100 protein-coding genes and 3 pseudogenes (1 of these 103 only partly in view) are annotated in these 111,483 nt (G+C 72.8%); 54 read left to right on the top strand and 49 right to left on the bottom strand.

Annotated elements, in window-relative coordinates:
• Positions 1-94: 94 nt before the first annotated feature.
• A pseudogene (locus tag ACIQRW_RS30620) lies at positions 95-430 on the bottom strand (transposase); the annotation flags it as partial.
• An 89-nt stretch (positions 431-519) separates the two neighbouring features.
• On the opposite strand from ACIQRW_RS30620, the gene ACIQRW_RS30625 reads away from it, so the two are divergent.
• Together ACIQRW_RS30625 and ACIQRW_RS30630 are read left to right on the top strand one after the other, a co-directional pair.
• The gene (locus tag ACIQRW_RS30625) at positions 520-969 is read left to right on the top strand and encodes a hypothetical protein (RefSeq protein ID WP_403766335.1); all 450 of its coding nucleotides are present in this window, start codon (positions 520-522) and stop codon (positions 967-969) included.
• Between the two features lie 253 nt (positions 970-1,222).
• Positions 1,223-1,966: a hypothetical protein gene (locus ACIQRW_RS30630; RefSeq protein ID WP_403766338.1), complete on the top strand. Its 744-nt coding sequence runs from the start codon at positions 1,223-1,225 to the stop codon at positions 1,964-1,966.
• Between the two features lie 75 nt (positions 1,967-2,041).
• On the opposite strand, the gene ACIQRW_RS30635 is transcribed toward ACIQRW_RS30630, so the two are convergent.
• The 3 genes from ACIQRW_RS30635 to ACIQRW_RS30645 form a co-directional block, all read right to left on the bottom strand.
• Entirely contained in the window at positions 2,042-2,671 is a 630-nt protein-coding gene (locus ACIQRW_RS30635) for a hypothetical protein (protein WP_403766340.1), read from the bottom strand.
• Between the two features lie 370 nt (positions 2,672-3,041).
• The gene (locus tag ACIQRW_RS30640) at positions 3,042-3,449 is read right to left on the bottom strand and encodes a thiol-disulfide oxidoreductase DCC family protein (RefSeq protein ID WP_403766343.1); all 408 of its coding nucleotides are present in this window, start codon (positions 3,447-3,449) and stop codon (positions 3,042-3,044) included.
• A gap of 61 nt (positions 3,450-3,510) precedes the next feature.
• Complete coding sequence (locus ACIQRW_RS30645; protein ID WP_403766345.1) at positions 3,511-3,741, bottom strand: hypothetical protein; 231 nt, start codon at positions 3,739-3,741, stop codon at positions 3,511-3,513.
• 90 nt (positions 3,742-3,831) lie between these two features.
• Here ACIQRW_RS30645 and ACIQRW_RS30650 point away from each other — a divergent pair, with 90 nt between their 5' ends.
• Positions 3,832-4,497, top strand: coding sequence for a hypothetical protein (locus ACIQRW_RS30650; protein WP_403766347.1), 666 nt, complete (start codon positions 3,832-3,834; stop codon positions 4,495-4,497).
• A 451-nt stretch (positions 4,498-4,948) separates the two neighbouring features.
• Here ACIQRW_RS30650 and ACIQRW_RS30655 read toward each other — a convergent pair whose 3' ends face one another.
• Positions 4,949-5,953, bottom strand: a complete 1,005-nt coding sequence (locus tag ACIQRW_RS30655) for a LacI family DNA-binding transcriptional regulator (protein ID WP_403766350.1) — start codon at positions 5,951-5,953, stop codon at positions 4,949-4,951.
• A gap of 201 nt (positions 5,954-6,154) precedes the next feature.
• Here ACIQRW_RS30655 and ACIQRW_RS30660 point away from each other — a divergent pair, with 201 nt between their 5' ends.
• The gene (locus ACIQRW_RS30660) at positions 6,155-6,943 is read left to right on the top strand and encodes a phytanoyl-CoA dioxygenase family protein (protein ID WP_403766733.1); all 789 of its coding nucleotides are present in this window, start codon (positions 6,155-6,157) and stop codon (positions 6,941-6,943) included.
• Between the two features lie 213 nt (positions 6,944-7,156).
• On the opposite strand, the gene ACIQRW_RS30665 is transcribed toward ACIQRW_RS30660, so the two are convergent.
• Entirely contained in the window at positions 7,157-8,053 is an 897-nt protein-coding gene (locus ACIQRW_RS30665) for an EamA family transporter (RefSeq protein WP_403766353.1), read from the bottom strand.
• A 93-nt stretch (positions 8,054-8,146) separates the two neighbouring features.
• On the opposite strand from ACIQRW_RS30665, the gene ACIQRW_RS30670 reads away from it, so the two are divergent.
• Positions 8,147-8,743 carry a TetR/AcrR family transcriptional regulator gene (locus ACIQRW_RS30670; protein ID WP_403766355.1) on the top strand — a complete coding sequence of 199 codons (597 nt, stop codon included), beginning with the start codon at positions 8,147-8,149 and terminating at the stop codon, positions 8,741-8,743.
• Positions 8,744-8,757: 14 nt separating this feature from the next.
• Here the strand turns inward: ACIQRW_RS30670 and ACIQRW_RS30675 are convergent.
• From ACIQRW_RS30675 to ACIQRW_RS30695, 5 genes and pseudogenes are all read right to left on the bottom strand, one after another.
• Positions 8,758-8,904: pseudogene (locus ACIQRW_RS30675) on the bottom strand (IS5/IS1182 family transposase); the annotation flags it as partial.
• 80 nt (positions 8,905-8,984) lie between these two features.
• Complete coding sequence (locus tag ACIQRW_RS30680; RefSeq protein ID WP_403766357.1) at positions 8,985-10,457, bottom strand: NUDIX domain-containing protein; 1,473 nt, start codon at positions 10,455-10,457, stop codon at positions 8,985-8,987.
• 181 nt (positions 10,458-10,638) lie between these two features.
• Complete coding sequence (locus ACIQRW_RS30685) at positions 10,639-12,639, bottom strand: ABC transporter ATP-binding protein (protein ID WP_403766360.1); 2,001 nt, start codon at positions 12,637-12,639, stop codon at positions 10,639-10,641.
• A 460-nt stretch (positions 12,640-13,099) separates the two neighbouring features.
• Positions 13,100-14,491 carry a hypothetical protein gene (locus ACIQRW_RS30690; RefSeq protein WP_403766362.1) on the bottom strand — a complete coding sequence of 464 codons (1,392 nt, stop codon included), beginning with the start codon at positions 14,489-14,491 and terminating at the stop codon, positions 13,100-13,102.
• 124 nt (positions 14,492-14,615) lie between these two features.
• On the bottom strand, positions 14,616-15,881 hold the full coding sequence (locus ACIQRW_RS30695) for an MFS transporter (RefSeq protein WP_403766364.1): 1,266 nt from the start codon (positions 15,879-15,881) through the stop codon (positions 14,616-14,618).
• 798 nt (positions 15,882-16,679) lie between these two features.
• Here ACIQRW_RS30695 and ACIQRW_RS30700 point away from each other — a divergent pair.
• From ACIQRW_RS30700 to ACIQRW_RS30750, 11 genes are all read left to right on the top strand, one after another.
• Entirely contained in the window at positions 16,680-17,609 is a 930-nt protein-coding gene (locus ACIQRW_RS30700) for an acetaldehyde dehydrogenase (acetylating) (RefSeq protein WP_403766367.1), read from the top strand.
• Complete coding sequence (gene dmpG / locus ACIQRW_RS30705) at positions 17,606-18,619, top strand: 4-hydroxy-2-oxovalerate aldolase (RefSeq protein WP_403766370.1); 1,014 nt, start codon at positions 17,606-17,608, stop codon at positions 18,617-18,619. Before ACIQRW_RS30700 ends, dmpG begins: the two co-directional genes overlap by 4 nt.
• Positions 18,620-18,658: 39 nt before the next feature.
• Entirely contained in the window at positions 18,659-19,528 is an 870-nt protein-coding gene (locus tag ACIQRW_RS30710) for a cupin-like domain-containing protein (RefSeq protein WP_403766373.1), read from the top strand.
• Positions 19,525-20,778: an aminotransferase class I/II-fold pyridoxal phosphate-dependent enzyme gene (locus tag ACIQRW_RS30715; RefSeq protein WP_403766375.1), complete on the top strand. Its 1,254-nt coding sequence runs from the start codon at positions 19,525-19,527 to the stop codon at positions 20,776-20,778. Before ACIQRW_RS30710 ends, ACIQRW_RS30715 begins: the two co-directional genes overlap by 4 nt.
• Positions 20,775-21,644, top strand: coding sequence for an HpcH/HpaI aldolase/citrate lyase family protein (locus ACIQRW_RS30720; protein ID WP_403766378.1), 870 nt, complete (start codon positions 20,775-20,777; stop codon positions 21,642-21,644). Before ACIQRW_RS30715 ends, ACIQRW_RS30720 begins: the two co-directional genes overlap by 4 nt.
• Entirely contained in the window at positions 21,641-22,666 is a 1,026-nt protein-coding gene (locus tag ACIQRW_RS30725) for an ornithine cyclodeaminase family protein (RefSeq protein ID WP_403766381.1), read from the top strand. Before ACIQRW_RS30720 ends, ACIQRW_RS30725 begins: the two co-directional genes overlap by 4 nt.
• On the top strand, positions 22,653-24,011 hold the full coding sequence (locus tag ACIQRW_RS30730; protein ID WP_403766383.1) for a hypothetical protein: 1,359 nt from the start codon (positions 22,653-22,655) through the stop codon (positions 24,009-24,011). Before ACIQRW_RS30725 ends, ACIQRW_RS30730 begins: the two co-directional genes overlap by 14 nt.
• An 87-nt stretch (positions 24,012-24,098) precedes the next feature.
• Complete coding sequence (locus ACIQRW_RS30735) at positions 24,099-24,653, top strand: MaoC family dehydratase (RefSeq protein WP_403766386.1); 555 nt, start codon at positions 24,099-24,101, stop codon at positions 24,651-24,653.
• 112 nt (positions 24,654-24,765) lie between these two features.
• A complete protein-coding gene (locus ACIQRW_RS30740; RefSeq protein WP_403766388.1) occupies positions 24,766-25,215 on the top strand; it encodes a nuclear transport factor 2 family protein in 450 nt (149 codons plus the stop codon).
• Positions 25,212-26,417 (top strand): MFS transporter, encoded by a 1,206-nt coding sequence (locus ACIQRW_RS30745; protein ID WP_403766391.1) that lies wholly within the window; start codon positions 25,212-25,214, stop codon positions 26,415-26,417. The genes ACIQRW_RS30740 and ACIQRW_RS30745 overlap by 4 nt, the downstream gene beginning before the upstream one ends.
• 77 nt (positions 26,418-26,494) lie before the next feature.
• Positions 26,495-27,160 carry a TOPRIM nucleotidyl transferase/hydrolase domain-containing protein gene (locus ACIQRW_RS30750; protein WP_403766393.1) on the top strand — a complete coding sequence of 222 codons (666 nt, stop codon included), beginning with the start codon at positions 26,495-26,497 and terminating at the stop codon, positions 27,158-27,160.
• Positions 27,161-27,235: 75 nt separating this feature from the next.
• Here ACIQRW_RS30750 and ACIQRW_RS30755 read toward each other — a convergent pair whose 3' ends face one another.
• The 5 genes from ACIQRW_RS30755 to ACIQRW_RS30775 form a co-directional block, all read right to left on the bottom strand.
• Complete coding sequence (locus ACIQRW_RS30755; protein WP_403766396.1) at positions 27,236-28,261, bottom strand: LacI family DNA-binding transcriptional regulator; 1,026 nt, start codon at positions 28,259-28,261, stop codon at positions 27,236-27,238.
• Positions 28,262-28,322: 61 nt separating this feature from the next.
• Entirely contained in the window at positions 28,323-29,405 is a 1,083-nt protein-coding gene (gene rhaS / locus ACIQRW_RS30760) for a rhamnose ABC transporter substrate-binding protein (protein WP_403766399.1), read from the bottom strand.
• A gap of 49 nt (positions 29,406-29,454) precedes the next feature.
• The gene (locus tag ACIQRW_RS30765) at positions 29,455-30,447 is read right to left on the bottom strand and encodes an ABC transporter permease (protein ID WP_403766401.1); all 993 of its coding nucleotides are present in this window, start codon (positions 30,445-30,447) and stop codon (positions 29,455-29,457) included.
• A complete protein-coding gene (locus ACIQRW_RS30770) occupies positions 30,440-31,480 on the bottom strand; it encodes an ABC transporter permease (protein WP_403766404.1) in 1,041 nt (346 codons plus the stop codon). Before ACIQRW_RS30770 ends, ACIQRW_RS30765 begins: the two co-directional genes overlap by 8 nt.
• On the bottom strand, positions 31,477-32,994 hold the full coding sequence (locus ACIQRW_RS30775; protein ID WP_403766406.1) for a sugar ABC transporter ATP-binding protein: 1,518 nt from the start codon (positions 32,992-32,994) through the stop codon (positions 31,477-31,479). The genes ACIQRW_RS30770 and ACIQRW_RS30775 overlap by 4 nt, the downstream gene beginning before the upstream one ends.
• Positions 32,995-33,254: 260 nt before the next feature.
• Here ACIQRW_RS30775 and rhaI point away from each other — a divergent pair, with 260 nt between their 5' ends.
• The 4 genes from rhaI to ACIQRW_RS30795 all read left to right on the top strand — a co-directional run bounded on the left by rhaI (position 33,255) and on the right by ACIQRW_RS30795 (position 41,348).
• The gene (gene rhaI / locus ACIQRW_RS30780) at positions 33,255-34,415 is read left to right on the top strand and encodes an L-rhamnose isomerase (protein WP_403766409.1); all 1,161 of its coding nucleotides are present in this window, start codon (positions 33,255-33,257) and stop codon (positions 34,413-34,415) included.
• A gap of 179 nt (positions 34,416-34,594) precedes the next feature.
• Complete coding sequence (locus ACIQRW_RS30785; RefSeq protein ID WP_403766411.1) at positions 34,595-36,634, top strand: bifunctional aldolase/short-chain dehydrogenase; 2,040 nt, start codon at positions 34,595-34,597, stop codon at positions 36,632-36,634.
• Complete coding sequence (locus ACIQRW_RS30790; protein ID WP_403766413.1) at positions 36,631-38,109, top strand: rhamnulokinase family protein; 1,479 nt, start codon at positions 36,631-36,633, stop codon at positions 38,107-38,109. The genes ACIQRW_RS30785 and ACIQRW_RS30790 overlap by 4 nt, the downstream gene beginning before the upstream one ends.
• 38 nt (positions 38,110-38,147) lie before the next feature.
• On the top strand, positions 38,148-41,348 hold the full coding sequence (locus ACIQRW_RS30795; protein ID WP_403766415.1) for an alpha-L-rhamnosidase: 3,201 nt from the start codon (positions 38,148-38,150) through the stop codon (positions 41,346-41,348).
• 67 nt (positions 41,349-41,415) lie between these two features.
• On the opposite strand, the gene ACIQRW_RS30800 is transcribed toward ACIQRW_RS30795, so the two are convergent.
• Genes ACIQRW_RS30800 through ACIQRW_RS30810 form a run of 3 tightly spaced genes read right to left on the bottom strand, consistent with a single transcriptional unit; the run spans position 41,416 to position 45,502 of the window.
• Complete coding sequence (locus ACIQRW_RS30800; RefSeq protein ID WP_403766418.1) at positions 41,416-43,563, bottom strand: iron ABC transporter permease; 2,148 nt, start codon at positions 43,561-43,563, stop codon at positions 41,416-41,418.
• A gap of 2 nt (positions 43,564-43,565) precedes the next feature.
• Positions 43,566-44,540, bottom strand: a complete 975-nt coding sequence (locus ACIQRW_RS30805; RefSeq protein ID WP_403766420.1) for an ABC transporter substrate-binding protein — start codon at positions 44,538-44,540, stop codon at positions 43,566-43,568.
• Between the two features lie 8 nt (positions 44,541-44,548).
• The gene (locus tag ACIQRW_RS30810) at positions 44,549-45,502 is read right to left on the bottom strand and encodes an ABC transporter ATP-binding protein (protein WP_403766423.1); all 954 of its coding nucleotides are present in this window, start codon (positions 45,500-45,502) and stop codon (positions 44,549-44,551) included.
• Positions 45,503-45,916: 414 nt separating this feature from the next.
• Between ACIQRW_RS30810 and ACIQRW_RS30815 the strand changes: the two genes are divergently transcribed.
• Positions 45,917-46,360, top strand: coding sequence for a subtilase-type protease inhibitor (locus ACIQRW_RS30815; RefSeq protein WP_403766425.1), 444 nt, complete (start codon positions 45,917-45,919; stop codon positions 46,358-46,360).
• A 237-nt stretch (positions 46,361-46,597) separates the two neighbouring features.
• Here ACIQRW_RS30815 and ACIQRW_RS30820 read toward each other — a convergent pair.
• The 5 genes and pseudogenes from ACIQRW_RS30820 to rpmG all read right to left on the bottom strand — a co-directional run bounded on the left by ACIQRW_RS30820 (position 46,598) and on the right by rpmG (position 50,241).
• Positions 46,598-48,210: pseudogene (locus ACIQRW_RS30820) on the bottom strand (MFS transporter).
• A gap of 79 nt (positions 48,211-48,289) precedes the next feature.
• The gene (rpsR, locus tag ACIQRW_RS30825) at positions 48,290-48,538 is read right to left on the bottom strand and encodes a 30S ribosomal protein S18 (protein WP_103511912.1); all 249 of its coding nucleotides are present in this window, start codon (positions 48,536-48,538) and stop codon (positions 48,290-48,292) included.
• A 71-nt stretch (positions 48,539-48,609) separates the two neighbouring features.
• Positions 48,610-49,764, bottom strand: a complete 1,155-nt coding sequence (locus tag ACIQRW_RS30830; RefSeq protein ID WP_403766428.1) for a CobW family GTP-binding protein — start codon at positions 49,762-49,764, stop codon at positions 48,610-48,612.
• Entirely contained in the window at positions 49,761-50,015 is a 255-nt protein-coding gene (locus ACIQRW_RS30835; RefSeq protein ID WP_403766431.1) for a type B 50S ribosomal protein L31, read from the bottom strand. Before ACIQRW_RS30835 ends, ACIQRW_RS30830 begins: the two co-directional genes overlap by 4 nt.
• A gap of 61 nt (positions 50,016-50,076) precedes the next feature.
• The gene (rpmG, locus tag ACIQRW_RS30840) at positions 50,077-50,241 is read right to left on the bottom strand and encodes a 50S ribosomal protein L33 (RefSeq protein ID WP_003964410.1); all 165 of its coding nucleotides are present in this window, start codon (positions 50,239-50,241) and stop codon (positions 50,077-50,079) included.
• Between the two features lie 69 nt (positions 50,242-50,310).
• Between rpmG and rpmB the strand changes: the two genes are divergently transcribed.
• Positions 50,311-50,547, top strand: coding sequence for a 50S ribosomal protein L28 (rpmB, locus tag ACIQRW_RS30845; RefSeq protein ID WP_403766434.1), 237 nt, complete (start codon positions 50,311-50,313; stop codon positions 50,545-50,547).
• The gene (gene rpsN / locus ACIQRW_RS30850; RefSeq protein ID WP_403766435.1) at positions 50,547-50,852 is read left to right on the top strand and encodes a 30S ribosomal protein S14; all 306 of its coding nucleotides are present in this window, start codon (positions 50,547-50,549) and stop codon (positions 50,850-50,852) included. Before rpmB ends, rpsN begins: the two co-directional genes overlap by 1 nt.
• A gap of 70 nt (positions 50,853-50,922) precedes the next feature.
• On the opposite strand, the gene ACIQRW_RS30855 is transcribed toward rpsN, so the two are convergent.
• Positions 50,923-52,200, bottom strand: coding sequence for a hypothetical protein (locus ACIQRW_RS30855; protein WP_403766438.1), 1,278 nt, complete (start codon positions 52,198-52,200; stop codon positions 50,923-50,925).
• 201 nt (positions 52,201-52,401) lie between these two features.
• Here ACIQRW_RS30855 and ACIQRW_RS30860 point away from each other — a divergent pair, with 201 nt between their 5' ends.
• From ACIQRW_RS30860 to ACIQRW_RS30910, 11 genes are all read left to right on the top strand, one after another.
• Positions 52,402-53,388 carry an ABC transporter substrate-binding protein gene (locus ACIQRW_RS30860; RefSeq protein WP_403766440.1) on the top strand — a complete coding sequence of 329 codons (987 nt, stop codon included), beginning with the start codon at positions 52,402-52,404 and terminating at the stop codon, positions 53,386-53,388.
• Positions 53,385-54,446: a FecCD family ABC transporter permease gene (locus tag ACIQRW_RS30865; protein ID WP_403766442.1), complete on the top strand. Its 1,062-nt coding sequence runs from the start codon at positions 53,385-53,387 to the stop codon at positions 54,444-54,446. Before ACIQRW_RS30860 ends, ACIQRW_RS30865 begins: the two co-directional genes overlap by 4 nt.
• Entirely contained in the window at positions 54,443-55,501 is a 1,059-nt protein-coding gene (locus tag ACIQRW_RS30870) for a FecCD family ABC transporter permease (RefSeq protein ID WP_403766444.1), read from the top strand. The genes ACIQRW_RS30865 and ACIQRW_RS30870 overlap by 4 nt, the downstream gene beginning before the upstream one ends.
• Before the next feature lie 146 nt (positions 55,502-55,647).
• The gene (locus ACIQRW_RS30875; RefSeq protein WP_403766735.1) at positions 55,648-56,529 is read left to right on the top strand and encodes an ABC transporter ATP-binding protein; all 882 of its coding nucleotides are present in this window, start codon (positions 55,648-55,650) and stop codon (positions 56,527-56,529) included.
• Positions 56,530-56,602: 73 nt separating this feature from the next.
• Complete coding sequence (amiA, locus tag ACIQRW_RS30880; protein WP_007452728.1) at positions 56,603-56,737, top strand: streptamidine family RiPP; 135 nt, start codon at positions 56,603-56,605, stop codon at positions 56,735-56,737.
• Positions 56,738-56,889: 152 nt separating this feature from the next.
• Positions 56,890-57,987 carry a hypothetical protein gene (locus ACIQRW_RS30885; protein ID WP_403766446.1) on the top strand — a complete coding sequence of 366 codons (1,098 nt, stop codon included), beginning with the start codon at positions 56,890-56,892 and terminating at the stop codon, positions 57,985-57,987.
• Positions 57,984-59,600 (top strand): CocE/NonD family hydrolase, encoded by a 1,617-nt coding sequence (locus ACIQRW_RS30890; RefSeq protein WP_403766448.1) that lies wholly within the window; start codon positions 57,984-57,986, stop codon positions 59,598-59,600. The genes ACIQRW_RS30885 and ACIQRW_RS30890 overlap by 4 nt, the downstream gene beginning before the upstream one ends.
• Positions 59,597-60,964, top strand: coding sequence for a YcaO-like family protein (locus ACIQRW_RS30895; RefSeq protein ID WP_403766738.1), 1,368 nt, complete (start codon positions 59,597-59,599; stop codon positions 60,962-60,964). Before ACIQRW_RS30890 ends, ACIQRW_RS30895 begins: the two co-directional genes overlap by 4 nt.
• A 14-nt stretch (positions 60,965-60,978) precedes the next feature.
• Positions 60,979-62,562 (top strand): nitroreductase, encoded by a 1,584-nt coding sequence (locus ACIQRW_RS30900; protein ID WP_403766450.1) that lies wholly within the window; start codon positions 60,979-60,981, stop codon positions 62,560-62,562.
• Positions 62,559-64,298, top strand: a complete 1,740-nt coding sequence (locus ACIQRW_RS30905) for an ABC transporter ATP-binding protein/permease (protein ID WP_403766452.1) — start codon at positions 62,559-62,561, stop codon at positions 64,296-64,298. The genes ACIQRW_RS30900 and ACIQRW_RS30905 overlap by 4 nt, the downstream gene beginning before the upstream one ends.
• A complete protein-coding gene (locus tag ACIQRW_RS30910; RefSeq protein ID WP_403766455.1) occupies positions 64,295-66,097 on the top strand; it encodes an ABC transporter ATP-binding protein in 1,803 nt (600 codons plus the stop codon). Before ACIQRW_RS30905 ends, ACIQRW_RS30910 begins: the two co-directional genes overlap by 4 nt.
• A gap of 77 nt (positions 66,098-66,174) precedes the next feature.
• Here the strand turns inward: ACIQRW_RS30910 and ACIQRW_RS30915 are convergent, their stop codons facing one another.
• From ACIQRW_RS30915 to ACIQRW_RS30925, 3 genes are all read right to left on the bottom strand, one after another.
• Positions 66,175-68,640, bottom strand: coding sequence for a SpoIIE family protein phosphatase (locus ACIQRW_RS30915; RefSeq protein WP_403766458.1), 2,466 nt, complete (start codon positions 68,638-68,640; stop codon positions 66,175-66,177).
• Between the two features lie 253 nt (positions 68,641-68,893).
• A complete protein-coding gene (locus tag ACIQRW_RS30920) occupies positions 68,894-70,141 on the bottom strand; it encodes a glycoside hydrolase family 26 protein (protein ID WP_403766461.1) in 1,248 nt (415 codons plus the stop codon).
• Between the two features lie 122 nt (positions 70,142-70,263).
• Positions 70,264-71,553 (bottom strand): cytochrome P450, encoded by a 1,290-nt coding sequence (locus tag ACIQRW_RS30925; protein WP_403766463.1) that lies wholly within the window; start codon positions 71,551-71,553, stop codon positions 70,264-70,266.
• A 254-nt stretch (positions 71,554-71,807) separates the two neighbouring features.
• Here ACIQRW_RS30925 and ACIQRW_RS30930 point away from each other — a divergent pair, with 254 nt between their 5' ends.
• Complete coding sequence (locus ACIQRW_RS30930; RefSeq protein ID WP_403766465.1) at positions 71,808-72,293, top strand: tyrosinase family oxidase copper chaperone; 486 nt, start codon at positions 71,808-71,810, stop codon at positions 72,291-72,293.
• Positions 72,294-72,312: 19 nt separating this feature from the next.
• A complete protein-coding gene (locus ACIQRW_RS30935; protein ID WP_403766467.1) occupies positions 72,313-73,176 on the top strand; it encodes a tyrosinase family protein in 864 nt (287 codons plus the stop codon).
• 67 nt (positions 73,177-73,243) lie between these two features.
• On the opposite strand, the gene ACIQRW_RS30940 is transcribed toward ACIQRW_RS30935, so the two are convergent.
• The 15 genes from ACIQRW_RS30940 to ACIQRW_RS31010 form a co-directional block, all read right to left on the bottom strand.
• The gene (locus tag ACIQRW_RS30940; protein WP_026290151.1) at positions 73,244-73,525 is read right to left on the bottom strand and encodes a chaplin; all 282 of its coding nucleotides are present in this window, start codon (positions 73,523-73,525) and stop codon (positions 73,244-73,246) included.
• A gap of 139 nt (positions 73,526-73,664) precedes the next feature.
• Positions 73,665-74,813: a GNAT family N-acetyltransferase gene (locus ACIQRW_RS30945; RefSeq protein ID WP_403766469.1), complete on the bottom strand. Its 1,149-nt coding sequence runs from the start codon at positions 74,811-74,813 to the stop codon at positions 73,665-73,667.
• A complete protein-coding gene (locus tag ACIQRW_RS30950) occupies positions 74,810-75,487 on the bottom strand; it encodes a lipopolysaccharide biosynthesis protein (RefSeq protein WP_403766472.1) in 678 nt (225 codons plus the stop codon). The genes ACIQRW_RS30945 and ACIQRW_RS30950 overlap by 4 nt, the downstream gene beginning before the upstream one ends.
• Positions 75,484-76,620 carry a glycosyltransferase gene (locus ACIQRW_RS30955; protein ID WP_403766475.1) on the bottom strand — a complete coding sequence of 379 codons (1,137 nt, stop codon included), beginning with the start codon at positions 76,618-76,620 and terminating at the stop codon, positions 75,484-75,486. The genes ACIQRW_RS30950 and ACIQRW_RS30955 overlap by 4 nt, the downstream gene beginning before the upstream one ends.
• The gene (locus ACIQRW_RS30960; protein WP_403766478.1) at positions 76,617-77,429 is read right to left on the bottom strand and encodes a polysaccharide deacetylase family protein; all 813 of its coding nucleotides are present in this window, start codon (positions 77,427-77,429) and stop codon (positions 76,617-76,619) included. The genes ACIQRW_RS30955 and ACIQRW_RS30960 overlap by 4 nt, the downstream gene beginning before the upstream one ends.
• Positions 77,419-79,131 carry a murein biosynthesis integral membrane protein MurJ gene (gene murJ, locus ACIQRW_RS30965; protein ID WP_403766481.1) on the bottom strand — a complete coding sequence of 571 codons (1,713 nt, stop codon included), beginning with the start codon at positions 79,129-79,131 and terminating at the stop codon, positions 77,419-77,421. Before murJ ends, ACIQRW_RS30960 begins: the two co-directional genes overlap by 11 nt.
• Positions 79,128-80,486 (bottom strand): O-antigen ligase family protein, encoded by a 1,359-nt coding sequence (locus tag ACIQRW_RS30970; RefSeq protein ID WP_403766484.1) that lies wholly within the window; start codon positions 80,484-80,486, stop codon positions 79,128-79,130. Before ACIQRW_RS30970 ends, murJ begins: the two co-directional genes overlap by 4 nt.
• Positions 80,487-80,488: 2 nt before the next feature.
• Complete coding sequence (locus ACIQRW_RS30975) at positions 80,489-81,970, bottom strand: sugar transferase (protein ID WP_403766486.1); 1,482 nt, start codon at positions 81,968-81,970, stop codon at positions 80,489-80,491.
• Complete coding sequence (locus ACIQRW_RS30980; RefSeq protein ID WP_403766488.1) at positions 81,967-83,130, bottom strand: glycosyltransferase; 1,164 nt, start codon at positions 83,128-83,130, stop codon at positions 81,967-81,969. Before ACIQRW_RS30980 ends, ACIQRW_RS30975 begins: the two co-directional genes overlap by 4 nt.
• Positions 83,131-83,456: 326 nt before the next feature.
• Entirely contained in the window at positions 83,457-84,047 is a 591-nt protein-coding gene (locus ACIQRW_RS30985) for a cysteine hydrolase family protein (RefSeq protein ID WP_403766490.1), read from the bottom strand.
• A gap of 114 nt (positions 84,048-84,161) precedes the next feature.
• Complete coding sequence (locus ACIQRW_RS30990; RefSeq protein ID WP_403766493.1) at positions 84,162-85,211, bottom strand: polyprenyl synthetase family protein; 1,050 nt, start codon at positions 85,209-85,211, stop codon at positions 84,162-84,164.
• Positions 85,208-86,266, bottom strand: a complete 1,059-nt coding sequence (locus tag ACIQRW_RS30995; RefSeq protein WP_403766496.1) for a hypothetical protein — start codon at positions 86,264-86,266, stop codon at positions 85,208-85,210. Before ACIQRW_RS30995 ends, ACIQRW_RS30990 begins: the two co-directional genes overlap by 4 nt.
• Before the next feature lie 222 nt (positions 86,267-86,488).
• A complete protein-coding gene (locus tag ACIQRW_RS31000; RefSeq protein WP_403766499.1) occupies positions 86,489-87,136 on the bottom strand; it encodes a TetR/AcrR family transcriptional regulator in 648 nt (215 codons plus the stop codon).
• A complete protein-coding gene (locus tag ACIQRW_RS31005; RefSeq protein ID WP_403766502.1) occupies positions 87,133-87,813 on the bottom strand; it encodes a DUF4166 domain-containing protein in 681 nt (226 codons plus the stop codon). Before ACIQRW_RS31005 ends, ACIQRW_RS31000 begins: the two co-directional genes overlap by 4 nt.
• On the bottom strand, positions 87,810-88,502 hold the full coding sequence (locus ACIQRW_RS31010) for a hypothetical protein (protein ID WP_403766505.1): 693 nt from the start codon (positions 88,500-88,502) through the stop codon (positions 87,810-87,812). Before ACIQRW_RS31010 ends, ACIQRW_RS31005 begins: the two co-directional genes overlap by 4 nt.
• A gap of 153 nt (positions 88,503-88,655) precedes the next feature.
• Between ACIQRW_RS31010 and ACIQRW_RS31015 the strand changes: the two genes are divergently transcribed.
• Genes ACIQRW_RS31015 through ACIQRW_RS31025 form a run of 3 tightly spaced genes read left to right on the top strand, consistent with a single transcriptional unit; the run spans position 88,656 to position 90,977 of the window.
• Complete coding sequence (locus tag ACIQRW_RS31015; RefSeq protein WP_215109000.1) at positions 88,656-89,333, top strand: ABC transporter permease; 678 nt, start codon at positions 88,656-88,658, stop codon at positions 89,331-89,333.
• Between the two features lie 25 nt (positions 89,334-89,358).
• Positions 89,359-90,030 (top strand): ABC transporter permease, encoded by a 672-nt coding sequence (locus ACIQRW_RS31020; RefSeq protein ID WP_403766507.1) that lies wholly within the window; start codon positions 89,359-89,361, stop codon positions 90,028-90,030.
• On the top strand, positions 90,027-90,977 hold the full coding sequence (locus ACIQRW_RS31025) for an ABC transporter substrate-binding protein (RefSeq protein ID WP_403766510.1): 951 nt from the start codon (positions 90,027-90,029) through the stop codon (positions 90,975-90,977). Before ACIQRW_RS31020 ends, ACIQRW_RS31025 begins: the two co-directional genes overlap by 4 nt.
• Positions 90,978-90,990: 13 nt before the next feature.
• Here the strand turns inward: ACIQRW_RS31025 and ACIQRW_RS31030 are convergent, their stop codons facing one another.
• Complete coding sequence (locus ACIQRW_RS31030) at positions 90,991-91,896, bottom strand: nitroreductase/quinone reductase family protein (RefSeq protein WP_403766513.1); 906 nt, start codon at positions 91,894-91,896, stop codon at positions 90,991-90,993.
• A gap of 326 nt (positions 91,897-92,222) precedes the next feature.
• Here ACIQRW_RS31030 and ACIQRW_RS31035 point away from each other — a divergent pair, with 326 nt between their 5' ends.
• Entirely contained in the window at positions 92,223-92,522 is a 300-nt protein-coding gene (locus ACIQRW_RS31035) for a DUF2087 domain-containing protein (protein WP_403766516.1), read from the top strand.
• A 13-nt stretch (positions 92,523-92,535) separates the two neighbouring features.
• Here ACIQRW_RS31035 and ACIQRW_RS31040 read toward each other — a convergent pair whose 3' ends face one another.
• Both ACIQRW_RS31040 and ACIQRW_RS31045 read right to left on the bottom strand, forming a co-directional pair.
• Positions 92,536-93,360, bottom strand: a complete 825-nt coding sequence (locus ACIQRW_RS31040; RefSeq protein ID WP_403766519.1) for an aldo/keto reductase — start codon at positions 93,358-93,360, stop codon at positions 92,536-92,538.
• A 151-nt stretch (positions 93,361-93,511) separates the two neighbouring features.
• Positions 93,512-94,675, bottom strand: a complete 1,164-nt coding sequence (locus ACIQRW_RS31045) for an ABC transporter ATP-binding protein (RefSeq protein ID WP_403766522.1) — start codon at positions 94,673-94,675, stop codon at positions 93,512-93,514.
• 151 nt (positions 94,676-94,826) lie between these two features.
• On the opposite strand from ACIQRW_RS31045, the gene ACIQRW_RS31050 reads away from it, so the two are divergent.
• Positions 94,827-96,122 carry an alpha/beta fold hydrolase gene (locus ACIQRW_RS31050; RefSeq protein WP_403766524.1) on the top strand — a complete coding sequence of 432 codons (1,296 nt, stop codon included), beginning with the start codon at positions 94,827-94,829 and terminating at the stop codon, positions 96,120-96,122.
• A gap of 63 nt (positions 96,123-96,185) precedes the next feature.
• Here the strand turns inward: ACIQRW_RS31050 and ACIQRW_RS31055 are convergent, their stop codons facing one another.
• Positions 96,186-96,758 carry a rhodanese-like domain-containing protein gene (locus ACIQRW_RS31055; RefSeq protein WP_097867972.1) on the bottom strand — a complete coding sequence of 191 codons (573 nt, stop codon included), beginning with the start codon at positions 96,756-96,758 and terminating at the stop codon, positions 96,186-96,188.
• A gap of 173 nt (positions 96,759-96,931) precedes the next feature.
• On the opposite strand from ACIQRW_RS31055, the gene ACIQRW_RS31060 reads away from it, so the two are divergent.
• From ACIQRW_RS31060 to ACIQRW_RS31105, 10 genes are all read left to right on the top strand, one after another.
• A complete protein-coding gene (locus ACIQRW_RS31060; protein ID WP_403766527.1) occupies positions 96,932-97,666 on the top strand; it encodes a PIG-L deacetylase family protein in 735 nt (244 codons plus the stop codon).
• Positions 97,667-97,728: 62 nt separating this feature from the next.
• On the top strand, positions 97,729-98,328 hold the full coding sequence (locus tag ACIQRW_RS31065) for a helix-turn-helix domain-containing protein (protein WP_003964368.1): 600 nt from the start codon (positions 97,729-97,731) through the stop codon (positions 98,326-98,328).
• Between the two features lie 119 nt (positions 98,329-98,447).
• Complete coding sequence (locus ACIQRW_RS31070; RefSeq protein ID WP_403766530.1) at positions 98,448-99,413, top strand: NADPH:quinone oxidoreductase family protein; 966 nt, start codon at positions 98,448-98,450, stop codon at positions 99,411-99,413.
• The gene (locus tag ACIQRW_RS31075; protein WP_403766533.1) at positions 99,410-100,603 is read left to right on the top strand and encodes an acyl-CoA dehydrogenase family protein; all 1,194 of its coding nucleotides are present in this window, start codon (positions 99,410-99,412) and stop codon (positions 100,601-100,603) included. Before ACIQRW_RS31070 ends, ACIQRW_RS31075 begins: the two co-directional genes overlap by 4 nt.
• Positions 100,600-101,721 (top strand): acyl-CoA dehydrogenase family protein, encoded by a 1,122-nt coding sequence (locus tag ACIQRW_RS31080; RefSeq protein WP_403766536.1) that lies wholly within the window; start codon positions 100,600-100,602, stop codon positions 101,719-101,721. The genes ACIQRW_RS31075 and ACIQRW_RS31080 overlap by 4 nt, the downstream gene beginning before the upstream one ends.
• 134 nt (positions 101,722-101,855) lie before the next feature.
• Positions 101,856-103,472, top strand: a complete 1,617-nt coding sequence (locus ACIQRW_RS31085; RefSeq protein ID WP_403766539.1) for an ABC transporter substrate-binding protein — start codon at positions 101,856-101,858, stop codon at positions 103,470-103,472.
• Between the two features lie 23 nt (positions 103,473-103,495).
• Entirely contained in the window at positions 103,496-104,461 is a 966-nt protein-coding gene (locus ACIQRW_RS31090) for an ABC transporter permease (protein ID WP_364878512.1), read from the top strand.
• A complete protein-coding gene (locus ACIQRW_RS31095) occupies positions 104,454-105,311 on the top strand; it encodes an ABC transporter permease (protein WP_403766542.1) in 858 nt (285 codons plus the stop codon). Before ACIQRW_RS31090 ends, ACIQRW_RS31095 begins: the two co-directional genes overlap by 8 nt.
• A gap of 65 nt (positions 105,312-105,376) precedes the next feature.
• The gene (locus ACIQRW_RS31100) at positions 105,377-106,306 is read left to right on the top strand and encodes an ABC transporter ATP-binding protein (protein WP_403766741.1); all 930 of its coding nucleotides are present in this window, start codon (positions 105,377-105,379) and stop codon (positions 106,304-106,306) included.
• Positions 106,299-106,973: an ABC transporter ATP-binding protein gene (locus tag ACIQRW_RS31105; RefSeq protein ID WP_403766544.1), complete on the top strand. Its 675-nt coding sequence runs from the start codon at positions 106,299-106,301 to the stop codon at positions 106,971-106,973. Before ACIQRW_RS31100 ends, ACIQRW_RS31105 begins: the two co-directional genes overlap by 8 nt.
• 37 nt (positions 106,974-107,010) lie before the next feature.
• Here the strand turns inward: ACIQRW_RS31105 and ACIQRW_RS31110 are convergent, their stop codons facing one another.
• Together ACIQRW_RS31110 and ACIQRW_RS31115 are read right to left on the bottom strand one after the other, a co-directional pair.
• Entirely contained in the window at positions 107,011-108,300 is a 1,290-nt protein-coding gene (locus ACIQRW_RS31110) for a PQQ-binding-like beta-propeller repeat protein (protein ID WP_403766547.1), read from the bottom strand.
• 144 nt (positions 108,301-108,444) lie between these two features.
• On the bottom strand, positions 108,445-109,149 hold the full coding sequence (locus tag ACIQRW_RS31115; RefSeq protein ID WP_403766549.1) for a GPR1/FUN34/YaaH family transporter: 705 nt from the start codon (positions 109,147-109,149) through the stop codon (positions 108,445-108,447).
• Between the two features lie 56 nt (positions 109,150-109,205).
• Between ACIQRW_RS31115 and ACIQRW_RS31120 the strand changes: the two genes are divergently transcribed.
• The 3 genes from ACIQRW_RS31120 to ACIQRW_RS31130 form a co-directional block, all read left to right on the top strand.
• Positions 109,206-109,784 (top strand): LysR family transcriptional regulator, encoded by a 579-nt coding sequence (locus ACIQRW_RS31120; RefSeq protein WP_403766744.1) that lies wholly within the window; start codon positions 109,206-109,208, stop codon positions 109,782-109,784.
• Positions 109,781-110,683 (top strand): serine hydrolase, encoded by a 903-nt coding sequence (locus tag ACIQRW_RS31125; RefSeq protein WP_403766552.1) that lies wholly within the window; start codon positions 109,781-109,783, stop codon positions 110,681-110,683. Before ACIQRW_RS31120 ends, ACIQRW_RS31125 begins: the two co-directional genes overlap by 4 nt.
• 183 nt (positions 110,684-110,866) lie before the next feature.
• Positions 110,867-111,483, top strand: the 5' portion of a protein-coding gene (locus ACIQRW_RS31130) for a phosphatidylinositol-specific phospholipase C/glycerophosphodiester phosphodiesterase family protein (protein WP_403766555.1). 262 nt of this gene lie beyond the right edge of the window; 617 of the gene's 879 nt are visible here — the first part of the coding sequence; its start codon is at positions 110,867-110,869; its stop codon lies off the right edge, out of view.

Below are 111,483 nucleotides of genomic sequence, written 5' to 3' on the forward strand. Positions count from 1 at the left end.
TCATCCGAAACAAGATCAGCACGCACCCGGACACCCTGCCGCCCAAGATCACCGGGCACAAGGCCCCCAGCTGAACTCATTCTGAAACGATCAGTTAGCGGACCGCCAGCTTGTCGTGCCTCGTCGTCACGGCACGGTGCCTCTTGAGGCGGCTGATGCCGCACTCGACTGCGTGCCGCGCTCTGTAATCCACCGGATCGAATTTCGGTGGCCGACCACCGGAGGAACCCTGCTTCTTTTGGTTGCGAGCCTGGTCGGCCTTGTTCGGGATGGTGCAGCGGATCCCGCGACGGCGCAGGTAGACGCGGTTCTTGCGGGAGGCGTACGCCTTGTCAGCCCGTACGCGATGGGGACGGACGCGCGGTCGGCCCGCCCCGATCCGAGGCACACGGACCTTCTCCAGCACTGGTTTGCCGAAATGTGCAAGATCGGCTGAGTTGCGAGCTGCGGCTCGGCCGGGCCTCGGGCCAGAGCGGAAAGGGGATGCTGACTCCTGCTCTGAAGAGGCAGGATCTCTTCATGTCGACCGAAATCAGCGGAATGATCGAATGCCGGCCGGGAGCCCGTATATGGGGCCCCGACGACGAGGATTCCGTGTGGGAGGTCGGCATCGATCTCTTCCTCCTCAACCAGGGCAACGCTTATGACGGCCTGGCCTGCCTCTTCGGGGTCCGAAACTCCTACGGCTTCCGCCCCCTGGCGGAAGACCGGGGCTTCCCCGGTGATGCTTCGGCTGCGCTGCAGGGGGAGTTCTCCGGCTTCGGCCCCCACGATGTGTACGGGGCCACCTGGCTGACCTGGGCGGAGCTGAACACCACGGACTGGCAGGAGACCGACGCATCAGGCACACGCACCCGTGCCTCGGCCGCAGGGATCGACACCGACTGGGGCCGGGTCTGGAGCGTCATGGGCATCCTCAGTGAAATGCATGGGGCGGAGAACGTACGCCTCGTCGTCTGGTTCTACTGATTCGTTGTCTGGCTGCCTGGCCAACTACAGCTCCACTGGCCGCCGCTGGATCAGGTGCGAGGGGAACCTCCGCTCGTGCGACGTGCCGATGCGATCGCCCGCGATCGCGGCCGGCACGCTGCCGGCCGGGCAAAGCGCCGCACGAAGAACAGGCTGGTCTCAGGCGCATATGGTTCGCCTGGACGCGGGTGAGCAGTGCGAATTCGAGGGTGGGGACCTGATAGTGCGCAAGAGCGGACGAAGACTGGTTTCGATGGTGGCGCTGCTGTCGGCGATCGGACCGACCACAGCGTGCGGGGAGAGCCCCGAGCGTGCCGACGCCGGAGGAAAGCCTGGTACCGCGGCGAGCACGGCGGCCGGGAAGCCGGAGCGCTCCGAACCCTTGACCGGCGTCGAGCTGAAGGCCGCGCTGCTCACTGCGGAGCAGGCCGTCGGTTTCGAGATCACGGGAAGCCGTTCGCGGGACGGGGCTGCACCGGAATCCTCCTTCGACGCCAAGGAGACCGTCTCCCCGGAGGTCTGCCGGCATGTGAAGGAGGCCACCTCGGGTGACGGTGAGGAGGCTTCCGCCGCCTCGTCGATCATGTACCCGACCGGGACGTCCATCTCTCCGAGGAGCACCAGCCTGATGAGCTATCCGGAAGAGGCCGCACGGGCCCGCATGACGCAACTGCGCGAGGCCGTCGGGGCATGCGGCCGGTTCGGCTTCAGCAACAAGTTCGGAAAGTCATCCGTTACGAGCGAGATGCTCGACGTCCCGGACCTGGGGGAGGACTCACTGCGGTACCGGACCCTGTCCCGGCTCGGCAGCAGTGGCTTCGCCTGGACCCTGGTGACCGTCGTGCGAGTCGGAGGTGTCATCGCGACCGTGCAGGTCATGGTGCCCACCGGGCCCATGGCGCCCGAGAAGCTCGCCACCTTCAAGCCGGAACCGGGCCCCGAGGAAGCAGTCACCGCCACCCTGATCAAGAACGTGACCAAGGCTGAGAGCACCTGAGCACCTCGTTGCGGTTCGCCGCAGGCCCCGTCGGCTCGATCTGGGCCTGCGGCCCTGGATACCGGCACCGCCGTATCAGTCGTCGATCCGAGCCTGTAGTCGGCTGCGCCCGTCGTACTGGTGGAGCGCCCGATGGCGCCGGCTGGGTATCGCGCGTACCTCCGGGCCGCACGGCCAAACCGGGTAGACCTGACCATCGCGAAAGCGGTGGAGCGGCAGACCGTCGCAGTGCGGGAGCTGAGCCGCCGCGCTTTCCTCAAGCCTGTCGTCGTCATGGACGACGCGCTGGCCCCGGTCGAGTAGGCGCGCCTTCAGCGCGCCGCCAGGCCGGCCGGGCCCGGCGGAGCCGAAGGACACGGTCCACTCGGCGTACTTGTCGGTACAGGAGTCGCTGACCCTCACTCTGTAGTTGGTGTTCACGCCCAGGCAGGTGCGCGGGTTCGAGCCCGGCGTCGATACTTCCATCGTCCCGTTGGGGCGCTTGTGTACCTGCCAGTTCGCCGAGGTCGACGCGCTCTCCGTGCAGGCGCCCAACCCGACCGAACCGATGCTCGCGTGCGATTTGGGCCAGACCAGGCACTTGCCGTCCTGGAGAGCAGCGAACCGGTAGACCCCGTCGACGACCGGGGCAGCGTGGGCGGGTTGTGCAAGGGCCGCCGTGGCCGCAGCCACGGCGGCCATGATCGCGATGATGCGTGAACGCATGGGGAGGGGCTCCTCGGAAACAGCCGTGGTCGCGCCGATCACCGGCGCAGACGCGGTCGATGCACGCTCCGCCGAGGACGTCGGCGGCACCAATCCTGGACCACCGGCCCCGCCCGGCAGCAGTCCGCGCCGACTGCTGTCACCCGCCTGGCTGAACCGCGACACCCGATGGCGCGGCGCCCTGCCGTCGACGGCTTTCGCCCGCCCGCGCAGCCGAGGGGCGTCTTCCAGCAGCAGAGTTGTCGCTTATCCCCTGGTGGAATCGAGGTTTCGGACCACAGAGTCGAGGGCTCCGGCGTCGAAGTTGGTGTAGGGGTCGGTTCAGCGTGGGCGGGGTGGGACGCGGGGCAGGCATGGATGGCTTGCGCTTTCAGCTGTGGGGGCGGGGCACCGCGCAGGCCGCTGTACCGCCCGGCATCCGCTGCCGGTTCCTGGCCACCCAGCGGTAGATGAGGTTCGCCACCGGGCGGATCAGGGGCAGTCGCAGGAACCGTCCCACGCCCCGGTAAGTGCGGGCTGGGGAAGATTCGAGAAGAGCCGCCAGGGCGGCGACCCCGCCGGCGCGTACTCGGTCTCCGTCGAAGAGGAGAACCTCCCGGTCCAGGCGTTCCAGGTGAGGTTCGGTCAGCTCCGGCGGAAGGGTCTGCCAGGCTACCGCCGCTGTGCGGGGGTTGGCCCGCAGCTGGATCCGCCGGACAGCGGCCTGGCAGAAGCCGCAGTCACCGTCGAAGGCGAGCACGGTGCGTCCTTCTGCATCACCGGTCATGGCGTTGTTCATGACGTGCCTCCATCGCTGTGCCGTTCTCAGGGGTGTGGAAGTGCCGACACATATGTGGGTCTCACATCAAGGGTGACATCCAGTCTTCGGGGACTGCTTCGCGCTCATGCGAGTGCCGGACATCGGACGGCTGATTGTCCTGCCACCACTGCGTCAGCAGGGCTGGTGAGGCGCTGCCCCGCACGAAGTGGGAGAGCAGACCGAGCGAGAGGTCGACCTCGCGCTGTGTGTACGAGGTGGCCGCACCGGAGAGTCTGGAGCCGCCCGGCCCCGTAGGTGACGGCTTCGTCAAGCCCTCTGCTCAGGAAACCACCCTGTCTGGTCGGCGAGGTCGGCTACGCGACCCGCAGCGCGACCCCCCCCGCCACTAGACTCCGGCATCATGACGGCCACCCCTCCCGTATCACCCATTCCGGTTGCGCCTGCCGGCTTGACCGATCGAGCCAGAAGGTTTGTCGAGGTGGACGGCGTTCGTGTTCCCCGGCAGGGCGTCGGAGAGTACCGGGCGAGGTGGATCGAGCACGGGATTCCGGCCGTGGAGATCGACCGGGCCGCGGCCTTCCAGGACCGCTGGGGCGGTCTCGCGCTGCCGCCCGCCCCGTTCTACGAGGGCGGTCCGCGCGTCCTGGACGCCGACTGTCCCGAAGGCTCTGCCGCTGAGGGCTGGTCGTTTCCGGCGGGAAGCTGTCGGGTGTCCATGGCCTATGGCTTCATGATCGGCTCCGACGGCGCATTCGGGATCGACGCTTACCGCTGGACACCGCTGCACGCCAGCACAGACGGTTGGGTGGAGTCTTTGGCGCTCGCTGCCCATGCCGGCCGCTGGGCCAGGACCGTGACCAGGATCAAAGGGAAGGCCGTTGAGTCATTGGACCTCGTCGGCTTCGAGCCGGTGCCTGAAGTACAGGGCGTGACGGACACGTGGTGGCGGGGCGAGGACTCGCTCATCGCCCTCTACCGGGGGGAGGCCGTCGGCATGGACGCTCCGCAATGCCTTGAAGCCCACGTGTACGGCGGCCTCGACGAGTGGGGGCTCCGCGGCGGCTGACCGCCGGCATCACCGAATCTCAGCACCTACGTGGCAGGGCTCCGCGCCGTCGCGCTCGGTCGCACAGAGCTGAGCGAAGTCCCTGGTTGGAGGAGCCGAGCAGGTGCCGGCCAACGAGACCGGAGGGGAGCATCGCGCCTGATCGGCCGGCTCCGCTGGTGTCATCTCCATCGCGACCAGTCGCACCTCACCTGATTCGACGGCGGTTCGCTGCACGGGCCGGATTCCGGTTCGTCCAGGCCGGGTGTGTTCCCGCCCGGCAGGCTACGCCGCCTCGCCCACGGGCTGGTCGTCCACGTGCTTCAGCTGCATCCGGCCGGAGACGACGGTGCCGGGGTCCAGCGTCCGAAAGAAGGGGTGGGTGCTTACCCGGGTGCTGAGCTCCAGCGGGAGCTTCCGGACCAGCCAATCCGGCCTCCCCCCAGGACGGGAAGAAGCGTGCAGGGGATTTTCAGGTGGTTCTGCGGGCTACCAGACGGTGCGGCACGGTGAGTTCCTGCGGGGGGACGGTGTTGTCGGGGCTGTAGATGCGGTCGGCCAGGCATTGCAGGGAGCGCTCGGCGATCTGTTGCTTGTCCGGGGAGATGGTGGTGAGTGGGGGGTTGCAGTAGCGGCCGTCCTCGATGTCGTCGAATCCGATGATCGCGATGTCTTCGGGCACGCGAAGGCCGCGCTGGTGTGCTGTGTGGAGGGCTCCCAGGGCGAGTTCGTCGCTGAAGGCGAATACCGCGTCAGGAGCGGTCGGTCCGTCCAGTAGCTCGGTCATGGCCCGGGCGCCGTCTGCCCGGTGCAGTGCGTGGACGGGACGCTGGGCTTCCTGGTCGCTGGGCAGACCTGCCCGGTCCAACGCGCGCAGGTAGCCTTCTGCGCGTAGCTGGGCGGTGCCGTTGCGCAGATGGGGCTGGGTGCCGATGGCAGCGATACGTCGTCGGCCGAGGCCGATCAAGTGGCTCGTGGCGTCGTCGGCGGCGGCGACGTTGTCGACGGCGACACGGTCGGCTGATCCGGTCGGCCCGCGCTCGCCGAGCAGGACGAGGGGGATCGCCGGTTCGGTGGCCGCGAGTTCGGCGGGGTCGAGCGCCCAGGGGCTGATGATCAGTCCGTCGACGACGCGTCCGCCACCCGCCGTGAGCAGTCGGCGCTCGGCTTCAGCGTCTCCGTGCGTCTGGTCGATGAGGACGGTCCATGAACGGCGTCGGGCCTTGTCCACCAAGAGGCCGGCGAGTTCGCCGAAGTAGGGGGAGTGCAGCTCGGGGATGGCCAGGCCGATGATGCCGGTTCGGCCGGCGCGCAGACTGCGGGCTGCGAGGTTGGGGTGGTAGCCGAGTTCGTCGATCGCTTCCTGTACGCGGCGACGGGTCTCGACGGCCACCGGGGCCGCTCCGCTGACCACATTGGACACCGTGCGTACGGAGACACCGGCCCGGGCGGCCACATCCTTCAGACGACTGCTCACCTCGGCATCCTGTCATGCGCTCTACCGACTGACAGAGTCACCTCACGGGTATTGCAACGTTGCATGCATCGATGTAACCCTGGATCGAGCTGCTCGGTTCGCAAGAAGGTGAGGATGACGATGCCCCCAATTCCCGAAGTGTCCGCCATCGACGGCGTCGACGTATTCGGCCCGGCCGAGGCTGTCGACGTGGCGCACGACATGGCCAGCCTGTACGAGGACGGCATCACCGCGCGGAAGGGTGCCTTCAGCGTGGCGTGGGCCGACCGGCTGCGCGAGGACATCGAGACCGCCTTCGAGGAGGCGCGCTCCCGGCCGGGCGGGGCTGTGGGCCGGGGGCCCCACCGCTACTACGTGGAGATCCACCCCGAACAGCTGCGGGGATTCGTCGAACTCGTCGACCACCCGTGGGTCCGGGCGCTGGCCACCGCCGTCCTCGGCCCCGACTACCGCATCGTCGAGCTCGGGTTCGATGTGCCGCTCGAAGGCGCGGTGAACCAGCCGTGGCACCGCGACTTCCCTATCCCCGAGCGCACCCGCACCGAACGCCGCCTCACCTCGCTCGCGTTCAACCTCACAGCGGTCGACACGGCCCCGGACATGGGCCCCTTCGAGATTGCGCCGGGAACCCAGTGGGACGAGGCACCCGATTTTGAACATGGGATGTTCCCGCCCCGTGAGCGCTACAGCCGCTACGAGCAGCTCGCGGTACGCAAGTACCCGCAGCGCGGTGACATCTCGGCTCGGTCAGCGCTCACCATTCACCGCGGGACCAAGAACGAGTCGGCCAAGGCCAGGCCGGTCCTCGTACTCGGTCTCGACGGACCCGACGCGCACAATGACGACCGCCACGACGCGGCTGTCACCCGGAAGTTCTGGGACAGCCTGCCGCGGCGGGTCCGCCGCCACCTCCACTGCCCGGTCGTCGATGAACTGACGCCCATCACGCAAAAGCACACCATCGAGGGCCTGGTCATGGGCGCCCCCTGAACGACGGCCCATGGTCGGCCATCTCATTGACGTCGGCCGGCGGTGGCGGCGTCAGTCTTGGCCAACCGGTGATGCGGACCGCCGACCTGGAGGCGATGCGCGGCGCGGCCGTCGACGCCCGCGAGGCCGGGTGAAGGAGGAGAACCTGCGACGCGACCCCCCGTGTCCATCTTTCGCACGTGGACGCCGCCGATGATCCTTCCCGTTGCCGTGTTACGGGCGGTCTGCGCTGGTCGGCATCGGTGAAACCGGGAGGCTTTCAGCACGCCAGGTCGCTACGGCGCCGGCTGACACGATCAGTCCCATGCCGACGAGCACCGGTGCAGAAAGAGCTTCGGCGAGGGCGAGAGAGCCGATGAGTGCGCCCATCACCGGGTCGAGGGAGAACAGCGTCGCGACCACTTTGGCGCCGGCCATCTTCACGGCCTGGAAATCCAGGGTGAAGGCGAGGGCCACCCCGACGGAGCCGGAGACGGCGACCAGGCCCCAGCCGGATCCGTCGACGCTCGGAGCGGCGGGAACGGAGAAGGGGAGGAGCAGCACCGCCGAGATACAGACCGACACAGCCAGTCCCTCCAACCCGGCGGATGCCCGGCCCACACGCTGGGCGAAGACGGTGTAGCACGCGAGCGCCAGCGCGGAGAGTAGTCCGAAGGCGATTCCTGCCCACTCAACTGCCCCGCCCGGCTCCGTGACCAGGACTACGCCCGTCAGGCCGATTGCCGGGAAGAGCGCTTCGCGCCAAGCGCGTGCTGAGGCGACCGCCACGACGAACGGCCCGAGGAACAGCAGCGTCGCCGCCACGCCCAGCGGGAGACGGCCCACGGCACAGTAGTAGGCCACGTTCATCACCGCCATCGCCGCGCCATAGACGACCATGCCGGCCCATTCCTGCCGTGTGTGGCCACGGAACCTCGGACGCACCAGCACCATCACGACGAGGGCAGCGCAGAGCTGCCGCAGCCCGGCGACGGCGGGAGCACCCAGCCGATCGAAGAGTGTCGAGGCAAGCGCTGCTGAGGCTTGCACGCTCAGGCAACTGACGAGGACCAGGCCCGCGCCGAGGAACGCTCGGGTGCGGGCAGGTCCCGTGGTGGTCAGTTCATTCACGTGCGCACCTCCGGTGGGAGGCGAGAGGCACTCGCCCCCTACCCGCCTCATTGAAACGACCGTTTCACTGTAACGCTCGTTATGCTGGAGTGCATGGACCAGAAGACCGCCGAAGCCATGGCCAGACCGTCCGCCAGGGAGCGATTGCTGGACGCAGCCGACGAGCTCTTCTCCCGGGACGGCATCGCCCGCACCAGCGTCGATCAGATGCTGCACCACGCCCACGTCGCTCCCGGCACGCTCTACGCGCATTTCGGGGGAAAGGACGGCCTGATCGCAGCCGCGCTGCAACGGCGCCTGGACCGCTGGGAACAGGTATGGCAGGAAGCTGTGGACGCTGCGGCCACGCCCGTCGAGAAGCTCCTGGCTCTGTTCGACGCGGTCTCCGCCTACCGGGACCGGTACACCCCGGGCCGCGGGTGCGCCTTCCTCGCGACCAGCACGGAACTGCCCGACCTCGATCACCCCGTCCGCGCCGTGATCGAGGCGGAGTCCACGCTCCTGCTCACGCGGCTGAACCAGCTGGCGGAAGCCGTCACCACCGAGGCTCCCGCCGCCCTGGCAGGCAACGTACTGCTCGTGTACGACGGAGCCATGGCCGGCCTCCAACGAGGACGGACACCGGAGCCGCTCGGCCACGGAAAGACGCTGGCGAGATGCCTGATCCAGAACGCGATCGGCACCGCATAGGACCGCGTCGGCCCGGTCAGTTTGTGAAGCCTTCTGTAGCAGCAGAGCGCGGCAGCGAGGCCGAGGAAGGCAAGGTCATTTCTGGAATCCCGTTCATAGCGGTGGTTGACGCGGCGGTAGCCGGACAGCCAGGACATGGTGCGTTCGATGACCACCGTTCGATGACCCATCTGCGGCGGCCGTCGTCAACCCCCTGCACTGGTCAGCTGGATTTCCTGGGAAGGGGGCGTGCCCGCGGTGGTCATCCGGTCCAGCCCATGTCCGAGTACGGGCGGCCGTCGAGGATCGCCTCGATGGCCTGCCGGGTGTACGGCACGATGGGGTCCGGAAGGTCCTTGGGGTTGAACCACCGCCATTCCACGCACCGATCGGGCTCCCGGAGCCGCGGGACTCCGGACCAGGACCTGGGCCGGAAGAACAGCTGGATCCGCGGCCTCGCGGAGGGTGAGTCCTGGCTGTGGACCACGTGGACGAGGTCGATCCCCTCGGGGTCGAGGGTCAGCCCGGCTTCTTCCTCCGCCTCCCGGATCAGACAGCTGACCGCGTCCTCCCGCTCGCAGTGCCCGGCCAGGGCGTGCCAGACGTTCCCGGCGTACGCGGAGTCGGGGTGACGCAGTCCCAGAAGGACCCGCCCGTCGGCGTCCTGGAGGTGGAGGTGGACCCCCACGACGTGAAGCTCGGTCCCGGTGGGGGACCGGTCGGCCGGGGGTCGGGAGGCTCGTGGGGTGGCGGCCGGGGGGTGCTGGGCGGCGTGCCGGCGGATCAGGTCGCCGAGGCCGGGGGACCGGGGCAGCCGGTCGAGCATCTCCAGGGTGCACCAGTGCAGCAGGACCCCTTCTCGTAGCCCGGCGGTGTCCGGGTGTCCCTGCCACACGCCGGTGAACAGCTGGACGGGAACGCTCAGCCCGTCGACGCTCGTGGTCCGCTCCACGGCGTACGGCTCCAGACCGGTGAGCTTCAGCCCCGGTGCCTCCTCGCCGAGTTCGCGCAGCAGGGTCGTCTCCAGGGAGACGTCGCCGGGGGACCGGCCGCCGCCGAGGAGAGCGAAGACGCCCGGCTCCCAGATCCCCTCCCGCTGGTCGCGCAGATGCAGCAGGTAGCGGCCCGCCCCGTCATGGATGATCACGGAGGCGTTGACCGCTTCCGGCTCGGCGCTCAGGTCGGCGTCGAGCAGCTTCGCCCGCAGGGTGGGGGAGGTGACCCGGTCGAGCGGCAGCCAGACGGTCGCGGAGACCTCCTCGGCCCGCGCGGTCGTCTCGGCGGAGGTGGGAACGAGGCGGAAGACGAACCGGAAGTCGTAGTGCTGGTGGGCCGGTTCGCCCTTGACCGGGTCGGGGTCGATCGGGTGGACGTCGATGTCGGCGGGCTCGTGGCAGAACGCCGTGCTCTGGCAGAGCAGCTCCGGGGGGATGCCCGTCTCCTCGTGGACCTCGCGCACGGCGGTGGCCATGAGCGTCGCGTCGTCGGACTCGACATGGCCGCCCGGGGTGAGCAGCAGCCCGCCCGAGGCGTTGTGCCGCACGTGCAGGACCCGGCCGCTGTGGTCGATCACGGCGGCGCTGCAGGTGATGTGCCGGGGCAGCGTCGCCCGTGAGGTGGGGTCGGACGGGGCGTCGAGCCCCTCCAGCAGGGGTGCCAGGGCCCGGTGTTCACCGGGGTGGCGGGCAAGGTAGGCGGTGACGAGTTCACGGATGTGGGATCGGGTGGGCGGCATCGGTACCTCACAAGGAGCGCGGACAGGGCGTCGGTGGGTGTCCTGGTCAAGCGGCGGTGCCCCCCATAGGAGCGCGCGGCTTCGGCGCAGCCTCCCGAAGGAGCGCGCGGCTTCGGCGGTGGCTCCCGTGGGAGCGCACGGCTTCCTGGTCCGGCCGGGGAGCGGGGCGCGGGCATCCGGCTCAGGAGGCGGACGTCCCCTCCGCCAGGGCGCCGGTGTCGGCCGGGTCCGGCTGGGTCGGTACCGACGGAGCACGGAACTGCCGGGCCTGCAGCTCGTACGCGTCCCGGAACGCGCCGGTCCCGGTGGCCGGGTCCATGAGCTCCGCGAAGGTGCCGTGCTCGACGACCCGGCCCTCGTCCAGGACGTAGATGCGGTCGGCCTCACGGACACTGTGCAGCCGGTGGGTGATCAGCACAGTGGTCTGTCCCGTTTCGGCCAGCCGGTGGATCTGGTCGAAGACCCGCTGCTCAGCAGCCGGATCGAGAGCGCTGGTCGGCTCGTCGACGATCAGCACCCGCCCCTGCCGGTGGCGGGCACGAGCCAGGCCCACCTTCTGCCACTGCCCGCCGGAGATCTCCTGCCCGCCCTTGTATCCGCGCGCGAGCAGAGTGTCCAGCCCCCGGGGCAGGCCCTCGACGACCTCGTCGGCCCCGGCGTAAGCGGCGGCCGGGGCGATGGCCGCGTCGTCCATGGGCGCGGCGGGGCGTCCCGCACCGATGTTCACCCGGGCGGTGAAGGGCCACCGGTAGAAGTCCTGGGCGACCATCGCCACCCGGTCGAAGAGCTGGGCGCGATCGGCCTCGGCGGTGCTCACCCCGCCCCACAGGACGTGCCCGCCGTCCGGCAGCCGCAGCCCGCACAGCAGCTTGACCAGCGTCGACTTGCCGGATCCGTTGCGGCCCACCAGAGCCACCGTCCGACCGCGCGGAATGACCAGATCCACCTCGTGGAGCGAGGGGGCATCCGCGCCCGGGTAGGTGAAGGTGACCTTCTCGAAGCGGATCTCCTCGACCTCGTCCGGAAGGGCCCGTCCTCCTGTCGGGATGGCGCGCCGTGCCGCCTCGTCGCACAGCGTTTCCAGGTCGGAGACGAACAAGGCCTCGCCCTGGACGTCGGTGACGCGTACCACGAGATCGGTGATGCTCGCCGATCCGGTGCGGATCGCCAGCACCGCCGTGCCGGCGACGGCGAGGGCCATCTGCCCCTGCCACAGCAGCAGCCCCAGCACTCCGTACGTCGTCAGCGTCGCCAGCCCGGCGGCGGCGTCGGCGCCGAGGGTGATGCGTACCCCGATCCTCGCCAGCCGGGTCTGCTCCCGCTCGCTGGTCCGAGCCATGCCCCGGAAGTGCCTCAGCAGGAACGGCCCGACGTCGTGGACACGGACCTCGCCGGCCGCCTGCTGGTCGATCAGCAGGCGGCTGATCAGCTGCGAGGCGCGCACGTGCTGCACGAACCGGTGCCAGCTCACATACCGGTGCCGCGCCATCGTCAGCGCGCTCCACGCCCGGGGCGCCGCCATCGCGGCCAGCAGCGGCAGCAACACCCAGTGCAGTACGGCCAGCACACCACCGGCGGCGACCAGCGAGATCGCCGCGGTGACCACCGCCGCGCAGTGCACCAGCATCCGCCGGGCCGAGTCCGCACCGTACTGCGCGGAGTCCATCAGCCGGTGGAAGGCGTCGTCCTCGACCGCCTCCAGCTCCACCCGCGCCACCAGCGCCAGATACCGCTCGGTCGCCACCCGCTGGGTCTTCGGCTCCAGGATCCCGGTGGCCGCGGCCGACACCGAGGCCAGTACCGACCCGATCACCGCGAGCAGCCCCACCACGATCATCGACGGCAGCGCCGATCGCAGCCGCTCCTCGATGGCCCCGGAGGCCAGGAGCGCGACCAGCGATGCGTTCACCGTCACCAAGGACGCCGCCTGCGCGAGTCCCCGCCCGACCTCGCTCGCCGCGACCGTGTACAGCGCCCGCCGGTCGGCCTGATGCGCGAGCCGGATCGCCACAGCGACCTGCCGGGGCAGGGAGAGCGCCATCGTCCTGAGGTTGAGCTCCAGCCAGGCGTCGTGGTGCCGGCTCCACCCCGTGTCGTAGGCGAGTTCGCCGCCGAACAGCAGCGTCTCGGAAGCCGATACGTGTGCGTCGGACGGCGTGCCGTCCGAGGGTGCGTCGCTCATGAGCGCCCTCCGGTGAGGATCGGTGGGGAGGCGGGGGTTCGGGGGAATGTGTGTTGCCGGGCTCAACGAGCCGCCCACCCTTTTCGAACACACGTTTTTGAGACGGAGTCGGACCCCGGTACCCCAAGGGCGACGCGCGAGTGCCGGATACACCGACCCCGCCGGGCAAGGGCGGTGCCCTGTAGTGCAGTTGGCTGAAACGCGCCGTCCGCGCTTGATCCTCGGGCGCGGCGGTTCGGAGCGTCACGGTGGCCGGGGGCGGACAGGGTTCAGGTGTGCGGAACGGTGGCCGCGACGGGCGGGTGCGCGCCGGAGGGAGTACGCCTTCGGGACGGACAGGGGTGTCAGGGCGATCGGCGCGTGGGGTCGCCCTGACGGACCTCCGCGTGGAGCCGGCCGTCGGACGACGGAGTCCGGCGGCGGCACTCCCCGCCGCCGGGCCGGGTCCGGACGCGTGGGATCAGCGGTCGCCGCCGTGGAAGACGCAGCCGACCGTGGCGCCGCTGCCCATGCTGACGACCCCCACCGCCGGATCGGCGCTGGCCCGGACGAAGCCGCCCGCGTAGCCGTCGTCCTCGGCGCCGCGTGCGCTCAGGTAGAGGCCCCAGTTGAGGAAGAGTTCCCGCACGCCGCCGGCACCGTCGGGAAACGGCTCGGCGGTGGGACGTACACGGCGCTGGAGCACGAACGGGCCGTCCATCGCCGAGGCGACCCTGCTCTCCCACTCGGCGGGGTCCACCGTCCAGCCGGCGATGATTCCGTTGCCGCCGTGCAGCAGCGTCGGCTTGAGGATCAGTTCGTGCTGGTGGCCCAGGGCGTGGGCGAGCAGGTCGACCCGGGTGCCGCCGGGGTCCGTGGCGCGGGGGCGCACATACCGTGTCCAGGGCAGGATCCGGTCGAGGCACGCCAGTTCGGCGGCATCGTACCGGTCACGGTGCTCCTCGTCGGAGAGCATCGCCAGGGTGCCCTTGTTGCCGTACAGCTCGGCGTCCAGTCGGCTGAACAGACCCAGCCTGCCCTGCTCGACCGCGGTCAGCAGTGGCTCCAGCTGGGCCGCCGCGGTGGGGTCGGTGAGGTCTTCGGGCAGGAAGTACCGGAAGACGACGTCGACGGTTCGGCCCGAGGCCGTCGGACGGCCGTTCGGGTACGTGATCTCGCCGAGGTCGCAGGCGATCCCCTCGACCCCGAAGTCGGCCAGCTTCTCGGCGAACACACGCAGCCGAGGTCCCACGACGGCGAAGTTCTCCACCGTGTCCACCACGGCGACGACGGGCGCCCGGCCGGTGGGGATGTTCGCGGCGCACTCCGCGTACAGGGTCCGCACCATGTGGCCCAGCGTGTCCTCGTAGCGCAGTCCGTGCCGCCGTACGAACTCCTCGAGCGGGGGATAGGCCAGCATCGCCCGGTTGATGTCCGCGTTCTCGAAGCCGCCGAGCGCGCTGGTGATATTGAATTCGAGAAGCTTGAACCCCGCACCGTCGTGATAGAGGTCGGCCCGCCCCAGCGGGAGGAGCGACCCGGTCCGGGCACTCCGCGTGATCAGCGCCGACTGCGAAGGGTCCAGGCCGACCGCCGCGGCCAGTGCGGTGACGCTTCCACCGAACCCGCGCTCCGGCAGCGAGCGCAGCAGCCCGTAGACCGTGTGGAGGTCTCCCACGAGGGTGCGGAGCTCGCTCTCGCCGAGGAAGGCGGGGCCGTTCAGGAACCGGTCCTGGTACGCCAGCCTCAACGTGGCGGACTCCAGGGCCGCGGCCGCGGGACGGCCCGTCGACCCGTTCCGCGAGAGCTGCTCCCCGTACGCCTGGCCCAGCCGCGACCTGGGCGGCGTGCGCGGACTGGTGGTCGTCGTCATGGGGTGTCCCTTTCCGGAATGGGCCGTGCGTTCGGTACGGTGCCGCGTTCGGTGCGTGCGGTCCAGGGCACTGCCGCGTTCGGTGCGGTGCCGGCGTCCCGCGGCGCGCCGGACGGCTGCCCGCTCAGTCGGTTTCCGTCGTTCGCGGAGCCGGGTCGGCGCGGGTGATCCACCGGCGGCGGGCGCCCACGAGGAGCCCCACCGCGACCACCGCCATGACGACCGCGCCGGCGCCGAACACGGCGCGGGTGCCGACCTCGGCGGCGACGAACCCGCCGGCCGCCGCGCCGACGGGCAGTCCGCCCCAGGCCACGAGCCGGTACACGCTGTTCGCCCGCCCGAGCAGGTGCTGCGGCACCAGGGTCTGCCGCAGCACGACCACGACGACGTTCCACGTCACCGTCCCACAGGCGAAGATCGCGAGGGCCACGCCGGCCGCGTACATCGACGGCACGGCGGCGAGCACCGTCTCGCTCGTGGTGATCAGGACGGCGGTGGCGACCAACGCACCTTCCCGGCCGAGCCGTTCCGTCAGCGCGGGGGCGAAGCGTGAGGCCAGGACGGCTCCCACCGCTTGGCAGGCGAGCAGGACGCCGTACCCGAACGGACCCAGGCCGAGCTCCTTCCCGCTGTGCACCACGAGGACCGCGAGCATCGCGCTCCCGGCGAGGTTGATCAGACAGGACACCAGAGCGAGGCTGCGCAGCAGATGATGCGAGAACAGCCACCTGGCGCCGGCCAGCATCTCCGACATCACGCCGGACCTGTCCGGTGCACGCTCGACGGGTTTGGTGCGGCGGATGCGGCTGATCAGGACGGCGGAGCACAGGAAGGTGGCCGCGTCCACGCCGAAGGGCAGGGCCGTCGCCACACCGAACATCAGCGCGCCGAGGAGCGGACCGATGAAGCCGGTGCCCGCCTCCTGCGCGGCCATGATGCGGGCGTTGGCGGTGGAGAGACCGGCCTGCGGGGTGATGAAGGGTACGAGTACCTGGGCCGCGTTGCGGCAGAGGACCTCGCCGACGCCGAGCAGGAACATGCAGACGTAGAGCAGCGGCAACCCGCCCCAGCCCCCGAGGATCCCGAGGGTGAGCACCGCCAGCAGGACGGCCCGGCCGACGTCGACGCGCACCATCATCGCCCGGATGTCGATGCGGTCCACCAGCAGCCCCGCCGGGATGCCGAACAGCAGGAACGGAGCGGTGAAGGCGACCGAGGCCGCGCCGATCAGGCGGGGGTCGTCGGTCAGGCGGGTGGCCAGCAGGGGCGCGGCGGCGATCGTGGCCCCGTCACCGAGCGAGGACACCGCGGCGGACCACCACAGCCGGGAGAAGTCACGCCCCAGAACGGGCCGTTGCGCGTCGGCCTTGTCGGTCGTCGAGGCGGTCATGAAAGCGCGTGGCAGCGCAACCGGCAGTACATTGCCTCCCCCTTCGATGTGGCTGCCCCGCCGCCGACGCCCCACCAGTCCGTCGTCGTGCGCCGGGACCCGCACAGCCAGGTGCACGGGGTTCCCGAGAATAGTCGGCGTCCGCGGTGGAGTCGAGGGAAAGATCGGGTCCTGCGGGGAAAGGTACGTAACCGCCGCTCACGTGCCCGGGACGGAGCCGCCGAGCGCCTCCCGGGGGAGATCAACCCATGGACGGATGAGGGGGGTTGTGTCCCGCGGTCTTCTGATATGTTCGCCGCCGCTGGGCGGGTGAATCGGCGGCCGGCGACGTGCATGCATGGGAGGACATGCCGTCAACGGGGCTTCAACACACCGAGTGAAGCCTCCGGTTCGTGCTCACGGCCGATTGTTTCGGCGCGACGACATGCGGCCGGTGATTCCTCGTCCTCCAAGCGCGCGACCGCGCACCGCCTCACAGACGCTTCGCCTCTCGGCGGCCGACCGGCACAGACGACTGATCGACGACTGATCGACCGGTCGATGGCCGGCCGAGGTCCGCAGGAGAGGCATCGTGACCAACCGCGTCGGCGCACGGTCCGGAACGGACGGAGATCCCCGGTGAGGCACCTGGCCGCCCGCGGCCAGGACCGCCACGGAGCAGCCGCGCGCAGATGGAAGGGTGGGAACAACGTTCATGAGAACCTACGAACCCGACGCGGCGAGAGAGACGACCGGCGCCCGCCGTCGCCACGCACGTCATCCGCTGGTCCGCCGACTCCGGCGCCCCGGAGGCATACGTTGAGTCTCGCGGCGGGCCTGACGAACGCCCGCCCGGACACCGTCCAGACCGTGACGGTCGCCGTCATCGGCACCGGGGCGATCGGGCGGGACCTGGTCAGCAAGATCGACCGGTCGCCCGGGCTGGACTGCCGACTGGTCGCCGGACGCAATCCGGAGTCGGCGGGCCTGCGGTACGCCGAGAGTCTTGGCTGCGCCACCACCGCCGCGGGCATCGAGGCCGTACTGGCGGCGCCGACTCCGTTCGACGTCGTCTTCGACGCCACCAGCGCCGCGTCCCACCGGGAACACTGGCCGCTGCTGGAGCCGCTCGGGACGCTGGTGATCGACCTGACCCCCAGCAAGGTCGGGCAGATGGTGGCGCCCACCGTGACCGGGGTCGCGGCCGAGGCCGCGCGCAACGTCAATCTGATCAGCTGCGGAGGCCAGGCGTCCGTGCCGGTCGTGCACGCGCTCGCGGCCCGGTTCCCGGTGACGTACCTGGAGGTCGTGTCGACCGTGGCGAGTGACGTGGCCGGCCGCGCGACCAGGCTGAACCTCGACGAGTACGTGACGGCCACCGGTCACGCCGTGACGACGTTCTCCGGCGTGAGCGACGTCAAGGTGATCCTCAACATCAGCCCGGCGGTGCCGCCGGCCACCTTCCGCACCGTCATCCATGCCCGGGTGCCCGACGCGGATGCGGCGGCGGTGCGAGCGGTGGTCGACCGGGCGGCCGCGCAGGTGCGGTCCTTCGCTCCCGGGTACGAGGTCGTCGCCTGTACCGCGGTCGACGACCTGGTGACGATCGTCCTCAAGGTCACGGCGCACAGTGACGTCCTGCCCCCGTACGCGGGGAACCTCGACATCATCAACGCCGCCGCCGTCATGGTCGCCGAGCAGTACGCGGCCCGGCCGGACCGGGTGTCCCGGACGGGGGTGTCGTCGTGAAACAGGTGGTGATCCACGACCCGACGTTGCGCGACGGCCAGCACGCCGTCCGCCACCAGCTCGGCCTGACCGCACTGCGCCGCTACGCGGAAGCGGCGGACGCGGCGCGGATCCCGGTGGTGGAGGTCGGCCACGGCAACGGTCTGGGCGCCTCCTCGTTGCAGGTGGGGCTTGCCGCGGCGACCGACGACGAGATGCTGTCGACGGTCCGCGAGGCGCTGAGGCACAGCCGGTTGGGTACCTTCATGCTGCCCGGCTGGGGCACCTCCGAGGACCTCCGACGGGCGATCGCCCACGGGGTCGACGTCTTCCGCGTCGGCGTACACGCCACCGAGGCGTCCTTGGCCGAACACCACCTGGGCTTCCTCCGGCACGCGGGCGCCGAAGCCCACTGCGTCCTGATGATGAGTCACATGGCCTCCCCGGACGAGCTGGCCGAGCAGGCCGCACGGGCCGTCGGCTACGGGGCGCAGGCCGTGGGGATCATGGACTCCGCGGGGCACTTCCTCCCTCCGGACGTCACCGCGCGGATCGGCCGAATCGTCGAGGCGGTCGACACCGTCCCGGTGATCTTCCACGGGCACAACAATCTCGGCATGGCGGTCGCCAACTCGGTGGCCGCCGCCGAGGCCGGCGCCCTGATCATCGACGGCTGCGCCCGTGGCTTCGGAGCCGGGGCGGGCAACACCCAGCTCGAAGTGGTGGTGCCGGTGCTGGAGCGGAGCGGGTTCGCCACGGGCATCGACCTGTACGCGCTGCTGGACGCCGCCGACCTCGCCGAGCGCGAACTCATGCCGGCACCACCGGTGACCGCCTCGATGAGCATCGTCAGCGGTCTGGCCGGAGTCTTCTCCGGCTTCAAGCACCGGGTCGTCGAACTCTCCGGGGCCGCGGGTGTGGACCCGCGCGAAGTCTTCTTCGAACTCGGCCGACGGCAGGCCATCGCCGGGCAGGAGGACCTGATCGTGGACGTGGTGGCGGAGTTGAGCGGCCGCGGGACCGACGGCTGACGCGGTATGAGACCCGGCGACGAGAGGAGGACCAGCGACATGCCAGTTCCGGAAGCTGTGCCCGGGTCGAACGGGACAGCGGGTGTCGAGATCACCCGTATGTCGTTCGACGAGTTCCTGGCCGTGGGCCCCCGGGGGCTGTACAAGGCCGACCGCCCCGTGGTGATCAAGCTGCCGGCCGACGTACAGGGACTCGGACGGGACGAAGTGGCCGCGCGCCTGGCCGAGATGACCGTCACCCTGTTCACCGAACCGGGCGACAAGAACCACCCGGGGCGCTGGGAGACACGGGACATCAAGCTCCGCGAGTTCTTCGCGGACGAGCAACACCTGACCAGCACGGACACCTGGCACCGGGTGGTGTCGAACATCCGCAGCAGTCCGGCCGACGTGAACGCCGTCATCGGCTTCGACGCCGAGGAGTTCTTCGGCTACGGCGGCAGCCTGTACGCGGCCAACCTGTGGATCAGCCACCGCGGGGTGTTCACCAAGAACCACTTCGACGAGTTCGAGAACTTCAACATCGCGCTCGAAGGCCGCAAGCGGTTCATCATCGCTCCACCGGGCGTGCGGGCCTACTACCCGAGGTCGGTCCTGCGCGGTTTCGGGGACAAGTCGAACGTGGTCGACCTCGACGACGTGGACCTGTCGCGCTACCCGAGGCTCGCGGCCAGGCTCGCCCAGCGCCGTGACTTCGTCCTCGAACCGGGGCACATGCTCTACCTGCCGCTCGGCTGGTGGCACCAGGCCGAATCGCTGGGCGAGATGAACATCAACGTCAACTTCTGGCTCAAGTCCAAGAAGATCCTCCACCGGCCGCACGTGCTCGGCGTCGCCCTGTACACGTACGCCTACCGGAGACTCAAGGGCGTCTACAGCTACAAGCCCACCGAGGGGAACTCCCGATGAGCGAGCGCAGGACCATCACCCCCACCCACCGGTACCGCAACAACGACAAACTCATCGGGATCGGCAACGCCTTCTGGAACCAGTCCTACGAGAACGGGGTCGCCGGCATCGTCGGCGACCTGGAGGACGGCGTGTTCCACATGCCCGACGGGCATGAATTCGTCAACTTCACCGTCTGCTCCTACCTGGACCTGGACACCCACCCCAAGGTCATCGACGGTGCGGTCGCCTCGCTGCGCCGCTTCGGGGTGCTCGACCACTGCATCCCGCGCACCCGCGTCCAGACCCCGGTGCTGCTGGAGCTGGAGGAGTCGCTGGGCGAGCTGTTCGGCGCGATGGTGATCAGCGCCCTCTCCACCGCCGCGGCCAGCACCGGTCTGCTTCCGATGATCGCCTCGGGGCACCTGGGCAACGGCACCAGGCCGCTGATGGTCTTCGACAAGAACGCCCACGTCTCCCTGGCCCACGCCAAGCCGAGCTGCGCCGACGAGAGCGAGGTCGTGACCTGCGGCCACCACGACCTCGACTTCATCGAGGACATGTGCCGCACCTACGAACGCGTCTGTTACGTGGTGGACGGCTCGGACAGCCTCGGCGGCTACGCGCCCGTCGAGGAGCTGGCCGAACTCCAGGAGAAGTACAACCTCCTGGTCTTCTACGACGACTCGCACTCGCTGTCCGCGTACGGCGAGCGCGGCGTCGGCTACGTACGCACCCACTCCCCGGTGCTCGACGAGCGGACCATCACCGTGGCGACCCTGACCAAGGGGTTCGGAGCCGGAGGCACGGCGATCCTGCTCGACGGCTACCCCGAGGAGACGCGCCGGCTCGTCGAACGGTTCGCGGGCCCGCTGGGCTACTCGCAGAAGATGAACGCCGCCGCGGTCGGCGCGGCACTCGCCTCGGCCGAGATCCACCGCACCGAGGAACTCACCCGGCTGCAGGGGCGCCTGCGGTCCAACATCGCGCTGTTCGACTCGCTAGTCCTGACCGAGCAGGCCGACAGCACCTACCCGATCCGGGTGGTGCCGATGAGCGACGACACGGTCGTCGAGGCCGCCAGACAGGTCTTCGCGGCCGGGTTCTACACCTCACCGGTGTTCTTCCCGATCGTCGCACGCGGTACCGCCGGACTACGGGTCATGCTGCGGGCCGGCCAGAGCGCGGACCAGATCAAGCGGCTCTGCACCGCGCTGATCGAGGCCGGGGCGCGCCCGGCGGGCACGCTCCCCGGGGCGGTGAACCGGTGACCGGGGCGCCCAGGGCGATTCCGCGCAGCATCCTCTACACGCCTGCCCTGTTGCTGGAAAAGGTGGTGAAGGCCTGGTCGTACGACGCGGACGTCCACCTGATCGACCTGGAGGACTCCGTACCGCCCGCCGACAAGCAGGCCGCCCGCACGGTCTGCCGGGCCGCGCTGGAGAAGACGCCGAGACCGGGACACGTCGCCGTGCGGATGAACGAACTCGGCAGCCTCGCGGGGGTCCAGGACGTGTCGATGCTGGCCGAGGGCCCGGTGCGGCCCGGCATCGTCCTGATGACGATGGTGACCTCGGCGGACGAGGTCGACCTGCTGCGCCGGATGCTGGCCTCGGCGGGTGCGTCCCCCGAGATCTACGTGACGGTGGAGACGGTCGAGGCGGTCACCCGCGTCGACTCCATCGCGCGCTCAGCCGACGGCCTGGTGCTCGGCTCGGCCGATCTGGCCGCCACACTCGGTGTCGACATCAGCTGGGAGGCCATGCTGGCCGCCCGGCAGGCGATGGCGATGGCCTGCGCCCGGTACGGCACGGCGTGCGTCGACACCGCCAACTACCGGCTCGCCGAACCGGCGGTCCTCGCCGAGGAGACCACCCGGGCGCGGGCGCTCGGCTTCCACGGCAAGGCGACGGTGCACCCGGGCGAACTCGACGTGATCAACCGTCTCCTGCGGCCCCGGTCCGAGGAGCTGGGACTGGCGCGTCGAGTGGTGGAGGCCGTCGCGGCGGCCGACGGCGGGATCGCCGTCCTGGAGGGGAACATGGTCGGCCCGCCGTTCGCCCGGCTGGCCCGCACCACGGTTGCGCGCGAGGACGCCTGGACGAGCCGGTTCGGCCGCGCCGGAGGAAACACGTGAGCGCGCCCGTGATGGTCCGGGCCGCCGACATGGCCGGAACCCGGCGGATGCTCCGCGTGGTCGACGTGCTCGGCGAGATGTTCGTCGACCTGGCCGCCGGCCGCACCCGCTCCCCGGCCCGCACGGTCGTCGAGCACGGCGACCGGCGCGTCCTCCTGGTCAGCCCCGCCGTCTGGGAGCAGCGCGCGGTGGGCAGCGTCAAGGTCACCACGCTCACCCCCGACAACCCGGTACGCGGGCTGCCGCTGATCCACGGGATCGTCGCGCTCACCGACCTGGAGACCGGGCAGATCACCGCGCTCCTGGACGGCGCCGAGCTCACCGCCGTCCGCACCGGCGCCGTCGCCGCTCTGGCGACCCGCTGGTGCACTCCCGACGACGCCGACGACCTGGCGGTGATCGGCGCGGGGGTCCAGGCACACGCCCTCGTCCGGGCGGTGACGGCGGTACGCCCGATCCGTAACCTCCGCCTGTACTCACGCACGCGCGCCCGGGCCGAGGAGCTCGCCGATCGGATCCGCGACACCGCACCGGGAACCGTCCGCGTGACGGTCTGCGACACCGCGAGGGACGCCGTCACCGACGCGGCGATCATCTGCACGGCCACCTCGACCGACGACCGCACCCCCGTGGTGCGGGCGGACTGGGTGACCCCCGGGGCGCATGTGAACGTGATCGGCGGAACCCACCCGGACGCCGTCGAACTCGCCCCCGCCCTGCTGGCCGATGCCGTGACCGTCGTCGAGGACCGGACCGCGGCGCTGGACGGCGCGGGCGAGATCCGGGCCGCACTGGCCGACGGCCTGATCAAGGCCGAGGACCTGTACGAACTGGGCAGCCTGGTGAGCGGCGCGGTCGACGTCACGGGCCGGACCACGGTGCTGCGCACGGTCGGCATGGCCATCGAGGACACCGCCGCCGCGCTGGCGCTGTTCGAGGAGCGCCGTACGGCCGAGCAGGGAACCGGCGGCCCCACCGCCGTACCGCCAACAGAGGAGGGAGCGCCGGATGGACACGCATGAGGACCTCGGTCCGGGACAGGGGCACCCGTGGTTCGGCCGCCACCGGCTGAGGCCCGCCGCGTCGGCGGACGCGATCCGCCGGATGCTGCGGCACGAGCTGCGGGACACCGGCTGGCCGTACCAGAAGGTGCTTCCCGCGGCGCCGCTGGCGATCCCGCGCGCGTCCTACGCCGAGATCTTCCGGGTGAGCGTCGCGCTGGTCGATCTGCTGCGCCGTGCCGCCCTGGAGAGCGGGCACACCACCGCCGACCGGCTGGCCGCCTACGAGATGCCCGCCACCGAGGACCGGCTGTGGGTGCGCGACCCGTTCATCGAGGAGCGGTACGCCGACTCCGTGGTCCGTCCGGATCTGGTCATCGGGCCCGACGGGCCGCAGTTCCTGGAGTTCAACGTCAGCGGTGCGCTCGGCGGTGTGGTGGAGACCCAGAGCCGTCTGGCGGTGTGGCGCGGGCTGCACGCCGACGAGGATGGCCGGGCCCCGTTCCGCTCGCCGAGCCCGTTCGCCGTACGCGCCGAGATGTTCCGGTCGCTCAGCGCGGAGTCGGCGGTGGCGCCGAGGGTGGCCGTCGTCGGCAGCGCCCGGGTGACCGGCGTGGAGCGACGGTACTTCGAGATGGAAGCCGACTACTACAACAGCCACGGCCTGACCGCACGCTTCTTCGAACCGGAGGAGCTGCCGGGGGCGTGGGACTGCGCCCCGCATCTGCGCTATCCGGTCGGACTGCGGAACTTCACCATTCCGGACTGGCTCGACGCGGGCCTCGACACCACTTCGGTCCAGGACGCCCTGGACCACGGCTGCCTGCTGGTGGGCACCCAGACATCGACGTTCCTGCACAGCAAGCTCACCATGGGGCTCCTGTCGGAGGGACGGCCCTGGATGACCGAGGGCGACCGCGGGCTCATCGCGCGGTACCTGCCGTGGACGCGGATCCTCTCCGAGCGCAGGACCGACCGCGAGGGACGGCAGGTCGACCTGGTTCCGTTCGTGCTGAAGAACCGCGAGCGGCTGGTGCTCAAGGCCGCGCTCGGGGAGAGCGGGCAACAGGTGATCATCGGCCGCGAGGCCGGTCAGGCCGCGTGGGAGTCCGCCGTCGGTGAGGCCGTCGAGGGCCGCACCAGCGTGGTGCAGGAGTTCGTGCGGCCCGGGACCTGCCGGGTCGCGCTGATCGCCGACGGGGTCGACGAGCCGTACGACGCCGATGTCGCCCCGGTGCTGGGGCCCCTGATATTCGGAGGCCGGCCGGCCGGGTTGTTCTGCCGGTTCTTCGGTGATGGTTCCGCCGGGATCGTCAGCGTCCGGGGCGGAACGAGCAGCTCCGACAACGTGATGGTGGCGATCTGACCGCAGCACCGCTCACGCCCCGCCCAGCGCACCGGCGCGCCCGTCCGTGCCGCCCCTGATCGAGTGACATCACCGGAGAGATGCCGCATGACCCTGCGTCACGTCAAGGACAACGAGTACGTCGAGGAACACGGCGGGGACTACGAGGACTTCGATCCGGGCATGGTGATCCGGCACTGGCCGGGCCGTACCCTCTCCGAGGCCGACAACACCTGGCTGACCCTGCTGACGATGAATCAGCACCCGCTCCACTTCGACCAGCACTACGGCGCCGGTGCCGAGTACGGAAGGGTCCTGGTGAACAGCGGCATCACGCTGTGCCTGGTCGGCGGGATGACCGTGCAGGCGCTGTCGGCGCGGGCGGTGGCCAACCTGGGCTGGGACAGGGTCCGTCTGAAGAGCCCCGTCTTCGTCGGCGACACCCTCTACGCGACGAGCCGCATCCTCGACAAGCGGCTGTCCCGGTCCCGGCCGGGGCAGGGCATCATCACGGTGGAGACGACCGGCACGAAGTCGACGGGGGAGACCGTCATCGTCTTCGAGCGGTCCTTCATGGTTCGCTGCCGTGAGCTGCCCGACCCACCGACGGTCCAGGACCCCGAGGACACGACCGCCGCTGTCGAAGGGGGCCCGCCCGCGTAGCGCACGGAACCGCTGGTCCCCGTCCCCGCCCCGGGCCCGTTCGGTTCATGGGCGGCCCCCGCCCGGCCGCCCATGAACTGCGACCCGCGTGCCCCGCGGCTACGCTCGAACGATGGAAGACAGCGGAGCCGGCTCCGGGCCGCCGCCGAACGGCGCCGACGCCCAGGACCCTGCGGTACAGGCCCGGCTCGTCGCCCTGGTGGAGGAGTGGTCCGCCGCGATCGTCTCGAACGACGTGCCGCGGATCAGCGCCTTCATGGCGGACGAATGGGTCATCGTCTCCGAGTCCGGCATCACGGACCGGGACACGTTCCTCGGCTACGTCGCGTCCGGCGACCTGACCCACTCGGCGATGCGGGCCATCAGCCCGTCAAGGGTCCGCGTCCACCAGGACACCGCCACGGTCATCGCACGGATGACGAACACCGCCCACTACGGCGGCCGCCGCTTCGACGCCGACGAATGGGTCACGGACGTCTTCGTCCGGCGCGACGGCCGCTGGCTGTGCGTGCTCACCCACATCACCTCCGCCGCCCCGACGGACCCGCCGCCCGACGCATGAGCCGGACGACCGACGCCGCCCACCGGAGGAAACGCCTCGGCTACCCGGCCGCGGCGGCCGTCTTCGCCATCGGCATGGCGGGCACCACGCTCCCCACACCGCTCTACGGCCTCTACCGGGAACAGCTCGGCTTCTCCGAGCTGATGGTGACCGTGGTGTTCGCCGTCTACGCCCTCGGAGTGATCGCCACCCTGCTGCTCGCCGGGAACGTCTCCGACGAAACGGGGCGGCGGCCGGTCCTCCTGGCCGCCCTGGGCTTCTCGGCGGCCAGCGCCTTCTGCTTCCTCTTCGAGGGCGGGCTGCCCGCCCTCTTCGCCGGACGTCTCCTCTCCGGGTTCGCCGCGGGACTGCTGAGCGGCGCGGCGACGGTCACCGTGATGGAACTGGCCCCGCCAGGACGCGCGGCCCGGGCGGGGCTGGCCGCGACCGCCGCGAACATGGGCGGCCTGGGGTGCGGCCCGCTGCTGGCCGGGCTGCTCGTCGAGTACGCCCCCTGGCCCCTGCGGCTCCCCTTCGCCGTGCACCTGGCGCTGATCGCCGTGGCCGCCGTACTGGCCTGGTTCCTCCCCGAGACGGTCGCGTTCTCCCGGGTACGGGGAGTGCGGCTGCGGCCCCAGGGACTGGCCGTCCCGCCCGCGATGCGCGGCGTGTTCGCCACCTCGGCGCTGGCCGCCTTCGCCGGGTTCTCCCTGCTGGGCCTCTTCACCGCGGTCGCCCCCGCGTTCGTGGCCGAGACGCTCGACGTGCACAACCTGGCCCTGACCGGGCTCGTCGTCTTCTCCGTCTTCCTCGCCTCGACGGCCGGGCAGGCGCTCATGGGGCGGGTCGGCGAACGGCGGGCCCTGCCGGGCGGCTGCTTCGTCCTGGTCGGGGGCCTTCTCCTGGTGGGCGCCTCGTTGCTGTTCACCTCGCTTCCCCTGCTCATCGCCGGTGCGCTGTGCGGCGGCCTCGGGCAGGGGCTCGCGTTCCGGGGCGCGGTGACGGCGATCAGCGCCGCCGCGCCGGCCGAGCACCGGGCCGCGACCGTGTCCGCCTTCTTCGTCATCGCCTACCTGGGCATCTCCCTGCCCGTGGTCGGCGTCGGCGCCCTCACCCTGGGCATCGGACTCAGGAACGCCGGACTGACCTTCGCCGGCTGTGTCCTGGCGCTCGCCCTGGGCGTCGGCCTGTACCTGGCGCGCAGGCCTCCCGCACCCCGCTGACGTACCCGGGGACAGCCCTGGCCGGCGTACCGGAAAACCCTTGCCGTAACCGCCGATCGCGGTGCGAGACTGGCCCCGTGGACACAGCGACGCGCTTCCGGCAGACGGTCATCTCCTGGGCCGCGGGTGACGCGGCCACACCCGCGCCCGCCGAGGCCGGGGCCGCCCGTGAGCTGGCGGCCGACCTGAGCCTGCGCACCGTGGTGCTCGTCGAGGGCGTCAGCGACCGGGCGGCGGTCGAGGCCCTCGCCCGACGCCAGGGGCGCGCCCTGAGCGCCGAGGGCGTCGTGGTCGTGCCGCTCGGGGGTGCCACCAGCATCACCCGCTATCTGCGCCTGCTGGGGCCCGACGGGCTCGACGCCCGGCCCGCGGGCCTGTGCGACGCGGCGGAGGAGCACTTCTTCCGCCAGGGCCTGGAGCGGACCGGCTTCGGCACCGCCCGGACCCCCGACGGCCTGGCGGCGCTGGGCTTCTTCACCTGCCACGCCGACCTGGAGGACGAGCTGATCCGGGCACTCGGCACGGATGGCGTCCAGCAGGTCATCGACGACCAGGGTGACCTGCGCACCTTCCGGATCTTCCAACGCCAGCCCGCCCAGCGGGAGCGGACGGTCGAGGCGCAGTTGCGGCGTTTCATGGGGACCATCGGCGGCCGCAAGGAGCACTATGCGCGAGCGCTGACGGAAGCACTGGACCTCACACGCCTGCCGGCACCGCTGGACGGGCTCCTCTCCCACATCTGACGGAGGCCGGGCGGCACAGCCTCAAGATGCCACGGCACGCCGCACCCCCCGCAGCTCAGCCCGAGGCCCGACGGCTCAGCGCGCGGCGAGACTGGAGCGGCGCACCACCAACTCCGGCTGCAGCACCACCCGCCGGTGCTCGTGCGGCACGTCCGCCGCCCCCGCCCCGGTCTCCTCCAGGAGCAGACCCGCCGCCAGCGCCCCCATCGTCGCCGCCGGCTGCCGTACGGACGTCAGCGGCACGGCCGCCGCCGCCGCGAACTCGATGTCGTCGTAGCCCACCAGCGCCAGGTCGCCGGGAACGGAGACCCCGGCGGCGAACAGCGACTGCAGTACGCCCAGGGCGAGCAGGTCGTTGGCGCAGAACACGGCGGTCGGGCGGTCGGAGAGCCCCAGCAGCCGGGCCCCCGCGTCCCGGCCCGCCGCCACGTCGAGCCGTTCCGTGGGCAGTTCCCGCAGTGCGCCCGGGCCGAGGCCCGCCTCGGCGAGCGCGGCGAGCGCTCCCGTGCGGCGGTCCCGGACCTGGTTGAAGCCTGGCGGTCCGCTCACGTACGCGATGGAGCGGTGCCCGGCGTCCAGCAGATGCCGCACCGCCAGGGTCCCGCCCGCCACGTCGTCGACCGACACCGAGCACTCGGTGGTTCCCTCGGCGACCCGGTCGACCAGGACGAACGGGATGTCGTGACGCCGGAACGCCGCGATGTTGCGCCCGGTCGCGTCGGCGGGGGTCAGCAGGACGCCCCGGACCCGCTGCTCCGCGAAGAGCGCCAGATACTCGGCCTCCTCGCCGGGGCTCTGCGCGCTGTTGCAGACCATGACGCCGAGCCCCGCCTCGCGCGCGGCCCGCTCCGCCCCGCGTGCCACGTCGACGAAGAACGGGTTGCCCATGTCGAGGACGAGCAGCCCCATGATCCGGCTGCGCCCCGCCCGCAACTGCCGGGCCGACTCGCTGCGGACGTAACCGAGCCGGTCGATCGCCGACAGCACGCGGGACCGGGTGTCGGGACCGACCGTGTCCGGGCGGTTGATGACGTTGGAGACCGTGCCCACCGACACCCCGGCGGCCCGGGCCACGTCCTTGATACCCACCGACCGGGCCATCAGACGGAGACCTCCAGGGGGGCGAGGGACGCGGGACGAGCCCTCAGCCTATCCGCGCGCATCAGAAGTCGAAGTCGTCGATGTTGTCCTTGTCGAACACCGTCGGCTTGCCGAGACTCACCACCCCGTCCTTCCCGATCGTGTACGTGCCCAGGTCGCCCGCCTCGAAGGTCTGGCCCTCCGCGCCGGTGATCTGCCCGGACGCCAGGGCGACCGAGGCGTGGCCGGCCAGCTCGCCGAGCTTCGCCGGGTCCCACAGCTCGAACGCCTCGACGGTGCCGTTCTTCACGTACGAGCGCAGATCGTTGGGGGTGCCGAGCCCGGACAGCTTCACCTTGCCCCGGTACTTCGAGCCGGACAGGTACTGTGCCGCCGCCTTGATGCCGACCGTGGTCGGCGAGACGATCCCGGCGAGCTTCGGATGCTCCTGCAGCAGCCCTTGCGTCTGCTGGAACGACTGCTGGGCGTCGTCGTTGCCGTACGCCACCTTCACCAGCTTCACGTCCTTGTACTTCGGGTCCTTGAGCTCGTCCTTCATGTAGTCGATCCACAGGTTCTGGTTCGTCGCGGTCTGGGCGGCGGACAGGATCGCGATCTCGCCCTTGTAGCCGATCTGCTCGGCGAGCAGCTGGACCTGGGTGCGGCCCAGGTCCTCGGCCCCCGCCTGCGAGATGAAGACGTTGCGGCAGTCGGTCTTGGTGTCGGAGTCGTAGGTGACGACCTTGACGCCGTTCTTCATGGCCTGCTTGAGCGCGGTGCACAGCGCACCCGGGTCCTGGGCGGACACGGCGATGGCGTCGACCTGCTGCTGGGTGAGGGTGTTGACGTAGGAGACCTGGCCCGAGGTGTCGGTGGCGCTGGTGGGGCCGACCTCCTTGAAGGTGGACCCCAGCGCCTCGACGGCCTTCTGCCCGCCCTTGTCGGCGGTGGTGAAGTAGGGGTTGTTGACCTGCTTGGGCAGGAACCCGACGGTCAGGCCCTTCTTGGTGGGCGCGTCCGGGTCCGCCTCACCGGCCGAGGCGGCCGAACCGCTCTCCTTCTTCACATCGCTCTTGGTGGTGCCCCCGCACGCCGTGACGGCGAGCGCGAGGGAGGTGACGGCCGCGAGGGCCGCACAGGTGCGGCGGATCGATGACGTACGCATGGCAGGGTCCTTTGCGGAAGAAGGGCGGGTTACGGTGCCGAGCACGTGGTCACGGAGTCGGGGCCGAGGCGGCTCGTCGCCCCGCCCTCGCGACGGAGATCTGGCGGGCGACGCGCGGGCCGAGCACGGAGACGACGAGCAGCACGCCGGTGACGACGATCTGCGACTGCGCGGAGACGTCTCCCAGGCTCATCACGTTCTGCAGCGCCCCCAGCAGGAACACGCCCGCGATCGCGCCGCCGAGCGTGCCCCGGCCGCCGTCGAAGTCGATGCCGCCGAGCAACACGGCCGCGACGACGGACAGTTCGAGGCCGGTGGCGTTGTCGAACCGGGCGCTGGCGTAGTGCAGCGCCCAGAACACACCCGTGAGGGAGGCCATCAGCCCGGTCACCGTGAACAGGATCAGCTTCTGCCGCCTCACCCGTACCCCCGCGAACCGGGCCGCCTCCTCGTTGGCGCCCGTCGCGAACAGGGATCGCCCGAACGGCGTGGCGTGCAGGGCGAGTACGGCGACGGCGAGGAGAGCCAGGAACGGCAGGAGGGCGTACGGGACGAACGTGTCGCCGATCCGTCCGGCGGCGAAGTCCAGGTAGGGGGAGGGGAAGTCGGTGACGGCGTCCGAGCCCAGCACGATCTGCGCGATGCCCCGGTAGGCGGCCAGCGTTCCGATGGTGACCGCCAGCGACGGCAGCCCGAGCCGCGTCACCAGAAGCCCGTTGACCAGCCCGCAGACCACGCCGAGCAGCAGACAGACGGGGATGATCGCCTCGATCGGCAGCCCCTGGTTCCACAGCGCCCCCATCACCGCGCCCGAGAGGCCGGCCGTGGACGCCACCGACAGATCGATCTCCCCGGAGACCACCAGCAGGGTCATCGGCAGCGCGATCAGCGCGATGGGCAGGGTGTTGCCGATCAGGAAGGACAGGTTGAGGGCGTTGCCGAAACCGTCGACGAAGCCGAAGGACAGCAGCAGCACCACGATGAGGAGGGCGCCGACGACCGTGTCCCAGCGGACGGCGCGCGCGAGTGCGGAGTCAGCCATGGCGGGCGTTCCTCTTCTTCAGTGCGGACGCCACGCGCAGGGCGACGATCCGGTCGGCCGCGATGGCGAGGATGAGCAGGAAACCGTTGATCGCGAGCACCCACACGGAGCTGACGCCGAGCGCGGGCAGCACACTGTTGACCGAGGTCAGCAGCAGCGCGCCGAGCGCCGCGCCGTACACCGTGCCGGAGCCGCCGGTGAAGACCACGCCGCCGACCACGACCGCGCTGACGACGGTGAGTTCGTAACCCGTGCCGGTTCCGGAGTCGACGTTCCCGAAGCGCGCCAGGTACAGCGCGCCGGCGAGACCGGCCAGCGCCCCGCAGAAGGTGTAGGCGAGCAGGATCCGCCGGCGGACGGGGATCCCCGCCAGCCGGGCGGCCTCCGGGTCGGAGCCCAGCGCGTACAGCTCGCGCCCGCTGCCGAAGTGCTTGAGGTAGTACGCCGTCGACGCCAGCAGGACCAGCGCGATCATCGCGAGCCAGGGCACGGCCGAGATCCCGCCGGAGCCGAAGTCCACGAAGCCGCCCGGCAGATCGGCCGCCGTGATCTGCCGTGAGCCGACCCAGATCGAGTCGATGCCCCGGATGATGTAGAGCGTCCCGAGGGTCACGACCAGCGCGGGCACCTGGCCGAGACTGACGAGCAGCCCGTTCAGCAGCCCGAAGCCGACACCCAGCAGGACGGCCAGGACCACGGCCACCACCGGGTGCCCGCCGCCCTGGAGATGCGTACCGGCGGCGAAGGCGCTGATGCCGAGCGTCGAGCCCACGGACAGGTCGACGTTGCGGGTGATGACCACCAGCGACTGGCCGGTGGCGACCAGCACCAGGATCGTCGCGTTGAGCAGCAGATCCTTGATGCCCTGCTCGGACAGGAACGCGCTGTTGCCCAGTTGGGTGAGCACGATCATCACCAACAGCACCAGCAGGATGGCCAGTTCACGCATCCTGAAGACGCGGTCCACGAGCCGGGTGCTGCTGGAGGCGGGGATCGGCGCGACGGGCGCCGGTTCGGTCGTCGTCACCGTCATGCGGCGGCCCTCCCGGTGGCAGCGGCCATCACGGTCTCCTCTGTGGCGTCGGAGCGGGGGATCTCGGCGGTGAGGCGGCCCTCGTGCATCACCAGCACCCGGTCGGCCATGCCGAGGATCTCGGGCAGATCGGAGGAGATCATCAGCACGGCCACCCCGTCGGCCGCCAACGCGCTCAGCAGCCGGTGGACCTCCGCCTTGGTGCCGACGTCGATGCCGCGCGTCGGCTCGTCGACGATCAGCACGGCTGGTTCGGTGGCGAGCCACTTGGCCAGAACCACCTTCTGCTGGTTGCCGCCGGACAGGGTGGAGACGGCATCGGCGAGCCGGGCGTACTTCACCTGGAGCCTGACCGCCCAGTCGAGCGACCGGCTGCGCTCGGCGCCGCGGTCCATCAGCCCCGCCTTCCTGGTGACGCGCAGACCGGTGAGCCCGATGTTCCGCTCGATGGACATGCCCATCACCAGGCCCTGGGCGCGCCGGTCCTCGGGGACCAGGGCGAGTCCGGCGGCCATGGCGGTGGACGGGGCGCCGTTGACCAGCGCCCGCCCGGCCACCTCGACCTCGCCGGCGTCCCACCGGTCGATGCCGAAGACCGCCCGCGCCACCTCCGTACGCCCGGCGCCGACCAGCCCCGCCATGCCGACGATCTCGCCGCGGCGCACATCGAAGGAGACGTCGGTGAACACGCCCTCGCGGGTGAGCCGCCGGACGCTGAGGGCCACCGCGCCCGCCTCCACCTCCTGCTTCGGATAGAGCTCGTCCAGGTCCCGGCCGACCATCCGGCGGACGAGGTCCTCCTCGGCCATGCCCGCCAGCGGTTCACTGGCGATCAGCGCACCGTCCCGCAGGGTCGTGACGCGCTCGCAGACGCGGAAGATCTCCTCCAGCCGGTGCGAGATGAACAGCACGGCGGCCCCCTGCTCGCGCAGCGCGCGGACCACGCCGAAGAGCCGTGCCACCTCGCTGCCGGTCAGGGCGGCCGTCGGCTCGTCCATGATCAGGACGCGAGCGTCGAAGGAGAGGGCCTTGGCGATCTCGACGATCTGCTGGTCGGCGATCGACAGTCCGCGCGCCGGACGGTCGGGGTCGAGCTCGACCCCGAGCCGGTGCATCAGGGCGGCCGTGGCGGTCCGGGTGGCCCGGTGGTCGATCCGGCGATACGACCGCCGGGGCTGACGGCCCATGAAGATGTTCTCGGCGATCGACAGGTCGGGGAAGAGCGTGGGTTCCTGGTAGATGACGGCGATTCCGGCGTCACGGGCGTCGGCGGGGCCGTGGAAGGCGGCCGGCTCGCCGTCCAGCAGAAGCTGACCGGCGTCGGGCCGGTGGACTCCGGCGAACGTCTTGATCAGGGTCGACTTGCCCGCGCCGTTCTCCCCGGCGAGGGCGTGGACCTCGCCGGGGAACAGGTCGAGCGACACGTCCCGCAGGGCTCGCACGGCGCCGAAGGACTTGGAGACGTCCCTCAGGGCCAGCACGGGGGCCGGATCCTTGGCGGACCGGTGGGTCATCGGTGGCTCCTCAACGACGCGGAGGGCGTCCTCGCGGCGTCGTGAAAGGTTTCAAATGAGTTGCCGGGACGTTAGGCAGGTCCCTGGGGGTGCGTCAATGGGGGTGAACGAGAATTCTCCAGTTCCCCTTGCATTCACAGGGTTCCATCGGGGCAGTGCCGCCGGAAGGGTTGACAGCCCTTGAGGGTGCTCCTACCTTCAAGCCGCGTGAATCGTTTCAGATTCATTCGCGTTCACACCGACGTCACAGGAGCGACGAAGTGACCGAGCCCGCCATGGTGAAGGCCGCCCTCACGTCCCAGGCCATCGAGACCCCTTCATGGGCGTACGGGAACTCGGGGACCCGCTTCAAGGTCTTCGCCCGGCCCGGCGTGCCCCGCACCCCCGAGGAGAAGCTGGACGACGCGGCGAAGGTGCACGAGTTCACCGGAGCCGCGCCCACCGTCGCCCTCCATATTCCCTGGGACACCGTCGACGACTACGCGGCACTCGCCGGGCACGCCCGCGACCGGGGTCTGACCCTCGGGACCGTCAACGCCAACACCTTCCAGGACGACGACTTCCGCCTCGGCAGCGTCTGTCACCCAAACCCCGTCGTACGCCGCAAGGCGCTGGACCACCTCCTGGCGTGCGTCGACATCATGGACGCGACGGGGTCCCGGGACCTCAAGCTGTGGTTCGCGGACGGCACGAACTACCCCGGGCAGGACGACATCCGCGAGCGCCAGGACCGGCTCGCCGAGGCGCTGGCCGCCGTGTACGAACGGCTCGGCGACGACCAGCGCATGCTCTTGGAGTACAAGCTGTTCGAGCCCGCCTTCTACACGACCGACGTCCCGGACTGGGGGACTGCCTACGCCCACTGCCTCAAGCTCGGGCCCCGGGCACAGGTCGTCGTGGACACCGGGCACCACGCACCCGGCACCAACATCGAGTTCATCGTCGCGACCCTGCTGCGCGAAGGCCGGCTCGGGGCCTTCGACTTCAACTCCCGGTTCTACGCCGACGACGACCTGATGGTGGGCGCGGCCGACCCCTTCCAGCTCTTCCGCATCATGTACGAGGTCGTCCGCGGCGGCGGGCTCACCGCGGACGTCGCCTTCATGCTCGACCAGTGCCACAACATCGAGGAGAAGATCCCCGCGATCATCCGCTCGGTGATGAACGTCCAGGAGGCCACGGCCAAGGCCCTCCTCGTGGACCGGGAGGCCCTGGCCGCCGCCCAGCGCACCGGCGACGTCCTGGAGGCCAACGCCGCGCTCATGGACGCCTACAACACCGACGTACGTCCCCTGCTCGCCGAGGTCCGCGAGGAACAGGGCCTCGACGGCGACCCGATGGCCGCCTACCGGCGCTCCGGCTGGGCGACGAAGACCGCCGAGGAGCGGATCGGCGGACAGCAGGCGGGCTGGGGGGCGTAGGCCTCCGCCCCCGTCCCTCCTCGTACCGCCGCCGTGCAGCGCTCCGGTGCTGTCGCCGCACACCGGCCTCGTAACGCCGCCGCATGCCCGGCCCCGTCCGAACAGCCCTCCCACCCTTCCTCTCCCTCTCTCCCCGAACCGCCTCTCCGCCGCCCCTTCGCGAAGGACACCGAGGACCCATGGCACTCCACCCCGAAGCCGCAGCACTCCTGGCCCGCTCCCGCCGGCTCGGCTCCGACCCGCGCAACACGAACTACGCGGGCGGCAACGCCTCCGCCAAGGGCGCCGCGCCCGACCCGGTCACCGGCGACGACGTCGAACTGATGTGGGTCAAGGGCTCCGGCGGCGACCTCGGCACCCTCACCGCCGAAGGGCTTGCCGTGCTCCGCCTCGACCGGCTGCGCGCACTGCGGAGTGTCTACGCGGGCGTCGAGCGCGAGGACGAGATGGTCGCCGCGTTCGACTACTGCCTGCACGGCAGGGGCGGCGCGGCCCCGTCCATCGACACCGCCATGCACGGACTCGTCGACGCACCGCACGTCGACCACCTGCACCCGGACTCCGGAATCGCGCTCGCCTGCGCCGCCGACGGGGAGAAACTGACCGCCGACTGCTTCGGTGCGAAGGTCGCCTGGGTTCCCTGGCGACGCCCCGGATTCCAGCTCGGCCTGGACATCGCCGCGGTCAAGGAGGCGAACCCGGGAGCCATCGGCTGCGTCCTCGGCGGCCACGGCATCACCGCCTGGGGCGAGACGTCCAAGGAGTGCGAGGACAACGCGCTCCACATCATCCGCACCGCCGAGACGTTCCTGGCCGAGCGGGGAAGGCCCGAACCGTTCGGACCGGTCGTCGACGGGTACGAGCCGCTGCCCCGGGCCGAACGCCGCGCGCGGGCCGCGGCCCTCGCCCCGCACCTACGCGCCCTCGCCTCCAAGGACCGCCCCCAGGTCGGGCACTTCGACGACTCCGACGCCGTCCTGGACTTCCTCGCCCGCACCGAGCACCCGAGGCTCGCGGCCCTGGGCACCTCCTGCCCGGACCACTTCCTCCGGACGAAGGTCAGGCCCCTGGTACTCGACCTGCCACCGACCGCCGAAGCGGCTCTCGCCGTCGAGCGCCTGGGCGAGCTGCACGCCGCCTACCGGGAGGAGTACGCCGCCTACTACGCCCGCCACGCGAAGCCCGGATCACCCCCGATGCGGGGCGCGGACCCGGCGATCGTGCTGATCCCCGGCGTGGGCATGTTCAGCTTCGGCAAGGACAAGCAGACCGCCCGCGTGGCCGGGGAGTTCTACCTCAACGCGATCAACGTGATGCGCGGCGCGGAAGCCGTCTCCTCCTACGCGCCGATCGAGGAGTCGGAGAAGTTCCGCATCGAGTACTGGGCCCTGGAGGAGGCCAAACTCCGGCGGATGCCGCAGCCGAAGCCGCTCGCCACCCGCATCGCCCTGGTGACCGGAGCCGGCAGCGGCATCGGCAGGGCCATCGCCCGCCGCCTCGTCGCGGAGGGCGCCTGCGTGGTCGTCGCGGACCTGGACGCGGAGAGCGGGGCCGCCGTCGCCGAGGAACTGGGCGGCCCGGACCGGGCGGTGGCCGTCACGGTCGACGTCACCAGCGAGGAGCAGGTCGCGGCCGCCTTCGACGCGGCGGCGCTCGCCTTCGGCGGCGTCGACCTGGTGGTGAACAACGCGGGCATCTCCATCTCCAAGCCGCTGGCGGAGACGACGGTCCGGGACTGGGACCTCCAGCACGCCATCATGGCCAGGGGCTCCTTCCTCGTCTCCCGCGAGGCCGCACGCGTCATGCGCGCCCAGGGCTTCGGTGGCGACCTCGTCTACATCGCCTCGAAGAACGCCGTCTTCGCCGGTCCCAACAACGTCGCCTACTCCGCCGCCAAGGCCGACCAGGCCCACCAAGTGCGGCTCCTTGCAGCGGAGTTGGGAGAGGACGGCATCCGGGTCAACGGGGTCAACCCGGACGGAGTCGTGCGCGGCTCCGGCATCTTCGCCGGCGGATGGGGGGCGCAGCGCGCGGCGACGTACGGGATCGAGGAGGAGGAGCTCGGCGAGTTCTACGCCCGGCGAACCCTCCTCAAGCGCGAAGTGCTGCCCGAACACGTCGCGAACGCCGTCTTCGCCCTCACCGGCGGCGACCTCACCCACACCACCGGCCTCCACATCCCCGTCGACGCCGGGGTCGCCGGGGCCTTCCTGCGATGAGCGCCACCCGCACGCAGATCCTCGCCGCGGCCGACCTGGGAGCCTCCAGCGGCCGGGTCATGCTCGGCCGCGTCGGCCCCGACACCCTGGACCTCACCGAGGTCCACCGCTTCCCCAACCGGCCCGTGCACCTCCCGGAGGGCCTGCGCTGGGACATCCTCGGCCTCCACCGGGGGGTGCTCGACGGACTGCGCGCGGCCGGCCCGGTCGACTCCCTGGGCATCGACAGCTGGGCGGTGGACTACGGGCTGCTCGGCGCCGACGGGTCCCTCCTCGGCAACCCCGTCCACTACCGCGACCGCCGCACCGAAGGGATCCCGGAGCGGGTGTGGGCCACGGTCCCGCCCGAGACGCTCTACCGGGCGACCGGTATCCAGCACGCCCCGTTCAACACGCTCTACCAACTCGCGGCCGCCCGCGACACCCCCCAACTCGCCGCCGCGGAGCGGCTCCTGCTGATTCCGGACCTGATCTCGTACTGGCTCACGGGGGAGCAGGGCACCGAGCTGACCAACGCCTCCACCACCCAGCTCATCGACCCGCGCACCGGCGACTGGAACCGGGACCTGGCCGGCCGCCTCGGTATCGACCTCGGGCTCTTCGCCCCGCTGCGCCGCCCCGGCGACCCGGCCGGCTCGACGCTCCCCCTGGTCCAGGAAGTGACCGGGCTGCCCCGACCCGTACCCGTGACGACCGTCGGATCGCACGACACCGCGTCCGCCGTCGCCGCCGTCCCCGCCGGGCGGGGCGAGCGCTTCGCCTACCTCTGCACCGGCACCTGGTCCCTCGCCGGGCTCGAACTCGACGCCCCCGTCGCCAGCGAGGAGAGCCGGGCCGCGAACTTCACCAACGAGCTGGGCGTCGACGGCACCGTCCGTTTCCTGCGCAACATCATGGGCCTGTGGCTCCTCCAGGAGTGCATGCGGACCTGGGGCCGGGACGACATCACCCCGCTGCTCGCCGAGGCCGCCCGCGCTCCCGCCCTGCGGTACGTCGTGGACGCCGCCGCGCCGGAGTTCCTGGCCGCGGGGGACATGCCCGAACGTATCGCTGCCGCCTGCCGGTCCACCGGCGGGCCGGAGCCCCGCACCCCGGGCGAGACCACGCGCTGCGTCCTCGACTCGCTGGCCCTCGCCCACCGGCGCGCGATCCACGAGGCGCGGCGCCTCGCCGACCGCGCGGTCGACGTCGTGCACATCGTCGGCGGCGGGGCGCGCAACACCCTGCTCTGCCAACTGACCGCCGACGCCTGCGGACTGCCGGTCGTGGCAGGCCCGTCGGAGGCGGCCGCGCTCGGCAACATCCTCGTCCAGGCGCGGACCCACGGCCTGCCCGGCGACCTCACCACGACCCGTCAACTCCTCGCCCGCACCCAGCCCCTGACCCGCTACGAACCGGCCGGCGACCCGTCGGCCTGGGACGCGGCGGTACGACGGATCGAGGGGGCGAACCGCCCCCTCACCACCACACCCTGAGGCAAATCCCCCATCCCCTCGCCGAATCGGAGCCGAGTGTGATCAGCAGACGACGACTGCTCAGCACGTCCGCCACCGTCCTGGGAACCACCCTCATCGCCGGAGCCATACCCCCCGCGCAGGCCGCCGAGCGCGGCGCCGGCGGGACCAAGTCGCTACGCGTGGGCGGCTCCACCGCCGAATACGTGAAGCGTCCGCTCGGCATCGGCAACGCCCGCCCGCGCCTCGGCTGGCCGCTGTCCGCCACCGCGCCCGGACGCAGCCAGAGCGCCTACCAGATCCGCGTCGCCCTCAGCGAACGCGCCCTGGAACACCCCGACGTCTGGGACAGCGGCAAGGTCGACTCCCCGGATTCGGCCCAGGTGACCTACGGCGGACCGGAGTTGCGCTCCCGCACCCGCTACCACTGGATCGTGCGCGTCTGGGACGACGAAGGCCGCGTCTCCGCCTGGTCCGAGCCCGCGTGGTGGGAGACCGGCCTGGGCGAGGCGTCGGACTGGTCGGCGCACTGGATCGGGGCCCCTGCCTCCCTCGTCGGCGCCCCCGCCCTGGAGACGGCGTCCTGGATCTGGTTCCCGGAGGGCGACCCGGCGACCAGCGCCCCGGCCGCGACCCGCTGGTTCCGTGGCGTGTTCGACGTACCCGAGGGCGTGACCCGGGCCCGGCTCGTCCTCACCGCCGACGACGGATACATCGCCCACCTGGACGGTACGGAGGTGGCGCGGGCCGAACCGGACGAGGTCGCCAGGGCCTGGAGCCGCCCCTCGGTCACCGACGTCACCGAACGGCTCGCCCCCGGCCGTCACGTCCTCGCCGTCGCGGCGACCAACGAGGTCACCGGCCCCGCGGGCCTGCTCGGGGCCCTGGAGCTGACCACCGCCGACGGCGTACGCACCATCGCCACCGGCGGCGATTGGAAGGCCGCCGACGCCGAACCCCCGGCCGACTGGCAGAAGTTGGACTACGACGACGGAGCCTGGCCGGCCGCGAAGGTCCTCGCCCCGTGGGGATCGGGACCCTGGGGAGAGGTCGCTCCCGCCCACGCCCCCGTCGCCCAGCTGCGCCACGAGTTCCGGCTGCGCCGCAAGCCCGTCGAGCGGGCCCGGTTGTACTCCACGGCCCTCGGCCTGTACGAGGCCCACCTCAACGGCGAGCGTGTCGGCACCGACCGCCTCGCACCCGGCTGGACGGACTACGCCAAGCGTGTCCAGTACCGGACGCACGACGTCACCGAACTGCTCACCTCCGGGGCCAACACCCTCGCAGTGGAGCTGGCGACGGGCTGGTACGCGGGCAACGTCGGCATGTTCGGTCCTCACCAGTACGGCGAACACCCCGCCTTCCTAGGACAGTTGGAGGTCACCTACCGGGACGGGACGACCGAGCGGGTGCTGTCCGGCACCGACTGGCGGGCCGCCACCGGGCCCATCACCCTGGCCGACCTCCTCACCGGCGAGAACTACGACGCCCGCCGCGAGACCAACGGCTGGCTGCGCCCCGGCTTCGACGACACGGCCTGGGAACGGGCCGTGCCCACCCAGGAGGAGGTCACCGCCGAACTGGTCGCGGAGCCCGACGGCCCCTGCCGCGTCATCCAGGAGCTGAAGGCCAAGAAGATCACCGAGCCCCGGCCCGGGGTCTTCGTCTTCGACCTCGGCCAGAACATGGTCGGCACCGCCCGCCTGCGCGTCACCGGCCGCGCCGGCACCACCGTGCGCCTGCGCCACGCGGAGGTGCTGAACCCCGACGGCACCGTCTACACCACCAACCTCCGCACCGCCGCCGCGACCGACCACTACACCCTCAAGGGCGGCGGCCGGGAGACGTACGAGCCCCGCTTCACCTTCCACGGCTTCCGGTACGTCGAAGTGACCGGCTACCCCGGCAGGCCGCCGCTCGACGCCGTCGCCGGCCGGGTGATCCACACCGACGCGCCCCTCACCATGGAGTTCGAGACCGACGTCCCGCTGCTCAACCAGCTCCACAGCAACATCACCTGGGGCCTGCGCGGGAACTTCCTCTCCATCCCCACCGACACCCCCGCCCGCGACGAACGCCTGGGCTGGACCGGCGACATCAACGTCTTCGCGCCCACCGCCGCGTACACGATGGAGTCCGCCCGCTTCCTCGGAAAATGGCTGAGCGACCTCCAGGACGACCAGACCGCCGACGGAGCCTTCACCGATGTCGCGCCCCACGTCGAGGGCCTCGGCGCGGGCTCGGCCGGCTGGGGCGACGCGGGCGTCACCGTCCCCTGGGCCCTCCACCAGGCCTACGGCGACACCCTGGCGCTGGAGCGGGCCTGGCCCTCGATGCTGAGGTGGCTCGACTACCTGGACGCCCACAGCAGCGGACGGCTGCGGCCCGCCACCGGGTACGGCGACTGGCTCAACATCGCCGACGACACTCCCAAGGACGTCATCGCCACCGCCTACTACGCCCACAGCGCCGACCTCGTCGCCCGCACCGCCCGGGTCCTGGGCAAGGACCCGGCCCCGTACACCGCACTGTTCACGGAGATCCGCGAAGCCTTCCGCACCGCCTACGTCACCGACGGCGGCCGGGTGAAGGGCGACACCCAGACCGCCTATGTCCTCGCGCTCTCCATGGACCTCCTGAGCACGGCGGAACGCGTCACCGCGGCCGACCGCCTCGTCGCCCTGATCGAGGCGAAGGACTGGCACCTGTCCACGGGCTTCCTCGGCACCCCGCGCCTGCTCCCCGTCCTCACCGACACCGGGCACACGGACGTCGCCTACCGCCTGCTGCTCCAGCGGACCTTCCCGAGCTGGGGCTACCAGATCGACCGCGGCGCCACCACCATGTGGGAGCGCTGGGACTCCATCAAGCCGGACGGGAGCTTCCAGGACGCCGGGATGAACTCCTTCAACCACTATGCGTACGGCTCCGTGGGGGAGTGGATGTACGCCCACATCACCGGCATCGCCCCCGCCGAACCCGGCTTCCGCAAGGTCACCGTGCGGCCCCGCCCCGGCGGCGGCATCACCCGCGCCCGGGGCCGGTTCACCTCCCTCCACGGCCCCGTCACCACCGACTGGAAGACGGAGAAGGGCCGCTTCCGGCTGACCGTGACCCTGCCCGTCAACACCACCGCCGACGTGTGGATCCAGGCCGGCCGGGCCGAGGACGTCACCCACACCGGAGCCCGCTTCCTGCGGATGGAGGACGGCTGCGCGGTCTTCGCCGTCGGCTCCGGGCAGCACCGCTTCGAGGCCTGACCCCGGGGAAACGCCGGAGCCGCGCGGTCGACGACCGCGCGGCTCCGGAACCGGGACAGCTCCGCACTCACCCCTCGCGCCGCGACCGCCAGAGCAGCCAGATGAAGTACGGGGCGCCGATCACGGCCGTCAGCAGTCCGACCGGGATCTGCGCCGGGGCGATGATCGCCCGGCCCACCAGGTCCGACACGACCACCAGCAGTGCGCCGAGCAGCGCGCTCACCGGTATCACCCGCACATGACTGCGTCCCACCAGGGCACGTGCCGCGTGCGGGGCCACGAGCCCGACGAACCCGATCACGCCGACCGCCGCCACGGCACCCGCCGTCAGGAGAACGGCCAGGCTCAACAGCGCCAGCCGGGTGGCGCCGATCCGCACACCGAGCAGGGCGGGCGTCTCGTCGTCCAGCCCGATCAGGTCCAGCTCGCGGCGCATCAACGCGAGGACGGGCAGCGCGACGACCAGACCCACCAGCACCGGGATCAGCTCGGGGAACGTCCGCCCGTACGTCGAACCGCCGAGCCAGGCCAGCGCCTTCGTCTCGTTGTGCGGGTCGGTGAGCACGATCAGCAGACTCACGAACGCGCCCGCACCGGCCTGCACGCCGATGCCGATCAGCACCAGGCGGTTCTGTTCCAGCCCGCGGCGTGCGGCGAGACCGAACACCAGCGCCGCGGCGGCCGTCGCACCGGCCAGCGCGGAGCCGCCGATCAGCCAGAAGCTCGCCAGCGGTACGACGGTGAGGACGGCGACCGCCCCGACCCCCGCCCCGCTGACCACGCCGAGGACGCCCGGCTCCGCCAGCGGATTGCGCGACACCGCCTGGACGACGGCTCCCGCGACGGCCAGCGCCGCACCGGCCAGCAGTGCCGCGGCGACCCGGGGGACGCGCGTGTCGAGGACGTAACCGGTGAACTGCCCCGCCCGGCCGGTGAGCCAGTTGCCCACATCGCCCAGGAGCAGCGTCGCGTCGCCGAAGAGCGTCGCCGCCACCACCGCGCCGAGGAGCCCCACGACCGTCGCCACCAGCGTGAGGACGAACGCCCGCCGGCTGCGCAGCCGGGCGAACGCCGTCGAGCCGCTGTCCGTGCCCATGTCGCGCGACCGGTAGGCGAGGACGATCAGGACGAGCGCGCCGAAACAGGTCGTGACGATGCCGGTGGGCACCTCGGCCCCCGCCTGGGCGCCGAACACCGCGCGCAGAGCCACGTCCGCGCCGAGCACCACGAGCACACCCGCGAGCGCCGACGCGGGGATGAACGCGTGGTGCCGGACCAGGCCCGGGATCCACGTGCTGAGCAGGCGGACCACGGCCGGCGCGCACAGGCCGACGAAGCCGACCGGCCCCGCGACCGCCACGGACACCGCCGCCAGCAGCACCGCGAGGATGACGGCGATGGAGCGCGTCAGCCGGGGGCTCACGCCCACGACCGCGGCGCCGTCGTCGCCGAGGGCGAGGATGTCCAGCCGCCTGCCGAGCAGCATCAGTCCGGCGAACGCCAGGAGCGCGACCGGGGTGAGCCGGTCGATGGACTGCATGCCGATCTGGGCGAGCGAACCATTGCCCCAGGCGAACAGCCCGGTCGTCTGCTGGGAGCGCAGGAGCAGCAGCATCCCGCTCAGCCCGGACAGGGCGAGGGTGAGCGCCGAACCCGCCAGCACCAGCCGGATCGGTCCGGCCCCCGCCCGGGACAGGCCGAGGACGACGCCCGCCGCCAGCAGCCCGCCGAGGAACGCCGTGGCCCCGGCCGGCAGCGCGGGCAGCGTGATGCCGAACGCGGCTACGGCGACCACCGCGAGGTACGCGCCCGCGTTCACGGCGAGCGTGTCGGGGGAGGCCAGCATGTTGCGCGACACCGACTGGAGGGCCGCGCCCGCCGCGCCGAGCGCGCAGCCGACGAGGAGCCCCGCGGCGAGCCGGGGCAGCCGGGAGTCCAGGACGACGGCGGCCGTCTGCTCGTCGGCACTCCGGTCGGCGGCGGCCCCGGTGGCCAACTGCCAGAGCGTGTGCAGATCGACGGCGGCGGTGCCCTGGCCCACGTGCACGATCGCGAGCGCGGCCAGCGCGACGATTCCCGCGATCGCGAGGAGGAACATCCGGCCGCGACGGGCCGGCGGGCCGGCCGTCACCGGGGGCTCGGCCCCGGCCGGACCGGCCGCGCCCGCCCCCGTCTTCACGGGGGCGGGCGGGGCGGTTGTGGTGCGTGCGCTCATCGTCAGGCGGTCAGCGCGCCGACGAGGGCGTCGATGTACTCACGCATCGACGCGGTGCCGCCGAACATCCAGATGCCGTCGGGCAGCCGGTGGACCTCGTCGTTCTTGACGAACGGGAGGGACTTCCACACCGCGTTGTCCTTGAGGCCGTCGGCGAACGGGTCGCCGCCGTCGGAGTCGTTGGCGATGTACGCGAACCGCGCGTCGCCGATCTTCGTGAGGCCCTCGACATCGGTCGCCGCCAGGCCGTAGGCCGCGTCGCCCTTCAGCTTCCACGGGTCGACGAGGCCGAGTTCGGTGTTCACGTCGGAGAGCAGCGAGCCCTTGACGTACGGGCGTACCGAGACCTGGTTGCCCTCCTGCCAGCCGTCGGCGAAGGCGACCTTCTCGCCGTCGAGACCGGCGGCGGCGAGCTTCTTCTTCCCGTCGGCGACCGCCTTGCGGAAGGAGTCGACCTCGGACTCGGCCTTGTCCTCGTTGCCGGTGGCCTTGCCGATGAGCTCGACGGTGTCGACCATCTGGTCGATCTGCCGGCTCGCGTCGGCCGAACGCACCACGGCGACCGGGGCGGCCTTGGACAGCTGCGCGATGGCGGAGTCCGACAGGTCGGTGGTGGCGATGATGAGGTCGGGCTTGAGACCGGCGACGGTGGCGACGCTGGGCTCGCCCCGGGTGCCTATGTCCTTGACGCCCTTGGTGAGCGGCGCGGCCGTGTTGTACGCGGTGTAGCCCTTGACGTCGGCCACGCCGACCGGCTGGACGCCGAGGGTAACGAGCGACTCGACGACGTTCCACTCGGTGCCGACGACGCGTTCGGCCGGCCCGTCGAGCGTGATCTTCTTGCCGCGGGAGTCGGTGATCGTCACCGCGCTCTCCTTGGCGGACTCCTTCTTCGGCGCCTCGGTGGTGCCACAGGCCGTGAGGGCGAGCGCGGCCGCGGCGGCGAGGACGGGCCACGTCAGGTGCTGGTTCTTCATGAGGGTGTTCAGGGCCTTTCGGAGCGAAGGTGGTGGCGGCCGACCGCGCGGGTGCGCGGGATGCCGGTGGAGGAGTCGGGTTCGACGTCGATGCGGATGCCGTACGCGTCGCTGAGCCGCTCGGGGGCGTACACCTCCGCGGGGGTGCCCGCGGCGACGATCCGCCCGGAGGAGAGGAGGACGACCTGGTCGGCCACGGCGGCGGCCTGGTCCAGGTCGTGCAGGACGACGCCGACGGTGACGCCGTGGGTGTCGGCGAGGTCGCGGACGAGGTCGAGGATCTCGACCTGGTAGCGCAGGTCGAGATAGGTGGTCGGCTCGTCGAGAAGGAGGACGTCGGTGTCCTGGGCCAGGCAGCAGGCGAACCAGACGCGTTGCAACTGCCCGCCGGACAGGCTCTCCACCCCGCGGTCGGCGAACTCGGCGAGGTTCGTGACGGCCAGCGCGTGCTCGACCATCCGGGCGCCGTCCGGATCGGTTCCCCGGAGCCGGCCCCGGTAGGGGTGCCGACCGAATCCGACCACATCGCGCACGCTGAGGCCGGCCGGCGCGTTCCGGCTCTGCGCGAGCAGGGTGACACGGCGGGCGAAGTCGGAGCGCGACAGGGCGAGGGCGTCGACGGGCCCGGTGCCCTCGCCCTGGGCTGCCACGGTCACACGGCCGGTACGGGCCTTGTGCAGCCGGGCCACGGCCCGCAACAGGGTGGACTTCCCACTGCCGTTCGGTCCGATGAGCGCGGTGACGCGACCGCGCGGCAGCCGGAGGTCGGCCCCGTGCACGACGTCGGTACGGTCGTACGCGATCGTCATGTCGCGGGCGTCGAGCCCGGCATCGGGTTCGGGGGCCGCGGAGGCCGTGCCCGGGCCGGGCACGGCGCCGGGGGGCGCGGCGGTGGCACCGGCAGCGGGCGCGGAGCGCCGACGCGGCGGTGGGTCTTCTCGGTCGAGGACAGGAGCGATCACGACCGTGAGGTTAGCCTAACCTAAATTGCCCTGGTCAAGCGGGATTCGGAATCGTGTCCTCCGCGTGACCCTCGGACGGTTCGCCGTGCAGTCGGCGGTCGCCGCCGAGGGGGCGGTCGAGGGTCTCGAACGGGTGCGAGAGCCCCGGGTGGCGGTACTTTCCGGCCGAAGCGGCGATGTGGCGCTCCGGTAGATTTCCGTATATCCGCAGGTCGGGCGATAGTTCTGCGTTGAACCGCCGAAGTCCGTCCATATGCTGGACGGTTCACGCGGGGTGTCTGAGCTGCCCGAATGACCATTCGGTCGGCTCGAACGCCCGTCTGCGGCTGGAAGCTGGCCGTCGATGTGCGCTTACTTTCCGCATGCGTAAGACTCCTGACCGCAATCAGGCACACGACCAAGGAGTCTTCACCAATGCGACGCAACCCTCACGCGATCTTCGCAACCATCACGGCGAGTACCCTTCTGCTCGGCGGATTCGCGACCGCCGCCGCCCAGGCCGCACCGTCGGGGGCCGAGAGCCTTTACGCGCCCTCGGCGCTCGTCCTCACCGTGGCCCGCGGCGATGACCCGCTGACCGCCACCGTCGAGCGGGCCGTGACGCTCACGTGCGCCCCCACCGCCGAGGGGACCCACCCCACTCCCGCCGCGGCCTGCAAGGAACTAGCCGCGGTCCAGGGAGAGTTCTCCGAACTGACCGCCGGTCCGTCGAACCGGACCTGTACCCGCCAGTGGGACCCGGTCATCGTGACCGCCCACGGCGTCTGGCAGGGCAAGCAGGTCCAGTTCAGCACCACCTACGGCAACGCCTGCGAGATGGCAGGCAGCATGAACGACAACGCCGTGTTCGCCTTCTGATCCACCGGGGCGGGCCGACGCCGGGATGACGGAGCGCGACTCCGTCCCGCCCGACCGCGTCCGGCGCCCCGCCCCGCCCGGCGTGCCCCGCACACGCCCCCGTCACGACGACCGGGAGCCATGCGTTCGCCCCAGCCGTTTCCGCCGCGGCCGGCGGCGACCCGCCCCGGTCGGTTCGTCACCCGGACCCGCCCGGGTCCGGGCGCACATCCGCCCGAGTCCGGGCGCACCCCTCCGCTAACCGGAGGACTCCTGCGTCACCCGGGTCCCCGGATGGCGCAGCGAGATCAGGAAGGCCACGGCCAGGGCGATGGCCATCCCGTAGAACACCCACTGGTTCGCCTCGGCGAAGTCCATCCGGATCGCCGACATCGAGTCCCGTACGGTATCGGCCACCGGTCCCGAGCCGGACGGTCCCCGGGAGTCCGCCTGGCCGGTCACCGACTGCGCGATGGACTCGGCGGCATCGTGCGACGCGCCGTCCGGTACGCCCTTGTCCCGCAGGGTCCCGTCCACCTCGGTGATCGTCCTGTGGGTCAGCACGGTGCCGAAGACGGCCAGGCCGATGCTGGCCGCGAAGTTGCGTACGGTCTGGGTGATGCCGGTGACCTCGCCGTAACTGGCGTCGATCGCCCGGTTCACCGCGTCGGTCGAGGCCGGCGCCAGCAGCAGTCCGATGCCCGCGCCCGCCATGGCCGCGTACAGCCACTGGTCGTGCATGGACAGCGTGGTCAACTTCCCGCCCAGAGGGCGAATCCGACCGCTCCCAGCGCCGTGCCGAGCTTCATCGCGGGACGCGCGCCGCGCTTGTCGAGGATCCGGCCGCCCCACTGGGAGGCGAGCCCGAAGCCGATGAAGAAGTACAGGAGATACAGCGCCGCCTGGTTCGGCGACGCGCTCAGCGAGACCTGCGCGTACACGGAGGCGAAGAAGAACACCGGGACGAACGCCATCATGGCGAAGAACAGCACGGCGTTGTCGACGCGGAACGCCAGGTCGCGGAAGACCCGCAGGTTGATCAACGGGAAGCGCGTGCGCAGTTCCAGCCGGCAGAAGGCCGCCAGCACCAGCAGACCGACCGCGATGCACGCCCAGGTGGCGACACTGTCCCAGCCCCAGGTCGACGCCTGTTGCAGCCCCAGCACCGTCAGCCCCATGCCGACGGCGACCAGCGCCGCTCCGGGCAGGTCCAGGGGCTCGCGGCGGGTCCGGTCCGGGATGCGGGCCAGGACCGCCAGCACGACGGCGATGACGGCTACGGGGACGTTGACCCAGAAGATCGCCCGCCAGGTCCACCCGGTGAGCCAGCCGCCGAGCAGCGGCCCGACCGCGGTGAGCGCCCCGGAAACCCCGAAGAACAGGGCCAGGGCCCGTCCGCGCCGCTCCACCGGGAACACGGCGATGACCACGGCGAGCGCGGCCGGGAACATCAGGGCCGCGCCGATGCCCTGGACGGCGCGGAAGCCGATCAGCCAGGCCTGCGCGAAGTCCCCGGAGGGCACCGCACCGCACAGCGCGGAGGCGATGACGAAGACCAGCGTGCCGATCAGCATCACGCGGCGGTGCCCGAAGATGTCGGACAACCGCCCGCCCAGGGCGAAGAAGGCGGCCAGCGTCAGCAGATAGGCGTTGACGACCCACTGCATCTGCGAGGAGGTGAGCCCGAGTTCGTCGATGATGTCCGGGGCCGCGATCGCCACGATGGTCTGGTCGATGAACGTCATCGACACGGCGAACAGCATGGCTGTGAGAGCGAGGCCCTGGTTCGGCGGGCCGCCCCGTCCAACCGCTGTTCCGGGCTCCGGCGATCCAGGACCCGGGGTGCCCCTTTCGGGGGTTTCTCTGGCCATGGAGCCATGTTCGCCGGGGTGTCCCCGTGGTGCATCCCGAGCCGCGGCGGCGGGCACGCCGCGGGCGGGGCGTCGCGCGCTACTTGCCCGCCGCGGATCCGGTGTACGGCAGCAGGGCCATCTCGCGGGCGTTCTTGATGGCCGTGGCCATCTGGCGCTGTTGCTGGGCGCTGATCCGGGTGACCCGGCGGCTGCGGATCTTCCCCCGGTCGGAGATGAACCGCCGCAGCAGATCGGTGTCCTTGTAGTCGATGTACGTGATCCTGGCGGCGTCCAGGGGGTTCGGCCGGTTCTTGAGCGGCTTGCGGGGGTCCTGCTGACGTGCCATGAGGCTTCCTCGTGCTCGGTGTGCGGGCGGTGGTCGTCGGGGCGCGGGGTACGGGGGACGGGGCGCGGGCGTCAGTGGACCGGGTCGAGGAGTGCGTCGAACGCGGCGGGCAGGTTCTTCCACGTCTCCCGGCCGGAGCCGTACTCCTCGTCCGTGAGCAGGCAGGAGTCCAGCAGGCCGGTCAGGCCGTCGCGGTCGAGGCCGGGGGAGACGAAGACCAGGTGCTGGCAGCAGTCGCCGTGCTCCGGGTGCCAGTCCAGAGCGGCGGCCGCCCGTCGGTAGGGCGGCACCATGGACCAGGCGGCGTCCGGGAGCGAGGCGAGCCAGGGGCCGGAGTTCTCCACGCAGAGCGCGCCGCCCGCGGCATCCCAGGAGAGCAGGGTGTCGGGCCGGTCCGCGAGCCAGAACCGGCCACGGCTGCGGGCCGCCGCGCAGCTCAGGTCCTCCAGTGCGTCGAGCAGGCGCTCGGGGTGGAAGGGGCGGTGCCGCCGCCAGACGAGCGTGCCCACCCCGGCCTCGTCGGCCTCCTGCGGAAGCAGCGCACAGGCCGGGTGCTGGCCCGCGTCCGCCGCCTCCACATCGAATCCCGCGAAGGCGAGCCGGGCCAACTCGACCGATCCGGAGGCGGCCTGGCGGGCCGTCGGGTTCAGCTGCCGGATCAGGGCGCGGTCCTCGTCGTCGGCCGCCGGGCTCGGCGTCACGGCCAGTACGGGTGCGTACTCCACCTGCCGGGCCCAGGTGTCGCCGATGGTCCGCCGGTCGGCCGGCGCCGCCGCGAGACCGGCCTCGGCCAGATCGTCACCGTTGGAGAGGCAGGGCAGGACGAGAGTGGGATCGACCGCCGCGAACACGTTGGTGACCTCGGCGGCGGTGGTGTGCGCGGCGATCACCTCGGCCATGGACTTCGGCTCGACGGAGTCCCAGAGCTCCAGGACGGCGAGGCGGGTCCGTCCGTCGCCCGCGAGGCGTTCGAGTTCGGGGACGAGGTCCTCGCGCAGCGCGCAGCAGGCGCACGCGTTCACCAGCGGTGTCTCACCGGAATCCAGCTCGCCGCCGGAATCCCGCAGGGAGCGACGTACCGTCCCGCCGGTGGCCGTGGACAGGTCGTGGTGCAGCGCGATGCTGTACGGGACATCCCGCAGCAGCCCTTCCACCACTTCGCGGCGTGCCTCGGAGTGCAGGCCGCAGACGATGACGACGGGCAGTTTCGTGGGGTGCTCGCTCACCGGACCTCACCACGTCCGTAGCGGCGTTCGAAGCGCTCGACGCGTCCGGCGGTGTCCAGCACGCGGGCGGTGCCGGTGTAGAAGGGGTGGCTCGCGGAGGAGGTCTCCACGTCGACCACCGGGTAGGTGTTGCCGTCCTCCCAGGTGACGGTGCGGTCGCTGGTCATGGTCGAGCGGGTCAGGAACGCGAAGTCGGCGGCCTTGTCGCGGAAGACGACGGGGCCGTAGGAGGGGTGGATTCCGGGCTTCATGAAGGTGTCCCTAGGGGTCGGGTCCGGTTCGTGTGCGGGGGAGCGGCGGGCCTTTGCGGCCTCAGCGCTCCTCGCGGAAGTCGACGTGCCGTCGGGCGACCGGGTCGTACTTGCGCAGCACCATCCGGTCGGGGTCGTTCCGCCGGTTCTTGCGGGTGACGTAGGTGTAGCCGGTCCCCGCGGTGGAGCGGAGCTTGATGACCGGGCGTACTTCGTTGCGAGCCATGGGCGCTACTATATGGCAATGGTTTCCATTTTCAATAATGGATGCGTCGAAGGAGAGGCAGGTAACCTCATGTCCGCCCACTGCCAACTGACCGGCTCGAAGCCGGGATTCGGCAACAACATCTCCCACTCGCACCGCCGGACGTCCCGTCGGTTCGACCCTAATGTCCAGCGCAAGCGGTACTGGCTGCCCGGCGAGGGCCGCTATGTGCGCCTCACACTGAGTGCTCGGGCGATCAAGACCGTCGACGGCATCGGCATCGAGGCCGCGGTCGCGCGCATCCGTGCGCGGGGAGGGAAGGTCTGATGGCGAAGAAGAGCAAGATCGCGCGGAACGACCGGCGCCGGGAGACCGCCGACCGCTACGCCGCCCGCAGGGCCGAGCTGAAGGAGATCATCCGCCGTCCCGGTACACCGGAGCGTGAACGGAGCGCGGCCGTAGAGGAGTTGCGGCGTCAGCCGCGCGACGCCAGCGCCACGCGGGTGCGCAACCGTGACAGCGTCGACGGCAGGCCCCGGGGGTATCTGCGCAGGTTCGGGCTCTCCCGGGTCCGGATGCGTGAGCAGGCCCACGCGGGGTTCCTTCCGGGGGTGACCAAGTCCTCCTGGTGAGGGTGGTCTGAGCGTCGGGGGCGGGTGGTGGTACGGCGGTCGCGCCGCGCCACCACCCGCGACGCGTCCCTCAGCGGCCGACCGGGTCGCCCTCCGCCCTGTCCCCGGGGGTGAGCAGGGCGAGGTGGCCGCCGTCGTCCAGCGGTGTCGGGACGGTCAGGGTCGTCAGCAGGTCCGCCCGGTCCGCGTCGAAGACATGGACCTCGCCATGGCCTCCCCGGCTGACCGCGACCAGGCCCCCGCCGGGTGAGGCGGCGACGGCCCGCCGCTGCACGCCGTCCCAGGGGGTCCCGCCGGGCCGGGGCGCGCCGGACATGGCGGGCAGGGGCAGGCGCGCGGCGACCTCCGGGCGGCATCCGGCGACCGGGGGCGCGGTGAGCAGGACGAGCTCGTCGCCGTCCGGGTGGACACGGGTGTACGCGATGTGGCGGGCGGTCACCGCGAGCCGGAAGACCAGCCCGGGGCCCAGGTCCAGCCGGCCCGTGACGCCGGTGTCGAGGTGGTGCCACCAGGCGTCGTTGGACCAGTCCGGCCACTGCCCGGGGGCGCCCGGTCCGCCGCGCACGCAGGACCAGAGCATCCGCCGCACGGGGTCGAGCCGCAGGTAGTGACCGCGCCCGCCGGAGCGCCCGTCGGCGGACCAGGGCAGGGGGGCCTCGCCGACGAGCTCGTCCCCCTCCCGCCGTGCGCGATGCACCCCCGACCCCGCGGCGGCGAACACCCGGCCGGTGAGCGGGTCATGGGCGTCGCCGTGCCCGTCGTCGTCCGGCAGGGCGATCCGCCGGACCGGGATCGCCGGAGGGCAGGCGGGGGCCGAACGCATCAGGTCGCGGTGCCGGTGGACCAGCAGCTCGCCCGGCTCCCGATGGCGCAGCACCACGAGAGAGGACGGCCCGCCGAGGACCGTGACCCCCGGCTCGCCCGTCCGCCCGCGTACGCGTACGGCGACGGCGCCGTCCGGTGCGTCGAGGTCGACGGCCGTCAGAAGCCCGGTCCAGGCCTCCTCGTTGCGGCCGAGGCCGGTGGTGACCGCGAGGTGCCGCCCTCCCGGGTCCGCCGCCAGGTGTTCGGCGGGGACCGCGACCGGTATGCGCCGCCGGACCAGCGGCCGGCCGGCGCCGGGGCCGTAGGGGTCGAGGACCAGCAGCTCGCCCGCCCGGTCGTCCACACAGGCGGTGAGGCCGTCCGGCAGCGCGAGGAACCCCGCGTGCTCGGCGAGGTGCCGGTGGTTCAGCTCGGCGCGCTCCGTGCCGTCCGGGAGGTCCAACAGGCTGATCCGGCCGGCGGCATGGTCGGAGACCAGCAGGCGCGGCGGTGCGGGTGGCGAGGGGTGCGGGGACTGCGGCATGGCGAACTCCTGCGGTCGGCGGGGTCGTGGGTGGCGGCAGGGGCCGGTGGGTTCCGGCGAGGACCAGGTGAGGGCCCCGGCCACTTTATTGGAAATGATAATCATGTGTAAGGTTTCGGCTTGTGGTGGGGATCGCTCCCGGGGCTCCGCCGCCTGCTCTGCTCATCCCCGGGACCGCACAGGAACGTTGAGGGACCGTCGATGCCACGAACCGCGCTGAGAGTCCGCCGCTGGGCCGCGATCGCCGTACTGGGAGGCCTGCTGGCCGGCTGCGGAACCGGGGAGGCCGACCCCGGAGGACCGGCCGTCGCTCCGGGGAACGGGGCCGGCGCCCGCACGAGCACGGAGGTGCGGCCCATCGAGGCCGCCACCCGGATCACCGACGCCAAGGGCGTCACGGTCTCCCTGCCGAAGCCGCCGGAGAAGATCGTCTGCCTGGTCGCCCTCTGCGACGACATCCTCGTCGAGCTGGGGATGACCCCGACCGCCACCAACTCCCAGGTGCTGGCGCACCCGAAGTTCCTGGGCGAGAAGAAGGCCGCGGAGATACCGGTGGTGCCCGGCGGCTTCCTCAGCCCCGAGGTCGAGGCGATCCTGTCCCACCGGCCCGACCTGGTGATCGGCCTGGAGGACACGCACGGCAAGCTGGCCCCCGCGCTGAAGGGCGCCACGACGTTCTGGCCGGTCCAGCCCGGATCCTGGCAGGACAGCGTCGGCTACCTGCGGGACCTGGCCGCGCTCACCGGCCGCACCGAGCAGGGCGAGAAGGCGGAGAAGGCCTTCCGCACCCGCCTGGCACAGGCGGAGGAGAGCAGGAGCGACAGGACCGCGCTCATCGTCTACGGCAGCGACGAGAACTTCGGCGTGGCCACCCCGGAGTCCGATGTGGCGGCCGGGCTGTTCCCGAAGATCTCCCGCTACCCCTGGAAGAGCCGGGGCGTAGACGGCAGTTACAGCCTGGAGGAGATCCTCGCCCGGGACGTCGACGTCCTGTTCGTGGAAACCCTGTCGTTCGGCGCCCCGGACGGCAAGCTCTCCGACAAGCTGGCGAAGAACCCCCTCTGGTCACGCATCCCCGCCGTGCGGAACGGCAAGGTCATCGAGGTCGACTCCGAGGTGTGGGCCAAGGGGCGCGGCACCCGCTCCCTGGGCGTCGTGCTCGACGAGGCGACGGCCGCACTGCGGTGAGGCGTCCGCCCGTGGCACCGCTCTGCCTGGGCGCGGCGGCCCTGGCGGGCGCGGTCTGCGCGCTCAGCCTCGGCACGCCGTACGTCCCGCCCGCCAGGCTCCCGGCCACGCTGGGGGCCGACGGGCTCGCGGGGCTCGTCGTCACCGAACTACGGCTGCCCCGCATGGTGCTGGCGCTGATCGCCGGGGCCTGCCTGGGCGCGGCCGGCCTCGTTCTCCAGGAGGCCCTGCGCAACCCGCTGGCCGTGCCCGAGATGCTGGGCGTCTCCTCCGGGGCCGCCCTGGGCGTCGCCGCACCGCTGGTCCTGGCCCTGGCCGTCCCCCTCGGACTGCAACCGTTCCTCGCCCTGGCCGGGGCGGCGCTCGGCGGTCTGCTCACCCTGGTCGCCGCCGGATTCGGGCGGAGCCCCTCGGCCGTCCTGCTGACCGGAGCCGCCGTCGCCGCCGCGCTCCAGGCGGCACTGCTGGTGCTCATGGTGATGGCCGACCAGCTCGACCTCCAGCTCATCTACCGCTATCTGCTGGGCAGTCTGTCCGCCCGCACCTGGGACGACGTCACCGGTCTGCTGCCCTGGCTCGCCGTGGCCGTCCCGGCGCTGGTGCTGTGCGTGCCGGTGCTCGGTGTGCTGCGCCTCGGCGACGACGACGCCCGTGCGCTGGGCGTACGCGTCGAACGCGCGCGGGTCGCCGCGCTGGGCATCGCCGTCGTCCTCATCGCCCCCGTCGTCGCGGTCTGCGGACCGGTGGCCTGGGTCGGCTTCCTCGCCCCCCACCTCGCCCGCCGGCTCCGCCCGGACGGCGGCGCGGCCGGGTGGCTCGTCCGGTCCGCCGTGTGCGGCGGACTCGTCGTGCTGTGCGCCGATCAGCCGGCCCGGCTGGCGCTCGCCCCGGTCGAGACGCCCGTCGGCGCCTGGACCGCCCTGGTCGGAGTGCCGGTCGGGGTCGTGCTGCTGAAGCGGGGGAGACGACCCGCCCGGGACCGCGGGCCCGTGCTCCCGTCCCTGTCGGGGACCCCGCCGGTGCTGCCCGCTCCCGTCCTGCGGAAGGCGGAACGATGACGCTCATCGACACCGTGCCCGGACCGTCCCGTCGGGTCCTGCGCGCACCGGGCGTCCGGATGGGCGGCCTGGCGCTGCTCGTCGCCGCGGTGGCCTGCGCCGATCTGTTCGCCGGCCGGGGCGTCACGCCCGAAGGCGCCCGGGCCGTGCTGCTCGGCGGCGGCGACGACCCCACCGCCGAGCACATCGTGCTCCAACTGCGTTTGCCCCGGCTGCTGGTGGCGCTGGTCGCCGGGGCGTGCCTCGGCGTGGCCGGACTCGTGCTCCAGTCGGCCCTGCGCAACCCACTGGCCGGGCCCGAGGTCACCGGCGTCACTCCCGGTGCGGTGCTCGGCGCGGTCGCCGCGACCGGCCTCGGCCTCGCGGGCTGGGAATCCCCCACGGCCGTGGTCGTGGCGGCCTGCCTCGGCGGCTTCGCCGGGGCGGGACTGCTGTGGCTGCTCGCCGGTCGGGACCGGGGCGACCCGGAACAGACAGCTGTGTACGGGGTCCTCGTGTCGGCGGTACTGGCCGGGCTCACCGCGGTCGTTCTCCTGGTTGCCCCCGGCGAACTCGGCAGCGTCGTCCAGTGGTTGATCGGTTCCACCGAGGGCCGGGTGTGGCAGCACTGGAATCTGCTCTGGCCGTGGGCCGCCTTCTGGGGCGCGGCGGCCTGGCTGCTCGCCGGGCCGCTGACCCTGTTGCGCTGCGGCGACGAACAGGCCTCGGCCGCGGGCCTGGCCACCGGCCGGGGCCGGGGCGCGGCGCTCGTCTGCGCCGTGGCGCTGACGGCCGGTGCCGTGTCGGCCGTGGGGGCGCTCGGCTTCGTGGGGCTGCTGGTGCCCCATCTGGCGTTGGCCGTCTTCGGGGCCGATCTGCGCATCACCCTTCCGGGTGCCGCGCTGCTCGGCGCGGCGGTGGTGTGCGGGGCGGACGCCGCTGCCCAGCTGCTGTCCCGGCTGCTGGCCACCGCGCTGGACGCGGACCGGCTGACCCTTCCGGTCGGCGCCCTGACCACCTTCGTGGGGGCGGGGCTGCTGATGGTCGTGGCGCGACGACGGGCGGACAAGCGATGACGGAGAGCGGTACGCGGACGGGACGCGCCGATGGCGGCATCGGCGTGGGCACCGGCATCGAAGCCGACGCCGACGCGGGCCGACACAGACCGAAGTGGAGGACAGCGGATGAGGAGGGTGACATGCCGGAAGGCCTGACCGGACAGATGGAGTCGAACCCGGCGGAGGCGGCCGGGCCGGAAGCGGAACCGGGCGCGGTGCCCGGCCCCGAGGTCGTCCGGGCGGAGGGGCTGACCTTCGGCTACCCCGGACGCATGGTCCTGCGCGGGGTGGACCTGAGCGTCCGCACCGGCGAACTGGTCGCCCTGATCGGGCTGAACGGCTGCGGCAAGAGCACCTTCCTCAAGCTCGCCGCCGGACTGCTCACCCCGAGCGGCGGGCGCGTCCTGCTCGAAGGCGACGACGTGGCGCGGCTGCCCCGCCGCACCGCCGCCCGGCGCGTCGCCCTGCTCCATCAGTCGGCACCCACCGTACCGGGACTGACCGTGCGCCAACTCGTGCGTCAGGGACGCTATGCCGCCCGGGGGCCGCTCGGGATGTTGCGGGAGGGGGACGACGAGGTGACGTCGCGGGCGCTCGCGGACGTCGGCGTCACCGCCTGGGCGGACCGGCCCGTGGACGCGCTGTCCGGAGGTGAACGCCAGCGGGTCCGGCTGGCCATGGCGCTGGCCCAGGACGCCCGCGTGCTCTTCCTGGACGAGCCGACCACCTATCTCGATCTGCGGCACCAGCTGGAGGTGCTCCAGACGGTCGTACGGCTGCGCGCGGAGCGCCGGCTGACGGTGGTGATGGTGCTGCACGACCTCAACCACGCCGCGCGGTTCGCCGATCGGATCGTCGCGCTGCGCGAGGGTCGCGTCGCCGCAGACGGGCCTCCGGCCGAGGTGGTCACCCGGCGTCTGCTGGCCGAAGTCCTCGGTGTGGAGGGCCGGGTGGGGGTCGACAGCGAGGGCGGCTGGCCCGTCTGTTACCCAGATCACCCTCTCGATCCGCTCCAGCTATTGCGGAATGAAAATCATATTCATTAGTGTCTGTGCTGCGGCACGCACCGACGCCGCGACCGAAACACCCATCCGATCCTTACGAATGGAGACTCAACTCATGGAGAACAACAAGGTGTTCAGCCCGATCGCCGACCAGGGGCAGCTCGCGCACCTCTCCGCCACCCACTCGAACGCCCTCGTCGAGAACCCCTTCGACGACGCCGTCGAGGCCGACACCGCGGCCGAGAAGTAAGCGACGCCTGCCGCTGACGGCAGGTTCCCCGCGTGGCGCGGGGGCGGGCCCGCCCGGTGACACCCCGGGCGGGCCCGCCCCGTTCAGCCCCGCTCAGCCCCGAACGTCCCGTCCCCGCTTCCCGCTTCCCGCTTTTTGCTTCGGAGGATTCCGTGACCCGCAGTCGACTCGCTCCCGGCACCGGGATCGTCACCGTCCCCGGTGAAGCCCCGGTGCTCCGGACCTCCGGAGGGGAGTTCCTGCGCATCGACACCGGCGGTGTCACCGGCGAAGCCCTCGTGCGCCGGCTGGCGGGGGAGGAGGAGACGCCGGACCAGGGGGCGCCGGTCGGGGGCGGGCGCGCCGCCGAACTCGCCCGACTCGTCGAGGCGTTCGAGACAGGCGGGCACGCGGTGTCCGCCCCGCCCCGGGCCCGGCTCGCCGGTCGCACCGTCCATGTCCTCGGCGACCCCGTGCTCGCCGAGCCGCTGGCACGCTGCGCCGGAGCGGAAGGCGCCGAGGTCCACCGGATCACCCCGGAGCGTGTGGCGGAGCTCGCCCGGGCGGCCCCGGACCACCGCACCGAAGGGCGCGTCGCCGTGGTGTGGTGCCTCGACTCGCCCGTGCCCGAAGGGCTCTGGGACACGGCGGACCTGCTGCCCGGGCGGCGCGTCGCCTGGCTGCGCTGCCACCGCGAGGGCGCCCACAGCTGGACCGAACCCCTTGCCGCGGCCCCGGGGGACGTCACCTCCCGTCACGTCAGGCTCCGCAGACTCGCGGCCACCCCCGCCCATCGCGAACTCGCCGCGTACTGGGCCGGCCACCGGACCCCCGACACCGGACCGCACCCCACCGAGGCCTCCGCCGCCCTGATCGCCGCGCTCCTCACCGCCGATCTGCTCGCCTGGGCCGAAGCCGAAGCCGAAGCCGAAGCCGAAGCCGAAGCCGAAGCCGAAGCCGAAGCCGAAGCCGAGACCGTGGCGAGGGCCGATGCCGGGGCGCAGGCCGATACCGAAGCCGAGACCGTGGCGCGGGCCGATGCCGGGGCGCAGGCCGATACCGAAGCCGAGACCGTGGCGCGGGCCGATGCCGGGACGAGCCGGGCGACCGTTTTCCCGGTGCGCCGTCGGCTGCGCCGGATCGACCTGCGCGATCTCACCTTCACCGAGCACCCCGTGCTCCCCGTCCCGGACGTCGCGCCCCTGCCCGCTCCGACGCCGGCGCCGACGCGCGCCCGGGCCGGAGCCGGGGCAGCCGAGGCGCGCCCGTGACCACCCGCACCGTGCACGTCCCCACGCCGGACGGCACCGCGCTCGCCACCGACGTATGCCTCCCGGACGGCACCCGCCCCGTTCCCGCCGTCCTGATCAGAACCCCCTACGGGCGCGACGCCCACCGCGCCGAGCTGCGCGGCTGGGCGGCGCACGGATTCGCCGCCCTCGCCCAGGACGTGCGCGGCCGCCACGGCTCACCGGGGGAGTGGCACCCCTACCGGGGCCACGAGACGGTGGACGGCGCGGCCACCGTCGCCTGGATGCGCGCACAGGAGTGGAGCAACGGGGAGGTCGTCGTCGCCGGCGCCTCCTACGCCGCGTACTGCGCCCTCGCCACCGCACTCGCCTCCCGCGACACCGTCGGTGACGCAGCCTGCGGTGCCGGGCCCGGCGCCGACCTCGACGACCTCCATCGCGACGGAGTCCCCGACGCCGTCATCGCCGCTGTCCCCGCGCTCGGACTCGCCGAGACGGCGCGGGAGCCCGGGGGGCCCGAGCGGCTGTGGGCCCGGGCCGGCTGGTGGGCGGCCCACGGCGACCGTCGCGACTCCGACCCGGACGCGTTGGCCCGCGCCCTGGCGGACGACCCCCGGCTGCTCGAACACCTCCCGGTCGCCCGCCTCGCGGAGCGGCTGGCCGAGGGCCTGGGGCGCGAACTGCCGTCCTGGCCCCGCCTCTGGGCCGACCGGGGACGAGGCCGACTCGTCGCGCTGGGCCCCACCGCACGCCTTCCGCTGCTCGCCGTCGGCGGCACCCGTGACCCCTTCGCCGAGGACACCGTGGCCCTGTGGCGCGGCTGGGGCGGACCCTCCCGCCTGCTGCTCGGGCCCTGGGGCCACCGCCTCACCGCCGACCCGGCCGCGCCGCCCCGCGCCCGCGTCAACCTCGGTGCGCTGTACGTACGGTGGGCCCGCGCGGCGCTCGCCGGGCGGCTGGAGCCGACGCGGCACGGTGTCATCGCCCTCGGCGACAGCGGTCGCTGGCACAGCACTCCCGGAGCGGCGATCACTCCCGACGCCACCCCACCGGACCGGCCGGAGACGGAGTGCCGCTGGCCCTTCGGCTCGCCCACCGGTCTGCGGCTGCTCCACGGAGCCGAGTTCAGCGCCGACCCGGGCCGCCCCGTGCGCTCCGACGACCTCGCCGTCCCGGCCGACGGCGACCGTGCCGACCGCTGCCTGCTCCTCTCGCCACCGCTGCCCCGCCCGCTCGACCTGGCGGGAGCCGCCGTCGCCCGGATCAACGTCACGGCCGACACGCCCAGCGCCGACTGGGCCGTACGCCTGACCGCGCTCGACCCGTCCGGCCACGCCGATCCGCTCGCCTTCGGCATCGTCCGGCGCACCGGCCCGCCCGGCGAGGCCGCGGACATCACCGTGCCGCTCGGCACGCTGGGCCGCCGGCTGCCCGCCGGGACCCGGTTGCGCGCGGAGATCGCCGGACACCACTTCCCCGCCCACGCCCGTAACCCGCACACCGGGGAGGACCCGGTCACCGCCACCCGGCTCGCCCCGTCCCGCCGCACCGTGAACCCCCGGGGCAGCGCCCTCCACCTGCCCGTCGTCGCCCGACGCCGCTACGTCGAGCCCGCACCGGAGATATGCCGTTGACCAGCGCCCTGCCCATCGAAGCCCTCGTCGATCCCGTCACCGGGATCATCCGCGACGTCGCCCCCGTCGAGCACCCCACCGGTGCGCCGCCCCGCTACACCGCGATGACCGCCGACGTCGCCGACGCCCGCCGCCTCGGCGCCTGGCCCGCCGACCGCGTCTCGCTCGGCACCACGTTCGGCGACCCCCGGGGCGCCTGGATCGCCGCGGTGGCCGAGGCCGTCGAGCGTTACTGCGGCAACCGCCTCCCACCGCCCGGCCACCCCCAGGAGCCCCGCCGGGCCACCGCCGCCGAACTGACCGCCGAGGGCCACCGCGTCTACGGGCCCGGCGCCCTGCCGACGTACGCCCTCTGGCAGTACAGCCGCCCGGGATTCCCGTACGCCGAACTCACTCCCGACACCCCGGCGTTGTGGACCCGGGCCACCGAGAACGGGCGGTCCTGCTGGGCGCCCGTCGCGCTGACCCACCTCAACTGGCGTCAGGGCGAACTGCGTTCGCTGCCCCGGACCCACCACCTCAACTACGCGGGTATCGCCACCGGGCAGGGCCTCGACGACGCCGTCGAGCGCGGGCTCCTCGAAGTCGTCGAGCGCGACGCCCTGGAGCTGTGGTGGCACCTGGACGGGCCCACCCGGGGCATCGACCCGGCGAGCGTCCCCGGCCTCACCGAGGACCTGGCCGGCTGCGAGCTGGACGTACACATCGTGGAGATGCCCTCCGAGTTCGCCCCCTGTGCGGCGGCCCTCGTGCACGATCCCGGACGCGGCATATACGCGGCCGGGTTCGCCTGCCGGTACGACCCGGCGGAGGCGGCCCGCAAGGCCGTCCTGGAGGCCGTGCACACCTGGGTGTTCACCCAGGGCGCGGTGGACGCCGACGGCTGGGTGTACCGGGCGGTCGAAGCCGGGATGCTCGCCCGTGGCCTCTACCTCGACCACCGTGCCGACCGGCGCTATCTCGACGACTGCGGGGCCGGGTTCGCCGCCGTGCGGGACCTCGGGGCCCATGTCCAGGTCTGGCTGGACGACCGGATGTCCCCGCTCGCCCGCCGCTTCACCGAACCCGCCCTCGGCACGGTCCCGGTCACCGCGATCGCCCCCGGCAGCCGCACCGCGCTCGACGCGACGCTCGCCGCCGGGGGGCACCGGGTGATCACCGCCGACCTCACGACGGAGGACGTCGCCGAGACGACACTGCGCGTCGCCCGTGTCCTGGTCTCCGGACTGATCCCCAACGCCCCGGCAGCCTTCGGCTACTTCGGCTGCCCGCGCCTCGCGGACGCGGCGCTCGCCCGGGGCTGGCGAACCCGACCGCCCACCGCCCCGGGGGACTTCACCCTCGCCCCGCCCCCGCACATGTGAAGGAGCGCGCCGCCATGCCCGACACCCCGGCCCGGACCGCCGCCCCCGACTCCGGGGCGCGCCCCGCGTCCGGCCTGCTGCGCCGGGCCCTCGCAGACGTCCGCTCCTCGCGCGCGCCGGGCCTCTCCCCGTACGTTCCCGAGCGCCCGTTCCCCTGGAGCGGGACCGAGCTGCCGTTGGCCGGGGACGAGGTCCGGTCCGGGGCGGTTTCAGGGGCCGGGGGCCGGGCCGCGCTCGACCGCGTCCTCGACCTCGACCGCGTCCTGCGGCTCTCGCTGGCCGCGCCCGTCGGCACCCCGGGCCGACTGCGGCCCGTCCCCTCGGCTGGAGCCCTGCACCCGGTGCGCGCGCACCTGTTGGCCGGGCCCGGGTGTTCGCTGCCGCCCGGGCGCTACGCCTACGACGCGCGCGCCCACCGCGCCCACCCACGCGGCCCGGCCCCCGACGGCGTACCCCCGGGCGCCCTCGTCGTCCTCACCGTGGCCGCGTCCCGCACCGTCGCGCACTACGGCCACCGGGCCTGGCCGCTCCTGCTGCTGGACACCGGCCACGCCGCCGCGGCCCTGGCGCTGGCCGGACCCCCGGCCGCCGATGTACGGGTCTGCCTCGACGCGGACGCCGTCCTTCTCTCCGCCGCCGCCGGACTGCCCTCCGCTCCGGACTGGTCGCACGCCTGGCCCGGCACCGAGCCGGAACTGCCGCTCGCGGTAGTCGGGTTGACGCCCGTGGGCGTGACCGCCGACGCCCTCGGGGCACTCATCGCCTGGGCCGGCCCGCCCCGTACCGGAACCCCGTCGCCGCGACCCGGCGCGGCGACCGCCCCGTCCCGTGAACTCGCGTCCACACTCCTCCTGTTGCGCCACATCGCGGCATCCCCCGAGCTGCCCGGCGGCACCTGGCACCGGGCCACCCGTCCGGGGCCGGTGACCGACAAGGCCCTTCAAGCGCGCCGGAGCGCCCCGCCCGACGACCTGAACCACCCGCCCGGCGAGGAGCAGCTCACCCGGCTCCTGACCACAGCCGGGACAGCGCGGCCGGACGGACCCGCCTGGACCGCGGCGATCGGTGGTGGTGACCCGGCCCTGTACGCGAAGGCTCCCGGCAGCGGTGGACTCGACGTCCGCGCCTCCGGGGACGCGCGTCCCACCCTCGCCCACTGGGCCGCGGGCCAGCAGTGGATCGGCGGCGCGGGCGCGGTGCTCCTCGCCCACGGCTGTCCCGGGGACGCCACGCCGGCCGCTGTGCGCACCGCCCACCTCGCCGCCGGGTACGCGGCAGGAGCCGTCCAGACCCACGCCACCGCACTCGGCCTGCGCTCCCGGCCCATCGGCTCCTGGCAGCGGGCGGACCTGGGCGCGGCGCTCGGCGAGGCCCCCGGACGCGACTGGATCGTGCACGCCCTCGCGGTGGGAGCGCCCCCACCGCCGGGCCCCGTCGACCCGGGCTTCGTCCGACGCCCAACGACGGCCGAAACGCCACCCGCCCCTACGCCGCCCGACACAGCGCGCCCAACGCCTGCCGCCCCGACGCCACCCGACCCAGCGCCCCCGACAAGCGCCGCCCCAGCGGCTCCGCCCGGCGAGGAAGAACGCCCATGATGCTCCACCCCGAACTCCTGCGCGCCGCGAACACCGCGCGCGGCCCGCTCTGCCTCGCCACCGCACTGCTCGCGGCGGTCACCGCCACCCACCTCGCCCAGGCGGTCCTGCTCGCCCTCGTGCTCGCCCGGATCGCCCGAGGGGAGACGGCCGCCCTCGCCCCACTGCTCACCGCCGTCATCGCCGTCGTCCTGGTCCGCGCCGGACTCGGCCGCGCCCAGCGCCTGACCGCCGTCACGGCGGGAGCCGCCGTACGGGTCAGGCTGCGCGACACCCTGCTGGAGCGGCTCGGCGCACTCGGCCCCACCGCGATCACCGGCGCGCGCGCCGGAGCCGTGCGCGCCACGCTGGTGGACGGCGTCGAGGGCGTCGACGCGTACGTCTCGCGCTATCTGCCCCAAGCGCTCATCACCTGTGCCGTTCCACCGCTGCTGCTCGTCGCCGTCGCCCTCGTCGAGCCGTACGCGGCCCTCGCCCTCGGCCCCGCCCTGCTGCTCGCCCTGTTCGGGCCGCGCTGGTGGGACCGGCTGCTCGCGCGGCGGGGGAAGGAGCACTGGGACTCCTACGAAGCCCTCGCCGCCGACTACCTGGAGGCGCTCCAGGGGATGCCGACCCTGCGCGCCACCGGTGCGGTGGGCCGCGTACGGGAACGGCTGGAGCGGCGGTCGGCCGCCCTGCACCGGACCACCGTCGCCAAACTCCGGGTCTCGCTCGTCGACACCGGCCTCACCGATCTAGCCGTCCAAGGCGGCACAGCCGTCGCCGTCCTCGTGGCGTGCTCGTCGGCGGCCACCGGCCGTACCGCCGCCACCGGCACCTACCTCCTTCTCCTCCTCGCCTCCGAATGCTTCCGCCCCGTCCGCGACCTCTCCCGCGAGTGGCACGCGGGCTACCTCGGGGTGTCCGCGGCCGACGGAATCGCCGGCCTGCGCACCGCCGAGGCCGCCGTGCCCGACCGGGGCGCCATGGTCGCCGCCTGGGAGAGCCCACCCGAAATCCGTTTCGAGGACGTGCACTTCACCCACCCCGGGAGCAAGCTGCCTGCCCTCGACGGCGTCAGCTTCACCGCCGCCCCCGGGCGCACCACAGCCGTCGTCGGTCCGTCCGGGGCGGGAAAGTCGACCCTGCTGAGCCTGCTGCTGAGGCAACGGGACCCGGACAGCGGCAGCCTCACCGTCGCCGGGACGGCCACCGCCGCGTACACCCTCGCCTCACTGCGCCGGGGCATCGCCGTCGTCTCGCAGGACACCTACCTCTTCCACGCCACGATCGCGGAGAACCTGCGGATCGCCCGCCCGGCCGCCACCGACGAACAACTGCGCGCCGCCGCCCGCACCGCCGGGATCGACCAGGAGATCGCCCGGCTGCCGCACGGTTACGCCACCCTCGTCGGCGAACGCGGCGCCACGCTCTCCGGTGGGCAGCGCCAACGGCTGGCCCTCGCCCGGGCGTTGCTGGCCGACGCCCCCGTCCTGATCCTGGACGAGGCCACCAGCGCGGTCGACGAACGCGGCCAGGCCCGCATCGTGCGGGAACTGTCGGCGGCCGGCCGCGGCCGCACCTGCGTCGTCGTCGCCCACCGGCTCGACGCCGTACGCGACGCCGACCACATCGTCGTCCTCGACGCGGGCCGTGTCGCCGCGGCGGGCGACCACACCACCCTGCTCGCGGGCGGCGGCGTGTACGCCTCGCTCGTCGCGGCCGGACGCACCGCACAGGAGGAGCGCGCCGCATGACCCCGACCTCGGCCCCGACCGGCCCTGCCCGTCCCCCCGGCCCCGCCGCCACCGACGACGCCGCGCCCGGCGCCCTGCGCTCGCTCCTCCCGGTCCTCGGCGCGCACCGCGCCACCGTCCTGCGCACCTGCCTGGCCGCCCTCGTCGACCAGGCGGCCCTGGTCGCCCTCGTGACCCTCGCCGCGTACACGGTGGGCACGGCCGTGACGGAGCACCGCCCACCCACCCCCGGGACCGTCGCCGTCCTGATCGGGCTGGTCCTGCTCCGGGCCCTCGCCACCTGGCGGGAGATGGACCTCTCGCACGACCTCGCCTACCGGGTCCTCGCCGAACTGCGCGTCCGGGTCTTCGACGGGCTGGCCCGCAGCGCCCCCGCCCGGATCGCGGGCCGGCGCAGCGGCGACCTCGCGGCCACCGCGCTCGGGGACGTCGAGGCACTGGAGTTCTTCTACGCCCACGCCATCGCCCAACTCCTCGCCTCCGGCGTGGTCTTCGCGGTGTCGGCCGCTGTGCTGGCGGCCCTCGGCCCCTGGCTGCTGCTCGCCGTCGTGCCCGCCGCGCTCCTCCTGATCTGGTCGCCCCTGTTCGAGGCGCGCGGACGGGCCGAACGCGGGGCGCGGACCCGGAGCGCGCTCGCCGAGGTCTCGTCCGAGACCGTGGAGAGCGTCGACGGACTGCGCGAACTCCTGATGACGGGGGCTCTGAACCGCAGGCGGGCCCGGCTCCGGTCCGCCGGACGCCGGCTCGCCCGCGCCCAGCGCGCCGAACAGTCCTGGGAGACCGGTGCGGGCGCGACCCGCGACCTGCTGGTCGTCGCCGCCGTCATCGGGGTCGTGGCGGCCGCCGCCCACGCCGCGTCCGCCGGACGTCTGGACGGGGCGTGGGCCCCGGCCGCCATGGCACTCGCCCTGGGAGCCCTGGCCCCGGTCGCCGAATCGGCGGCCGCACTCGGCCGGGCCGGGGGTCTGCGCGCCGCCGCCGCACGGGTCCGGGCCGCCGTGCACGCCCCCGCCGGAGCCCCCGCTCCCACCGCCCCCCGCACCGTACCGCCGGGACCGCTCGGCCTGCGCCTGCGCGGAGTCCGGTTCGGCTACGGGGGAGAGGCCGTGCTGGACGGCCTCGACCTGACCGTCCGGCCGGGCGAGACCGTGGCCCTCGTCGGAGCGTCCGGGGCGGGAAAGTCGACCTGCGCACACCTCCTGGCGCGCTACTGGGACCCCGAGGCCGGCGCCGTGGAACTGGTGCCCCCCGCCCCGGCCGACCCCGTGGACCTGCGGGACCTCACCGAGGAGGACCTGCGCGCCGCCGTGTCCGTGGTGGGGCAGGAAGCCCCGCTCTTCCACGGCACCCTCGCCGAGAACCTGCGCCTGGGCAGTCCGGACGCCACGGCGGACGAACTGGGCGCGGTGACCCGGATCTGCGGCATCGACCCCATCGCCGACGCCCTGCCCGACGGTCTGCACACCGCCGTCGGCGAGCGCGGCGCGACCCTGTCCGGCGGCCAGCGCGCCCGGGTGGCCCTGGCCCGGGGGTTGCTGAGCGGCCCGCGCGTACTCGTCCTGGACGAGACGACGGCCCATCTGGACCACCGGGGTGACGCGGAACTGTCCCGGGCGCTCACGGCCGACTCCGCCACCCGGACGACCCTGGTGATCGCCCACCGCCCGGCGACGGTCCGCAGGGCCGACCGGATCGCGGTCCTGGACGGCGGGCGCATCGTCGAGGAGGGCACCTGGGACGAGCTGATCCGGGCGGGCGGCCCGCTGACCCGCCTCTTCGCCCGCGAGGAAAGTCCTTGAGGGGAGTCCTTGAGGGGAGTCCTTGAGAGGAGTCCTTGAGGAGAGTCCTCAGGGGGCGTCCCACAGATCGGGCCGGGTCAGGGAAGGGGCTGCTCCGCCCAGATGATCTTCCCCCGGGGGGTGTAGCGCGTGCCCCACCGATGGGCGAGCTGCGCGACCAGGAACAGCCCGCGCCCGCCCTCGTCCGTCGTCCTGGCGTGCCGCAGCCGCGGCGAGGTGTTGCTGGCGTCGGACACCTCGCAGGTCAGCGCCGACTGGAACAGCAGCCGCAGCCGCACAGGACCCGCGGCGTAGCGGATCGCGTTGGTCACCAGCTCGCTGACGATCAGCTCCGTCGTCATCGACAGCTCCGCGAGCCCCCACGTCTCCAGCTGGCGGGAGACCTTGGCCCGGGTCTCGCCGACCGCCGCGGGGTCCACGGGTACGTCCCACGAAACCAGGTGCTCGGGGCTCAGGCGGTGGGTCCGGGCGAGGAGCAGCGCGATGTCGTCCGGCTGCGGGACGGGCAGCAGCTCCTTGACCACCGCCGGACACAGGTCCTCCAGCGGCATTCCGTCCCGGGACACCGCCCGGCCAAGACGGCCCATTCCGCGCTCCAGGTCCTTGTCGGCCCCTTCGATGAGCCCGTCGGTGTAGAGGCCGAGGAGGCTTCCCTCGGGCAGCTCGATCTCCAGGGACTCGAAGGGCAGCCCGCCGAGTCCCAGGGGCGGCCCGGCGGGCAGGTCCGGGAAGCTGACCGTGTTGTCCGGCGTGACGATCACCGGCGGCGGGTGACCGGCCCGCGCCATCGTGCAGCAGCCGTTCGCCGGATCGTAGACGGCGTACAGGCAGGTGGCCCCCACCACCGTCGTCCCGCCCCGCTCCTCCGGTCCCCCCGCGCGCTCCTCCTCGCTGAGCCGCAGGACGAGATCGTCCAGGCGCGCCAGCAGCTCGTCCGGGGGAAGATCCATGTCGGCCAGTGTCTGTACGGCGGTGCGCAGCCGGCCCATGGTCGCGGCGGCCCCGATGCCGTGCCCGACGACATCGCCGATGACCAGGCCGACCCGGGCCCCGGACAGCGGGATCACGTCGAACCAGTCGCCGCCCACCCCGTCCTTCGCGTCGGCAGGAAGGTACGACGACGCCACGTCCAGCGCCGTCCCGCCGCGCAGCGTGTGCGGCAGCAGGCTCCGCTGGAGCACCAGCGCCGCGGTGTGCTCCCGGGTGTAGCGGCGGGCGTTGTCCACGCACACGGCCGCGCGCGCCACCAGCTCCCTGGCGGGCGCCACGTCGTCCTCGTCGAACGGCACCGGATTCCGCGACCGCATGAAGGTGGTCAGTCCCAGCACGGTGTCGCGCGCCCGCATCGGCACGGAGATCAACGAGTGCAGCCCGAACTCCCGCAGCCGGGCGGCCCGCGCGGGCTGTTCCACCGTCCACCCATGGTGGTCCGGGTCGAGCGCCGGGAGCAGGACCGGGTCGCCGTCGATGAGGAAGTGCGCGTCGTGCGGCGGCGGCACGAAGTCGACCGTCTCCCCGACCCGTACGACCGCCTCCGGACAGCCCTCCCGCACCGAGCTCATGCCCGCCCGGCGCATGGCCGGCCGTTCGCCCTCGGCCGGCGCGGCCGCCCCGGACCGGTCGCCGCCGAACGGGTTCTCCAGCAGGTCGACGAAGACGAAGTCCGCGAACCGGGGCACCGCGAAGTCGGCGAGCTCCTGCGCCGTACGCTGGACGTCCAGGGTGGAGCCGATACTTGTTCCGGCCTCGTTCACCAGCGCGAGCAGCCGGCGAGCGTTCCACCGGTCGGTGACGTCGAGGACCATGTAGCCGATGCCGATCCGGCGGTCGCGGGCGTCGGCCAGCGGGAAGAACGAGCTCGCATACGCCCGTCGGCGGTGCGGATCGGCCCAGCTCCAGCCCAGATACTCGTAGTCCGTGATCGCCTCGCCGGTCGACAGGACCTGCCGCATCAGCCGCTCGATGGGTGTCGCCAGTGCTCCGGGCAGCACGTCGCTCGGCCGGCGCCCCAGCCGCTGCTCCCGGGGCACGCCGCCGAACCGTTCCAGGGTGTCGTTCAGCCAGAGATAGCGCAGGTCCGGGTCGAGTACCGCCATGCCGACCGGCGACCGGGTCAGGAAGTCGTCCAGCACGGACCCGCGCATCGTCCAGTGCGGGGTGAGTTCCCGCCCGGACACCAGGAAGCCCTCCCGCCCGGCGATCAGGAACGAGGCGGTGGCCCGTACGTCGATGTCCAGCGACCGGCCGTCCCGGGCCCGCAGGGGGACCAGCCCGCTCCACCCCGAACCGGCCCGGCAGCGGGCGGCCACCGCGGCCGTGCGCCGGGCGTCCGGGGGGCCCGTGAGCAGCCGGGAGGCGGACCGGCCGACCACCTCGGCCGCCGGATACCCGAGCAGTGCCTCGGCCCCGCGGGTCCAGCCGATGACCGTGCCGTCCCCGGCGATCACCGCCGCCGCGCCGTCGGTCGTCCGCGCCGGTTCCCGCCCGTCCCCGGAGGGCAGCGGGCCGGGCTCCGCCGGGGAGCCCTCGTCGGCGGATGCCATTGCACCTCACCACCCTCTGTAGGTTTCCATGGTCGCTCGTCGCCCCGGACCGCGCCCGGCGCGGAGTCCGGCGCGGAGACCGGTGCGGAGGCCGGGCGCGGGCTGTCCCTCGTTCGGCGGCGTGACGGAGCGGGCCGTGTCCGCGTTGGTGGTGATGACAAGCGGTTGCTTGTCCACCTGCCCCGCGCTGGACCCGTGTGGGTGGACGGCTCCGGCCCCGACAGGAGGGCCGGAGCCGTTTCCATGCCCGGGATCAGTAGCGGAAGCAGATCTCGCGCTCCCGCAGCCACGGGCCCAGCCAGTCGCCGAACGGGACCGGCACGCACCACTCGCGGGCGGGCGGCGTCCCGGCCCCCGGATCCGTGGGCGTCGGCGCCACCGGGGACGGCACCACGGACGGCGGGACCGTCGGGGAGGGCGCCGGATCCGTCGGGGCGGCGGTAGGAGTGGGAGTGGGCGTCGGCGTCGGGCTGGGCGCGGGCGCGGCCGGCGCGGCCATCTCGGTCAGCATCGTCCGGAACACCTTCGATGACCGCGGATTGCTCTTGCACTGCCAGACGCCGTGCGGGCAGTAGTCCGTGACCGTCTGGTAGAGCGGCTTGTGCCGGCCGATCCACTCCAGCATCCGCCGCATGTACTCGGGGTTGTCGCCGTTGCGGAAGAGCCCCCACTCCGGGAACGAGATGGGCTTGCCGTGCTCCGCGGCGAAGTCGACGTGCTTCTGGAGGCCGTACGGGTCGGTGATCTGGTCGTCGAAGGTCTCGCCGGGCGGCTGGTCGTAGGAGTCCATCCCGATGATGTCGACGACGTCGTCGCCCGGGTAGCACTCGGTCCACGGCACCGCGTCCCGTCCCCGGCTCGGCGTGAAGTCGAAGCGGAGGTCCTGACCGGGCACCGCGCGCATCGCCGTGACGATCCGCTCCCAGTACGCCTTCCAGGAGGCGGGATCGGGGCCGCACCGATGGGTGTACGTGGTGCCGTTCATCTCCCAGCCGAGCACGATCACGGTGTCCGGAACGCCCAGCTCCACCAGCCGCTCCGCGAGCCGGGTGAAGTGCTGGTCGTACTCCCCGGCCGCGCCCGCCCGGAGCAGGGTGCGGACCTCGTCGTCCGGGACCCGCTCCTCGTTGCGCTCCAGCATCGGCACGTTCAGGACGAACATCCGTTCCTGGTCCGCCTGTCTCCAGTCCGCCCAGGCGTCGAGGAAATCGGGCGCCCCCTCGATGTTCACCCACAGATCGCCCGGCAGGTAGGTGTGCCCCACCCGTAGCTCCGCCCCGCCGAGCCAGCGCGACAGCTCGGCCATCCTGCTGACCCCGGCGGGCCCGTAGTCCAGATACGCGCCGTGCGCCGTGCTGCTCGCCGCCCCCGGGGCGCCGGGTGCGGCGCCGTCGACGGAATCGGTGCCCGGCGGCGACTGACCCGCGATGCCGCCACCCGCCAGGAGGCTGAGAGCAGCCGCCGCGATGCACGAAACGATGAGACGGCGCTTAGCCGGCATTACTCCTCCTGGCTGCGGTGAATTCCGGCCGGTTCGGCCTGATAGGGAGAGAGTCGCATCATTGTGCACCGGGTGCATGCGCAGGAGTCCATTTATCGTATTCGGCGTTGCGGACGTGCCGTTCAGGTGAATGTGGGGCCGAACGTGAAGGGCAGCGATCCGACGCGGTTGTCGAAATTCGAGTCGACCAGGTCCGGATCTGCCAGATTGCGCATGACGGGACGACGGGCGATCAGTTCCCGGAAGAGGGCCGTCATTTCGAGCCGGGCCAGATGCGCTCCCAGGCAGTGGTGCGGCCCCCCGCCGCCGTATCCCAGATGGGGATTGGGCGACCGGGTGATGTCGAAGCGATCCGGATGGGTGAAAACCGTCTCGTCGCGATTGGCCGACGCGTAAAGGAGAGCGACTTTCTCCCCCGGGAGAAATGTGCGGCCGCCCAGTGCGCATTCCGCCGCGACAGTCCTGCGGAACTGGATGATCGGCGTCGAATGCCGCACGATCTCGTCGACGGCGCCGCCGATGTACCGGTCGAAGTCGGACCGCAGCAGCTCCCGCTGCTCCGGATGCCGGTCGAGCAGGAACAGCCCGTGCGCGATGGCGTTGCGGGTCGTCTCCACCCCCGCCACCAGCAGCAGCGAGAAGAAGGCCCCGAGTTGCTGCCCGGACAGCGCCTCGCCGTCGATGTCCGCGCTGACGAGCGCCGAGACGAGGTCGTCCTCGGGGTGACGGCGCCGTTCCCGGGCGAGCCGCCCCATGACGAACTGCATCCGGGCCAGCGACGCCAGCCCACGGCCGGGAATCCGCAGCCGTGCGCGGCCCCGGCGCTCGACGCCGACGTGCTCCGAGGCATGGTCGATCTGCTCCGCGATCCGCGCCCGGTACGCCTCCGGGACGCCCATCAGGTCGCAGATCACCTCCAGCGGCAGCCGCGAGGCCGCCGACGGCATGAAGTCCCGGGGGCGCTCGGTGATCAGCTCGTCCACCAGCCGCCCGGCGAGCCGGCCGACGTTCTCCTCGACGTCCGCCAGCAGCCGGGGGGTGAACCGCCGCGAGATGATCCGGCGCAGCGCCGCGTGCTCGGGCCCGTCCATGTTGACCATCGAGTTCCCGAACAGCGCCTTCGCCCAGCCGGCCGGCTCCGGGGTGGTGACCCCCGGAGCGCTCGTGAACACCTGGGGCGTGCGGCTCGCGGTCCGCACGTCCGCATGGCGCACCAGGGCGTGGAACGGCTTCCCGGCGGTGCGCGCGGCACCGGCCCGCGGAGTGAACAGGACCGGCGCGTCCAGCTCCCGCAGCAGGGCGAAGGCCCTGAGCCTCACGTGGCGGGGCAGCCGCCAGAAGGCCGGGTCGGCCAGATCGACGTCCGTCGCGCGCAGTACACGGTCCCCGGACAACTGGTACGGAACGGTCATGCCCATCACCTCCACGGTTCGCCAGGCCATGGTCCGGCCCGCCGGCCGAGAGGAGCCCATCGACGCGGCCCGTCGCTCCCGATGAGCCCGCACCCTCACGCGTTTGACGGAACGGAGCCGGTAACCGTACGCCGCACGCACGAGAACTGTTTCGCCACCGCCTCGTTGTCAACATCGCCATCAGAAGCACCTCGTACGAGTGAGTGAGCCAACGAGTCGACGAGGCGAGTCAACGAGAGGCAGGTAGTCATCTCATGAGCCCCACCCCCGCGAAACCGGGCGGCACCCGCGTTCCCTCCCGCCGGATCGTCCTGCGCGGAGCCTTCACCGCCGCAGTGGTCACGGGCACCGCGGGCGCCCTGCTCCCGCTGCTCGACGGTGAGCGGGCCGCCGCGGCCCGGCCCGCACCCCAGGCGCCCACGTCCGGCCCCGGATCCCGCCCCGTACCCACGGCGGACGAGTTCGCCGAGATGTACCGGGGCAGGGAGATCCGGGCGACGGCGACCGCCGTCGTCCCCGCCGGCGCCACGGACGACGACCGGGTCGCGATCGCCGCAGAACCGGGCGTCGACGTCCGCATCGACGGCAGGCCCCTGCACGTCATGAGGCGGGCGGACGGCACCTATCTGAGCGATGTCCGGCACTACGAGTCGTACCCGACGCTGCTGGAGGCGGCCCGTGCCGCCGTCGACGAGCTCGGAGCCGCCCAACTCTCGCACCCCGCCGCGCACCGCATGTGAACCAGGAGGACCAGCACCGGTGTACACCCGCAAGAACCAGCGCGACCTGACGCGCGCCGAGAAGCGCCGGCTCGTCGACGCGATCCTGAAACTGAAGCGCTCGGGCCGCTACGACGACTTCGTCGTCATGCACCGGGAGTACTACGTCATGGACACCGAGCGGCGGCCGCGCCCGGCACACATGACGTCCTCGTTCTTCCCCTGGCACCGCCAGTACCTGCTGGAGTTCGAGAAGGCGCTCCGGGGCGTCGACGCGGGCGTCAGCGTCCCGTACTGGGACTGGACCCAGGACAACAAGCCGACCTCGTCGCTCTGGGCGGAGGACTTCCTCGGCGGCAACGGCAGGACCGGCGACCGCCAGGTCACCACCGGCGCGTTCGCCTACGGTGCGGGCAACTGGAGCGTCGGCAGGGGCGTCACCGACGAGCACTACCTCACCCGCAACTTCGGCAGACCGGGCCGCGACCCGGTCTCCCTCCCCACCAAGAACGACCTGGCGCGGGCGCTCAAGGACCCCGTCTACGACACCGAGCCCTGGAACAGCGTCTGCGCCGAGGGTTTCCGCAACCGCGTCGAGGGGTGGGGGATCCGGGGCGTGCGCGGGGTGGGCCTCCACAACCGGGTCCACCAGTGGGTCGGCGGCCCGATGGCGGGCGCGGCCTCCCCCGAGGACCCGGTGTTCTGGCTCCACCACTCCTTCATCGACCTGCTGTGGGACCGGTGGCGCAAGGCCCACCCGAAGTCCGCCTACCTGCCGGGCCGCAAGCCCGCCTCACCGGGCCAGGACCGCGACTACGTCTTCGGCCTCGACGAGGCGATGCCCCCCTGGGGCGTGACCCCGAGGAAACTCCTCGACCACGGCAAGCTCTACCGCTACGCCTGAGCCCGGACGGAGGAACGGCCGGCCCCCTCCGCGAGGAGGGAGCCGGCCGTTCCGGAACCACGGGAGATCAGCGGCCGTAGCCGTAGCCGCCCTTGTCGTGGTGGCCACCGTCGGCGTTGACGCAGGTGTTGCCGAAGGCCGGGTTCAGCAGGCCGATCACGTTGATCGTGTTGCCGCAGAGGTTCACCGGCACGTGCACGGGGACCTGGACCACGTTGCCCGAACCGACGCCCGGGGAGGCGGCGGCGAGGCCCTGCGCGCCGGCGTCCGCGGACGCCATGCCGGCGCCGCCGGCGATCAGGGCGCCGGTGCCGGCCATGACTGCGGCGACCTTCGTCATACGAGACATTCGGAACTCCTAGAACAGATAGGGGGTGTGCTGCGGACACGAGGCCCGCACCCCCTGACAACGCGGGAGAGGCCGGACGGTAACGGATCAGCGCACAGGTGATATCTCCGACGCCCCTGTCCGGCGTATGCCCGGCGCGTCAGCGCCCGAGCACCGGCAGCCCCGTCAACCGCTCGTGCCAGTCCCGCGCCGCCGGGAACCGGGCCTTCACGGTCTCCACCGCCCGCTCCCGTACGGCCACCTGCGACTCGCGCAGCCGCAGCAGCGGCTCCAGGCCAGGCCGCGCCAGCAGCAGCCGCTGGTTGACCACCGGCACCGGCCCCCAGTGGTTCTTGTAGCTCTCCGCACCGCGCAGCAGGCTCAGCACCGCGCACCCGCCGTCCGAGGCCTGCTGGGCGACCTCGCGCAGCAGCATCGTCGACACATCGACCTTCCGCTCGCGCAGCGCCGGATCCGCACCGTACAGATAGCCGCCCGTCAGCCGTCCGGACTGCAACGACAGGTTGGACGCCACCACCTCGCCGTTCAGCCGGAACTCGGTCATGGCCGCCGTACCGTCCCCCACCATCCGCCCCACCGACCGGATCAGATGGTCCGAGAACCGCGCCCGGAGATGCTCGGGGTTGACCGCCCGGCCCTCCCACTGCCGCTCGTGCAGCCGCAGCAGCGTGCCGACCGCGGCGGGCACCCCGTCCCGCGGGATCCGGTGCGCCTCGACGCCCAGGGCGTCGACCTTGCGCAGCTTGGAGCGCAGCCGCTGGCCCCGCGAGCCCGTCAGCCGCGCCACGGCGTCGCCCAGCGGCTCGGCCGGCAGTTCCATGCACGTCGAGTCCGTGAGCCGGCTCCGGGCCCCGGCCCACCGCCCGAACAGCAACTGCGCCGACGCGTCGGGCCTGACCTCCCGCAGGTCCACCACGGTGTGCCGGGCCGCCCGGTCCAGACCGCGCCCCAGCGCCCCCACCGCGTAACCGGCCTCCTCCTCGTCCAGCAGGATGTCGAAGAAGTCGGAGATCGCCCCGCCCATCGGGACGAGCAGCGGCATCGGACGGTGCACCAGCATCAGCGGCGCCGCCCCGATCAGCCGCCCCGCCCGGCGGACCAGCAGCACCCGCAGCCGGCCCTCCTGACCGTAGGAGATCCACCACGAGTGCAGCCAGGCATGGCTCTGGAACGGGGTCGCGGTGGCGCAGCGGCGGTGCAGCGCGTCCCACTCCCCGGCGAGAGCCCCGAACTCCCCGAAGTCCCGGCACAGGGTCACGACGAGGCCGCCCGCCCGGTGCCCCGTCATCGGACGAGCTCCCGGTCGTCCTGCGCGACGTTGCCGCCCCCGGCCGTCGGACCGGGAACCTGCACCGGGACGGGCCGGCCCGCCCGGCGCGGCCGGACCAGCAGCACGAGGCCGCCCAGCAGCCCGCCCGTCGCGGCCCCCACGGCGGCGCCCAGCGGCACGGACGGCGAGATGGGCTGGTCCGGCGTCATCGCATGGGTGAACTTGATCAGCTTCACCCCGGTGTCCTTGGAGACATGGCCGCTGCTCACGATGACGGCCTCGATGACCGCATTGGCGATGTCGGCCGCCTTGTGCCGGTCCTCGGACGTGCCCGTCACCGAGATCATCGGCGAGTCGGGAGAGGTCTCCGACCGGACGTGGGACCGCAGCTCGCGCACCGTTTCGCCGGCCGCGCCCTGGGCGTACGAGAGCGTCGCGTCGCTCGTCGTCAGCCGCCCGTACGACTGGGCGTACCCCAGGGCCGCCGAGGGGTCCGTCTCCGCCTCGGCGACCGCCATCGCATAGCTGGTGGCCTCGTACCGGTCCGCGGCGAGCGCACTGTACGAGAGCCCGGACGCGGTGCCGATCAGCACGGAGACGGGCAGCGGCCACCAGTGCGGCAGCCGGGCGAGGGCGGTGCGCAGCCGACGGACGACGACATGTCGACGCTGCTGCTCGGGTGAGTCGGTCATGAAAGGGCTCTCCGGTTCGGTGGGGCGGTGTCGAGGGCGTACGCGTACACGTCCATCAGGCGCTCGCTGCTGCGCCTGATGTCGTAATGGCCGACGGCCCGGGGCGGCGGCTGCCGGTCCGCTCCGGCCTGTATCCGCTGCCGCAGCCGGGCCGTCAGCTCCTCGGGGCTCCCGGCGATCCGGGTGGCCGCGGGGGCGTGGGCGGCGGGCAGGTCGTCGATGGCCGGGCAGGCGTCGTGGAGCACGGGCAGTCCGGCGGCGAGCGCCTCCACGGCGGCGAGTCCGAAGGACTCCTCGCGGGACGTGGAGACGAAGGCGTCCAGGGCGCTCAGCAGTGCCGGAACACCCGGGACCGGGCCGTCCCCGCGCTCGTCGCACTCGCCGAGGAACCGGATGCGGTCCACGGCCCCGAGGCGCAGGGCCAGCGCCCGCAGCGCCCCGGCCTCCGGACCGTCCCCGGCCAGCAGCAGGCGGGCCTCCGGCAGGGCGGCGACCGCGCGGATCAGCACGTCGAACCGCTTGCCCGGCACCAGCCGCCCGACCCCGCCGACGACGAACGCCTCGTCGGGGACGCCCAGTTCCGCCCGTACGGATGCCCGACGCCCCGCGTCGAAGCGGAACCGGTCCGCGTCGATGCCGTTCGGCACCAGCCGGATCCGGTCGGCCGGCACGCCCCAGTCCCGCAGCCGGCCGGCCACGGTGGAGGAGACGGCGACGGTCGCCGCCCCGAGGCGTTCGGTCGCGAGGTACAGGGCGCGAATGGACCGGGTGAGCGGGCGGCCCTCGATCTCGGCACGCCCCAGGGAGTGTTCGGTCGCGACGGTGGCCCGGGTCCCGGCGAGCCGGGCCGCGATCCTGCCGTACACACAGGCCCGGTACAGATGGGTGTGGACCACGTCGTAGCGGCCGTCCCGGATCAGCCGGGCCAGCCTTCCGACGGCCGACAGGTCCCGGTTGCCGCGCATCCCGAGGTGGGTCACCCGGATGCCGTCGGACCGCAGCTCCTCGGCCACCGCCCCCGGGTTGGTGAGCGTCACGACATCGCACTCCACCGGCAGATGCCGCAGCAGCAGCCGCAACTGCCGCTCGGCGCCACCGACCCCGAGCCCGGTGATGACGTGCAGCGCCCTCACGCCGGGCCGCCCGTCCGCACCGGCCCGGCGACCCGGGCGCCCGCACCGGGCACCGCCACCTGCCGGAGCCCGTGCCGCAGGTCCTTCGCCCACAGGCGTACCCCCCGGTCCGCCTGGCTGATGTGGGTGCGGGGCAGCGCGAACCGGCTGAGCAGCGGGCCGGGAGCCAGCGCGCACGCGTAGCCGTAGCCCGCCGAGCGCGCGGCCTCGGTGACCCGGCGGTCGAGGATGCCGTACGGGTAGCAGAAGCCCTCCGGGAGCGACCCGGTGAGATCGCCGATCAGCTCCCGGCTGCGGGCGGTCTCCCGGCGCAGCTCCTCGTCCGGAAGGGCCGTCAGGTCCTGGTGGTACAGACCGTGCGAGCCGACCTCCATGCCCGCGGCGGCGACCCGCCGGACGTCGTCGTGGGTGAGCAGCGGCTTGCGCGGGCCGAGCGGATCCCACTCGTTGACGCCACCCGGCCGGCCCGGGAGGACGAAGACCGTCGCCCGGAAGCCGTGCTTGCGGAGCACCGGCAGCGCCTCGTCGAGGAAGTCCGCGTACCCGTCGTCGAAGGTCAGCCCGACCAGCCCGCGCCGCCCCCCGTCCCCCGCGCGCAGCAGCTCGGACACCCCCACCCCCGTCAGCCGCCGGCTGCGCAGCCACGACAGCTGTTCGTCGAGGCGGTCGGGGGAGACGGTGATGCCGTACGGATCGTCGCTCGGATCCGTCACCGAGTGGTACGTGAGGATCCACGGCCGGCGGCGGGTGTGCGGGCGGAGCCGGGACGAGGGAGCGTCGGCGCAGTGTGCCGAGGATTCAGCGGCCATCAAGGAACCTCCGTCGGGTGAGTGCCAGCAGGGAGACGACCTCGGGCGAGCGCAGGGCGAGCCCGGTCAGGAAGAACACGGCGGGGACGAGAAGACACCCGGCGGCCAGACTCAGCACCGGATCGGGGACGAGGGGGGCGCAGGCCCAGCCGGCCACGCCCGCCGCCAGCGACGCGCCGGTGAGCCGGCCCAGCGAGAGGGCCACGGCCCGCGTCCGGATCGGCACCACCCGGGTGCCGAGGCCCATGAGGAGCAGCAGCGCCGTCGTGCTGATCCCGATCGCGTTGGCGGTCGCGATGCCGTCCACGCCGAAGCGGTACGTCAGGGCGTACCCGGCCCCCATCGTGACCAGCAGCCCGGTGCCCATGGCGAACGCCGGGAACCAGGTGGGCCGCCCGGACGAGAAGAACGGCCGGCTCAGCGCGCCGACCAGACAGTGGCCGAGCAGCCCCAGCGCGTACACCCGCATCACCTGGGCGGTGGACGCGGTGTCGGCGGTGTCGAACGCGCCGCGCTGGAAGAGCACCTCGATGATCTGGGGCGCGTAGCCGAGGACGACCGCGGTGCCGAGCAGCACCACCATCCCGGCGAGCGCCAGGTCCCGCTCGACGCGCAGCCGGGCCTTCTCCCGGTCCCCCGCGGCCATGGCCTGCGCGACCACCGGGAAGGTCACCGTGCAGATCATCAGCGACAGCACCATCGGCATCTGCGCGACCTTCTGCGCGTAGTTCAGATGCGAGATCGCGCCCGCCGGCAGCGTGGAGGCCAGGAACCGCTCCACCAGCACCTGGGACTGACGGCTCACCACGAACAGGACCACCGGGGCCAGCACCGCGAAGCCCAGCAGCGGAGCGGTCCGCGCCGCACGCCGACCCCGCCGGAACCTCGGCAGCCGGGGCCGCGCCAGCGGTACCAGCCGCAGGAACACGGGCAGTTGGGTCAGAATCATCAGCACACTGCCGACCGCGACCCCCACCGCCGCCGCCCGTACCCCCCACGCCGCGTGCAGGGCCAGCGTCATCCCGATGATGCCGAGGTTGTACGCGACATAGACGCCGGCGGGCGGCAGGAAGCTGCGGTGCGCGCGCAGCGCGGCGCTGAAGTAGCCGGTGATCCCGAAGGTGAGGACGGTGACCGCGGTCAGCCGCGTGCAGTCCACGGCGAGCCGCGGATCGGCGAGGCCCGGGGCCAGAACGCCCACGACCCACGGGGCGCCCGCGATCAGCAGCGCCGCGCCGCCGGAGAGCAGGAGGAACAGCCGGGGGAGCGTGGTAGCCACCAGATCCCGTACGGGGTCGGCCCCGGGAGCTTCCCCGGCCGCCGCCCGCCGGGTCAGGGCGAGGCTGAACGCGGGGACCAGGAGGAGCGCCATCCCGTCCTCGATCAGCAGCGTCGCCGCCATCTCGGGCACGGTCCAGGCGATCAGGAAGGCGTCACTCGCGTCGCTCGCCCCGAAATACCGGGCGATGGCCTGGTCCCGCACCAGACCGAGGACGGCACCCAACACGGTCAGCACCGCGGTGGCCGCCGCCGCGCGGGCAAGGAAGGACCCGAGCCGGGGCGCCTCGCCGCCGGCCGTCCCTGGCGCGACGCCGGGGGAGAGGGGCCCTTCGGGACCTCCTCCCGGGGCCGGGAGCAGCGGCGGGGCTGCCGCGCCCGCCGGACGCGCCTCGGCCTCCGTCCCCGTGCCGGTGTCGCTCATGCGGCGCTCACCCGGTCCGGCCCGGCCAGCGCCCACCAGGCGGCCAGTCCCAGCACGACCCCGCTCAGGACCGTGGTGGGCCCGCCGATGTCCGCGTACAGGAAGTTCACGCTCTGCCAGGTCATCAGGGCCACCGCCGCCAGCCCGCAGTCCAGGGCCGCGTGTCCGCGCGAGCGGGCGACGTACAGTCTGCGGACCGCCCCGACCAGGATCGCCGCCCAGCTGCCGACGAGCGCGGTCAGCCCGATGAGGCCCTGCTCGCTGAGGACGAGGAGATACATGTTGTGCGGGGAGAGGAGCGCCTGCCGGCGGAACTCCTGACCCGCCCCGGCCGTGTCGCTGCCGGAGGAGAGCCCGATGGAGGCGTGCCCGTCACGGTGTGCGGGGAAGCCCTTGAGGCCGACCCCGGCGGCCGGCCGCTCCCGCCACATCGCGCCCGCCGCGCTCCACATCGCGTAGCGGTCGCTGACCGACCGGTCCGGGGTGCTGGTCACCCGGGTCACGCTGGCGGCCCGGTCCGCGATCATCTCGGAGCCGATGCCGAACCCGCCGACCAGGACCACCCCGGCCGCGCCCAGCACGGCCAGCGATGTCAGCGCCTGCCGCCGCCCGGTCAGTGCCAGGACGACGAGGACCGCGGCGCCCGTGGCGATCCACACGCCCCGGCTGAACGACAGCGTCAGGGGCACGATCAGCGCGACGGCGAGGACGGCGGCGCAGGGCCGCAGCCAGGCCGGGGCGTTCCGCGTCGTACGCAGGGCACAGGCCGCGGCGGCGAGCAGACCGTAGGCGACGACGGTCGCCATCCCCATGATGTCGCTGGGCCCGAACGTGCCGACCGCCCGGATGTCCTCGCCCATGTAGGAGGCGCCGGTCCCGGTGACGTACTGATGGACGCCCGTGACGCCCTGGACGACCGCCAGGAGGACGAGCGAGCCGGCGACGATCCGGAACCCGTGGGCGTCCCGGAGCAGCAGGTACACGGCCATCGGAACGAGGACGAAGACCTGGAGATGGCGGACCAGCCCCGGCAGGGCCGCGGCCGGGTCCGCCGCGATGACCGTGGCCACCGCGAAGCCCACGGCGGGCAGGCCCAGAACCAGCGCGGCGGTGGCGCTCAGCGGACGCTGCCGCAGATACAGCAGCCGCCCCACGCACACCAGCACCGCGAGGCCGGATGCCACGTCGGCCGGGCCGCCCCCACCGGAGGCCCCGGAGGGCAGGGCGGGCAGCAGGACGGTCGCGACCAGCGGCAGCAGCGGCCAACGGCTCCGCCAACCACGCCACGGGGGGCGGGTGGCGGCCCGGGGCCAGGCCGCCGTCGACGGCGCGGGCGGGGTCAGCACAGCGGCCATGATCAGCTGCCTCCGAGCCGGAACAGGGAACCCGCGGTCCGCGCGAGCACGCACGCGTCCTGCCACAGCGACCAGGTCTCGATGTAGCGGTTGTCGAAGCGGGCCCGCTCCTCGATCGAGGTGTCGCCGCGCAACCCGTTCACCTGGGCCAGACCCGTGATGCCCACGGGCATCCGGTGGCGGGCCTGATAGCCGGGATGGGCACGGCTGAACTGCGCCACGAAGAAGGGGCGTTCGGGGCGCGGGCCGACCATGCTCATATCGCCCCGCAGGACGTTCCACAGCTGCGGCAACTCGTCGAGGGAGGTCCGGCGCAGCACGCGGCCGACGCGGCTCATCCGCCCGTCGGACGCGACGTTCCAGCGGGTGGCCGACTCCTGGACGTCGGCGGGCCGCAGCGTACGGAACTTCAGCAGGACGAAGGGGCGTCCGTGCCGGCCGACGCGTTCCTGACGGAAGATCACGCCCGGCCCGTCGGAGAGCCGCACGGCCAGGGCACAGGCCGCCATCACCGGGGCCGCCAGCAACAGCCCGACCGCGGCCAGGGCGGCGTCCATCGCCCGCTTCGCCCCGTGGCCGAGAGGACGGTTCGTTCCGTCGTTCAGCGGCTGGACGGTGAAACCCCACAGATGATCGGGGCGGCCTTCCGCCGGGAGCCCGGCGACGGCGCCGGGACCGGTGACCAGCCACACCCGGCAGCCGTGACCGGTGAGCAGAGTGAAGAGAGCGGCGCCGTCCGGGGTGGACTCGGGCGGCGCCGTGAACACCGCGTGCCGCACGCTGTTCTGGACGACGGCCCGCCCCACCTCCTGGGGCGAGGCCAGGACCGGCAGCGGCACGGGGTCGGAACCCGCCGGCTGCTTCTCGTCCCCGGACGCCGGGGGCGCGACCAGACCGACCGGCCGCAGTCCGTAGGCGGGGTGGTCGAACAGGGCGGCCGTCACCTGACGGGCCGACGGCCCCTGGCCCACGACCAGCGTGGACAGCGGGCGGCGGACGGCCGCCCGCCGCCGTGCCCCGTACACCGCCACGCGTCCCGCGCAGGTCAGCACGGTCTGCGTGACGGCCCCGTACGCGAGCACCGCCCAGCCGATCGCCTGCTGCGGAGCCCAGGTGGCCAGCACCTCCATCGTCACGTACCACTGGAGGAGGGTGAGGCCGAACAGGGCGGGGAGCTCGGAGAGGACCGAGGGGGACAAGCGCATCCCGTACAGGCGACGTTGGGCGAAGAGCAGCACCTGCGCCACCGCCTGGACGGCCACCAGCAGCCAGGGCCACGAGACCGGGACGACCAGGGCGAACGTCACGGCCGGGGCCAGGGCGTCCGTGCACAGGAGCGGCGCGAGACGGCCGTACGGGACGGTCCGGCGCTCGCCGGGCCGCGCCTGCGCACCACCGCCGCTTCTTCGCGGCGGATGAACCGTGTGAGCCTGTACGGCTGTTGCCTGACCAGCGCCGGGAACCGGTGTGCTCTCCATCGTCATCGCTCGGTGCGCTTCCTCGTGGGGCCGGACATGCCGACCAGTTCCTGGTAGAGACCGGCAACCGCCCCAGCGGTCCGTCGGACGTCGAAGGCCGCCCGGGTGTGGTGCAGGGCCCGGCGGGACAGCGCATCGCGCAGCTCCGGGTCGGCGAGCAGGGCGGTCAGCGCCGCGGCCAGTGCCGCCGGATCCTCCGGAGGCACCAGACAGTGGTCCTCGTGGCCGGGCGGCAGGCTCTCCCGCGCCCCGTTCACGTCGGTCATCACGACGGGGCGCCCGCAGGCCATGGCCTCCAGCGGCGCCAGCGCCATGCCCTCCCAGCGGGAGGGCAGCACGAGGACGTCCGCCGCGTGGATCCACGGCCGCACGTCCTCGCAGGCTCCGGTGAACAGCACGCCCGGCGGGGCCGACGCCTCCAGTCCGTCCCGGTCGGGCCCGTCGCCCACCAGGACCAGACGGGCCCCGTCCACCGGCATCCGGCGCCAGGCCCGCAGCAGCACGTCCTGCCCCTTCTGCCGGGTCAGCCGGCCGACGCAGACGACCAACGGGGCGTCCGCGCCGGCGCCCTCCAGCAAGGGCAGCGAGGCGCGGGCCTCCGCACGGTCCCCGCATCTGCCGGGACGGAAGCGGTCGAGGTCGATGCCGTTGTGGATGACCGACCAGCGGGCGGCGATGCCCGCCTCCTGTCCGGTGCGACGTTCGGACTCGCTGACGCACAGGATGTGATCGGCCCACCGCGCGCCGAACCGCTCCCAGCCGAGCGCGAGTTCCGCGGTGCGCCCGCCGACCGCCTCGAACGACCAGGCGTGCGGCTGGAACACGGTGGGGATCCGGCCGCGTACCGCGATCCGGCCGGCCAGTCCCGCCTTGGCGCTGTGGGCGTGCACCACGTGCGGGCGGCTCACGCGGACGATCCGCCGCGCGGCGGCCACCTCACCGGCCAGCCGGGGCCCGGGGGCACGGGTGACGGACCAGCCATGGACCTCGGCGCCCGCGGCCGCCGCCCCGAGGGCCAGCGGGCTGCCGGGCGGGCAGGCCACCACGGGGCGCAGCCCGGACCCGGCCTGGGCCCTGACGAGATCGGTGACGACCCGGGCCACGCCGCCGTCCACGGGCTGAACCAGATGAAGGACCGTCAATTGGCTTTCTTCAGTACGACGCATGTGCAGCACGACGGCTCTCTTCGCTCAATCCGGTAAGTAAAGCCGAAGTGCACTTTGGCAGAGTTGTGGCGAAATCGTGCGCGTGACTCGCTCATACGATCACAGGGGGATGACGCGTGAAGGAGGGCCGTTCGGGTGGTCGCACAGCAGATCGGCGCATGCCCGCGGCCCTTTCACGGACAGTCGGTGAAAGGGCTTGCCGGGAGTCCCCGTACGGAATGGCGGAGGTGTCTGAACGCATCGCGCCGCTTATATCTTCAGCCTTTTTCCGGCATGCCGTACTGGGCCGATCACCCCACCGGATGGCGGCACCATCTATCGGCCGACTAGGCCATTCTCGTGGTGGCGAACGGAGTGGCGAAAGAGACGTGTCCGGCGCGCGCCACGATTTCCACCTCGTCGCCCAGAGCCCATTCCGCGACCCGTGACGCCATCGCCGCCGGCACCACGTCACTGATGTCCGGCGCGGCCGGAATGTCGTACGTGGCGTGGGCGTCATGGGGCAGGACGACCCGATGGCCCAGCTCCAGGGCCCGGCGGGCGGTGGCGAGCACGCACATCTCCGACATCACCCCGCACACGGCGAGCGCCCGGACGCCCGCCGCCTGCAGCTCGGCCTCCAGCGACGTCTCCTCGAAACCGTCGTCCTCGCTCTTGCGGATCACCGTCTCGGCCGGCCCGGTGCGCACGGGCAGGTGCAGCTCCCACCCGGGCGTCCCCGGCTCGTCGGGCTCTCCGACCGGGCCGTCGTTCTGCAGGTGGACGACGAGCGCCCCGGCCTCCCGGGCCCGCCCGATCAGATCCGTCACCCGGTCCAACAGCCGGGGCGCCTCGGGCACGGCGGCGTCCCCCGCGACGAACGCCGACTGGACGTCGATGACGAGCAGCGCCGTGACGGGAGCGGGAAGGTCGGTCATGCCGGGGGAGTCCTCACGTCGTCGCGGTGGGCGCGTGGGCGAAGGCCGGCCCGGACCCATCGTGCCGTACGCGGGACCGTGGCCGCCCGCCGATTTCCGGCGGGCGGCCACGGGTCAGCCGGTGCGGTCCACGAGGTACGGGATCAGCGTGAGCAGATCCCCGCGCGCGCCCTCCGCCAACGGCACCCGGTCCAGACAGGCACGGGCCGCGGCCAGGTGCTCGTGTGCCTCCGCGACCGCGGCCCGCCGACCGCCTGCCTCGTCGATCAGCTCGGCCGCACGGCGCGCCGCCAGGTCGTCGAGCGGCTCGGCGGAGGTGAGCAGCGCGGCGAGACGCCGGGCCGCCGGGTGGTCGGCGGACAGGGCCGCGAGCACCGGGTAGGTCTTCTTGCGCCGCCGCAGATCGCTGTGCACCGGCTTGCCGGTCACCTGCGGATCGCCCCAGATCCCGAGCAGGTCGTCCACCGCCTGGAACGCCACCCCCACATGCCGCCCCGCCAGGTCCAGCGCCTCCACGGTGCTCGCCGGGGCACCTGCCAGCACCGCGCCCAGGGCGGCGGCGCAACCGAGCAGGGAGCCCGTCTTGTGGGTGGCCATCGACCGGTACTCGTGCGGCAGGACCGCCCCGGGCCCGGTCCACGGCCGGGACTCGAAGAGCAGGTCCTGCGCCTGACCACTCACCAGATCGCGCAGCGCGCCCGCCAGTTGCCGGACCGCCGCCGCGCCGCCGGGGCCCGGAGCCTCCGCCAGCGTGGAGACGGCCAGCGCGAACAGCGCGTCCCCCGCGAGGACCGCCGGACCCGTGCCGTACGCCTTCCACAGCGTCGGCCGGCGACGACGGGTCTCGTCCCCGTCCATGATGTCGTCGTGGATCAGGGAGAAGGTGTGGATCAGTTCGACGGCCACCGCGCCGAGCACCGCGTCCGCCCCGCTGCCGCCGGCGGCCTCCGCGCCGAGCACCGCGAGCGCCTGGCGGACGCCCTTGCCCTGCGATCCGGGCGCCGGCTCGCCGCCGGTCCCGCTCCAGCCCAGCGAGAAGGCCGCCGTCTCCGCGTGCCAGGGGTGCAGCCGCCCCACCGACTCCACCAGGGCCGGGCGCACCAGTTCGCGGCAGCGGTCCAGTATCTGCGGAGCGCTCGCCCGGCTGGTCGTGGAGAGCGTCATCGCCGGCCGTCCCTCTCGCCCGCGGAGGCCGGTTCCACGCCGAGTTCGGCGTACGCCTTCTCGACCATCTCCTGGGCGTTGAGCAGCCCGATCCGGCTCAGCCTGCCGCGCAGTTCGTCCAGCTCGGCGGCGGTGGCGTCGCGGTCCCGGCCGAGCCTGGCCCGCGCCTTGACCAGGCCGAGCGAGGCGAGCGCCTCGCCCCGCGGTTCGTCCATCGCACGGAACTCCCCGAGCGCCTGCTCGTAGACCTCGCGTGCGTCCTCGTACCGCCCGGCGCGGAACAGCACGTTGGCCCGCATCTTGTGGTTGTAGGCGAGGGCGCTGGAGAGGTTCATCTCGCGACAGGTGACCTCGGCCTCGGAGAGCAGATCGAGGGCGCGCCCGGTCGCCCCGTCCCGGAGGGAGACGATGTCGGCGATGCCGCGCAGGGCCCAGGCCCGGCCGCGCCGGTCGTCCGCGTCGCCCGCCAGGACGGCCGCCTCCTCGAACATCTCCAACGCGGTGTCCAGCGAGCCGGTGTTGCGGTGGATCTGCGCGATGCCCTCCAGCGCCCAGACGGTGTGCCGGGCCTCGCCCCGGGCGCGGGCCTCGGCCAGCAGCTGTTCGTGCAGCGTCGCGACGGTCGCGTAGTCGCCCTGGATCCGTCCGGTCTCGGCGAGGCCGGCCAGCGAATAGCCCCGGGCGACCACGTCACCGCCCCGCTTCCCCAGCTCCGCGGCGAGGCCGAGCAGCCTGAACGCGAGGCGCAGCGAACCGCGTTGGCGCGCCAGCGTGCCCCCGCTCCACAGCGCCCACGCCATCGCCCCGGTGTTCCCGGCCGTGCGCGCGGCCCGGTAGCTGGCCTTCCAGGCCCGGTCGGCCTCCACGACCTGCCCGAGCCTGCGGTGCGCCTCGGCCACGGCCAGCCCCGAACGCGCCACCTCCTCCTGCGATCCGGAGAGCTCGGCCTGCCTCAGGTGGCGAACTCCCTCGGCCAGTACGTCGGTGAGGGAGGCGTTCACCGACATTTTGGTGAGCGCTCCCTGGTACTCGGGCGCCAGTGCCTTGGTCTGCATGGGGGCCTTCCGCGCGGTGCCGGGCCCGCATCGCGCGAACTATACCCACCGTGTATACGTGGGGGGTATAGTCCGGCGGTCGTGCAGGCCCGGATCTTGTGGGGGTTGGACGCCGCACGTCCTACGCGGCGCACCGTCCTGTCATGGATCAAGACGGCGGCCGGGCGAGGAGGGTTGCTCGGGAAGCCCAGGTCGTTCCGCGTTTCCGCCGCGAGCCGCCTCCTACGTCCGCCCCGTGCGCCGCAACCGGTGGCGTACCGCCCGTCGGGCCACCGGGCCGAGCTCGTCCAGCACCCCGGCCAGTTCGGCGAGCTGCTCCAGCGCGTCGAAGGCCCGCCCGGCCCCCGCGGGGTCGACGCCCTCGTACAGCTCCAGGCCCACGAACGACCCGGTCACGGCGCGTGCCAGGCCCACCGGGTCGGTGAACTCGCCCAGCGGCGAGTCCGCCAGGATCCGGGTGAGGACCTTCTCGATCTCGGCGGTCCACAGGTCGAGTCCGGCGGCGGTCGCGGGCGCCAGCCGGGGCTGGGTCTGCGCTCCCGCGAGCACCTGTGCCAGAAAGGCGACATGGCCGCCGGCCCGCTCCTCCTCGTGCAGTTCGCGCCCGCACTTCAGCAGCTCGGCGAGGGTGGTGACGGCGGCGAGCCGGTCGCGGTGACGGGCCACCCGCTGCTCCGCCCCGTGCCGGCAGGCCGCCGCCAGCAGCTCGTCGACCGAGCCGAAGTGGTAGAAGACCAGCGCCTGGTTGACCCCGGCCGAGGCCGCCACCGAGCGGGCCGACGTCCTGGCGATCCCCTGTTCGGCGAGGGTGCGCAGCGCGCCCTCCAGAAGCTTCGTCCGGGTGTCCGCCCCCGCCGCGGTCCCCGTCACGCCCGCGCCTCTTCGCGGACCGGGCGCAGACCCGCCCGTACGCCGTGGCGCAGGGCGTCGACATAGCGGGCGCGGAACGTTCCCTCATACCCGAACAGGGGGCCGAAGCGGCGATTGGTCACCGCGACCCGGATGCGGAAGCGGCCCGTGGCGTCGTCGAAGGACTCGCGGACCTCGGCGTCACCCCCGATCAGCCGCGGGACCCGCACATCGACGGGTCCCTCGCGGAAGCGGTGCTCCCCGGAGCGGATGAGCAAAGAACCGTCGGGCTCCGCGGTGAGCCGCAGGTCGGTGGCCAGGTGCTGGTGGGTCCCGAGGTAGTCCAGCACGCAGGACCGCTCGGGGCTGTGCACCATCGTGGCGTCGAAGCGGCGCGGACCGCCCGGCAGGGCGAACGTCCGGACGAAGGTCACGGTCTCCCGGCCGTGGGCGTCCGTGTACGGCACGTTCTCGATGGTGAACGGGACGTCGCGGCCGGTCCTCGGCACCAGGATGTTGCGTGTGGCGCCGAGCGCGAGGAACGGTTTCACGAAGGCCCGGCCGTGCCAGATCCGGTCCATGGAACCGCGCCCGACGCATGCCTCCCCGCTCTCCAGGCCGACCGAGAAGCGCCGTCGCAGCTGGGGGTGGAGCCGCTCGAAGTCGGCTCCCATCGCACGGGCGAAGATCGAGGTCACGGGCGCTCCAGGCGGGCGAGGAGGGACGGGGCGACGGCGGGACGGCCGGGCGGTCTGCGCAGGCAGCGGCGGGCGGCGGGCGTGCGGGGCGACGGGGGTACCAGCAGCGCGGCCAGGGCGGCCGGCAGCACGGCCGCCGGGCCGAAGGGGAGGGCGGCCGCCACGGCGAGGACCCGTACCAGGACCTCCGCCAGGGCGTACGCCAGCGACCGGGCCGGGCTGATGTCCCGCTCGCACCACAGCCGCAGCCGGTCGAAGGACCAGGCGGTCGCCCAGCCCATCAGCGGCCGGAACACCAACCGGTCCGCGACCGCTCCGAAGCGGCCCCAGCGGGTCCGGTAGTCGTAGCCGGTCAGAAAACGGATGCCGTCGACGGTGGGAACGTAACGCCAGTACCCGCTGCCCTCGGCCAGCGGCGACAACCACTCCGAGGAGGCGAAGCGCAGGGCCGAGACCCGCTCGCCGTCCGCCCGCCGCCGCTCGCCCGCGCTCGTCCCGGTCCCCGCGACGGTCAGGAAGGGCAGCACCCGGGTCGCGTACCGGAACCGCTGGGCGGAACCTGCCGGACCGGGCAGGTGGCTGATCTCGGTGAACCGCAGATCCCACCGCTGATGCTGGGCGGGCTCCTGCGTCCGCTGCCACAGGCGCTCCGGATCCGTGCGGATCAACGCCTCTATGTACAGGCCCATGTGTGCCCCCGGGTCGGCCACGAGGGGTTTGAGCGAGTGCTCAACCCTCTCCGCTCGCCAGGACGCTACCAGAGAAGGTTGAGCACTCGCTCAAACCCCTCGAACGGCGGCCCCCGACGCGCGACGGAACCGCTGCCGCGCTCGAATGGACGGGTGACGGCGCCCCCGGACGACTGCCTCGCCCGCAACGAGTGGATCTGCGGGGCCTACCTCTCCAGCCGCCGCGAGATCCTGATGGACGCGGTGCTGCAACACCTCCAGCTGACGGCCGCCTCGGTGGCCATCGCGCTCCTGCTCGCCGTCCCCCTGGCGGTGGCCGCCCGCCGGTGGCGCTGGGCGGCCGGCCCGGTGCTGGGGCTGACGACGATCCTGTACACGATCCCGTCGCTCGCGATGTTCTCGCTGCTGCTGCCGCTCTACGGACTCTCGGCCGCGCTGGTGATCGCGGGGCTCGTCCTCTACTCCCTGACGCTGCTCGTCCGCAACATCCTGGCCGGGCTCCGGGCCGTCCCCGAGGAGACCCGGCAGGCCGCACGCGGCATGGGCTACGGGCCGCTGCGGCTGCTCATCGCCGTGGAACTCCCGCTCGCCCTGCCCGCCGCGATGGCCGGGCTGCGCATCGCCACCGTCTCCGCGGTCTCCCTGGTCACCATCGGGGCGATCGTCGGCCACGGGGGACTCGGCAACCTCATCTACTCCGGCATGAACACCTACTTCAAGGCCCAGGTGCTCACCGCCTCCGTCCTGTGCGTCGTCATCGCCGTCGCCGCCGACCTGCTGCTCCTGGGAGCGGGACGGCTGCTGACCCCCTGGACCCGGAGGCGGGCGTGAACACACCCAGCAGGGGGGTGCAGGGGTGAACACCCTCTCCGACACCTGGTCCTGGCTCACCACCGCCGCCCACTGGTCCGGCCCCGACGGCGTCTGGAACCGGCTCGGCGAACACCTCTACCTCACCGTCGTCTGTCTGCTCATCAGCTGCCTGATCGCCCTCCCCGTCGCCCTCGTCCTGGGCCACCTCGGCAAGGGCGGCGCGCTCGCCGTCAACCTCTCCAACGTCGGCCGGGCCGTGCCCACCTTCGCCGTACTGGTCCTGCTGCTGCTCACCCCCATCGGGACGCACGGGCAGTGGTCGACGGTCATCGCTCTCGTGCTCTTCGCCGTGCCGCCGCTTCTCACCAACGCCTACGTCGGGATGCGCGAGGTCGACCGGGACGTCGTCCGGGCCGCCCGGGGAATGGGCATGACCGGCCGCCAGCTGCTCCTGGGTGTGGAGCTGCCGCTCGCCCTCCCGCTGATCCTCACCGGCGTGCGGATCGCCGCCGTCCAGCTCGTGGCCACCGCCACCATCGCGGCGCTGGCCGGCGGCGGGGGACTGGGCCGCATCATCACCGCGGGCTTCAACCTCGCCTCCACCCCGCAGGTGGTGGCCGGGGCGATCCTGGTGGCTGCCTTCGCCCTCCTCGTCGAGAGTCTCTTCGAGGCCGGGCAGCGTCTCGCTCCCCGGCGAGGCCGGGAGGCCGCATGAGCCTCGCCCGCCGGACTCTGGCCGCGCTGGTCCTCCTCGCCGCCACCGCCTGCACCACCGGCCCGACGCTGGAGAACCAGGGCGAGGTCACCGCCCCGCCCGGCGACAGCAGGGAACTCACCGTCGGATCCGCAGGATTCACCGAGAGCGACCTGCTGGCCCAGCTGTACGCGCTGCTCCTGGAGCACGCCGGGTACTCCGCCGACATCATCTCCGTGACCAATCGCGAAATCTACGAACCGGCCCTGGAGAACGGCCAGATCGACGTGGTGGCGGAGTACGCGGCGACCTTCGCCGACTGGCTGAACGCCAAGGCCAACGGGGCCGACGCGCCCCCGGTCGGATCGCCCGACCTCGCCACCACCATGAAGGAACTGCGCTCGCTCGCCGCCCCGCGCGGACTCACCGTCCTCGACCCCGGCCGGGCCGTCGACCAGAACGCCTTCGCCGTCACCGCCGCGTACGCGAAGGAACACGGACTGAAGACCCTCAGCGACGTGGGCGCCGCGCAGCTGCCCGTACGGCTGGCGGCGGGCGACGAATGCGTCCAGCGGCCCTACTGCGCCCCCGGCCTGCGCAGGACGTACGGCATCGACGTCGTCGCCGTCGACCCGAAGGGCGTCGGCACCACCCAGGCCAAGCAGGCGGTGCAGAGCGGCCAGGACCAGATGGTCCTGACCACCACGACCGACGCCACCCTGGACCAGTTCGGTCTCGTCCTGCTGGAGGACGACAAGAAGCTCCAGAACGCGGACTACGTCGTTCCCGTCGTCAACCGCGCACGCGCCGGGAGCACCGGGGTGCGCGACGCCCTCGACCGGCTCAACACCGTGCTGACCACCGCCGACCTGGCCTCGATGAACGAGCAGGTCGACAGCTGGCGCAGGCTGCCCGAGGACGTCGCGCGCACCTACCTGGAGTCGAAGAATCTCCTCCCGGAGGACTGAGCCGCCCGACAGCTCAGGAGGCGGGCGGGGCCGGCGGCCAGGGCACGCCGGCCAGCAGGGGCAGGATGTGCTCCTCCTCGTAGTCGAGGTGCGCGGTCAGCTCCTCGGTCATCCGGGCCAGTTCGGCGCGGAAGCGGTCCGGCTCCGCGATCGCCACATCGGCCAGCAGAGCGGCGAGCGACGCCTGTACGGCCCCGATGCTGCGGTGCTCCTTGCGCAACCGGTCGAAGACGTCCATCAGGTGCGGGTGGTAGCCCTCCATCGTGGGGAACATATGGCCGTCCTCGGAGTCGTGGTGGAACTCCAGCGCCTGGCAGAACGCGAGGCAGCGCTGGCGGATCTGCAACCCGAGGCCGGGTGCGGGCGGTTCGCCCCCGGCCGGGTGGGAAGCCCGCGCGGCGAAGTGCGCCTCCGTCTCGGCGCCCACGTGGAGCAACTGGGCGCGCAGCCAGGTGTGCACCTCCACCAGCTTGTCGGCGAGCGAGGTGATCGCGGGAGCCGTCGCGTCGGGGTCGGGGAGTTCCAGGACCACGACCGGCAGTACCCGGTCGGTGGCGGCCTGGTACTCCGCGTACCCGGGCGCTTCGGCGACGACCCGGGCGAAGAGTTCGTCGCGCCGGGCCCCTTCGGCCGGTACGGCGAGGGACTCGAACTCCGCGTCCCCCAGCTCGACCTGCACGGTGGGACGGGCGAGGAGATTGCGGTACCAGTCGGGGTGGAGCGGTGCGCCGAGGTTGGAGGCGACGACGAGGAGTCGGCGGCCGTCGCGGACGTAACCGAGCGGGGTCGTGTGCTGCGTGCCGGAGCGGGCCCCGGTCGTCGTGAGCAACAGGAGGTCGGAGCCCTCGAAGGGGCCGCCGACCTTCCCGGCGTTGGCGCGGAACTCGGCGATGACGGACAGCTGGAAGTTCTGAGGCATGGAGGTTCTGGGTCTCCCGGAAGGAAAGCGGGCAGGCGAAGGCCCGGCGTCGCGGAGTTTCCGCGATGGGGTGTTCGGACGCGAAGGCGCTCGGAGCACGACTGCTCGGAGTGCGGCTGCTCAGAGGCAGGGGGCGATGAGTGGACTCATGGCGTCATCCCTGGAAGAAGGTGCTGGCTTGACCGCCGGCCGGCCCAGATCTCTTTGGCCGACGTCACGCCGCACGTTCACCATCAGAACCCGGGCGGGACGGGTCTGTCAACGCGAGGACGGGCGACGCCGAAAAGGCGTTGCCCGTCCGCCGGACGGCTGCGACGCTTCCGGCCATGCCCGCTGAACAAGAGACCCTTACGCCGCCGTCGCAGACCCCTCGCACCCACCGGGTCGAAGCACTCTTCTCGCACGGCCGCCTGGTCGCGATCCCGCGCAGGGAGGCCCGGCGGGAGCAGTTGCTCGTGCACCTCGCCGACACGCTGTTCGAGCGGGAGCGCTCGTACACCGAGCGCGAGGTGAACGAGGCGCTCCTCACCGTCCACGAGGACTGCTCCGCGCTGCGCCGCTACCTCGTCGTGGCGGGGCTGCTGGTCCGGCCCCGGGACGGCAGCAGCTACCGCCGCGGACGCTGACCGGTGAACCGGGTCAGTTGAGGGTGTCGGGGTCCGGGCCGGTGCGCATGCCGCGGTCCAGGTCGGCGATGGCGTCCATGTCCGCGGCCGACAGCTCGAAGTCGAAGACGTCGATGTTCTGCCGGATCCGCTCGGGCGTGACCGACTTGGGGATCACCACGTTGCCGAGCTGGAGGTGCCAGCGCAGCACCACCTGGGCCGGGGACTTGCCGTGCCGCTCGGCGATGGAGACCAGGGCCGCCTCCTTGAGCAGGGCGCCCTGGGCCAGCGGGCTCCAGGCCTCGGTGGCGATGCCGTGCTCGGCGTGGAAGGCGCGCAGCTCGGCCTGCTGGAGACCCGGGTGCAGCTCGATCTGGTTGACGGCCGGGACGAGCGTGCCCGTGTCCAGCAGCCGGCGCAGGTGAGCGGGCTGGAAGTTGGAGACCCCGGCCGCGCGGATCCGGCCGTCGGCGGCCAGCTTCTCCAGGGCGCGCCAGCTCTCCGGGTACAGGTCGTGCGCGGGCGTCGGCCAGTGGATCAGGTAGAGGTCGACGTGGTCGAGGCCGAGCTTGGCCAGGCTCGCGTCGAAGGCGGCGAGTGTCGCGTCGTAGCCCTGGTCGGCGTTCCACAGCTTGGTGGTGACGAAGAGCTCCGCGCGGGGGATCCCGGAGGCGGCCAGCGCACGGCCCACGCCGACCTCGTTGCCGTAGACCGTCGCGGTGTCGATGGACCGGTAGCCGGCCTCCAGTGCGGCGGAGACGGCGGCGGTGGTCTCGTCGTCGGGCACCTGGAAGACGCCGAAGCCGAGCTGGGGGACGGCCACGCCGTTGTTGAGCGTGACGGTGGGGACGGTGGACATGTGACGGCCTTCCGGTAGAGCGGTGCAGCGGTGTGCCTCGTACGCGTCGCCCGCCGGAATCTCTGGCGTACGACGTTTACTGGCGTAAACAATAATTGCATACGCGGGTTACATGCAAACGCGGGCAAGGTGTGTCGGGTCACCCCCGCCCCTACGCGTCCGCCACGGAATCGAACTCCACCTCCTCACGGCCCACCCCCTGCGCGTCGGCGTCCACCGACCGGCGCAGCGCCTCGTGCAGCTTGGCGGGGGTCAGCACCCCGAGGAACCGGGCCCCGTCCAGCACCGCCACCCACCCCGCGTCGTGCTGGAGCATCTCGCTGAACGCCTGCTTCAGCGGGGCGCCCACCGGCACCCACGCGTCCATCCGGCGGGCCAGACCGCCCACCGTCCCCTCCTCCCCGGCCGACCGCAGCGCGTCCGCCGACACCCAGCCGTGCAGCTCGCCCGCGCCGTTCAGGACCACCGCCCAGCGGGCCCCCGCAGCCGCCAGCCGGGCCGCCGCGGCCCCGGCGTGCTCCTCCAGCCGGGCCACCGGCGGCTCCTCCAGGTCCTCCGGCTCGATCGCGGTGACCGACAGCCGCTTCAGCCCCCGGTCGGAACCCACGAACCGGGCCACGTACGGGGTCGCCGGGGTGCCGAGCACGGCGGCCGGGGTGTCGAACTGCTCGATGCGCCCCTCCCCGTACACCGCGATCCGATCGCCCATCCGCACCGCCTCCTCGATGTCGTGCGTCACCAGGAGCACCGTCTTGCGCACCCGCTGCTGGAGCGCCAGGAACTCGTTCTGTAGCCGCTCCCGCACCACCGGGTCCACTGCGCCGAACGGCTCGTCCATCAGCAGCACCGGGGGATCCGCCGCGAGCGCCCGCGCCACGCCCACCCGCTGGCGCTGCCCGCCGGAGAGCTGCGCCGGATAGCGCGAGCCGTACGTCTTCGGGTCCAGGCCCACCAGGTCCAGCAGCTCCGCCGCCCGCTCCCGGGCCCGTGCGCGCTTCCAGCCGACCAGTGCCGGAACGGTCGCGGTGTTGTCCAGGACGGTCCGGTGCGGGAAGAGGCCCACCTGCTGGATCACATAGCCGATCCGCCGGCGCAGCTTCACCGGATCGATCCCGGCGATGTCCTCGCCGTCCACCAGGATCCGGCCCGAGGTCGGCTCGATCAGCCGGTTCACCATCATCATCGTGGTCGTCTTGCCGCAGCCGGACGGTCCCACCAGGGTCACCAGCTCACCCTCCGCCACCTCGAAGGACAGCCCGTCGACCGCAGTCGTCCCGTCCGGATAGACCTTGCCGACCTGCTCGAACCGGATCATGTCTGAACGCTAGGAGCCCTCCGTCCGCCGCGCACACCGGCCGGGACCGTCCGGGGCACCCCCGCACGACCCCTTCGCCGGACCGGTGCCGCCCTGTGCTGAACTGGCCCTTTCGCCCGGATCAGCCCGCACCCCGGATTCAGGAGTTCCCGTGATCAGTTACCGGCAGCCCGGCGTCGTCCTCACCGACCGGCGTTTCACCGTGCCCCTGGACCACAGCGACCCCGGCGGCGAGCAGATCGAGCTCTACGGCCGGGAAGCGGTCGCCACCTCCCGGGCCGGCGAGGAGCTGCCCTGGCTGGTCTACCTGGAGGGCGGCCCCGGCTTCGGCGCGCGCCGGTTCGTCGGCACGGAGGCCTGGCTCGGCCGCGCCCTGCGCGAGTTCCGGGTGCTCCTCCTCGACCAGCGCGGCACCGGACTGTCCACCCCGGCCAACCGGCAGACCCTCCCGCTGCGCGGCGGCCCGCGCGAACAGGCCGACTACCTCGCCCACTTCCGCTCCGACTCCATCGTCCGCGACTGCGAGCTGATCCGGCCGCGGCTCACGGGCGGAGCGCCCTGGACGGTCCTCGGCCAGTCCTTCGGCGGCTTCTGCGCCGTCCGCTATCTCTCCTCGGCCCCCGAGGGCCTCGCGGCGGCCCTGATCACCGGCGGACTGCCCTCGCTGCACGCGCACGCGGACGACGTCTACCGGGCCGCGTACCCCCGCATCGAACGCAAGGTCGCCGCCCACTACGCCCGCTACCCCCAGGACGTCGAGCGCGCCCGCGCGATCGCCGCGTACCTCGCCGAGCACCGGCCCGAGAGCGCAGGGCACCGGCTGACGCCCGAGGGCTTCCAGTCGCTCGGCATCATGCTCGGCTCGGGCAACGGCAGCCACCAGCTCCACTACCTGCTGGAGAACGCGTTCGTCCGCACCCCGGGCGCCACCGAACTCTCCGACACCTTCCAGGAAGCCATGCGCACGGCCGCCTCCTTTGCCGGGCACCCGCTGTACGCCCTGCTCCACGAGGCCATCTACGGGCAGGGCGAGCGCCCCACCGCCTGGGCCGCCGAGCGTGTCCGGGCCGAGTTCCCGCAGTTCGACGCGGCGACGGCGCTGGCGGGCGACGGCCCGGTCCTCTTCACCGGCGAGACCATCCACCCCTGGCACTTCGACGTGGACCCGGCCCTGCGCCCGCTGCGCGAGACCGCCGAACTGCTCGCACAGCGCACCGACTGGCCCGTGCTGTACGACCCCGAGCGGCTCGCCGCCAACGAGGTCCCGGTCGCCGCGGCCGTCTACCACGACGACATGTACGTCGACACCGCGGACGCGCTGCGCACGGCGGCGGCGATCCGGGGGCTGCGGACCTGGGTGACGGACGAGTACGAGCACGACGGCGTGCGCGCGGGCGGCCCCCGCGTCCTGGACCGGCTGCTGGCGCTGGTCCGCGACGAGGCCTGACCGGCCGGGCCCCGCGCGTCCATCCCGGGGCCGGCCGATCGTGGACCGGCCGGCCCCGTCGGATCAGCGCTGGAGCTCCTCCAGCGTGGCGTCCAGGTCACCGGCGGCACGCGGGGCCCTGTTGTGCGGCAGCTTCGAGAGGACCGCGGCCATCCCGCACGTGTTGCTGAGCGCCGAGTACACCAGGCCCGTGCCGACGCCCGCGGACAGCCAGCGCGCCGCCGGGAAGCGGATGCCCGCCACCAGCCCCGCCACCACCAGCGAGCCCGCGGCGAGCCGCACCTGACGCTCCATGGGCCAGGTGGTGCGCGCGCCCTCGGGGCGGTCCAGGCCGCGGCCGTCACCCTCCCAGGCCGATGTGCCGCCGGTCAGCGTCACGGCCTCGATGTCCGCGCCGGCGAGGATCTCGCAGGCGCGCGTGGACCGGACCCCGGAAGCGCACACCACCAGCAGCGAACCGCGCGCGGAGGCGGACTTGAGCGCGGGCAGCGCGTCCGGCAGCTTGTCGAGCGGGATGTTCAGGGCGCCGGGAACGTGTCCGGCGGCGTACTCGCCCGGAGCCCGCACGTCGATGACGGTGAACTCCTCCAGACGGGCTGCGGCCTGGGCGGGGGAGAGGGATGCGGGGCTGGGCACGAGCGGGTTCCTTTCGTTCGCCGGAGCGGCAGGGTGCGGGGGTGCCCCCTCACCCTGCCCGGACGGGCCGGGCGGCCGTGTTCGCGGTGACCGTCACCGGACTCCAGCCTCGCACGCCCGGAGCCGGAGCCGGGAAGCCCGCCGTGCCGACGGTACGTGGGTAGCCTGCCGGTATGACGTCGCAGCGACTCGAACCCATGCCCGTCGACTGGCAGCGTGCCCTGGCCGTGGTCGCCCACCCCGACGACCTGGAGTACGGCGCGGCCGCCGCCGTGGCGGAGTGGACCGACGGCGGCCGTGAGGTCGTCTACCTCCTCGCCAGCCGCGGCGAGGCCGGGATCGACACCCTGTCGCCCGAGGAGTGCGCACCGGTGCGCGAGCGGGAGCAACGGGCGAGCGCCGCCGTCGTCGGTGTGCGGACCGTGGAGTTCCTGGACCACCGCGACGGCGTGATCGAGTACGGCATCGGCCTGCGCCGCGACATCGCCGCGGCCATCCGCCGGCACCGCCCCGAACTGGTGGTCACCCTCAACCACCGGGACACCTGGGGCGGGGTCGCCTGGAACACCCCCGACCACCGCGCGGTCGGGCGCGCCGCACTGGACGCCGTCGCCGACGCGGGCAACCGCTGGATCTTCCCGGAACTCGGCGAACGGGGACTCGATCCGTGGGACGGGGTGCGCTGGACTGCCGTGGCGGGCAGCGACCGGCCCACCCACGCGGTCGACGCGACCGCGGGTCTCGAACGCTCGGTCCGGTCGCTGCTGGAGCACCGCACGTATATCGAGGCGCTGACCCAGGAGGACCCGGAGCGCTACTGCCGGACCTTCCTGGAGGGCATGGCGAAGGACGCGGCCGAGCGGTTCGGTGGTCGGCCTGCCGTCACCTTCGAGATCTTCGCGCACTGACCGCGCACTGACCGCGCACTGACCGTATTGACAAACCGGCTTGCCGATTCTGCAATGGCCGCATGAAGGAACACGACCGGGACGACCCGGAACTGGAGTCCGTCCTCTCCGGCGTCGGCCCCCGCCTGCGCCGGCTGCGCAAGGACCGCGGGGTCACCCTCGCCGCGCTCTCGGCCGCCACCGGCATATCCGTCTCCACGCTCTCCCGGCTGGAGTCCGGCGGCCGGCGCCCCAGCCTCGAACTGATGCTGCCGATCGCCCGCGCCCACGAGGTGCCGCTCGACGACCTGGTGGGCGCCGCGCCCGTCGGCGATCCGCGCGTGCGGGCCAAGCCGATCGTGCAGCACGGCCGGACCATGCTGCCGCTGACCGCCCGGCCGGGCGGCCTTCAGGCGTACAAGCTGATCCAGGAGCCCGGCAGCGGCGGCCCGCCGGAACAGCGCACGCACGAGGGGTACGAGTGGCTGTTCGTGCTCTCCGGGAAGCTGCGGCTGCTGCTGGCCGAACACGATCTGGTGCTGGAGCCGGGCGAGGCCGCCGAGTTCGACACCCGGCTGCCGCACTGGTTCGGCCCGGCCGAGGACGAGACGGTGGAGTTCCTCAGCCTGTTCGGCCCGCAGGGCGAGCGCATGCACGTGCGGGCGAAGCCGAAGCGCGCCTGAAGCCCGGGGGCGGGCCCGAGGTGTTCCCAGATCGGCAAGCGACCGCTTAGTATGCGGCGCAGCAGTGGTAATGCCGACCGCTCCAGCGGTTGATGCCGACAGTGTTGTGGAGGCCCCTCATGCAGGCATGGCGAGTGCACCGGAACGGCGAGCCGGGCGAGGTGATGCGGCTGGAGGAGACGGACCGGCCCACGCCCGGCGACGGGCAGGTGCTCGTCGAGGTCCGCGCGGCGAACGTCAACTTCCCCGACGCCCTGCTCTGCCGGGGCCAGTACCAGGTGCGGCCGCCGCTGCCGTTCACCCCGGGCGTCGAGGTGTGCGGCACCACCGAGGACGGGCGGAGGGTCCTCGCCACCCCCGCCCTGCCCCACGGCGGCTTCGCCGACTACGTGGTCGCGGACGAGGCGGCCCTGCTGCCCGCCCCCGAATCGCTGGAGGACGCCGAGGCGGCCGCCCTGCACATCGGCTACCAGACCGGCTGGTTCGGCCTGCACCGCCGCGCCCGCCTCCAGCCCGGTGAGACCCTCCTCGTCCACGCGGCGGCCGGGGGTGTCGGCAGCGCCGCCGTCCAGCTCGGCAGGGCGGCGGGCGCGAAGGTCATCGGCGTCGTCGGCGGCCCGGAGAAGGCGGCGGTCGCCCGCGAGCTCGGCTGCGATCTGGTCATCGACCGGCGCTCCGACGACATCGTCGCCGCAGTGAAGGAGGCCACCGGCGGGCGCGGCGCGGACGTCGTCTACGACCCGGTCGGCGGCGACGCGTACGCCAAGTCCGCCAAGTGCGTCGCCTTCGAGGGGCGCATCCTCGTCGTCGGCTTCGCCAGCGGCGTCATCCCCACCCCGGGCCTCAACCACGCCCTGGTGAAGAACTACTCCGTCGTCGGACTGCACTGGGGCCTGTACAACACCAAGGACCCGGCCGCCGTCCGCGCCTGCCACGACGAACTGACCAAGCTCGCCGAGCAGGGGATCGTCAAACCCCTGGTCAGTGAGCGCGTCGCGATGGCCCGAGCGGCCGACGCCGTCCAGCGCGTCGCCGACGGCACCAGCACCGGCCGCATCGTCGTCCTGCCCGGAGGCGCCCGATGAGCCCCGCGGTCGACGCCGCCGAGGTCCGCCGCCGCACCCGCGAGCTGCTCGCCGCCCACCCGCCCGCCACCACCGACCGCACCGACTTCCTGAGGGCCCGCTTCGACGCCGGCCTGGCCTGGGTCCACTACCCGGCGGGCCTCGGCGGACTCGACGCCCCCCGCTCCCTCCAGCAGGTCGCCGACGCCGAACTCGCCGCCGCCGACGCGCCGGACAACGACCCGCGCCGCATCGGCATCGGCCTCGGCATGGCGGCCCCCACCATCCTCGGCTTCGGCACCGACGAACAGAAGCGGCGCTTCCTGCGCCCGCTGTGGGTGGGGGAGGAGGTCTGGTGCCAGCTGTTCAGCGAACCCGGCGCCGGATCCGACCTCGCGGCCCTGGCAACCCGGGCCGCCAGGGACGAGACCGGCGACTGGATCGTCGACGGGCAGAAGGTCTGGACGTCCAGCGCCCACCTGGCCCACTGGGCGATCCTCATCGCCCGCACCGATCCGGACCTGCCCAAGCACCGGGGCATCAGCTACTTCATCTGCGACATGACCGACCCCGGCGTCGAGGTCCGGCCGTTGCGCCAGATCACCGGCGAGGCCGAGTTCAACGAGGTGTTCCTCACCGGCGTACGCATCCCCGACAGCCACCGACTCGGCCCCGTCGGCGAGGGCTGGAAGGTCGCCCAGACGACCCTGATGAACGAGCGTGTCTCCATCGGCGGCTCGCGCATCCCCCGCGAGGGCGGCATGATCGGCCCGGTCGCGAGGACCTGGCGCGAGCGCCCCGAGCTGCGCACCCCCGACACCCACCAGCGCCTGCTGACCCTATGGGTGGAGGCCGAGGTCGCCCGGCTCACCGGCGAGCGGCTGCGCCAGCAGCTCGTCGCCGGACAGCCGGGCCCCGAGGGGTCGGGCATGAAGCTCGCCTTCGCCCGGCTCAACCAGGAGATCAGCGGCCTGGAAGTCGAACTGCTCGCTGACGAAGGCCTGTTGTACGGCGACTGGACCATGAGCCGCCCGGAGCTGGTCGACTTCACCGGCCGGGACGCCGGTTACCGCTATCTGCGCTCCAAAGGCAACTCCATCGAGGGCGGCGCCAGCGAGGTCCTGCTGAACATCGTGGCCGAGCGTGTCCTCGGCCTGCCCTCCGAACCCCGCAACGACAAGGACGTCGCCTGGAAGGACCTGAGCCGATGACCGCGCCCGCCCAGCAGCCCCCCGCCACCCCCGACCTGCTCTACTCAAGGGACGAGGAGGACCTGCGGGCCGCCGTGCGCGCCCTCCTCGCCGACCGGGCCGACGCGCCGACGGTGATCGCGGCGACCGAGGCCGACACGCCGTACGACCAGCGGCTGTGGTCCTCGCTCGCCACCGGCATCGGCGCGGCCGGACTCCTCGTGCCGGAGAAGCTCGGCGGCCAGGGCGCGTCCCACCGCGAGGCCGCCGTGGTCCTGGAGGAGCTCGGCCGGGCCGTGGCCCCCGCCCCGTATCTGACCAGCTCCGTCGTGGCCACCGAGACTTTGCTCGCGCTGGGCGCCGAGGACGGTCCGGCCGCCGCGCTCCTGGGCGAGCTGGCCTCCGGCGCCCGTACGGCCGTGCTCGCCGTGCCCTTCGCGACCTCGCCCGCCGGGGTGGACGCGCCGCTCGCCTCACTGGACGGGACGGTACGCGGCGTCGCCGACGCGGCGGTGGCCGATGTGCTGCTGGTGCCGACCGCCGAGGGCCTGTACGCCGTCGGGGCGGCCGACCCGGGCGTCGCCGTACAGCCGCTCGTCCCGCTCGACCTGACCCGGCCGCTGGCCGCCGTCACTCTGTCCGGGGCCGTCGGGACCCTGCTGGCGAACGCGGACGCGAGCGCCACCGCCGTACGGCGCGGACTGCTCGCCGGGGCCGGACTGCTCGCCTCCGAACAGCTCGGCCTCGCGGAGTGGTGTCTGACCGAGACGGTCCGGTACACCCGGGAGCGCCACCAGTTCAACCGGCCCGTGGGCTCGTTCCAGTCGCTCAAGCACCGGATGGCGCAGCTCTGGCTGGAGGTCGTCTCGGCCCGCGCCGCCGCCCGCAACGCCGCCGACGCCCTCGCCACCGGCAGCCCCGACGCCCCGCTCGCGGTCGCGGTGGCCCAGGCGTACTGCTCCGGCGTCGCGGTCCACGCCGCCGAGGAGTGCGTACAACTGCACGGCGGGATCGGCATGACCTGGGAACATCCCGCGCACCTCTACCTGAAGCGCGCCAAGGCCGACTCGATCGCGTACGGCACGGCGGGCCGTCACCGTCGGACCGTCGCGGAGCTGGCGGAACTTCCGGCTCCGTAGGGGCGCCCTCGGACGCATCGGCCCTGGTGCACCCGTCTCGTCTGTCGAGGCGGGCTGTACCAGGGCCTTTTACGTGCTGTTTAATTGCACACTGTTCGCAATAACAGCCGATCTTGAACAGGGATGTGGGGACTATGACGGCCCGATCGATACGGGTGGCGGTCGCCGCCACGATGGCGACCGCACTGTCCCTGACCGCAGCCGCCTGCTCGAACCCGGACAGCGCCAAGAGCGGTTCCGGATCGGGGTCCACCTCGGCCGTCGTCGGCATCGCCTACGAGCCCGACAGCCTGAGCCCGCTGCTCGGCTACGGCAAGGACGGCAACTCCAAGATCTTCGACGGACTGCTCGCCCTGGACGCGGACATGAAGCTCCGTCCCGCCCTCGCCGCCGAGCTCCCCGAGGTCAGCGCCGACGGCCTGACGTACACGTACAAGCTGCGCCGGGGCGTGAAGTTCAGCGACGGGAAGCCGTTCGGGGCCAAGGACGTCGTCTTCACCTACCGCACCATCCTCGACGAGAAGACCAACAACGCCTCCCGCACCGAGCTGGACGCCGTCAAGGACGTCACGGCGAAGGACGAGGACACGGTCGTCTTCACGCTGAAGTACCCCTACGCGCCGTTCGCCCAGCGCACCGTCCTGCCCATCGCCCCCCAGCACATCGCGGGCGAGCAGGACGTCAACACCGGGGCCTTCACCACCCGCCCCATCGGCACCGGGCCCTACGTCCTCACCAAGTGGTCCAAGGGCGAGAAGCTCAGCTTCACCGCCAACCCCCACTACTGGGGCGGCGAACCCGAGGTGAAGAAGTTCACCATGGCGATCATCAAGGACGACGACGTGCGCGCCACCCGGCTGCGCTCCGGCGACCTCGACGGCGCGATCCTGCCGCCCAACCTCGCCAAGGGCTTCGCGGACGACAAGAGCAAGAAGACGGTCGCCGCCACCACCTACGACTACCGCACGGTGACCCTCCCGACCCACAACAAGGTCGCCGGCGACACCGCCGTGCGCCGCGCCCTCGACGTCGCCGTCGACCGCGAGACCATGGTCGACGCCATCCTCAACGGCGACGGCAAGCCCGCCTACGGGCCCGTCCCCACCGACAGCGAGTGGTTCACCAAGGGCACCGAGCGCCCCCACGACCTCACCGCCGCGAAGAAGATCCTTGACGAGGCCGGATGGAAGCCCGGCAAGGACGGCGTCCGGGTCAAGGACGGCGTCCGCGCCGCCTTCCCGCTCTGGTACCTCACCGGCGACAAGCTCCGCCAGGAGCACGCCCTCGCCTACGCCTCCGACGCCAAGAAGGCCGGCATCGCCATCACCGCCGAGGCCGGCACCTGGGAGGTCATCGAGCCCCGGATGAAGCACGACGCCGTGCTCGCGGGCGGCGGCTCGCCCGCCGACCCCGACTTCGACCAGTACACCCTGCTGAAGTCCTCCCTCGCGGGCGACGGCTTCAACAACATGGCCTGGTACGACAACAAGGCCGTCGACGCCGCGATCGAGGCCGGCCGCAGGAGCGGCGACAAGGCCGAGCGCAAGAAGGCCTACGACACCGTCCAGCGCGAGCTGGTGAAGAACCCGGGCTACACCTTCCTCACCCATATCGACCACCTCTACGTCGTCGACGACCGCTTCGGCCCCCTCACCACCCAGGTCGAGCCGCACGACCACGGGCTGGCCTCCGGCCCCTGGTGGAACGTGGAGAAGTGGTCCACCGAGGGCTCCGGAGGCTCGAAGAAGTGAGCCGACGCCTCCCCTGGGTGCCGATGGCGCGGATGGCGGGACGGCGGGCCCTGTTCGCCGTCCCCGTCCTCGGCGTCGTCACCTTCGGCGTCTTCGCCGTCGCCGCCGCGTCCCCCTTCGACCCGGTCAAGGCCTACGCGGGCACCGCCGGACTCACCGCGTCGCAGGAGAACCTCGACCAGCTGCGGGCCAACCTCGGCGTCGACCAGCCGCTCGTCGCCCGCTGGTGGGACTGGCTGACCTCGGCGCTCCAGGGCGACTTCGGGGACTCCAGCGTGATGCGCCAGCCGGTCGCTGACGTCATCGCCGAGCGCATGGGCTGGTCCGTCCTGCTCGCCGCCACCGCCTTCCTCGTCGCGATCCTGCTCGGCACCGGCCTCGGCGTCCTCGCCGCCCGTAGACCCGGCGGCTGGCTCGACCGGTGCGTCAGCTCCGCCGCGTACACCCTGGAGGCCGCCCCCGCGTTCTGGCTCGGGCTGCTCGCCATCTGGTTCTTCGCCCTCAAGCTGGACGTCCTCCCGGCCGGCGGACTCACCGACGCCGCCAGCGACGTCGTCACCTTCGGCCAGGTCGCCTCCCACCTGGTGCTGCCCGCCGCCGTCCTCGGCGTCTCCCAGCTGCCGTGGTTCTTCCTGTACGTACGCCAAGGGGTCGCCGACGCCCTGGCCGAGGACCCGGTGCGCGGCGCCCGCGCCCGGGGGCTGAGCGAGCGCACCGTGCTCCTCGGCCACGCCCTGCGCTCCGGGATGCTGCCGATGCTCACCCTGATCGGCTCCCGCGTCCCCGAACTCATCACCGGCGCGCTGCTCGTGGAGACGGTGTTCAGCTGGCCCGGCATCGCCGCCGCCACGGTGGAGGCCGCCACCTCGGTGGACTTCTCCCTGCTCGCCGCGCTCACGGTGCTCGCCACCGCCGCCGTACTGCTCGGCAACCTGCTCTCCGACCTCCTCTACGGACTCGCCGACCCCCGGGTGGCCTTCGATGGCTGAGACCGCGCTCGCCCTTCCCGGCCGCACCACCCGCCGCGTCCGGATCGTCACCTCGGCCACGATCGTCGTCGCCGTCCTGCTCGCCGTCCTCGTCGTCCCGCCGCTGGCCCAGCTCGACCAGCAGGCCGTCGACCTGGCCAACAAGCTCGACCCGCCGTCCTGGGCCCACCCGTTCGGCACCGACGACGTCGGCCGCGACCTCCTGCTCCGCTGCGTCTACGGACTGCGCGTATCGCTGCTCGTCGGCCTGGTCGCCGCCCTCACCGCCACGGTCATCGGCACCGCGATCGGCGCGCTCGCCGGGGCGTTCGGCGGCTGGACGGACCGGATCGTGATGCGGGTCGTCGACGCCCTGTCCTCCGTGCCGCACCTGCTGCTCGGCATCTTCATCGTCGCGATGTTCCGGCCCGGCGTCTGGCCGGTGATCATCTCGGTTGCCCTGACGCACTGGCTGTCCACCGCCCGGATCGTCCGCTCGGAGGTGCTCTCGCTGCGCTCGCGCCCCTTCATCGACGCGGCCGTCTCCGGCGGCGCCTCCCGCACCCGGGTCATCGTGCGGCACCTGCTGCCGGGCGTGCTCCCGCAGGCCGGCCTGGCGGCGGTCCTGATGGTGCCGCACGCGATGTGGCACGAGTCGGCGCTGTCCTTCCTCGGGCTGGGGCTCCCGGCCCATCAGGCGAGCCTCGGCAATCTCGTCCAGTCCGCGCGCGGTTCGCTGCTCGCGGGGGACTGGTGGCCCACCCTCTTCCCCGGCCTCTTCCTGATCATCCCGACCCTCGCGCTCGCCGGCCTCGCCGGAGCCTGGCGCGACCGGATCAACCCGCGCCGGAAATCGGAGCTGATGCTGTGACCCGCGCCCCTGAATCCGCCGAGCCCCCCGTCCTCGCGGTCGAGAACCTCTCCGTCCGCTTCCGGATGCGCGGCGGCCGGGACATCGCGGCCGTCACCGACGCCCGCTTCTCCGTCGCGCCGGGGGAGTGCCTGGCCCTGGTCGGCGAGAGCGGCTGCGGCAAGTCCGTCCTGGCCTCCGCCCTGCTGGGCCTGCTGCCCGCCAACGCGGCGACCACCGGCAGCGCGGTGCTCGGCGGGGACACGGACCTGCTGACCGCCGACGAGCGCACCCTCGCCCGCACCGTACGGGGACGGCGCATCGGCCTCGTACCGCAGAGTCCCGCCGCCCACCTCACCCCCGTGCGCACGGTCCGGGCCCAGCTGGAGGAGAGCCTGCGCGAGCTGACCGGGGTGCGGGGGAGCGAGCTGCCGAAGGCCGCCGTGGCGGCGGCCGACCGCGCCTCGTTCCCCGAAGGCCACCTCGACCGCTACCCGCACGAGCTCTCCGGCGGCCTCGCCCAGCGCGCCGCGACCGCCCTCGCCCTGGTCGGCGACGCCCCGCTGCTGCTCGCCGACGAACCGACCACCGGACTCGACCGGGACCTCGTCGAACGGACCGTCGACGAACTGCGCCGCCACACCGACGAGGGCAGGGCGCTGCTGATCATCACCCACGACCTGGCCGCCGCGATGCGGATCGCGGACCGGGTCGCCGTGATGTACGCGGGCCGGATCGTCGAGATCGCGGACGCGGCCCCCTTCTTCGGCGCACCGGGCCCCCGCCACCCGTACGCCAAGGGCCTGCTGAACGCCCTGCCCGAGCGGGACTTCGCCCCGATCCCCGGGATGCCGCCGGAGCTGGGGGCGCTGCCCGACGGCTGCGCCTTCGCCACCCGTTGCGCGTACGCGGACGCCCGCTGCACCGGCGAACGCCCGGCCTTCGCGTCGGACCTGGCCTGCCACCACGCACTGCCCGGCCGGACGCACCCTCTCAAGGAGGCCGCCGATGCTTGAGCTGACCCGGATCACCGCCGGATACGACCGCCGTGACCCCGTCGTCCGCGATGTCTCCCTGCACGTCGCGGCGGGCGAGGCGGTCGGACTGCTGGGCCCCAGCGGCTGCGGCAAGTCCACCCTGGCCAAGGTCGCCGCCCTCCTGCACCGCCCGGACGCCGGAACGATGACCCTCGACGGCACGGTCGTACGCGGCTGGCGGCACCGGGCCCCGCGCGAGCAGCGCACGGCCGTCGGCGTCGTCTTCCAGCAGCCCAGGCTCTCCGCCGACCCCCGGCTCAGCCTGCGCGAACTGATCGCGCAGCCGCTGCGGTCCACCGGGCGCCGCCGGGACGTCCCCGAGCGGGTGGCGGAACTGGCCCCGCTGGTCGGTCTCTCCGAGGAGCTGCTGGAGCGCCGCCCGCACGCGGTGAGCGACGGCCAGCTCCAGCGGGCCTGCCTGGCACGGGCCCTGGTGCTGGAGCCCCGGCTGCTGATCTGCGACGAGATGACCGCGATGCTCGACGCCTCCACGACGGCCGCCCTGGTCGCCGTGGTCGAGCGCTACCGCTCCGAGTCCGGGGCGGCCCTGCTGGCGGTCGGCCACGACCGGGTGCTGCTGGAGCGCTGGTGCGACCGTACGGTCCGCTGGGGCGAGCGGACCGCCGAGAAGGCCCCGGCCGGGTGACGGTTCCCGGGCGGCCCCTTCTCGGTGCTCGGCCGGTTCACGCCTTGCCGAAGGCGATCAGGGTGCCCTCGGCGGAGGGGACGAAGAGGCGGGCCCCGGAGGTGGCGATGCCGGGAACGACGAAGCCGCGTACGTCGTCCTCGGCGAGGATGATCGACTGGGGGTGGGGTTCGGGGTAACGGCGGTAGGTCCAGGTCACCTTGCCGGTCTTCTGGTCGAGCACGACGAGGCGTCCGTCGGCGTCCTCGACGTACACGTAGCCGCCGGCCACCAGGCGCACGGTGGCGGCCTCGACCGAGCTCGTGTAGGTCCAGGCCGCCTTGTACGTGCGGGTGTCCAGCGCGCGGACCTTGCCGAGGTGCGCGACGTACACGCGGTCCGGGCCGAAGACCGGAGTCGCGTCGGCAGGCAGTTTCCGCACGGCCTTGCCGGTCTTCTGGTCGTAGGCGGTGACGGTCACGTCGTCGCTGTCGTAGCTGCGCGTCCAGGCCGCGCCCGCGCCCAGCGCGACCGGATTGCCGTAGGCGCCCCAGACGCCCGGCACATGGAAGCTGTGCAGCTCGGCACCGGTCTTCAGATCGAGGTGGTGCCAGCCGAGGCTGTCGAAACCGATCCACACGCCCGAGGCGTCGACGACGGTCGGGGCCCACGAGTACTCGGAGAGCGGGGCCTCCCACACCCGGGCTCCGGTGTCGGCCCGCAGCGCCAGGGCCGTGCCGCGGCCGTCCTGCAGATAGACCAGACCGTCGTACCAGACGGGCGGGTACTGCATGGAAGCGGAGGCGAGCTGCAGGGACCACTTCTGGCGGCCGGTGGCCGGGTCCCACGCGGCGATCGTGCCGCGCGCCGTCTGTGTGTAGAGCAGGCCGCCCCCGTACGCCACCCCGGCCTGGGGCTCGTTCTGTTCCAGCCGGACGGCCGGCCAGAGATCCTTGCCGGTGGCGGCCTGGAGCCCGACGAGCATCATGCGCGGGCCGCCCTCGGTGCCGTCGTCGGCGTTGACGACCGCGAACACTTTGTCGCCGACCGCTACCGGCGCCGACACGACGGTGCCGAAGTCGCGGGTCCACAGCTTCTTGTACGGCGGGGCGGCGGTGGCTCCCGTGACGAGGCCGTCCGCCCGGCCGTTGGCGCGGTAGCCGAGCGTCGCGTCCTTCAGCTCGGCCGCGGTGGCAGCCTGTCCCAGGGCCTGCCGCGCCGCCGGAGCGGCTGTCTGCCTTTCGTCCGGAGCCGCCGCCTGTGGCGAACCGGTGAAGGTCAGCAGGGTGGCCGAGGCGACGCAGAAGATGCCAAATCTTCTACGTGACAGGCACGTTGCGAGCTTCAACGAGTTCCTCCTGGTGAGAGGTCACCCGGGGCGGATGACAACGCCCGTCTACCCGCACCGAAACTTCACATGCGTGCGAGGAGTGTGCCGACGTCGCTCCGTACGCGCCGCCGGTTCGCGGTCGGCGTCGCGCGGTCGTGCTCGTCAGAGCTGGTGGCGGACTCCGGCCTCCTGCTGGGCCTCGGTGAGCTGCTCGCGCAGGTTGCCCTCGATGGACTCACGGGCCTTTCCACGGCGGAAGAGGGGGAGCACGGTGCGCTGCTTGCCGTCCTCCACGAGCAGGGCGAGTCCGCCGTAGAGGGCGAAGACGCCGATGCCGAGACCGGTCCAGCCCGCCGCGGTCTGGAGGATGCTTCCCAGACCCGCCTCGTAGAGGCCGGTGAGGGCGAAACGCACCGCGGTAAGGGTGAGGAGAACGGCGAACAGGGGCTTGGACTGCACGGCCGCCCCGGCGAGTGCGAGCACGAAGGGGACGAGCGCGAGGAGGAAGACGGCCTGTGCCACCACCGGCTTGCCGGGCGGGGAGTCCAGGGACGTCACGCTCGTTCCGGCCCAGGCGGCGCCGAGCAACAGCAGCGCCGTGCCGGCCCCGGCGTCGCGAGCCAGGAAGGCGAAGACTCCGCCGACGAGTTGGAGCGGCACGACGAAGATGAGGACGAGGAGGAGAAGGATGCTGCTCTGCGCGGCCGGTACCCAGCCGAGTTGGAGGGAGGACAGAACCGTGCTGCCCATGCCGAGGGCGAAGAAGCCCAGCGGCAGCGGGCTGGCGATCGGGCGCAGCACGATCCGTGTCACGGCGTCGGTCGTCAGCGGCTCTGAAGGGCGGTTCGGGCTGGATTCCTGGGTCACCGCGCAAGCGTACGAGTTCCGGACCGGTCCGCGGACACCGGTGGCGGTCGCGGTCGATCGGGGAGGGAGCAGCCGCCGCGGGGATGTCGCAGTCGGTGGCGAGCCGCCGGGTCGCGGCGCTGGAGGAGCGCTTCGGCGAGCGGTTGTTCGAGCGCACATCCCGGCGGGCGGTGCTCACCCCCTTCGGGCGCGACATGCTGCCCGCCGCCAGACAGCTCGTCCAGGCCGCCGGCGTCCTGCTGGACGAGGCCGAAGCCGTCAAGCACAAGCCCGGCCCGGCCCGCCGCGTCTGGATCCAGCCGGAGGACGACGTGCCCCACATCCGCGACCCGCTGACACGGCTGCGGGACGCGGTGGGACTGCGGCCCGCGCAGGTTCTCGCCGCACCCGACCTGACGGCCGCCGCTGCCGAAGTCCTCTGCTCCGGGGACCTGTTGCTGTGCTCCCGAGCCCAGGCGGCGGAACTCGCCCTGGCCTGGCATCCCATCGGCGAGCTGACGCTGCGGCGGGGCTACGCTCTCACGGTCGTGGCGGACGGCAATCCCCTGCCCATGGAAGTGCGCCTGGGCGAGGCCATAGCCCGCTGCCTGGGCGTGGATGACCCGGCCGCTACCGGGGGAGGGAAGCCGGCATGAACACCGAGACGCTGTTGCGGGCCGTGCGCGCCCGGCTGCACGATGGCGGCCTGCGCGCGTGCCTGCTGGTGCGGGACCTGGACACGGGGGAGGAGCTGGGCATCGAGCCGGACACGCAGCTGCCGTCGGCCTCCCTGGTCAAGGTCCCGCTCGCGCTCGCCACGCTCGAACGCATCCGGCGCGGTGAGCTGGACGGCGCGACCCCGCTGGACGTGGTGCCCGGTCGCGTCAGCACGCCGGGCCCTACCGGCCTCAGCCGATTCCGGCACCCCGCCCGGGTCGCGATCGACGACCTGCTCTACCTCAGTACCTGCCTGAGCGACGGGACGGCAGCCGACGCGCTGTTCGCCCTCACCCCGCCCGCCCAGGTCGCCGACATCCTCCGGGAAGCCGGCCTGTGCGGTATCACGGTCCGGCACCGCACGGAGGAGCTGTTCGACACGCCCGTCGAGCGTTTCGACGCCGACCAGGTGCACCTTGCCCACGCGCTGGCCATCGACGCGGGCACCAGCGGCCGCGGCCACCGGGTGCCGCAGCTCGACACGACCCGCGCCAACACCGGCAGCGCACGCGCCTTCGTCGACCTCCTCCACGCCGTGTGGACCCCGTCGAAGATCCACCCGGAGGTGGCCGAGCGGCTGCGCGAACTCCTGGCGCACAACGTGCTGCGCCATCGGCTGACCCCGGACTTCAGCTCCGACGCGAGCAGCTGGTCCTCCAAGACGGGCACCCTGCTGAACCTGCGACACGAGATCGGTGTCGTGGAGCACGTCGACGGACAGACTTTCGCCATCGCCGTACTGACGGAGTCGTCGGTCCCGACGGGCGTGCAGCCGGGCGTCGACGCCCTGATGGCCGAGGCCGCCCGGCGGCTGCGCGACCATCTTCGGCAGTTCTAGGCGTCCCCTGCCGGCAACCCCAGGATTCTCCCGCGGGTCGTGGCCGACCGGCCACGCGCCCCCGAGGTGGCCGAGGCGTGAAACATCGCCGAACAACTGTCAGGTACCTGACGGAAATCGCCGCCGCGACTCCATACTCGACGCGACCGTCCACCCCGCCCGTACGCCGCTCAGGGAGTCCCCATGGCCCACCCCACCCGTCGCCGCGCGCTCACGGTCGCCCTCGCCACCGCCGCCGTGGCCGTCGCCGCCCCCACCGCGACAGCGGTCGCCGCACCCGCCCGCCCGCGCGGTCCGCGCCCGTTACGCCAGGCCCACGCGCACAACGACTACCTGCACCCCCGGCCGTTGCACGACGCGCTCGCCCACGGGTTCACCAGCGTCGAGGCAGACGTCTTCCTCGTCGGCGGCGACCTGCTCGTGGCCCATGAGCCCGCCATGCTCGACCCCACCCGCACCCTCGCCTCGCTCTACCTGGACCCGCTCGCCGCCCTGGTCCGTGCGGGGCACGGCAGCGTCCACCCGCACCACCGCGCCCCGTTGCAGCTCCTCATCGACATCAAGGCCGACGGCGTCGCCGCCTACCGCGAACTGGACCGGCAACTGCGCCGCCACCACCGGATCCTCACCCGCTACAGCCACGGCCGCGTCCACCCCGGCGCGGTCACCCCGGTCATCTCCGGCGACCGCGCCGCCCGCGTCCCCATGGAGGCGCAGCGCACCCGGTACGCGTTCTACGACGGCCGCCTCGACGACCTCGGCACCGCGGCCCCCGCCTCGTTCGCCCCGCTCGTCAGTGC

This window comes from Streptomyces sp. NPDC091287, assembly GCF_044768525.1.
Lineage (GTDB): Bacteria > Actinomycetota > Actinomycetes > Streptomycetales > Streptomycetaceae > Streptomyces.

Excerpts from the sequence above, each read along its gene's own strand:
- ACIQRW_RS30625 (WP_403766335.1), top strand. The coding sequence starts at position 520 with ATGTCGACCGAAATCAGCGGAATGATCGAATGCCGGCCGGGAGCCCGT.
- ACIQRW_RS30630 (WP_403766338.1), top strand. The coding sequence starts at position 1,223 with ATGGTGGCGCTGCTGTCGGCGATCGGACCGACCACAGCGTGCGGGGAG.
- ACIQRW_RS30635 (WP_403766340.1), bottom strand. The coding sequence starts at position 2,671 with ATGCGTTCACGCATCATCGCGATCATGGCCGCCGTGGCTGCGGCCACG.
- ACIQRW_RS30640 (WP_403766343.1), bottom strand. The coding sequence starts at position 3,449 with ATGAACAACGCCATGACCGGTGATGCAGAAGGACGCACCGTGCTCGCC.
- ACIQRW_RS30650 (WP_403766347.1), top strand. The coding sequence starts at position 3,832 with ATGACGGCCACCCCTCCCGTATCACCCATTCCGGTTGCGCCTGCCGGC.
- ACIQRW_RS30660 (WP_403766733.1), top strand. The coding sequence starts at position 6,155 with ATGGCCAGCCTGTACGAGGACGGCATCACCGCGCGGAAGGGTGCCTTC.
- ACIQRW_RS30670 (WP_403766355.1), top strand. The coding sequence starts at position 8,147 with ATGGACCAGAAGACCGCCGAAGCCATGGCCAGACCGTCCGCCAGGGAG.
- ACIQRW_RS30680 (WP_403766357.1), bottom strand. The coding sequence starts at position 10,457 with ATGCCGCCCACCCGATCCCACATCCGTGAACTCGTCACCGCCTACCTT.
- ACIQRW_RS30685 (WP_403766360.1), bottom strand. The coding sequence starts at position 12,639 with ATGAGCGACGCACCCTCGGACGGCACGCCGTCCGACGCACACGTATCG.
- ACIQRW_RS30690 (WP_403766362.1), bottom strand. The coding sequence starts at position 14,491 with ATGACGACGACCACCAGTCCGCGCACGCCGCCCAGGTCGCGGCTGGGC.
- ACIQRW_RS30695 (WP_403766364.1), bottom strand. The coding sequence starts at position 15,881 with ATGACCGCCTCGACGACCGACAAGGCCGACGCGCAACGGCCCGTTCTG.
- ACIQRW_RS30710 (WP_403766373.1), top strand. The coding sequence starts at position 18,659 with ATGCCAGTTCCGGAAGCTGTGCCCGGGTCGAACGGGACAGCGGGTGTC.
- ACIQRW_RS30715 (WP_403766375.1), top strand. The coding sequence starts at position 19,525 with ATGAGCGAGCGCAGGACCATCACCCCCACCCACCGGTACCGCAACAAC.
- ACIQRW_RS30730 (WP_403766383.1), top strand. The coding sequence starts at position 22,653 with ATGGACACGCATGAGGACCTCGGTCCGGGACAGGGGCACCCGTGGTTC.
- ACIQRW_RS30735 (WP_403766386.1), top strand. The coding sequence starts at position 24,099 with ATGACCCTGCGTCACGTCAAGGACAACGAGTACGTCGAGGAACACGGC.
- ACIQRW_RS30740 (WP_403766388.1), top strand. The coding sequence starts at position 24,766 with ATGGAAGACAGCGGAGCCGGCTCCGGGCCGCCGCCGAACGGCGCCGAC.
- ACIQRW_RS30745 (WP_403766391.1), top strand. The coding sequence starts at position 25,212 with ATGAGCCGGACGACCGACGCCGCCCACCGGAGGAAACGCCTCGGCTAC.
- ACIQRW_RS30755 (WP_403766396.1), bottom strand. The coding sequence starts at position 28,261 with ATGGCCCGGTCGGTGGGTATCAAGGACGTGGCCCGGGCCGCCGGGGTG.
- rhaS (WP_403766399.1), bottom strand. The coding sequence starts at position 29,405 with ATGCGTACGTCATCGATCCGCCGCACCTGTGCGGCCCTCGCGGCCGTC.
- ACIQRW_RS30765 (WP_403766401.1), bottom strand. The coding sequence starts at position 30,447 with ATGGCTGACTCCGCACTCGCGCGCGCCGTCCGCTGGGACACGGTCGTC.
- ACIQRW_RS30770 (WP_403766404.1), bottom strand. The coding sequence starts at position 31,480 with ATGACGGTGACGACGACCGAACCGGCGCCCGTCGCGCCGATCCCCGCC.
- ACIQRW_RS30775 (WP_403766406.1), bottom strand. The coding sequence starts at position 32,994 with ATGACCCACCGGTCCGCCAAGGATCCGGCCCCCGTGCTGGCCCTGAGG.
- ACIQRW_RS30785 (WP_403766411.1), top strand. The coding sequence starts at position 34,595 with ATGGCACTCCACCCCGAAGCCGCAGCACTCCTGGCCCGCTCCCGCCGG.
- ACIQRW_RS30790 (WP_403766413.1), top strand. The coding sequence starts at position 36,631 with ATGAGCGCCACCCGCACGCAGATCCTCGCCGCGGCCGACCTGGGAGCC.
- ACIQRW_RS30800 (WP_403766418.1), bottom strand. The coding sequence starts at position 43,563 with ATGAGCGCACGCACCACAACCGCCCCGCCCGCCCCCGTGAAGACGGGG.
- ACIQRW_RS30805 (WP_403766420.1), bottom strand. The coding sequence starts at position 44,540 with ATGAAGAACCAGCACCTGACGTGGCCCGTCCTCGCCGCCGCGGCCGCG.
- ACIQRW_RS30815 (WP_403766425.1), top strand. The coding sequence starts at position 45,917 with ATGCGACGCAACCCTCACGCGATCTTCGCAACCATCACGGCGAGTACC.
- rpsR (WP_103511912.1), bottom strand. The coding sequence starts at position 48,538 with ATGGCACGTCAGCAGGACCCCCGCAAGCCGCTCAAGAACCGGCCGAAC.
- ACIQRW_RS30835 (WP_403766431.1), bottom strand. The coding sequence starts at position 50,015 with ATGAAGCCCGGAATCCACCCCTCCTACGGCCCCGTCGTCTTCCGCGAC.
- rpmG (WP_003964410.1), bottom strand. The coding sequence starts at position 50,241 with ATGGCTCGCAACGAAGTACGCCCGGTCATCAAGCTCCGCTCCACCGCG.
- rpmB (WP_403766434.1), top strand. The coding sequence starts at position 50,311 with ATGTCCGCCCACTGCCAACTGACCGGCTCGAAGCCGGGATTCGGCAAC.
- rpsN (WP_403766435.1), top strand. The coding sequence starts at position 50,547 with ATGGCGAAGAAGAGCAAGATCGCGCGGAACGACCGGCGCCGGGAGACC.
- ACIQRW_RS30855 (WP_403766438.1), bottom strand. The coding sequence starts at position 52,200 with ATGCCGCAGTCCCCGCACCCCTCGCCACCCGCACCGCCGCGCCTGCTG.
- ACIQRW_RS30860 (WP_403766440.1), top strand. The coding sequence starts at position 52,402 with ATGCCACGAACCGCGCTGAGAGTCCGCCGCTGGGCCGCGATCGCCGTA.
- ACIQRW_RS30870 (WP_403766444.1), top strand. The coding sequence starts at position 54,443 with ATGACGCTCATCGACACCGTGCCCGGACCGTCCCGTCGGGTCCTGCGC.
- ACIQRW_RS30875 (WP_403766735.1), top strand. The coding sequence starts at position 55,648 with ATGGAGTCGAACCCGGCGGAGGCGGCCGGGCCGGAAGCGGAACCGGGC.
- amiA (WP_007452728.1), top strand. The coding sequence starts at position 56,603 with ATGGAGAACAACAAGGTGTTCAGCCCGATCGCCGACCAGGGGCAGCTC.
- ACIQRW_RS30900 (WP_403766450.1), top strand. The coding sequence starts at position 60,979 with ATGCCCGACACCCCGGCCCGGACCGCCGCCCCCGACTCCGGGGCGCGC.
- ACIQRW_RS30905 (WP_403766452.1), top strand. The coding sequence starts at position 62,559 with ATGATGCTCCACCCCGAACTCCTGCGCGCCGCGAACACCGCGCGCGGC.
- ACIQRW_RS30910 (WP_403766455.1), top strand. The coding sequence starts at position 64,295 with ATGACCCCGACCTCGGCCCCGACCGGCCCTGCCCGTCCCCCCGGCCCC.
- ACIQRW_RS30915 (WP_403766458.1), bottom strand. The coding sequence starts at position 68,640 with ATGGCATCCGCCGACGAGGGCTCCCCGGCGGAGCCCGGCCCGCTGCCC.
- ACIQRW_RS30920 (WP_403766461.1), bottom strand. The coding sequence starts at position 70,141 with ATGCCGGCTAAGCGCCGTCTCATCGTTTCGTGCATCGCGGCGGCTGCT.
- ACIQRW_RS30925 (WP_403766463.1), bottom strand. The coding sequence starts at position 71,553 with ATGACCGTTCCGTACCAGTTGTCCGGGGACCGTGTACTGCGCGCGACG.
- ACIQRW_RS30930 (WP_403766465.1), top strand. The coding sequence starts at position 71,808 with ATGAGCCCCACCCCCGCGAAACCGGGCGGCACCCGCGTTCCCTCCCGC.
- ACIQRW_RS30940 (WP_026290151.1), bottom strand. The coding sequence starts at position 73,525 with ATGTCTCGTATGACGAAGGTCGCCGCAGTCATGGCCGGCACCGGCGCC.
- ACIQRW_RS30945 (WP_403766469.1), bottom strand. The coding sequence starts at position 74,813 with ATGACGGGGCACCGGGCGGGCGGCCTCGTCGTGACCCTGTGCCGGGAC.
- ACIQRW_RS30950 (WP_403766472.1), bottom strand. The coding sequence starts at position 75,487 with ATGACCGACTCACCCGAGCAGCAGCGTCGACATGTCGTCGTCCGTCGG.
- ACIQRW_RS30960 (WP_403766478.1), bottom strand. The coding sequence starts at position 77,429 with ATGGCCGCTGAATCCTCGGCACACTGCGCCGACGCTCCCTCGTCCCGG.
- murJ (WP_403766481.1), bottom strand. The coding sequence starts at position 79,131 with ATGAGCGACACCGGCACGGGGACGGAGGCCGAGGCGCGTCCGGCGGGC.
- ACIQRW_RS30970 (WP_403766484.1), bottom strand. The coding sequence starts at position 80,486 with ATGGCCGCTGTGCTGACCCCGCCCGCGCCGTCGACGGCGGCCTGGCCC.
- ACIQRW_RS30975 (WP_403766486.1), bottom strand. The coding sequence starts at position 81,970 with ATGACGATGGAGAGCACACCGGTTCCCGGCGCTGGTCAGGCAACAGCC.
- ACIQRW_RS30980 (WP_403766488.1), bottom strand. The coding sequence starts at position 83,130 with ATGCGTCGTACTGAAGAAAGCCAATTGACGGTCCTTCATCTGGTTCAG.
- ACIQRW_RS30985 (WP_403766490.1), bottom strand. The coding sequence starts at position 84,047 with ATGACCGACCTTCCCGCTCCCGTCACGGCGCTGCTCGTCATCGACGTC.
- ACIQRW_RS30990 (WP_403766493.1), bottom strand. The coding sequence starts at position 85,211 with ATGACGCTCTCCACGACCAGCCGGGCGAGCGCTCCGCAGATACTGGAC.
- ACIQRW_RS30995 (WP_403766496.1), bottom strand. The coding sequence starts at position 86,266 with ATGCAGACCAAGGCACTGGCGCCCGAGTACCAGGGAGCGCTCACCAAA.
- ACIQRW_RS31010 (WP_403766505.1), bottom strand. The coding sequence starts at position 88,502 with ATGGGCCTGTACATAGAGGCGTTGATCCGCACGGATCCGGAGCGCCTG.
- ACIQRW_RS31025 (WP_403766510.1), top strand. The coding sequence starts at position 90,027 with ATGAGCCTCGCCCGCCGGACTCTGGCCGCGCTGGTCCTCCTCGCCGCC.
- ACIQRW_RS31030 (WP_403766513.1), bottom strand. The coding sequence starts at position 91,896 with ATGCCTCAGAACTTCCAGCTGTCCGTCATCGCCGAGTTCCGCGCCAAC.
- ACIQRW_RS31035 (WP_403766516.1), top strand. The coding sequence starts at position 92,223 with ATGCCCGCTGAACAAGAGACCCTTACGCCGCCGTCGCAGACCCCTCGC.
- ACIQRW_RS31040 (WP_403766519.1), bottom strand. The coding sequence starts at position 93,360 with ATGTCCACCGTCCCCACCGTCACGCTCAACAACGGCGTGGCCGTCCCC.
- ACIQRW_RS31045 (WP_403766522.1), bottom strand. The coding sequence starts at position 94,675 with ATGATCCGGTTCGAGCAGGTCGGCAAGGTCTATCCGGACGGGACGACT.
- ACIQRW_RS31060 (WP_403766527.1), top strand. The coding sequence starts at position 96,932 with ATGACGTCGCAGCGACTCGAACCCATGCCCGTCGACTGGCAGCGTGCC.
- ACIQRW_RS31065 (WP_003964368.1), top strand. The coding sequence starts at position 97,729 with ATGAAGGAACACGACCGGGACGACCCGGAACTGGAGTCCGTCCTCTCC.
- ACIQRW_RS31070 (WP_403766530.1), top strand. The coding sequence starts at position 98,448 with ATGCAGGCATGGCGAGTGCACCGGAACGGCGAGCCGGGCGAGGTGATG.
- ACIQRW_RS31075 (WP_403766533.1), top strand. The coding sequence starts at position 99,410 with ATGAGCCCCGCGGTCGACGCCGCCGAGGTCCGCCGCCGCACCCGCGAG.
- ACIQRW_RS31080 (WP_403766536.1), top strand. The coding sequence starts at position 100,600 with ATGACCGCGCCCGCCCAGCAGCCCCCCGCCACCCCCGACCTGCTCTAC.
- ACIQRW_RS31085 (WP_403766539.1), top strand. The coding sequence starts at position 101,856 with ATGACGGCCCGATCGATACGGGTGGCGGTCGCCGCCACGATGGCGACC.
- ACIQRW_RS31090 (WP_364878512.1), top strand. The coding sequence starts at position 103,496 with ATGGCGCGGATGGCGGGACGGCGGGCCCTGTTCGCCGTCCCCGTCCTC.
- ACIQRW_RS31095 (WP_403766542.1), top strand. The coding sequence starts at position 104,454 with ATGGCTGAGACCGCGCTCGCCCTTCCCGGCCGCACCACCCGCCGCGTC.
- ACIQRW_RS31100 (WP_403766741.1), top strand. The coding sequence starts at position 105,377 with ATGCGCGGCGGCCGGGACATCGCGGCCGTCACCGACGCCCGCTTCTCC.
- ACIQRW_RS31105 (WP_403766544.1), top strand. The coding sequence starts at position 106,299 with ATGCTTGAGCTGACCCGGATCACCGCCGGATACGACCGCCGTGACCCC.
- ACIQRW_RS31125 (WP_403766552.1), top strand. The coding sequence starts at position 109,781 with ATGAACACCGAGACGCTGTTGCGGGCCGTGCGCGCCCGGCTGCACGAT.